Source organism: Streptomyces roseifaciens, from assembly GCF_001445655.1.
In the GTDB taxonomy this organism is placed as follows: Bacteria; Actinomycetota; Actinomycetes; order Streptomycetales; family Streptomycetaceae; genus Streptomyces; species Streptomyces aureoversilis.
In genome coordinates, this window is record NZ_LNBE01000003.1 from 2,514,122 (window position 1) to 2,629,464 (window position 115,343).

The 115,343-nt window shown below is 69.7% G+C and carries 95 protein-coding genes and 13 pseudogenes; 60 read left to right on the forward strand and 48 right to left on the reverse strand.

What is annotated here, in order from left to right:
• Nucleotides 1-303 (reverse strand): hypothetical protein (locus AS857_RS40025; protein ID WP_160330262.1); only part of this gene is annotated, 303 nt, incomplete at its 3' end.
• 190 nt (nt 304-493) lie between these two features.
• Between AS857_RS40025 and AS857_RS16655 the strand changes: the two genes are divergently transcribed.
• Nucleotides 494-934, forward strand: coding sequence for a helix-turn-helix domain-containing protein (locus AS857_RS16655; protein WP_058043859.1), 441 nt, complete (start codon nt 494-496; stop codon nt 932-934).
• 365 nt (nt 935-1,299) lie between these two features.
• On the opposite strand, the gene AS857_RS16660 is transcribed toward AS857_RS16655, so the two are convergent.
• The 4 genes and pseudogenes from AS857_RS16660 to AS857_RS16670 form a co-directional block, all read right to left on the reverse strand.
• The gene (locus tag AS857_RS16660; protein WP_216823982.1) at nt 1,300-2,841 is read right to left on the reverse strand and encodes an MFS transporter; all 1,542 of its coding nucleotides are present in this window, start codon (nt 2,839-2,841) and stop codon (nt 1,300-1,302) included.
• A complete protein-coding gene (locus AS857_RS16665) occupies nt 2,838-4,670 on the reverse strand; it encodes an amidase (protein WP_245699960.1) in 1,833 nt (610 codons plus the stop codon). Before AS857_RS16665 ends, AS857_RS16660 begins: the two co-directional genes overlap by 4 nt.
• A gap of 257 nt (nt 4,671-4,927) precedes the next feature.
• Nucleotides 4,928-5,092: a hypothetical protein gene (locus tag AS857_RS40030; RefSeq protein WP_160330263.1), complete on the reverse strand. Its 165-nt coding sequence runs from the start codon at nt 5,090-5,092 to the stop codon at nt 4,928-4,930.
• Nucleotides 5,093-5,155: 63 nt separating this feature from the next.
• Nucleotides 5,156-5,599: pseudogene (locus tag AS857_RS16670) on the reverse strand (SDR family oxidoreductase); the annotation flags it as partial.
• A 255-nt stretch (nt 5,600-5,854) separates the two neighbouring features.
• Here AS857_RS16670 and AS857_RS16675 point away from each other — a divergent pair.
• Nucleotides 5,855-6,199, forward strand: a complete 345-nt coding sequence (locus AS857_RS16675; RefSeq protein WP_160330264.1) for a cold-shock protein — start codon at nt 5,855-5,857, stop codon at nt 6,197-6,199.
• Nucleotides 6,200-6,310: 111 nt separating this feature from the next.
• Here the strand turns inward: AS857_RS16675 and AS857_RS37735 are convergent.
• Nucleotides 6,311-7,306: pseudogene (locus AS857_RS37735) on the reverse strand (IS5 family transposase).
• Between the two features lie 81 nt (nt 7,307-7,387).
• Nucleotides 7,388-8,998 carry a serine hydrolase domain-containing protein gene (locus AS857_RS16685; RefSeq protein ID WP_160330265.1) on the reverse strand — a complete coding sequence of 537 codons (1,611 nt, stop codon included), beginning with the start codon at nt 8,996-8,998 and terminating at the stop codon, nt 7,388-7,390.
• 166 nt (nt 8,999-9,164) lie between these two features.
• Between AS857_RS16685 and AS857_RS38995 the strand changes: the two genes are divergently transcribed.
• Together AS857_RS38995 and AS857_RS16695 are read left to right on the forward strand one after the other, a co-directional pair.
• Nucleotides 9,165-10,400, forward strand: coding sequence for a sensor histidine kinase (locus tag AS857_RS38995; RefSeq protein WP_058043864.1), 1,236 nt, complete (start codon nt 9,165-9,167; stop codon nt 10,398-10,400).
• A gap of 32 nt (nt 10,401-10,432) precedes the next feature.
• On the forward strand, nt 10,433-11,080 hold the full coding sequence (locus AS857_RS16695) for a response regulator (RefSeq protein ID WP_216824003.1): 648 nt from the start codon (nt 10,433-10,435) through the stop codon (nt 11,078-11,080).
• Nucleotides 11,081-11,200: 120 nt separating this feature from the next.
• Here AS857_RS16695 and AS857_RS41475 read toward each other — a convergent pair whose 3' ends face one another.
• The gene (locus AS857_RS41475) at nt 11,201-11,344 is read right to left on the reverse strand and encodes a hypothetical protein (protein WP_245699962.1); all 144 of its coding nucleotides are present in this window, start codon (nt 11,342-11,344) and stop codon (nt 11,201-11,203) included.
• Nucleotides 11,345-11,807: 463 nt separating this feature from the next.
• Here AS857_RS41475 and AS857_RS16700 point away from each other — a divergent pair, with 463 nt between their 5' ends.
• Both AS857_RS16700 and AS857_RS16705 read left to right on the forward strand, forming a co-directional pair.
• Entirely contained in the window at nt 11,808-12,662 is an 855-nt protein-coding gene (locus tag AS857_RS16700) for an NAD(P)-dependent oxidoreductase (protein WP_160330266.1), read from the forward strand.
• 99 nt (nt 12,663-12,761) lie between these two features.
• Nucleotides 12,762-13,475 (forward strand): annotated as a pseudogene (locus AS857_RS16705) (transposase); the annotation flags it as partial.
• Nucleotides 13,476-13,718: 243 nt separating this feature from the next.
• Here the strand turns inward: AS857_RS16705 and AS857_RS42370 are convergent.
• Together AS857_RS42370 and AS857_RS16710 are read right to left on the reverse strand one after the other, a co-directional pair.
• Nucleotides 13,719-13,871, reverse strand: a pseudogene (locus AS857_RS42370) (phytanoyl-CoA dioxygenase family protein); the annotation flags it as partial.
• A 764-nt stretch (nt 13,872-14,635) separates the two neighbouring features.
• Nucleotides 14,636-15,214 carry a TetR/AcrR family transcriptional regulator gene (locus AS857_RS16710; RefSeq protein ID WP_058043867.1) on the reverse strand — a complete coding sequence of 193 codons (579 nt, stop codon included), beginning with the start codon at nt 15,212-15,214 and terminating at the stop codon, nt 14,636-14,638.
• Between the two features lie 70 nt (nt 15,215-15,284).
• Here AS857_RS16710 and AS857_RS16715 point away from each other — a divergent pair, with 70 nt between their 5' ends.
• Together AS857_RS16715 and AS857_RS16720 are read left to right on the forward strand one after the other, a co-directional pair.
• A complete protein-coding gene (locus tag AS857_RS16715; protein WP_058043868.1) occupies nt 15,285-16,178 on the forward strand; it encodes an NADP-dependent oxidoreductase in 894 nt (297 codons plus the stop codon).
• Between the two features lie 114 nt (nt 16,179-16,292).
• Nucleotides 16,293-17,414: an FAD-dependent oxidoreductase gene (locus AS857_RS16720; protein ID WP_058043869.1), complete on the forward strand. Its 1,122-nt coding sequence runs from the start codon at nt 16,293-16,295 to the stop codon at nt 17,412-17,414.
• Nucleotides 17,415-17,923: 509 nt separating this feature from the next.
• Here AS857_RS16720 and AS857_RS16725 read toward each other — a convergent pair.
• Together AS857_RS16725 and AS857_RS16730 are read right to left on the reverse strand one after the other, a co-directional pair.
• Nucleotides 17,924-21,046, reverse strand: a complete 3,123-nt coding sequence (locus tag AS857_RS16725; RefSeq protein WP_058043870.1) for a non-ribosomal peptide synthetase — start codon at nt 21,044-21,046, stop codon at nt 17,924-17,926.
• Between the two features lie 245 nt (nt 21,047-21,291).
• Nucleotides 21,292-23,097 (reverse strand): MFS transporter, encoded by a 1,806-nt coding sequence (locus tag AS857_RS16730; protein WP_063804271.1) that lies wholly within the window; start codon nt 23,095-23,097, stop codon nt 21,292-21,294.
• A 778-nt stretch (nt 23,098-23,875) separates the two neighbouring features.
• Between AS857_RS16730 and AS857_RS16735 the strand changes: the two genes are divergently transcribed.
• Nucleotides 23,876-24,472 (forward strand): hypothetical protein, encoded by a 597-nt coding sequence (locus tag AS857_RS16735; protein WP_063804333.1) that lies wholly within the window; start codon nt 23,876-23,878, stop codon nt 24,470-24,472.
• Between the two features lie 826 nt (nt 24,473-25,298).
• Here AS857_RS16735 and AS857_RS16740 read toward each other — a convergent pair.
• Nucleotides 25,299-25,805, reverse strand: a complete 507-nt coding sequence (locus AS857_RS16740) for a hypothetical protein (protein ID WP_058043872.1) — start codon at nt 25,803-25,805, stop codon at nt 25,299-25,301.
• A 758-nt stretch (nt 25,806-26,563) separates the two neighbouring features.
• Between AS857_RS16740 and AS857_RS40695 the strand changes: the two genes are divergently transcribed.
• From AS857_RS40695 to AS857_RS16760, 4 genes are all read left to right on the forward strand, one after another.
• The gene (locus tag AS857_RS40695) at nt 26,564-26,755 is read left to right on the forward strand and encodes a hypothetical protein (protein WP_144440861.1); all 192 of its coding nucleotides are present in this window, start codon (nt 26,564-26,566) and stop codon (nt 26,753-26,755) included.
• A gap of 243 nt (nt 26,756-26,998) precedes the next feature.
• Nucleotides 26,999-27,646 carry a hypothetical protein gene (locus AS857_RS16750; RefSeq protein ID WP_144440862.1) on the forward strand — a complete coding sequence of 216 codons (648 nt, stop codon included), beginning with the start codon at nt 26,999-27,001 and terminating at the stop codon, nt 27,644-27,646.
• A gap of 330 nt (nt 27,647-27,976) precedes the next feature.
• The gene (locus tag AS857_RS16755) at nt 27,977-28,471 is read left to right on the forward strand and encodes a hypothetical protein (RefSeq protein ID WP_058044197.1); all 495 of its coding nucleotides are present in this window, start codon (nt 27,977-27,979) and stop codon (nt 28,469-28,471) included.
• 137 nt (nt 28,472-28,608) lie between these two features.
• The gene (locus AS857_RS16760) at nt 28,609-28,968 is read left to right on the forward strand and encodes a hypothetical protein (protein ID WP_058043875.1); all 360 of its coding nucleotides are present in this window, start codon (nt 28,609-28,611) and stop codon (nt 28,966-28,968) included.
• A 69-nt stretch (nt 28,969-29,037) separates the two neighbouring features.
• Here the strand turns inward: AS857_RS16760 and AS857_RS16765 are convergent, their stop codons facing one another.
• A complete protein-coding gene (locus AS857_RS16765) occupies nt 29,038-29,682 on the reverse strand; it encodes a hypothetical protein (RefSeq protein ID WP_144440863.1) in 645 nt (214 codons plus the stop codon).
• Between the two features lie 1,129 nt (nt 29,683-30,811).
• Between AS857_RS16765 and AS857_RS42095 the strand changes: the two are divergent.
• The 4 genes and pseudogenes from AS857_RS42095 to AS857_RS41940 all read left to right on the forward strand — a co-directional run.
• Nucleotides 30,812-30,967, forward strand: a pseudogene (locus AS857_RS42095) (NF041680 family putative transposase); the annotation flags it as partial.
• Nucleotides 30,968-31,027: 60 nt separating this feature from the next.
• Nucleotides 31,028-31,627, forward strand: a pseudogene (locus AS857_RS37750) (IS5 family transposase); the annotation flags it as partial.
• Nucleotides 31,628-31,685: 58 nt separating this feature from the next.
• The gene (locus tag AS857_RS42375; RefSeq protein ID WP_420823945.1) at nt 31,686-31,913 is read left to right on the forward strand and encodes a transposase; all 228 of its coding nucleotides are present in this window, start codon (nt 31,686-31,688) and stop codon (nt 31,911-31,913) included.
• Nucleotides 31,914-31,989: 76 nt separating this feature from the next.
• Nucleotides 31,990-33,027: a DUF7638 domain-containing protein gene (locus tag AS857_RS41940; RefSeq protein WP_058043878.1), complete on the forward strand. Its 1,038-nt coding sequence runs from the start codon at nt 31,990-31,992 to the stop codon at nt 33,025-33,027.
• Between the two features lie 22 nt (nt 33,028-33,049).
• On the opposite strand, the gene AS857_RS16780 is transcribed toward AS857_RS41940, so the two are convergent.
• Both AS857_RS16780 and AS857_RS16785 read right to left on the reverse strand, forming a co-directional pair.
• On the reverse strand, nt 33,050-33,271 hold the full coding sequence (locus tag AS857_RS16780) for a hypothetical protein (RefSeq protein WP_144440864.1): 222 nt from the start codon (nt 33,269-33,271) through the stop codon (nt 33,050-33,052).
• 469 nt (nt 33,272-33,740) lie between these two features.
• Nucleotides 33,741-34,122 (reverse strand): annotated as a pseudogene (locus tag AS857_RS16785) (FAD-dependent oxidoreductase); the annotation flags it as partial.
• A 634-nt stretch (nt 34,123-34,756) separates the two neighbouring features.
• Here AS857_RS16785 and AS857_RS16790 point away from each other — a divergent pair.
• Nucleotides 34,757-35,572, forward strand: a complete 816-nt coding sequence (locus AS857_RS16790) for a hypothetical protein (protein WP_058043881.1) — start codon at nt 34,757-34,759, stop codon at nt 35,570-35,572.
• 422 nt (nt 35,573-35,994) lie between these two features.
• Here AS857_RS16790 and AS857_RS16795 read toward each other — a convergent pair whose 3' ends face one another.
• Nucleotides 35,995-36,360 carry a hypothetical protein gene (locus AS857_RS16795; RefSeq protein WP_058043882.1) on the reverse strand — a complete coding sequence of 122 codons (366 nt, stop codon included), beginning with the start codon at nt 36,358-36,360 and terminating at the stop codon, nt 35,995-35,997.
• A gap of 154 nt (nt 36,361-36,514) precedes the next feature.
• Nucleotides 36,515-36,766: a hypothetical protein gene (locus AS857_RS16800; protein ID WP_058043883.1), complete on the reverse strand. Its 252-nt coding sequence runs from the start codon at nt 36,764-36,766 to the stop codon at nt 36,515-36,517.
• 381 nt (nt 36,767-37,147) lie between these two features.
• Here AS857_RS16800 and AS857_RS16805 point away from each other — a divergent pair, with 381 nt between their 5' ends.
• Both AS857_RS16805 and AS857_RS16810 read left to right on the forward strand, forming a co-directional pair.
• Nucleotides 37,148-37,741 carry a hypothetical protein gene (locus tag AS857_RS16805; protein ID WP_058043884.1) on the forward strand — a complete coding sequence of 198 codons (594 nt, stop codon included), beginning with the start codon at nt 37,148-37,150 and terminating at the stop codon, nt 37,739-37,741.
• Between the two features lie 438 nt (nt 37,742-38,179).
• Nucleotides 38,180-38,461: a hypothetical protein gene (locus AS857_RS16810; protein ID WP_144440865.1), complete on the forward strand. Its 282-nt coding sequence runs from the start codon at nt 38,180-38,182 to the stop codon at nt 38,459-38,461.
• A gap of 117 nt (nt 38,462-38,578) precedes the next feature.
• On the opposite strand, the gene AS857_RS42380 is transcribed toward AS857_RS16810, so the two are convergent.
• The 4 genes from AS857_RS42380 to AS857_RS16825 form a co-directional block, all read right to left on the reverse strand.
• Nucleotides 38,579-38,839 (reverse strand): DUF418 domain-containing protein, encoded by a 261-nt coding sequence (locus tag AS857_RS42380; protein ID WP_420823938.1) that lies wholly within the window; start codon nt 38,837-38,839, stop codon nt 38,579-38,581.
• Between the two features lie 160 nt (nt 38,840-38,999).
• On the reverse strand, nt 39,000-40,112 hold the full coding sequence (locus AS857_RS16815) for an ABC transporter ATP-binding protein (RefSeq protein ID WP_079110392.1): 1,113 nt from the start codon (nt 40,110-40,112) through the stop codon (nt 39,000-39,002).
• On the reverse strand, nt 40,109-41,740 hold the full coding sequence (locus tag AS857_RS16820) for an ABC transporter permease (protein ID WP_058043886.1): 1,632 nt from the start codon (nt 41,738-41,740) through the stop codon (nt 40,109-40,111). Before AS857_RS16820 ends, AS857_RS16815 begins: the two co-directional genes overlap by 4 nt.
• A gap of 6 nt (nt 41,741-41,746) precedes the next feature.
• A complete protein-coding gene (locus AS857_RS16825; protein WP_058043887.1) occupies nt 41,747-42,805 on the reverse strand; it encodes an iron ABC transporter substrate-binding protein in 1,059 nt (352 codons plus the stop codon).
• Between the two features lie 308 nt (nt 42,806-43,113).
• Between AS857_RS16825 and AS857_RS16830 the strand changes: the two genes are divergently transcribed.
• Complete coding sequence (locus AS857_RS16830) at nt 43,114-45,795, forward strand: AMP-binding protein (protein WP_063804272.1); 2,682 nt, start codon at nt 43,114-43,116, stop codon at nt 45,793-45,795.
• Nucleotides 45,796-46,195: 400 nt separating this feature from the next.
• On the opposite strand, the gene AS857_RS16835 is transcribed toward AS857_RS16830, so the two are convergent.
• Nucleotides 46,196-46,567, reverse strand: coding sequence for a hypothetical protein (locus AS857_RS16835; RefSeq protein WP_058043888.1), 372 nt, complete (start codon nt 46,565-46,567; stop codon nt 46,196-46,198).
• A 101-nt stretch (nt 46,568-46,668) separates the two neighbouring features.
• On the opposite strand from AS857_RS16835, the gene sigJ reads away from it, so the two are divergent.
• From sigJ to AS857_RS16855, 4 genes are all read left to right on the forward strand, one after another.
• Nucleotides 46,669-47,601 carry an RNA polymerase sigma factor SigJ gene (sigJ, locus tag AS857_RS16840; RefSeq protein WP_058043889.1) on the forward strand — a complete coding sequence of 311 codons (933 nt, stop codon included), beginning with the start codon at nt 46,669-46,671 and terminating at the stop codon, nt 47,599-47,601.
• A 291-nt stretch (nt 47,602-47,892) separates the two neighbouring features.
• Entirely contained in the window at nt 47,893-48,144 is a 252-nt protein-coding gene (locus tag AS857_RS16845; protein WP_058043890.1) for a hypothetical protein, read from the forward strand.
• Nucleotides 48,145-48,239: 95 nt separating this feature from the next.
• The gene (locus AS857_RS40705; RefSeq protein ID WP_058043891.1) at nt 48,240-48,536 is read left to right on the forward strand and encodes a hypothetical protein; all 297 of its coding nucleotides are present in this window, start codon (nt 48,240-48,242) and stop codon (nt 48,534-48,536) included.
• Between the two features lie 297 nt (nt 48,537-48,833).
• Nucleotides 48,834-49,055, forward strand: coding sequence for a hypothetical protein (locus tag AS857_RS16855; protein ID WP_058043892.1), 222 nt, complete (start codon nt 48,834-48,836; stop codon nt 49,053-49,055).
• A gap of 163 nt (nt 49,056-49,218) precedes the next feature.
• Here the strand turns inward: AS857_RS16855 and AS857_RS16860 are convergent, their stop codons facing one another.
• A complete protein-coding gene (locus AS857_RS16860) occupies nt 49,219-50,004 on the reverse strand; it encodes an IclR family transcriptional regulator (RefSeq protein ID WP_063804273.1) in 786 nt (261 codons plus the stop codon).
• Between the two features lie 301 nt (nt 50,005-50,305).
• Here AS857_RS16860 and AS857_RS16865 point away from each other — a divergent pair, with 301 nt between their 5' ends.
• From AS857_RS16865 to AS857_RS39015, 6 genes are all read left to right on the forward strand, one after another.
• Entirely contained in the window at nt 50,306-51,694 is a 1,389-nt protein-coding gene (locus AS857_RS16865; protein ID WP_216823983.1) for a radical SAM/SPASM domain-containing protein, read from the forward strand.
• A 297-nt stretch (nt 51,695-51,991) separates the two neighbouring features.
• Nucleotides 51,992-52,666, forward strand: coding sequence for a flavoprotein (locus AS857_RS16870; RefSeq protein ID WP_058043894.1), 675 nt, complete (start codon nt 51,992-51,994; stop codon nt 52,664-52,666).
• Nucleotides 52,663-53,922, forward strand: a complete 1,260-nt coding sequence (locus AS857_RS16875) for an MFS transporter (protein WP_079110393.1) — start codon at nt 52,663-52,665, stop codon at nt 53,920-53,922. The genes AS857_RS16870 and AS857_RS16875 overlap by 4 nt, the downstream gene beginning before the upstream one ends.
• Before the next feature lie 408 nt (nt 53,923-54,330).
• Nucleotides 54,331-54,573, forward strand: coding sequence for a hypothetical protein (locus AS857_RS16880; RefSeq protein ID WP_058043896.1), 243 nt, complete (start codon nt 54,331-54,333; stop codon nt 54,571-54,573).
• Nucleotides 54,563-57,817, forward strand: coding sequence for an ATP-binding protein (locus AS857_RS16885; RefSeq protein WP_058043897.1), 3,255 nt, complete (start codon nt 54,563-54,565; stop codon nt 57,815-57,817). The genes AS857_RS16880 and AS857_RS16885 overlap by 11 nt, the downstream gene beginning before the upstream one ends.
• Nucleotides 57,818-58,137: 320 nt before the next feature.
• Entirely contained in the window at nt 58,138-58,377 is a 240-nt protein-coding gene (locus AS857_RS39015; protein ID WP_058043898.1) for a hypothetical protein, read from the forward strand.
• Nucleotides 58,378-59,004: 627 nt separating this feature from the next.
• On the opposite strand, the gene AS857_RS39610 is transcribed toward AS857_RS39015, so the two are convergent.
• Both AS857_RS39610 and AS857_RS16895 read right to left on the reverse strand, forming a co-directional pair.
• Nucleotides 59,005-59,184 (reverse strand): hypothetical protein, encoded by a 180-nt coding sequence (locus AS857_RS39610; RefSeq protein ID WP_144440866.1) that lies wholly within the window; start codon nt 59,182-59,184, stop codon nt 59,005-59,007.
• A gap of 139 nt (nt 59,185-59,323) precedes the next feature.
• Nucleotides 59,324-60,157 (reverse strand): hypothetical protein, encoded by an 834-nt coding sequence (locus tag AS857_RS16895; RefSeq protein ID WP_144440867.1) that lies wholly within the window; start codon nt 60,155-60,157, stop codon nt 59,324-59,326.
• 829 nt (nt 60,158-60,986) lie between these two features.
• Here AS857_RS16895 and AS857_RS16900 point away from each other — a divergent pair.
• Both AS857_RS16900 and AS857_RS16905 read left to right on the forward strand, forming a co-directional pair.
• Nucleotides 60,987-61,700: a class I SAM-dependent methyltransferase gene (locus tag AS857_RS16900; RefSeq protein ID WP_058043900.1), complete on the forward strand. Its 714-nt coding sequence runs from the start codon at nt 60,987-60,989 to the stop codon at nt 61,698-61,700.
• A gap of 131 nt (nt 61,701-61,831) precedes the next feature.
• A complete protein-coding gene (locus AS857_RS16905) occupies nt 61,832-62,185 on the forward strand; it encodes a VOC family protein (RefSeq protein WP_058043901.1) in 354 nt (117 codons plus the stop codon).
• Between the two features lie 770 nt (nt 62,186-62,955).
• Here AS857_RS16905 and AS857_RS16910 read toward each other — a convergent pair.
• Nucleotides 62,956-63,405: a hypothetical protein gene (locus AS857_RS16910; protein ID WP_144440868.1), complete on the reverse strand. Its 450-nt coding sequence runs from the start codon at nt 63,403-63,405 to the stop codon at nt 62,956-62,958.
• 139 nt (nt 63,406-63,544) lie between these two features.
• Nucleotides 63,545-63,916 carry a hypothetical protein gene (locus AS857_RS39615; RefSeq protein WP_144440869.1) on the reverse strand — a complete coding sequence of 124 codons (372 nt, stop codon included), beginning with the start codon at nt 63,914-63,916 and terminating at the stop codon, nt 63,545-63,547.
• Between the two features lie 590 nt (nt 63,917-64,506).
• Here AS857_RS39615 and AS857_RS16920 point away from each other — a divergent pair.
• Genes AS857_RS16920 through AS857_RS16935 form a run of 4 tightly spaced genes read left to right on the forward strand, consistent with a single transcriptional unit; the run spans nt 64,507 to nt 68,144 of the window.
• Nucleotides 64,507-66,789 carry a sensor histidine kinase gene (locus tag AS857_RS16920; protein WP_245699973.1) on the forward strand — a complete coding sequence of 761 codons (2,283 nt, stop codon included), beginning with the start codon at nt 64,507-64,509 and terminating at the stop codon, nt 66,787-66,789.
• Nucleotides 66,790-66,791: 2 nt separating this feature from the next.
• Nucleotides 66,792-67,196, forward strand: a complete 405-nt coding sequence (locus tag AS857_RS16925) for a roadblock/LC7 domain-containing protein (RefSeq protein WP_058043904.1) — start codon at nt 66,792-66,794, stop codon at nt 67,194-67,196.
• The gene (locus AS857_RS16930; protein ID WP_058043905.1) at nt 67,196-67,564 is read left to right on the forward strand and encodes a DUF742 domain-containing protein; all 369 of its coding nucleotides are present in this window, start codon (nt 67,196-67,198) and stop codon (nt 67,562-67,564) included. The genes AS857_RS16925 and AS857_RS16930 overlap by 1 nt, the downstream gene beginning before the upstream one ends.
• Entirely contained in the window at nt 67,551-68,144 is a 594-nt protein-coding gene (locus AS857_RS16935) for a GTP-binding protein (protein ID WP_058043906.1), read from the forward strand. Before AS857_RS16930 ends, AS857_RS16935 begins: the two co-directional genes overlap by 14 nt.
• 847 nt (nt 68,145-68,991) lie before the next feature.
• On the opposite strand, the gene AS857_RS16940 is transcribed toward AS857_RS16935, so the two are convergent.
• Nucleotides 68,992-70,257 (reverse strand): hypothetical protein, encoded by a 1,266-nt coding sequence (locus tag AS857_RS16940; RefSeq protein WP_079110394.1) that lies wholly within the window; start codon nt 70,255-70,257, stop codon nt 68,992-68,994.
• A gap of 215 nt (nt 70,258-70,472) precedes the next feature.
• On the opposite strand from AS857_RS16940, the gene AS857_RS16945 reads away from it, so the two are divergent.
• Nucleotides 70,473-71,738, forward strand: a complete 1,266-nt coding sequence (locus AS857_RS16945; RefSeq protein WP_245699976.1) for a NucA/NucB deoxyribonuclease domain-containing protein — start codon at nt 70,473-70,475, stop codon at nt 71,736-71,738.
• 38 nt (nt 71,739-71,776) lie between these two features.
• On the opposite strand, the pseudogene AS857_RS16950 reads toward AS857_RS16945, so the two are convergent.
• Together AS857_RS16950 and AS857_RS16960 are read right to left on the reverse strand one after the other, a co-directional pair.
• Nucleotides 71,777-72,334: pseudogene (locus AS857_RS16950) on the reverse strand (IS5 family transposase); the annotation flags it as partial.
• A 1,708-nt stretch (nt 72,335-74,042) separates the two neighbouring features.
• A complete protein-coding gene (locus AS857_RS16960) occupies nt 74,043-75,428 on the reverse strand; it encodes a helix-turn-helix transcriptional regulator (RefSeq protein ID WP_058043910.1) in 1,386 nt (461 codons plus the stop codon).
• 246 nt (nt 75,429-75,674) lie between these two features.
• On the opposite strand from AS857_RS16960, the gene AS857_RS16965 reads away from it, so the two are divergent.
• From AS857_RS16965 to AS857_RS16975, 3 genes are read left to right on the forward strand one after another with little or no spacing between them, the layout of a single operon-like run.
• A complete protein-coding gene (locus AS857_RS16965) occupies nt 75,675-76,487 on the forward strand; it encodes a class I SAM-dependent methyltransferase (RefSeq protein ID WP_058043911.1) in 813 nt (270 codons plus the stop codon).
• 13 nt (nt 76,488-76,500) lie between these two features.
• Nucleotides 76,501-77,199, forward strand: coding sequence for a tRNA-dependent cyclodipeptide synthase (locus tag AS857_RS16970; protein WP_058043912.1), 699 nt, complete (start codon nt 76,501-76,503; stop codon nt 77,197-77,199).
• A gap of 23 nt (nt 77,200-77,222) precedes the next feature.
• Nucleotides 77,223-78,431 carry a cytochrome P450 gene (locus tag AS857_RS16975; protein ID WP_058043913.1) on the forward strand — a complete coding sequence of 403 codons (1,209 nt, stop codon included), beginning with the start codon at nt 77,223-77,225 and terminating at the stop codon, nt 78,429-78,431.
• Between the two features lie 47 nt (nt 78,432-78,478).
• Here AS857_RS16975 and AS857_RS37770 read toward each other — a convergent pair.
• Nucleotides 78,479-79,162, reverse strand: a pseudogene (locus AS857_RS37770) (IS5 family transposase); the annotation flags it as partial.
• Nucleotides 79,163-79,331: 169 nt separating this feature from the next.
• Between AS857_RS37770 and AS857_RS16980 the strand changes: the two are divergent.
• On the forward strand, nt 79,332-79,637 hold the full coding sequence (locus tag AS857_RS16980) for a DUF7677 family protein (protein WP_058043914.1): 306 nt from the start codon (nt 79,332-79,334) through the stop codon (nt 79,635-79,637).
• Between the two features lie 25 nt (nt 79,638-79,662).
• On the opposite strand, the pseudogene AS857_RS37775 reads toward AS857_RS16980, so the two are convergent.
• Together AS857_RS37775 and AS857_RS16995 are read right to left on the reverse strand one after the other, a co-directional pair.
• Nucleotides 79,663-80,494: pseudogene (locus AS857_RS37775) on the reverse strand (IS5 family transposase).
• A 264-nt stretch (nt 80,495-80,758) separates the two neighbouring features.
• Nucleotides 80,759-82,222: an ISL3 family transposase gene (locus tag AS857_RS16995; protein ID WP_245699995.1), complete on the reverse strand. Its 1,464-nt coding sequence runs from the start codon at nt 82,220-82,222 to the stop codon at nt 80,759-80,761.
• Between AS857_RS16995 and AS857_RS17000 the strand changes: the two genes are divergently transcribed.
• Complete coding sequence (locus AS857_RS17000) at nt 82,106-83,107, forward strand: DUF6193 family natural product biosynthesis protein (RefSeq protein ID WP_058043916.1); 1,002 nt, start codon at nt 82,106-82,108, stop codon at nt 83,105-83,107. The two genes, AS857_RS16995 and AS857_RS17000, sit on opposite strands and share 117 nt — an antisense overlap.
• A gap of 212 nt (nt 83,108-83,319) precedes the next feature.
• Here the strand turns inward: AS857_RS17000 and AS857_RS17005 are convergent, their stop codons facing one another.
• Nucleotides 83,320-84,135, reverse strand: a complete 816-nt coding sequence (locus tag AS857_RS17005) for a hypothetical protein (RefSeq protein ID WP_058043917.1) — start codon at nt 84,133-84,135, stop codon at nt 83,320-83,322.
• Between the two features lie 884 nt (nt 84,136-85,019).
• Here AS857_RS17005 and AS857_RS42385 point away from each other — a divergent pair.
• Nucleotides 85,020-85,451 (forward strand): annotated as a pseudogene (locus AS857_RS42385) (helix-turn-helix domain-containing protein); the annotation flags it as partial.
• A 94-nt stretch (nt 85,452-85,545) separates the two neighbouring features.
• Nucleotides 85,546-85,878 (forward strand): annotated as a pseudogene (locus AS857_RS41495) (transposase); the annotation flags it as partial.
• 216 nt (nt 85,879-86,094) lie between these two features.
• On the opposite strand, the pseudogene AS857_RS41500 reads toward AS857_RS41495, so the two are convergent.
• Nucleotides 86,095-86,876 (reverse strand): annotated as a pseudogene (locus AS857_RS41500) (DEAD/DEAH box helicase); the annotation flags it as partial.
• Between AS857_RS41500 and AS857_RS40035 the strand changes: the two are divergent.
• From AS857_RS40035 to AS857_RS37800, 4 genes are all read left to right on the forward strand, one after another.
• A complete protein-coding gene (locus AS857_RS40035) occupies nt 86,854-87,009 on the forward strand; it encodes a hypothetical protein (protein ID WP_160330267.1) in 156 nt (51 codons plus the stop codon). The pseudogene AS857_RS41500 and the gene AS857_RS40035 overlap by 23 nt on opposite strands.
• Before the next feature lie 172 nt (nt 87,010-87,181).
• Nucleotides 87,182-88,159 carry a C40 family peptidase gene (locus tag AS857_RS17020; protein WP_058043920.1) on the forward strand — a complete coding sequence of 326 codons (978 nt, stop codon included), beginning with the start codon at nt 87,182-87,184 and terminating at the stop codon, nt 88,157-88,159.
• A 312-nt stretch (nt 88,160-88,471) separates the two neighbouring features.
• Nucleotides 88,472-89,284, forward strand: coding sequence for a S1 RNA-binding domain-containing protein (locus AS857_RS17025; RefSeq protein ID WP_245699997.1), 813 nt, complete (start codon nt 88,472-88,474; stop codon nt 89,282-89,284).
• Nucleotides 89,285-91,661: 2,377 nt separating this feature from the next.
• A protein-coding gene (locus tag AS857_RS37800; RefSeq protein ID WP_162492566.1) for an IS5 family transposase occupies nt 91,662-92,470 on the forward strand; the annotation gives its coding sequence in 2 pieces (ribosomal slippage) (nt 91,662-92,001 and nt 92,001-92,470; 810 coding nt in all).
• Between the two features lie 4 nt (nt 92,471-92,474).
• Here the strand turns inward: AS857_RS37800 and AS857_RS17045 are convergent.
• From AS857_RS17045 to AS857_RS17055, 3 genes are all read right to left on the reverse strand, one after another.
• Nucleotides 92,475-92,849, reverse strand: a complete 375-nt coding sequence (locus AS857_RS17045; RefSeq protein ID WP_245699632.1) for a DUF6896 domain-containing protein — start codon at nt 92,847-92,849, stop codon at nt 92,475-92,477.
• Nucleotides 92,825-94,879, reverse strand: coding sequence for a SpoIIE family protein phosphatase (locus AS857_RS17050; RefSeq protein WP_107105599.1), 2,055 nt, complete (start codon nt 94,877-94,879; stop codon nt 92,825-92,827). The genes AS857_RS17045 and AS857_RS17050 overlap by 25 nt, the downstream gene beginning before the upstream one ends.
• Before the next feature lie 523 nt (nt 94,880-95,402).
• Nucleotides 95,403-96,077: a hypothetical protein gene (locus AS857_RS17055; protein WP_058043923.1), complete on the reverse strand. Its 675-nt coding sequence runs from the start codon at nt 96,075-96,077 to the stop codon at nt 95,403-95,405.
• Between the two features lie 661 nt (nt 96,078-96,738).
• Between AS857_RS17055 and AS857_RS39620 the strand changes: the two genes are divergently transcribed.
• On the forward strand, nt 96,739-97,725 hold the full coding sequence (locus AS857_RS39620; protein ID WP_144440870.1) for a hypothetical protein: 987 nt from the start codon (nt 96,739-96,741) through the stop codon (nt 97,723-97,725).
• A gap of 381 nt (nt 97,726-98,106) precedes the next feature.
• Here AS857_RS39620 and AS857_RS17065 read toward each other — a convergent pair whose 3' ends face one another.
• Together AS857_RS17065 and AS857_RS17070 are read right to left on the reverse strand one after the other, a co-directional pair.
• Nucleotides 98,107-99,234 carry a thiol-activated cytolysin family protein gene (locus AS857_RS17065; protein ID WP_058043925.1) on the reverse strand — a complete coding sequence of 376 codons (1,128 nt, stop codon included), beginning with the start codon at nt 99,232-99,234 and terminating at the stop codon, nt 98,107-98,109.
• A 458-nt stretch (nt 99,235-99,692) separates the two neighbouring features.
• Nucleotides 99,693-100,286: a hypothetical protein gene (locus AS857_RS17070; protein ID WP_144440871.1), complete on the reverse strand. Its 594-nt coding sequence runs from the start codon at nt 100,284-100,286 to the stop codon at nt 99,693-99,695.
• A gap of 1,334 nt (nt 100,287-101,620) precedes the next feature.
• Between AS857_RS17070 and AS857_RS17080 the strand changes: the two genes are divergently transcribed.
• Nucleotides 101,621-102,307, forward strand: a complete 687-nt coding sequence (locus AS857_RS17080; RefSeq protein ID WP_058043928.1) for a hypothetical protein — start codon at nt 101,621-101,623, stop codon at nt 102,305-102,307.
• Nucleotides 102,308-102,768: 461 nt separating this feature from the next.
• Nucleotides 102,769-103,284 (forward strand): hypothetical protein, encoded by a 516-nt coding sequence (locus AS857_RS17085; RefSeq protein ID WP_144440872.1) that lies wholly within the window; start codon nt 102,769-102,771, stop codon nt 103,282-103,284.
• A 909-nt stretch (nt 103,285-104,193) separates the two neighbouring features.
• Here AS857_RS17085 and AS857_RS42390 read toward each other — a convergent pair.
• On the reverse strand, nt 104,194-104,694 hold the full coding sequence (locus AS857_RS42390) for a DUF6233 domain-containing protein (RefSeq protein WP_420823939.1): 501 nt from the start codon (nt 104,692-104,694) through the stop codon (nt 104,194-104,196).
• Here AS857_RS42390 and AS857_RS42100 point away from each other — a divergent pair.
• Nucleotides 104,665-104,889 carry a hypothetical protein gene (locus AS857_RS42100; protein WP_058043930.1) on the forward strand — a complete coding sequence of 75 codons (225 nt, stop codon included), beginning with the start codon at nt 104,665-104,667 and terminating at the stop codon, nt 104,887-104,889. The two genes, AS857_RS42390 and AS857_RS42100, sit on opposite strands and share 30 nt — an antisense overlap.
• 69 nt (nt 104,890-104,958) lie before the next feature.
• Here the strand turns inward: AS857_RS42100 and AS857_RS17095 are convergent, their stop codons facing one another.
• Entirely contained in the window at nt 104,959-106,152 is a 1,194-nt protein-coding gene (locus tag AS857_RS17095) for a cytochrome P450 (RefSeq protein WP_058043931.1), read from the reverse strand.
• 336 nt (nt 106,153-106,488) lie between these two features.
• Nucleotides 106,489-106,644: a hypothetical protein gene (locus AS857_RS40045; protein WP_160330268.1), complete on the reverse strand. Its 156-nt coding sequence runs from the start codon at nt 106,642-106,644 to the stop codon at nt 106,489-106,491.
• On the opposite strand from AS857_RS40045, the gene AS857_RS39625 reads away from it, so the two are divergent.
• The 4 genes from AS857_RS39625 to AS857_RS17105 all read left to right on the forward strand — a co-directional run bounded on the left by AS857_RS39625 (nt 106,638) and on the right by AS857_RS17105 (nt 108,036).
• Nucleotides 106,638-106,895, forward strand: a complete 258-nt coding sequence (locus AS857_RS39625; RefSeq protein WP_144440873.1) for a hypothetical protein — start codon at nt 106,638-106,640, stop codon at nt 106,893-106,895. The genes AS857_RS40045 and AS857_RS39625 overlap by 7 nt on opposite strands.
• 91 nt (nt 106,896-106,986) lie before the next feature.
• A complete protein-coding gene (locus AS857_RS41945) occupies nt 106,987-107,118 on the forward strand; it encodes a hypothetical protein (RefSeq protein ID WP_275477364.1) in 132 nt (43 codons plus the stop codon).
• Between the two features lie 321 nt (nt 107,119-107,439).
• Nucleotides 107,440-107,754: a hypothetical protein gene (locus AS857_RS17100; protein WP_058043932.1), complete on the forward strand. Its 315-nt coding sequence runs from the start codon at nt 107,440-107,442 to the stop codon at nt 107,752-107,754.
• A gap of 75 nt (nt 107,755-107,829) precedes the next feature.
• The gene (locus tag AS857_RS17105; protein WP_058043933.1) at nt 107,830-108,036 is read left to right on the forward strand and encodes a hypothetical protein; all 207 of its coding nucleotides are present in this window, start codon (nt 107,830-107,832) and stop codon (nt 108,034-108,036) included.
• A 592-nt stretch (nt 108,037-108,628) separates the two neighbouring features.
• Here the strand turns inward: AS857_RS17105 and AS857_RS17110 are convergent.
• Nucleotides 108,629-108,853 (reverse strand): hypothetical protein, encoded by a 225-nt coding sequence (locus AS857_RS17110; protein ID WP_058043934.1) that lies wholly within the window; start codon nt 108,851-108,853, stop codon nt 108,629-108,631.
• Between the two features lie 207 nt (nt 108,854-109,060).
• Here AS857_RS17110 and AS857_RS17115 point away from each other — a divergent pair, with 207 nt between their 5' ends.
• The 3 genes from AS857_RS17115 to AS857_RS17130 all read left to right on the forward strand — a co-directional run bounded on the left by AS857_RS17115 (nt 109,061) and on the right by AS857_RS17130 (nt 111,857).
• A complete protein-coding gene (locus AS857_RS17115) occupies nt 109,061-109,723 on the forward strand; it encodes a hypothetical protein (RefSeq protein WP_058043935.1) in 663 nt (220 codons plus the stop codon).
• Nucleotides 109,720-110,457 carry a helicase HerA domain-containing protein gene (locus AS857_RS17120; RefSeq protein ID WP_058043936.1) on the forward strand — a complete coding sequence of 246 codons (738 nt, stop codon included), beginning with the start codon at nt 109,720-109,722 and terminating at the stop codon, nt 110,455-110,457. Before AS857_RS17115 ends, AS857_RS17120 begins: the two co-directional genes overlap by 4 nt.
• 659 nt (nt 110,458-111,116) lie before the next feature.
• The gene (locus tag AS857_RS17130; RefSeq protein WP_058043938.1) at nt 111,117-111,857 is read left to right on the forward strand and encodes a DUF6884 domain-containing protein; all 741 of its coding nucleotides are present in this window, start codon (nt 111,117-111,119) and stop codon (nt 111,855-111,857) included.
• A gap of 163 nt (nt 111,858-112,020) precedes the next feature.
• Here AS857_RS17130 and AS857_RS17135 read toward each other — a convergent pair whose 3' ends face one another.
• The 3 genes from AS857_RS17135 to AS857_RS17145 all read right to left on the reverse strand — a co-directional run bounded on the left by AS857_RS17135 (nt 112,021) and on the right by AS857_RS17145 (nt 114,913).
• Nucleotides 112,021-112,446 carry a hypothetical protein gene (locus AS857_RS17135; protein WP_058043939.1) on the reverse strand — a complete coding sequence of 142 codons (426 nt, stop codon included), beginning with the start codon at nt 112,444-112,446 and terminating at the stop codon, nt 112,021-112,023.
• A gap of 801 nt (nt 112,447-113,247) precedes the next feature.
• The gene (locus tag AS857_RS17140) at nt 113,248-113,937 is read right to left on the reverse strand and encodes an SMI1/KNR4 family protein (RefSeq protein WP_058043940.1); all 690 of its coding nucleotides are present in this window, start codon (nt 113,935-113,937) and stop codon (nt 113,248-113,250) included.
• A gap of 457 nt (nt 113,938-114,394) precedes the next feature.
• Nucleotides 114,395-114,913, reverse strand: coding sequence for a hypothetical protein (locus AS857_RS17145; protein ID WP_058043941.1), 519 nt, complete (start codon nt 114,911-114,913; stop codon nt 114,395-114,397).
• Nucleotides 114,914-115,343: the final 430 nt, after the last annotated feature.

The following is a 115,343-nucleotide window of genomic DNA, read 5'->3' on the forward strand; positions in this document are numbered from 1 at the left end:
GTAGTCGAAGCCGGTCGGCTCCACGCCCGTGCCGGGCCCGTCACGCCAGTTGCCCACGGATCCACCGGTGCGTGTCGCCTGGCGCAGCACGTCCTTGACCAGGTCCGCGGCGGGTAAGCGGCGGCGCAGGGTGTCGGCCGCGGTGCCCCAGTAGCGGTGGTTCTGTGAAGGGCTGAGCCGCATCGCCAGGGAGAAGCCGTCGGACGCCGCCTGTGCCGTGGAGGGTATGAGCAGTCCGCTGGTGGCAGCGGCCAGGGGTATCGCCGCCATGCCGCGTATGACCGTTCTTCGCGAGGTGTTCATGATCAGACACCGTAGGGGCGGAGTCCGTCATTCGGTACGGCTGGGACACAAGCGGCCATAGGGACGGTCTGCCGAGGTCCTGCCGAACCAGCGGTATCGGCAGTATCTGCGGTAGCAGGGGAAGGGCATGGACGTCGGCCCGGGTGGGCCGCCCGGGGAAGCGCCACCAGGGTTGCGAGACCATGGGGTCATGGACGACCTGACGCAGGTGCGGGAGCTGACGCCGATACGGGACGTCGCGGACCGGTTCGAACTGCCACTCTCGACGTTGCACTACTGGGAGCGGCGCGGCCTGGTGGAGCCGCACCGGCGTTCCGGGCGGCGGTACTTCGACGCCGAGCAGGTCTACCGCGTGGCGCTGATCAAGTTGTGGCGGGAGACCGGCCTGATGTCCATCGAGGAGATCGCCGGCCTCCTGCACCGTGACGCCGCCGGCACCAGCGGCGGTGCCGGCAGCACCGGCGGTGCCGACTGGCAGGAGACCGTCCTCGGCCGTATCGCCGCCCTCGACGCGCACATCGCCCGCCTCAACGCTGCGCGCGCCTACCTCGGCCACCTCCTCACCTGCGCACACGGCGACGACCTGGAGAAATGCCCGGACTTCCGGGCGACCGTCCCCGTGTCCCCCTGACCGCTCACCTGGCGAGGCGTGGTCCCGCTGCGGTGCCGGTCACGGCGAGGCACGGGCCCTCAGCATCGGCCATGGCGCGAGGTATGGCCCGGTGGTACCGGCCACGCCACGACGAAGCGTGATCCCGCGGCGTCGGCCACGCCTCGACCGGGTGTGGTCCCGCGGTGGGCGAGCCGACGCTGCGCCGGCCACGACCCAAGCGCGCTCCCGCGGTCCCGCGGTCCCGCGGTCCCGCGGTCCCGCAGTCCCGCAGTCCCGCAGTCCCGCGGTCCCGCAGTCCCGCGGCGCCGCGGAACCCGTCACGGCGAGGCATGGTCCCGCGATGCCAGTGGGTCACCCGGGGCGGGGCACCGTGCCGGAGCGGGTCATGTGCCGGACCGGGGCATGGCTAGAGCCGCCACGAGCGCGGCAACGGCCACGCACCCGGCACAGACAAGGAACGCGACGCCATAACCGTGCGCCAGCGCGTCCGCCCCGTGCGCGCCACCACGCCCGGGATGCGCGTCCGCCCATGCGTCCGCCGCCGCGGCCGAGACCGTGCTGGTCACGGCGAGCCCGACCGCCCCACTGGTCTGCCGGACCGTGTTCAGCACTCCCGCGGCCAGACCGCTGCGCGCCGACGGGACGCCGCCGGTCGCCGCCACCGTGATCGGGGTGAACGCGGCGGCCGTTCCGAACCCGAACACCACGCCGGAGACCACCACCGTCAGCAGCCAGGAGCCACCCGCGCCCAGCGACGCCGCCACACCCGCGAAGCCGGCCGCGCCCAGCAGGCAGCACACCACGGACGTCCGGCGCGGCCCGAAGCGTAGCGTCAACGCCCCGGCCGCCCGGGCGCCGGCGAACATCGCCGCCCCGACCGGCAGGTAGCCCAGCCCGGCGCGCAGCGGCGACCAGCCGTGCACGTCCTGAAGGTACAGCGACAACAGGATGGGGCTGGCGAAGAAGCCCAGACCGAGGAGCAGCATCACCACGTTGCCGCTGCTCACCGCGCGAAGCCGGAAGAGGTCGAGCGCCAGCAGTGGCTGCCGGGCCCACCGCGCCTGGTGCAGCACGAGAATCCCCAGCAGCACGACGCCGCCGACCAGCGGGCCCGTGACCTGCGGGCTCGTCCATCCCGCGACGGCGGTACGCATCAGCGCGTACACCACGCCCGTCAGCCCGGCCGTGGCCAGCGCGGCCCCCACGACATCGAGGGACGGCCGGCCGGTGCGGTCGTGCCGCGGCAGCCCGCGCGCGGCGCCTACCAGGCACAGCACCCCGATCGGGACGGTCGCGAAGAACACCCAGCGCCACCCGGCCCACTGGATGAGGACGCCGCCGACCACCGGCCCGGACGCGGCACCGACCGCCCCGACCGCGCTCCACGTGCTCAGCACCCGTGCGCGCCGGTCCGGTTCGGTGAACGTCGTGGCCAGCAGCGACAGCGTCACCGGCATCAGGAGGGCCCCACCGAGCCCCTGCACCGCCCGCGCGGCCAGCAGCACCTCCGCTGTCACCGCGAAGCCGCAGGCGACCATTCCGGCAGTGAAGAGCGCCGTCCCGGTCAGCAGCGTCGCCCGGTGGCCGAACACGTCCGCGCACCGGCCGCCGAGCAGCAGGAAGCCCGCGAAGGCGAGGGTGTAGGCATTGACCACCCAGGGCAAGGCTGCTGGTGAGAAGCCGAGGGCGGCCCGGATGGCAGGCAGCGTCACCGACACGATGGTGGCATCCAGGACGACGACGAACGACCCGGCACAGGCCAGGCCCATCACAAGCCGTTCGCCTCCACGGGCACGGCGGGCACGGCGGGTGCTGCGGGTACTGCCGGCATGGCGGGTACGCTGCCCACGCCGCTCCGCGGGCCGGTCCGTTCCTGCTTCCACGCCTGCTGCCACGGCGGGCTCCACCTCCGGTCGCGTACTCATGCGGGCTCCTCGTCGTCCGCCCGGACGGTGACGTCCGGGCGCAGCACGGGCCGGGCGTCGCCCGCCGCCGGGACGTCGAACAGGCCGTCGACGGCAGGGCGCTGGGCGGTGTACGCCGCCTCGAATCCGGTGATCTCCCGCTCGCCTGCGGGCAACCCGGCGGCGGCCAGCAGGCTCCGCACCCTGACAGCCGCATCAGGCTGCGTGGCGGTTCCTTCACTGGGCCCGCTCGTACGCTGCCCTCCACGTTCGTCGGGGCGTGTGAGTCGTGTGGTGTCCTCGGTGTCCGCAGCGCCGCACTTGTGTGCCGGCCTGCGCGTCTGCAGCGGCACGTGCGTGTGGTGCTCCCCGCGTCCCATGGCGGCGCGTGCATGCGGTGCCGTGGCCGCCGACAGATCAGGGATGCGTCGGTGCCAGTCGGTGTGCTGCTGGAAGGCGTCCCCGACCCGCAGGATCGCCGCCTCGCCCGCCACCGGGCCCGCGATCTGCATCGACAGGGGAAGGCCCGTCCCCGTGCGGCCCATCGGCACAGCGAGGACGGGGTTGGCCAATGGATTCCAGTACGGGGTGTAGATCTTCCCGAACACGCCCGCGTGGTCCTGGTGCCCCGCCTCGTCGGCCAGGGCGGCGAACGGCGGCGCCCCGACCGACGCGGTCGGGCACACGATCACGTCGACATCCGCGAACAGCGCGTCCACGGCCCGCTGCGCCACCGTGCGCACCCGCTGCGCCTGGACGTAGTCCGCGCCTGATATCAGCGCGCCCGTGGCAAGCAGGCCGCGCGCGGCCACGCCGTAGTCGTCCCAATGCCGGGACAGGGCGGTGCGGTGGTGGGCGAGACCCTCGCCGGCCGCGGTCACGAACGTCGTGGTGATCATCTCCTGCCAGTAGGGCAGCCGGATCTCCACCGGGACGGCGCCGAGTCCGGCGAGCACCGACACGGCCTCGTCGAACGCGCCGGGCAGCGACGGATCGCCGTCCGCGGGGAGGTGGTGTTCCCGTACGACGCCGACCCGCAGTCCGTCCAGGCCCTCGCCGCACCCGGTGTCGCCGAAGGAGGCGTCGAAGGAGGCGTGGAAGGAGGCGCCGACGCCGTCGTGCTCTCCGGCGATGACGCCGAGCACTGCCGCGCAGTCTCTGGCGCTCCGGGCGAGCGGGCCGACCCGGTCGAGGCTGTACGCCAGCGGCACGCACCCGGCCACGGGCACCCGCCCGTACGTCGGCATCAGCCCGCTGATCCCGCAGAACGCGGCGGGCATCCGGATGCTGCCCCCGGTGTCGCTGCCGATCCCGGCCAGGAACATCCCCGCCACGATACCGCTGGCCGAGCCCGAACTGGAGCCCCCGGCCCAGGACTCGGTCCGCCACGGATTGCGCGGCAACGGGAAGGGCTTGTCTTCCTCCGGCAGCCCGCAGCCGAACTCCACCGCGGTCGTCTTCCCGGTGATCACTGCCCCGGCAGCCCGCAGCCGGGCCACCACCGGGGCGTCCCGCCCGGCCCACCAGTCCCGGTCGTGGACCAGGCTCTGCGCGGTGGTCGGTCCGTCCGCCACCGCGATGGTGTCCTTGACTCCGAACGGGATCCCGTGCAGCGGCCCGCGGTCGATGCCGCGCGCCAACTCCTCGTCGGCGCGGCGGGCCGCCGCCCGCGCCTGCTCGACGAACCGCGTCAGGTACACCCCGAGCGACCCGTCGGCGCGCTCGGCCGCGGCGACGGCGGTCTCGGTCAACCCGACGCTGGTCACGCTCCCGTCCCGCAACGCCTGCGCGGCTTCGGTCAGGGTCAGGGCCAGGGGCAAGGTCAGGGGAACGGTCAACACTTCACTCACGCTTCACCTCCACATCCGCCGTCCCTGATCGCGGACGGCCGGTGAGACGTGACCCTCCCAACTCAACCCGGGTTGAACGCAACTTCCTCGGCGCCGCACACCACCGCCACGGTCCTACGACCGTCGGCCCTGTAGACCATCGCGATCCGCGACCAAGTCCGCGTGCCACGCCAGTGGCGACCCACCCGATGCCCGGGGGCCAAGGGGGCTTGCTCCTGGATTCCTTGATCAAACCCTGGCGGATCTTCGACGGGGGCTCAGCTCACTCCTCGACCGCCCGCGTACGAGTGGTCGAGGACAGGTTGGCGGATGGTGGGGGTGGCCTGCGGGTCCTCGTGATGGCAGGCGGCGCTGGTGGTGGTGGGGGGGTGGGGGGAGGGGGGTGCGCGGTGGGCGTGCTGCCAGTGGCGTCGTTCGAACATGCCGGTGAGGCCGGACAAAGCTTGCGCCGGGCGGGTCCTTGAGAGTGGCGGACAGTCCCTTTCTCACGGGGTTCGCAGGTAGCCGCCGTCGATGGGGATGCGGCAGCCAGTGATGTAGGAAGCGGCGGGGGAGAGAAGGAAGGCGACCGCTTTTCCGAATTCCTCGGGTCGGCCGTAGCGCCGTAGAGGGATTGCCGCGGTATCGCGGTCCCGGGCCGCTGCCGGGTCGGGGGAGTGGGCGTCGATCCGGCGCGCTCGGTCGGTGTCGATCGAGGCCGGCAGCAGCCCGATGACGCGGATGCCTTGTGGGCCGAGTTCATCGGCGAGACTTTTGGCGGCCATGGCGAGGCCGGGGCGTAGTCCGTTGGAGAGGCCGAGTTGGGGAAGGGGGGAGCGTGCGCTGGTGGACAGAACGAAGGCGAGGCATCCGCCGGGGGCCAGGACTTTGGCGGCGGTGCGGGCCAGGCGCACGGCGCTGAGGTAGACGGTCTCGAAGGCGTGCCGCCAGGTGTTGGGCGGCTCCCTACAGCGTGTCCCGCCCGCGAGGGTGTTGACGCGGTTCGCGTACTCGCGACGTGACGCTTGACTGTGCCCCTACGGCACGGTGTCTGCTGAGATCCGAGAAGAGCGATGGGGCTGGACGCTCCCGTTACGGATCATCCGATCTGGCACAAAGGAGCGCACCGCAATGGAAGCCGGCCCTGGCCGCACCCTGCGGCCCCCCTCTCCGTCACACGAGTGGAGGAACCAGTAGTGATCCGAATGCGCAAGAGCATCGTCGCCGCGGTCACGGCCCTGGCGATCGCCGGTGGTGGCGCCGTGACCGTCGTCGCCACGCCAGGAACAGCACAGGCAGCCCCCGCGAGCAGCAAGATCAAGGACAAGCAAAGGCGCTTGGGGGAAGTCTATTGGTATGACGCGGCCAAGGGGTTCGGCTACATCACCTACAGGTTGGCAGGCGGGGCTTATGGGAACCTCTTCACGCACCACAGTTTGATCGAAAAGCCTTGGAAAATGGAGCAAGGCGACATCGTCTCGTTCATCATTGCGAAGGGGCCCGCGGGGTATGACGTTGCCACCGGCGTAAAGGAGATCGCCGACGCGTGATCTTGTAGGTGAGCAGGCCGTGGGCGGCGGGGCGAGGCCGCCTCTTAGCACTGCGAAGGCCACGTGAGGTAGGCAACGCACATCAGCGTCGTCCAGGCGGTTTTGTTTGGATCACCGGGCGGAGCAGAGAAAGATGCCTGCGATGTGGAGTCCGGCCGGGTAGATGGTCGCGGTCTTCTTGTGGCGGGTGGCGATCCCTCGCCACTGCTTCAGCCGGTTGATGCACCTCTCGACGGTGTTGCGCTGCTTGTAGATCTCGCGGTCGTAAGGTGGGTGGCCTGCCGCCGCGGCCGCCCCGGCGCAAACGGTGTCCCTGCTGATCAGCTGGGACCGGAATGACTGCTCGGATTCCGCGCTTGCGCAGGTGCTCGCGGATGGCGCGTGAGGAGTACGTCTTGTCCCCGGCGACCGCGTCAGGGCGGGTGCGGGGTCGTCCTACCGGGCCGCGGACGCGGACCTTGTTCAGGACGGGGGCGAAGTGGGGGCTGTCGGCGGCCTGTCCGGTGGTCAGGATGAGCGCGAGCGGGCGGCACTTGCGGTCGGCGGCGATGTGGACCTTGCTGGTCTGCCCGCCGCGCGAGCGCCCGAGCAGGGCGGCCTTCAGCCGGAGCCGGAGCCGGTGTCGGCGCCGGGTGCGGCGTCGCTCTTGTCGGGCGGGGTCGCCATCGTCGCCGGATCGCCCGTCTTGTCCCTGCTCATCGCCCCCTTTGGCCGGTCCTTGCCCTGCTCGTCGGCGGCCTTCTCCAAGGCGCCGAGGACCACTTCGCCGAGCTGTATCCCGGCGGCGTCGTGGTGGGCGCGGGCGGTGGTGGAGTCCACGCTGACCAGCGACAGGTCCACCCCGCCCTGCTTCGCGGCCTCGGCTATCAGGTCTTCCGGCAGGGCCTCGAAGACGCCGGCGTCCCGCCATTGGCGGAAGCGGTTGTGGAGGGTGGTCCAGGCGCCGAACTGGGCGGGCATCTCCCGCCACTGCGCACCGGCCCGGAAGCGCCAGATCAGGCCTTCGAACTGCTGCCGCAGCTGCTCGGGATACGGGCCGTACGCGCCGATCGGCAAGTACGGCTCGATGAACACCCATGCCTCGGCCGTCAGTTGTGCACGCGTCATGCACTCCGAACTACCGGATCCGCCCCCGCACCGGGGACGGATCCCACGAATTGATCACGACCCGGTACGGACCCTAGGGGCTCAGGGCAGCTGGGCCGTGATCACCGCGGTGGTGCAGAGGAGGGCGGCCAGCGGGAGGGTGGGAAGGGCGAAGGTGACGGCGCGCAGCCAGGGCCGGCGGCCCCGGGTGGTCGGGAGGGCAGGCCAGCGGCGGACGGACTCGGCGGCCGTGGCGGCGAGCAGGCCGGCGCCGAGGGCGGAGACGACGCCCGGGACGTGGCCCCACTCGCCGACCCGCAGGGCGAGCAGCCAGCAGGCGGCGGCGGTCAGCGGCAGGGAGACGGCCTTGAGCCGGTCCAGCGGGCGGGAGAGGCGGGCCCGGCGGGGCCGCACCAGGCCGAGCAGGGTGAGTGCGGGCACGCCGGCCGAGAGCAGGACGGTGAAGGCGAGCAGGATCGGGTGCGGGGTCTGCGGCTCGTCGAACTCGGGGGCACTGATGCCGAGCAGCCCGAAGCCGATCTTTTCGGTCGGTGTGCGGGTGGAGTTGGCGAGCACGACGACCGCGCGCTGGTCGGAGGTGTAGGCGACGAACGCGCGTGAGCCGTTGGTCAGCCCGTTGTGCCAGCCGACCTTGGTGCCACCGGCGTTCCATAGCTGCCAGCCGAGCCCGATCCGCCCGTCCCGGTCGGCGTAGTCGGCGACTGAGGCTCGCGGGGTGTGTGTCAGGGCGAGCGCGGCGGGCGGGTTCGGGGCGGTGTTGGCCGCGAGGAAGGCGGCGAGGTCGGCGCTGGTGGTCCAGGTGCCGGTGCCGACCGCCGCCCACTGCGGGTTGGTCCACGGGACGACCGGGGTGCCGGCGGTGTGGAACGGCAGGATGGCTCCGTCCGGGGTGCCGGGGGTGGTGCGGACGGTGGTGTGCTTCATGCCGAGCGGGGCGAGGACCCGCTCGCGCAGGGCGGTCGGGTAGTCGCGCCCGTCGACCTTGGCCAGGGTCTCGCCGAGGACGGCGTAGCCGAGGTTGGAGTAGGAGTACTTGGTGTCGGGCTTCGGTCCGTAGCCGGAGAGGCGGGTGAGCGCGCGGACCGGGTCGCCGAGTACGGAGTAGCCGTCGCCGCCCAGCAGGTAGCCGGCCATCGCGAGGGGGAACTGCGCGCCGTCGGGCGGGAAGGACGGCAGGCCGGCGGTGTGGGTGGCGAGCTGCTCGACGGTGATGCCGGCCACCGCCGGATCGGCGAAGGTGTACTCGGGCCAGAGCCCGCCGACGGTGTCGGTGAGCCTGATCTTCCCGGCGTCGAGGAGGCTGCCGAGGAGGCTCGCGGTGAGCACCTTCTGCGCGGATCCGGTCTCGAAGACGGTGTCCGGGGTGACGGGGGTGGAGCCGTCGGTGGTGCCCAGCGCGGCCCGGGTCACCTTGCCGTGGTCGACCACCGCCACCGAGACCCCCACCGAGCCGCCCGCGCCCTGCCCGTCCGGCAGCAGGCCGGCGACCCGCTCGGCCAGTGCGCCGTCCCCGCTGCGGTGGGCGGCGGCCGGCGCGCTGCGCGGACCGGTGGCGAAGGCGGCCAGCGCGGCGAGGACGGCGGCGACCGCCGTCCATCGGACGGTTCGCCGCCGACCCCCGCGCTGGGAGCGGGCGTTGGGTGAGGTGGAACCGGGTGGAGCGGTCTCGGACACGGGCACGGGCACAGGCACGGGGATTCCTCCAACAGATGCGGGCGGCGGCCGCCGAATCCGGCCGCCGACTGATGACGCTTCACGTTCGCCCAGGTCAGTGCCGTCCCGCGGCAGCCGTCCGGCCCGTTCCGAAGTAGCCGATCGGCTACCCCGGCGCCGCTCGCCTCCCACGTACGGTGTCGGTATGCACAACCGGTCAGCAGTCCACCCACCCACGCCGGCAGCCCGCGCGGGCACCGCCGGCCCGGCCCACCTGGTGCCGCTCGCCCTCGCAGCCGGGAGCCTGCTGCTGGCCCTGCTCACCGATCTCGACCGCTGGTGGGGCATGCGCCCGGGCCCGGCCGCCGACGCCCTCTTCCTCGCCTCCGGCACGGCGATGTCCGCCCTCGCGCTCTGGGCGCTGCGCCCCGGCACCTCCCGGTCGGCGACCTCGGCCGCCGTCGCCGGGGCTCTGTCGGTCACCTTCGCCGCCTCCGCCGGGTACCGGCTGCTGGACGCCGAACACCGGCCGAGCGGAGTCACCGAGGCGCTCGCCCTCGCGCTGCTGCTCTCCCTGGTCGCCTACCGCTGCCGGCCGCTGGTGATCGCGGGCACGGCGGTCGCCTCCTTCGCCGCGCTGCTGGCCGCCGCCGGACGCGAGGGCGGGCCGTTCGACGTGGACAACGCGCTGCTGGTGCTGGTCCTGCTCGGGCCCGGCCTGCTGCTGCGCTGGCGCGCCGAGCGCCGCGCCTGGCACATCGAGCGCGCGGTGCGCGAGGAGCGCAACGCCCTGGCCCGGGACCTGCACGACGTCGTCGCCCATCAGGTCACCGGCATCGTCGTCCAGGCGCAGGCGCTGCAGCACGTCGCGGCCCGCGACCCCGAGATGCTGCGTGCGGCGCTGGCCGACATCGAGCACGCGGGAGCGGACGCGCTGGCCGCCATGCGCCGGCTGGTCGGCGCGCTGCGCGAGGGAGAGCACCCGGGCTCGGACGGCGACTCGCCGGCCCGTCGGCTCGCCTCCCTCGCCCGGCCCGGCGACGGCCACCGGCCCGAGGTGGCGGTGCGTGGCGAGGCCGAACTGGACCGCGCCCCGACCGAGCTCGCCGCCGCGGTCCTCCGGATCGCCCAGGAGGCCGTGACCAACACCGACCGCCACGCCCGCGGCGCCACCCGGGTCACCGTCCTGGTTCGCGGCGAGGGCGGCCGGCTCCACCTGGACGTGCACGACGACGGCCGCGGTCCGGTCCGCGCCCACACCGGGGACGGCTACCGGGACGGCTACGGGCTGATCGGCATGGCGGAGCGGGCCAAGCTGCTCGGCGGCACCTTCCACGCCGGCCCGGCCGAGTCCGGCACCGGCTGGCAGGTATCCGCCCGGCTGCCGGGCCTGCCCGGCTCACCGACCCTGGCGAACGGCGCGCGGAGGGCGGCCCGGTGACCATCCGCGTCCTGCTCGCCGACGACCAGCGCATGGTCCGCACCGGCTTCCGCTACATCCTCGACGCCGAACCGGACATCGAGGTCGTCGCCGAGGCCGGCGACGGCATCGAGGCGCTCCGGCTCGCCGGGCACCACCGGCCCGACGTCTGCCTGCTGGACATCCGCATGCCCGGTATCACCGGTCTCGACGTGACCCGCCGCCTGGCCGGCCCCGGCGTCGCCGACCCGCTGCGCGTCATCGTCGTCACCACCTTCGACCTCGACGAGTACGTGCACGAGGCCCTGCACGGCGGCGCAGCCGGGTTCCTGCTCAAGGACGCCGGCCCGATCATGCTCATCGAGGCGGTCCGGGCCGCCGCCCGGGGCGAGGCCATGGTCTCCCCGCAGATCACCGTACGGCTGCTGCGGCACTTCACCGCCGACCGCGGCCGGCTGCCGCTGCCCCGCGCGGGCGGGCACCCACTGTCCGAACGCGAACTGGCAACCGTTCAGGCCGCTGCCGAGGGCCTCACCAACGCCGAGATCGCCGAACGCCTGCACATCTCGCTCGGCACGGTCAAGAAGCACCTTGCCGGCGCCCAGCTGAAGCTCGACGTCCGCAACCGGGTCGAACTCGCTGCCTGGGCCTACCGCCACGGCCACATGGACGGGCCTTCGCGGACGCCGGAGCACCGGTAGCCATCGGGTTGTGACCTGCCGTTGACCACCACCGATACCCGAGCGCGGCTTCCGGGGTGTCCGACTTCCACTGGCCGGCGGCGACGAGCCGCTCGACCACTTCGCGGATCTGGACGGTGGTCACCGCGGCGACGTCGGCGCCGGGCTCCAGCGGTCGGCGTCCAGCACTGCCGTCCAGGAGGTGCGGGCAGGCTCCAGCACTGCCGTCCAGGGGGTGCGGCCGGGGTCCAGCGCGGTCACCACCGAGTAGGGCCAGCCGGGCATCACCTGCTGCTTGCCTTCACCCCGGGCGAACGTACGACAAAAGACCCGATCATCGCAGGTGTTGGCATCCGGCCGCAGCCACGACGAGACATTCACAGCCGGCACCAGCCTGTCGTCCGCCGCCCTCGGCAGGGTATTGCGGCCGGCGCACGACGCAGCCGGCCGACGTCGATCCGTCGCTGGTCGCGGCCGCCGTACAGAGCTCCGTGACAAAGTCCGCCTACATGTCCGCTGAACTGCGAAAACGCCGATCAAGTTCGTGCCGCGTGCCACGTCGGACCAATCAGCTCCCCGCCGGTGAGCACACGGCCGCAGATCCCCCTTGACCTCAACTTCGGTTCAGGTTCTAGCGTGATGTTTCGCGTAGCACCAGTGGCAGCCCTGGATGGGCTGGACCACTGCAACCGGGGAGAGAGCGACTTTGATGAACACTGCCTCAGAACGAACCGATGCCCAGTCGGCCGTGACCGTGATCGGTTTGGGCGAGATGGGCTTCGCACTCGCCGGTGCCTTCCTTGGCGGTGGGCACCCGACCACGGTGTGGAACCGTACCTCGGAGCGGGCCGACCCCCTGGTCGCCAGGGGAGCTGAGCGGTCCGCGACCGTCCGCGACGCCGTTGCCGCCAGTCCTCTTGTGGTCGTCAGTGTGAAGGGCAATGCGACGGCCCGCGCGGTTCTGGAATCGTCGGGCGATGCGCTTTCCGGCCGCTCCGTGCTCAACCTCACGGATGGGACATCCGCAGAGGCCAGGGCCGTGGCCGAGTGGGTCAGGGACCAGGGCGCGCAATATCTCCATGGGCAGATCATGACGATCGCTCCGGGCATCGGGGGAGCGGAGACGGTGATTTTCTACGGCGGTTCCGACGCCGTGTTCAACCACTTTCATCCAACGCTCCAGCTCATCGGTGGCCGGGGAACACTGATCTCGGCCGACCCTGGCGTGCCGGCCCTGTACGGGATGGCCGTGCACGGCACTATGTGGGGCGCGCTCAACGGATTCCTGCACGCGGCCGCTCTGCTGTCCAGCGAGGGCATCGAGGTGAAGCGGTTCCTCGACGACGCCGGCCCGTCCGTTGCCGCACTCCTGGCGTCCTTCCCGATGATCGCCGACGAGGTCGATCGTGGTGAGTACGCGACGCCGTACGGAGCGCTCCAGCACCACCGGCCCTCGGTCGAGGACCTGGTCCGCGAGAGCGGGGCCCGGAACATCGACGTCGAATTCCCCGGCTACACCCTCGGCCTCGTGAACAAGGCCGTGGAAGACGGCCATGCCAATGACAGCTACTCGCGTCTGATCGAGCACTTCAGGAAGCAGTGAGCACGGGTGGACGACGCTGTCTGAAAGGTTAAAGCGTGTTCCGCAACCCGGTGAGCGGGCATCTGCTTTGTACGGCTGGGGTGTTGAGGGGCCGAGCGGGTGTGGGTGGAGACGTTCACCGGGCTGCGGTCGGTGCAGTTCGACCGGCTGCTGCGGGTGGTTTGGGGGCGGGGTGGTGACGGGCTACGGGGCGGCCGTCCGTGGGCTTTGCCGCTGGCTGAGCGGGTGCCTCCGGTGGCGGTGTACTACCGACCGAACCTCACGATGCGGCAGGTCGCTGTGCCGTTCGGTGTCTCGACCGCCGGGGTGTGCCGGGTCATCCACCGGCTAGGGCTGTTGCTCGCGCTCGAGCCCGCCCGGCGCCCTCAGGGTGCCGACGAGCGGTTGTGGATCGTGGACGGGACACTGATCCCGGTGCGGGACCGCAGCGTGGCGGCCTCCAGTCGCAACTACCGGTTCTCTGCGAACATGCAGGTCATCGTGGACGCGGGCACCCGCCTGGTGGTGGCCACCGCCCGGCCGGTGCCCGGCACCACCGCCTACGCTCCGCGCATGGCGGCCTCCGGCCTCGCCGTGCAGTGCGAGGGTGCGACCGTGCTCGGTGACGGCGCTTACATCAGCACCGGACTGTTCGTGCCGCACCGCAAACGCCCCCGCCGACCACTGCTGAAGGGCGAGGAGGAGGACAACGCCGAGCACCGTCGAGTCCGTGCCCGCGGCGAGCACGCCTTCGCCCGGATGAAGAACTGCAAGATCCTCCGCGACTGCCGACATCGGGGCGACGGCCTTCACCACGCGGTCCAGGCGGTGGCCCACGGCGAGCTCGTGTCGGTCCGTCCGCCATGCGGTAAAGGATCGGTGATTGTTCTCCACGAGGTTGCGCAGCGGTACGTCTTCGTCTTCCGGAAAGTGGAAGCCCTCGGCCGTGTGGCCCGCTCCGACGAGCTGACGTTGTACGGGTGACAAGGCGGCCAGCTGTGCGGGGTTGAGGTTGAAGGGGTCGGCGGGGCATAGCCAGCGGTGTGCGTAGGCGAAGTACATGACCTTGCGCGCGTTGGTCGAGCGGTTGGGTGCGACGGTGTGCCACAGGCGTGGGTCGATGATGAGGGCTGTTCCTGCGGGGCTGCAGACCGGGGTCGCTTCCGGGATGTCGGCTGTGGGGGTGTCGCGCAGGTCGATGCTGTCGTTGCGGTGGGTGCCGGGGAGGACGTGGGGGGGCGCCTTGTTCGGGGGTGGAGCAGTCGGTGAGGAAGTCCCCGACCTTCAGTGTGATCAGGGGCAGTGGGCGGGGGATGCTGCAGAGGACGCTGCGGCAGCCCGAGGTGATCGCCCGCCTGGAAGCTCCCGAGGAGAGTCGGCTCATCGTCACCGGCTCCACGCTCCTCGGCCACGCCGCCAGCCCGGCGAGTCCCTTCCGGGCGACCGTATTCGATCCGGCGACCAACCGCGCCGTCGAGCTGCGCGGGCGGCTCGACCGTCCCGAGGAGGCCGAGGTCCGCCCAACGGCCTTCCGGCCGCGCCCCACGCCGGAAAATCGTGTCCCGGGGGGCATCTCAAGGATGCCCCCCGGGACAGTGCGTATGGCTCCGTCCGGGGGTTCTGTTCACCCGTCGGCCGGGGTCACGTGGTCACGATTCGACGCCGGCACCGCCGGAGGGGTTGCTCCCCCGAATGGGCGGGACCACCTTGCACCAAGATGTCATCGATCAGGGACACGGCACAGCACCTGACGCGTGCGCGGGGGCGCGCTACGTCGGTGGCCTGGCCAGGGCGAACCCCCAGTAGCTCTGTCCCGGTGGCTCGGGGTTCGAGCCTTTGCGCCTGGAGATGATTTCTTGGCGGCCCCAGCCCTTCTCGTTCATGTTCGGGAAGGGAAAATCTCCACCGCCGTTCATCCGCGCCGGCAAGGCCACGCCTGCCCGGGGGCTTACTGGCGGTGTCGTCCTAATGCCAGCGCCCGTTCCACACACAGGTCATGAAGGACAGGCGACCTCCCAGGCCGCCTCGATCATCCGGAAGATCTCGTCCACCGCGGCCTGCGGATCGGTCGCCTCGCGGGCCAGCGAATAGGCGTCGATCACGAACCTCGCGATCGTCCGGCAGGCCGTTGTGGTCTGCGACAGGGCGAGACCGGCGGCGATGGCCGTTGCCAGCGACTCCGCATGGCGCAGCCGCATCGACTCCTCGTACTCCCGCAGGGCAGGTGATGCGTCGATCATGCGCCAGATCGGGGCGGCGCTGTCCGCCGTGCAATGCCGTACCAGGGCCTGGATCTCGCGGCGCAGCGCAGGGATGAGCGGCTCGTGCGGCGCCCGGACGGTGGCCGCCTGCGTGAGGCGGTGCTCGAAGTCGTCGTCCTGCTCGAACACCAGGGCCTCTTTCGAGGGGAAATGGGAGAAGAGCGTGGTGACGGCCACGTCGGCCTCGGCGGCCACGTCCCGGATGCCCACCGCGTCGTACCCGCGTTCCAGGAAGAGCCGCAGGGCGGTGTCGGCGATCTTCTGGCGGGTCGCGGCCTTCTTGCGTTCGCGGCGTCCGGGCGGCACGGTCATCCCCTGATGCTATCAAGCACAAAAGTGAAACGGCTTCAAAACACTAACTGTTAGCGTTACAGTCGGCCGTATGAAGAGAGTGAGCTTCGCCGAGTTCGGCGGTCCGGACGTTCTGCACCTCGTGGACGCCGAGGAGCCCCACGCGGGCCCCGGTCAGATACGCGTCGCCGTACGGGCAGCGGGCGTGAACCCCGTCGACTGGAGGATCCGTGAAGGCCAGTTCCAGAAGGTCCGTCCGATCGAGTTGCCCGCCGGAGTCGGGCAGGACGCCGCCGGGGTGGTGGACGAGGTGGGCGAGGGCGTCGACGGCGTCAAGGTCGGCGACCGCGTGTTCGGGCGAGGCTCGAGCACCTATGCCGAGTTCGCCGTGCTGTCGGCCTGGGCCCGTATGCCCGAGGGCCTGACCTTCGAAGAGGCGGCCGGGTACCCCTCCGTGGTGGAGACCGCGCTGCGCATCATCCACGAGGTCGGTGTGCAGTCCGGGCAGACGCTGCTGGTCAGCGGTGCGTCCGGGGGAGTCGGATCGGCGGTTCTGCAGATCGCCCGCGACCGCGGCATCGCGGTGATCGGCACGGCCGGGGCTGCGAACCAGGACTATCTGCGCAGCCTGGGTGCCGGCGCCACGACGTACGGCGAGGGCTGGGTCGAGCGGGTGCGGCAGCTCGGCCAGGTCGACGCGGCTCTCGATCTGGCCGGTTCGGGCGTGATCCGCGAGCTCGTCGAGCTGACCGGGGACCCGCGGAAGGTGATCTCCATCGCCGACCTCGGTGCGCCGGAGCTCGGTGCCCGGTACTCCGGCGTGACCGGGAACGTGCCGGAAGCCCTCGTCGAGGCCGTCGGCCTCATCTCGCGGGGGAAGCTCCACATCCCGGTCGAGAAGTCGTACACGCTCGCCGAGGCCGCGGCGGCGCACATCGACAGCCAGGCCGGTCACACGCGCGGGCGCCGGATCGTGGTCGTCTGAGCCGTTTCCCGCAGGCCGGTGTCCTGCGCAATGACGCGGCCCGGCAAGCTGCCTTCCTTCCGGAGAAGCCGGCCGGGGCCCACCCGGCAGGTGTGCGACACGTAAGGAGCCCCCATGCACACTCCTGTCACGATCATCGGCGCCGGACTCGGCGGCCTCTTACTGGCCCGCGTCCTGCACGTCCACGGCATCCCGGTCGCGGTCTACGAGGCGGAGCCCTCCCCGACGGCGCGTTCGCAGGGCGGGATGCTCGACATCCACGACCACAACGGCCAACCGGCTCTCCGGGCGGCCGGTCTGATGGACGAGTTCCGCGGCATCGTCCTGGAGGGCCGCCAAGCGATACGGATCCTCGACCGGAACGGAATCGTCCTGTTCGACAAGGCCGACGACGGCACGGGCAAAAGCCCCGAGGTGCAGCGCGGCGAGCTGCGACAGATCCTGCTCGACGCACTCCCCGCCGGCACCGTCCGATGGGGTCACAAGGCCACCGGCATCCGCGCCCTCGCCGAGGGCCGCCATGAGGTGACCTTCGCAGGTGGCACCACCGCCGACACGAGCCTGCTGGTCGGCGCGGACGGCGCGTGGTCACGAGTCCGCCCGCTGCTTTCCAACGCCACACCCGAATACATCGGCCGGTCCTTCGTCGAGACCTGCCTGTACGACGCCGACACCCGACACCCGGCCACTGCGAAAGTGGTCGGCGGCGGGACGCTTGTCGCGCTCGACCCGGACGGGAACGGGAAGTGGTTCGTGGCTCACCGGGAAAAGGACGGGACTCTGCACGCATACATCACACTGACCAAACCGCAGAACTGGTTCGCCACCGTCGATTTCACCGATGCCGCCGCAGCCGCCGCGCGGATCGCGGAGGAGTACGACGGCTGGGCACCGGAACTCACCGCCCTGATCACCGCGGGCGAGACCGCACCCGTCCTGCGCCCCCTCCACGCCCTGCCGATCGGACACCGCTGGGACCGGGTGCCGGGAGTGACCCTGCTCGGCGACGCCGCCCACCTCACGGCCCCCAACGGCGAAGGCGCCAACCTGGCCATGCAGGACGGCGCCGAACTCGGCAAGGCCCTCGCCGCGCACCCCGACGACATCGAGACCGCCCTCACCGCATACGAGCAGACGCTGTTCCCCCGCGGCACCGCGGCCGCCGCCGAAGCCCCCCACAACCCCACACCCCAGGAGTTGATCAACTTCTTCACCCGAGGCGAGCGGACCGGATGAGCCACTCGTCGTGTGGTCCCAAGGGAGGGCGACGAGGAAGTCGGCTCCACCTGCCGCGTCGAGCTTCTCTCTCTTGGTGAGCTCTGCGGCGACCGAGACGGCATTCGCACGGTTGTCCAGCAACACCGGCCGACACTCACCCTGCCCCGGTCGATGCAGCTGCCCACTCGAACTGCCCAGACCCGGCGGGGGGGCGTAGAGGCTGGACGGCGGCCATCGGTTCGCCGTCGACCGCGATCACGCGCAGGGCGCGGCCGTGTGAAGGGGTCACGTGTTCCTGGAAGAGGAACGGCGCCTCCTGCGTGGCTGCGGGCCACCTCGGTGAGCAGGCGTGGGCCGGGGGCCAGCAAGACCTGCCCGCTCTTCGACCGGCCGCCTTGGACGCCGAAGAGCAGCTCGTTGGTGTTGTCCCTGCCCTGCCCTGCCCCGCCCTGCCCGCCAGGTCAGTGGTCGGGCAAGGCAGGACAGAGCAGGGCAGGACAGGGTAGGACGGATGTGCGATGCCGGGGTCAGCCGAGCGCTTCGCGGGTCAGGGCTGCTACCTGTTCCAGGGTGGGCTCGCCCGCGATCCGGGTCAGTTGCGCCACAAATGCCTTTTCCTGTTCCGGGGCCAGCAACTCTTGGCAGACGGCCCCGGCCATGGCGAGCAGCGAGAGTGAATCCCCGCCGAAGCGGTGGAAGTCGGCCTGGGCGTCCAGCCGGGAGCGTTCCACCCCGAGGGTGCGTGCCCAGATGTCCGCCACTGCTTCCTCGACCGGATCCGTCGGATCCGTCGCCTCGGCCGCCCCGCGCCTGTCCGCACTGTCCACTTCTTCGCCGTCGAACGGGTCCGGCAGTGCCTTCGTGTCCACCTTGCCGCTCACTGTGTAGGGCAGTTGGGGCACCACCATGGTGGCGGCCGGGACCATGTAGGAGGGCAACAGCTCGGCCAGGTGCCCGGTCAGCTCCGCTTCCGTCACGGGGGAGGCGGTCAGTACGTAGCCGTACAGGGCTTTGCCCGGGTGGCCGGGCCTGGTCCTGGCGACCACGACGGCCCGTTCCACTGCGGGGTGCTGCTCCAGGGCCTGGGCCACCTCGGCGGGTTCCACCCGGTGCCCGCGTACCTTGACCTGATCGTCGATGCGGCCCACGTACTCGATCTCGCCCGACGGCAGGATCCGGGCGAGGTCGCCGGTGCGGTAGACGCGGCTGTCGTCGGCGAGGTGGACGAACCGCTCCCGGTCGAGATCGGGGCGGCCCAGGTAGCCGCGGGCGAGCTGCGCCCCGCCCAGGTACATCTCGCCGGTCTCGCCGGGGGCGACGAACCGGCGCTCGGAGTCCAGCAGGAATACGGTCGTGTTGTCCGCGGGGAGCCCGATCGGTACCACGGAGCCCGCGCCGTCCGCTTCGGGATCGAAGATGTGGGCGGTGCACCCGATGGTGGCCTCGGTCGGGCCGTAGAGGTTGATGATGCGGCAGTCCGGCCCGAACATCTCCTGGGCCCGTGCGGCCACTTCCACCCGCAGCTGCTCACCGACCACGACCACCGTCCGGTATCCGGTGGGCGACAGGTCGAGCCGTCCGATCAGGTCGAGGTGGGCCGGGGTGAGGTTCAGCGTGTTGGCGCCCGAGTGCTGCAACAACTCGCGTAGCGAGAGGTGGTTGGGGTCGTCCGGCATCAGCACCACGCGACCGCCGGCCAGCAGCGGCAGGAAGACCGACGTACCCGAGACGTCGAAGGACGGTGAGGTGAGCAGAGGCATCCGGGTGTCAGTGTCCACGTCGAACGCGCGGGTCGCCCAGTGGACGTAGTTGAGCAGGTTCCGGTGCTCGATCTGCACACCCTTCGGCCGGCCGGTGGAGCCCGAGGTGTAGATGACGTAGGCCAGGTCCTCGGGACTGACGGCGGCGTCCGCGACGGCGTCCTTTTGGGATTCGGGAGCGGGGGCGGACGCGGGAGCGCTGACCGCGAGGTCGTCCAGAAGCAGCGCCTTGCGGCCCGATCGGACGCATTCGCGCTGGTCGTAGGGTCGTTCCACCAGGCAGAAGGTGACGTCGGCGTCGTCCAGCAGGTCGATGAGGCGGGCGTCCGGGTGCCGGACGTCCAGCGGGAGGTAGCACGCCCCGGCCCGGAGTGCGCCCCACAGCCCGGCCAGGGCGGCCACGGTGCGGCCCGCCAGCAGTCCCACCACGCTGCCGGGGCCGACGCCTTGACGGCGCAGTTCGGCGGCCACCGAATCCGCACGGATGCTCAACTCCCGGTAGCTTACGTCGCCTTCGGGGCCGCTGACCGCGATGCGGTCCGGCGTGCGCTCGACCTGTGCACGGAAGAGTTCGACGACCGAGCGGTCGGACGGCAGCGGGCGTTCGGTGCGGTTGCCCTCCCACTGCCGGTACTCCCCAGGGGACAGGGCCTCCTCGATGGTGTCCAGCACGGCGTCCGCGCGCTCCGCCATGCCGGGGCCGTCATGCCAGGCCACGGTCAGTTCCGTGTGCCCGCCGGTTTCCACCAGGTTGACCTCCAGGGGGCTGCCGGGGCTGGTGGTGCCCAGCGTGTAGACCGTGCGGGCGCGGAACTCCCCGGCACAGTAGTCGGCCAGGTCGACGCTGCCCATGTGCGAGAGGTAGGCCAGGCTGTTGTAGCGGTTCTTCCGGGTCGCGAAGTGGTCGATCCCGGCGTTGACTGCCCGCAACAGTGGCAGTGGCATGCGCAGCGTCGACTTGGCGAAAGGCGGGGCCAGTTCGGCGCTTTCGGCCAGTGCGGCGAGTATCTGCTGGTGCACCTCCTGCCAGGTGTCACCAGCGCTGACGTCCAGCCGCAGCGCGCGGACGAGCGAGGCGGTGGAGCGCGGTTCCGGGAGGTGGCGACGCAGGTCCACCGGTACGAAGAACCGCCCGCGCCCGGAGCCGTACGTGTGGGCCAGCACCGCGGCGATCCTGGCCGTCGCAGCCGGGTGGCGGCCGTCCACGGTGCGCCGGCGCCAGAGGAGGCCGGGTGAGGCCGCCGGGCGGCGGCCGAGCAGCGACGGCCACTCCATCTTGGGGGTGGGCAGGGCCGGCGGCAGGCCGCCGGGCCGGACGATCTGCTCGATCAGCTCCTCGTCGTTGAGCAGGGACGGTGCGCCGAGCGGATCCTCGCCGCGCAGCACCCGGAACACGTCCGCGGCCCAGAGCAGCAGGCCGCGCCCGTCGGTGACGCCGTGGAAGGCGCGGAACACCACGGTGGAAGGCGTTCCGGGTATCAGCACCACCTCGCAGGTGGCACCGGAGCCGTCCAGTGTGCGGTGCAGGTAGGGCGCGCCGAGGCGGTCGTGGTCGCCAGGCGTACGGTCGTGGTCGTCGGGCGTACCGGCAACCACGGTGACGGTGGGAGGTGTTCCGCTGTCCACCCAGCGGCGGCCCTGGCGTATCAGCCGCATCCCGGGCGATGCCGCGGCGGCGACGGCCACCGCCTTGGCCAGGCCTTCGGCCGACAGGTCGCCGTCGCCCTCCACTACGTGGACCACGCAGTGCCCCGGTCTCATGCCCAGGAACACCCACTCCATGGGGGACACGGCGCGGGTGTAGGGCCGGGAGCCGGCGCCGGCGGGGTTGGTGTGAACGGTGACGTCGAGCGGCCCGGATGCGGAGCCGCTGTTGCGTTGATTTCTCAAGATTGATCGCAATCGTTGTGGCGTTACATCGACTCTCGCCGTGTGAGGCGGCCGGCCTTCCGGCGGGCTCTCCGCCCGGCGAGTTCCGCACCGGTGGTGCGGCCGGGATTTCGGCGCGGTTCACCGCGCATGGTGCGGGGCGGCGGGCAGCGGGCCGGGCCCTGCTGCGGAATGCCCCTGGTTCTTCGGCTGACCTCTGTGGCCCCCTGATCGGGAAGGTCGTCCATCCGAGCTGGTGCGAGCCGTCAGCTCTGGCTGCTGCTCCGGCTGCTGCTCCGGCCCTGCGTGGGCGCGGCCGCCAGGACGGTGGCCTCCCCGGACCCGGACCCGGCGCTGGCGCCGGCGGCGTCAGTGGCTGGGGTGTCGTTCGGCGCGGCGTCAGTGGCTGGGACGTCAGATGAACAACCGCTGGCGGACGGAGAGTTGGCGATGCCCGGGGTATCGGTTTCAACTTCAACCCGGTCCGGCTTCGCCTCCGGGGACGGGGACGGGGACGGGGACGGGAGCGGGGATGGGGACGGGGGCGGGGGCGGGGTGCTTGCCGGGAGGTGACGCATCAGACGGCCCCCCAGCAGCGCCGCGCCGGTCATGACGACCAGGCCGACCAGCGCCGCCAGGTGCATCCCGTCCGCGAACGCCGCCCGGGAGGCGGTGGCCAGCTCGTTCCGGGCCAGGTCCGGCAGTCGTGCTGCCACGGAGACCGCGCCGCCGAGCGTGTCACGCGCGGCATCCGCCGCCTGCCTCGACAGTCCGGACGGCATCGAGTCGGTCAACTGCGAGCGGTAGACCGCCGCGCCGACTGCGCCGAGCACGGCGATCCCCAGCGAACTGCCCAGCTCGGTGGCGGTCTCCGAGGTTGCGGCGGCAGCACCGGCCCGCTCGGCCGGAGCGGCCGAGATCGCCAGGTCGGCGGTGAGCGTCATGGTCCCGACCGTGCCCGCGCAGAGCACACCGGCCGCGGTGAGCACCAGCGCCACCGGGGAGTCGGGCCCCACCAGGGTCATCAGCCCGAAGCCGAGCGCACCCACCAGCAGTCCGCCGGCCATCTGATGGGCGGGGCGGACCCTGCCGGAGAGCGCCGAGGACAGGCCGACCGCCACCCCCACTCCGGCACTCGGCACCAGAGACCAGAGCGAGGCCGCGAGCGGGCTCATGCCCTTGATCAGTTGCAGGTACTGCGAGGTGAAGAGGGTGAAACCCATCATGGCGAACATGGCGACCGTGTTGACGGTGAGCGCACCGCTGAAGGTCCGGATCCTGAAGAGGCCCAGGTCGATGAGCGGATGTGCCGCCGTGCGCTGGCGGCGGACGAAGAGGGCGCCCAACACCAGCCCGGCGACCAGGACCAGTGCCGGAGCCGGGCTCCAGCCCTCGATCGCCAGCGTCTTGACGCCGTAGACGAACGGCAGGACCGTCGCCAGCGAGAGCCCGGCGCCCAGCAAGTCGAAGCGGCCGTCGCGCGGGGCGCGGTACTCGGGGAGCAGGAACGGGCCCGCGAGCAGCAGCAGCGCCATGACCGGTATGGAGAGCAGGAAGGTCGACCCCCACCAGAAGTGATTCAGCAGCAGCCCGCCTGCCACCGGCCCCAGCGTGGCACCGGCGGTGCTCGCGGCAGTCCAGGCGATGATGGCGGTCTGCCGTTGCCTGGGGTCGTGGAACATGTTGCGGATCAGCGCGAGCGTGGAGGGCATCAGGGTCGCGCCGGTGATGCCGAGCAGCGCGCGGGCTGCGATCAGCTGGGCGACTCCGTCGGAATACGCGCCCAGCAGGGATGCCGCGGCGAACCCGGCCGCGCCGCCGAGCAGGAGCCGTCGGCGGCCGATGCGGTCTCCGAGGGCCCCCATCGGGATCAGCAGCCCGGCCAGCAGGAACGAGTAGCTGTCCATGATCCACAGCTGCTGGGTGCCGCTCGGCTTCAGGTCGCTGCTGATGAACGGCACGGCGAAGAACAGCACACCCATGTCCATCGAGAGGACCAGGGTGGGAAGCAGGAGGACGAAGAGTCCCGTCCAGGTACGACGATCGGCGAGGCCGTTTGGGGCGGCGGTCATGGAGGCGACGGTACGTATGTTCAATATGGCTGTATAGGAAGAACGTCCAACTCCACTGCGCAGAGCCATCGTTTAGGGGGGATTAGGGGGGCCGATCACGGCTTGGCGCGTTCGTGCGGTTACGCAGCGTTGGTCGACTGGCAGGTTCCGTCTCGTCGTCCTTTGGTGGGTCTGCCGACGGTGCAACTGTGTTGTCTGCCGGGTCAGGCGCGGGCTGCACGCTGTTGTCGGTCTCGGTCTCGGTCTCGGTCTCGGTCTCGTCGCGCAACCGCAGGAAGGCGCCCTCGGAACCGGACTATTCTCGCGAGTGCGGGGGTAGCCCCGAGCGACCGGGGCCGGATGAGGTCGGTTCAGTAGGCCAGGGGCTCGCCGTTGAGGAAGCGGCGGGCTTCCGAGGCGACGAAGTGGTCAGGAGGCGGGTGCAGGTCGGTACTGGTCCGGTGGGGTAGACGTCGAAGCCGGCGCCGGCCAGGTGACGTGCTGGTGCTGGTGAGCCCGGCGTCGGTGTACGTGGACGACGTCTACGGTCATTGCGCGGGCGAGGGGCTTCTCCAGGCCGGTGGTCGGGGCGCGTGGTGAACGCCACTCGTTCCGGTACCGTGGCTCGACCGCGTCCATTGCTCACGTCTTGCCGTCGCGCACCTCCGCCACCGGCGGCGGTGGCCGAGTGCGGTCCAGACGGTGCCTCAGCCGACCGGGGAAGCGTTCACGGCAGCTCGGCTCTGCGGCAGATGAATTAGGTGTACTGCTGGGTGCGCCAGGCCGTAGGCTCGTGATCGTGGGATTGGATATCACTGCTGTCATCGTGGACTGGGCCGAACTGGAGACCATTCCTGTCCTTGAGCGCAAGGGCGTGCTCATCGAGGCTGCGGACCCGGATGACTATGACGGAGCACTGGAGGAAGGCTGGGGCTGGCTGCCTCCGGCCCCCGCATCGTTCCCGTCCTGGTGCGCACGGTACGAGTTCGCCGGCACCCTGGGGTCTTTCAAGCCGCACTTTTGGGCGGGGGAGCGGTGGGAGGCGGTTCGCGAGCATGTCCCGGCTGACCTGCGTACCGCGCTGGACACTTTCCTCGCCGGGCTGATCTGGGTTCCGCCGGGCGCCGACGGCGACCTGGACGAGGATGCCGCCGAACCGTGGTACGGGGCCATGTTGGTCTACTGCCCGCCCTCGGGTGTACCGGCCCTGGCCCAGGCATGGACCGCAGTCGGCCCCCGGCTCGAAGCGCTGCGCGAACCGTTCAACACCTACGCAGCCGCCTCCGGCAAATGGGTCGGTCGGTTCGAGGAATTCACCACGCTGCTCCATGGGTGGGCCGAGGTCGTCGCAGAAGCCCGCCGCCGTGGATGGGGGCTGATCGGGCTGCCGATCTGATCCCGCTCCGCCACGTGCGAGCCACGGTTCCGCCCCCCGGCCTCGACGGAGGGGCGCACGGGCGTCGTTCCCGGATTCCGCGGGGCCGTGGCGAACCGGCACTCGCCGATGACCGCAGTGCAGTGCACATGTGGTCGACGACACTGGTCTGCCGTCCAGCCTTGGACGGCAGCCCGGCTGGGCGCGAGCGAGCTGAAGGCATGCTCAGGACGGGAGTGCCCTGTCTCGCTGGCTTTGCCAATCCCGAAGCCATTGCCGCGCTCGTTCCTGGATGCCGTGGAACGGGCTCCAAGTATGGGCGGGAGGCACAGACCGGGGGAGGGGTGCAGCGACCGGAGGCCGCCGTGCTGGAGGAGGTCTGTGACGCCTTCGGCGCAGGCGGCCACGGTCGGCCAGGACCGGATCCGCCGGTCCGGGTGGGCCGTGGTGCGCGGCACGGCCGGCGGCTCGCTGACCTCCTGGCCACCTGGCAACCCCTGGAAACGTGCTCAACACCGGCGACACCGATCCGTTTCGTGACCTGATCGAGGCGCTCTGCCTGGTGGAACTGCAGCGGCGGTTTTCGCTGGTGAAGCGATGAGGTGACACCCCGCGGACTGCGCCCCTCGCCGCGCTGGTCGACGACGAAGGGCTGCTCGCCGGGGGTGGTGGAGCTCCCGTCACCGGTGCCGGGTCGGTGCCTTCATCGGAGGGGTCTGTCTGGGGCAGGCAGGGTCCGGCAGAGGTGGTCGTGCGCTGGCTCGGACGCGGTCCTAGTCGGTCTGGGTGGTTCTTGGGCCCTGGGGTCAGCGGCTGTGGCCGTCGGCCTCGGCTGTGGTGTGAGGCGTCAGTACCGCAGTGCGCGGCGGACTTCGGCGGTGACTGTACCTGTGAGGTTCCGGTTGCTGCGGGCGGTGGCGCGGGCGGTGCCGCCCGCGGAGGTCTCGGGGACGTCGAGAACGATCACGTCGGCCAGGTTGCCTGACGGGTCATGAAAATTGATCAGGATGGTGTAGCGCCTGGGCTTCGAGTCGTGGTTGGTGACGTTCACCTGGACTTCCTTCCGGCCGTCGGAGTCGGTCGCGACGGTGCCGAGAGTGACGTCTGCCTGGGCGTTGAGTCCGCCTTTGACGTTCGTCAGGGCGGCCGCGGCAGCTGCCTCGGCGGAGGCGAGAGTGGATGCTGCCGCACTGCCGGCGGCGGAGGCGACAGCGGACGCCTTCGACCTGGCTGCGGATGCCGCCGCGGAAGCAGAGGAGCCGGCGGGCTTGTCCGATGAGCAGCCGGTCAGTGCGGCCCCGCCGAGCATGACGGCCAGCGCGGCACAGGCACATCGGTTGACCTGACGTTTCATGGGTTGGGTTCTCCTGGTTCGACGGTGCTACCCGTCCAGGGTCGGCTGGTCCGGCGCGCCGTGCCGGCAGGGCACGCGCGGCACCCGGGTGACGCCGATGGGCATCAGGGCCAGCACCGTCTGTCATGGCCTGACAGGGTTGCACTCTGCGTGGTTGCTGCCAGGAGGGCTGTCCCTTCCGTCAGGGGTGGTGCGACCTCTACGAGGAGGGTGCAACTGTCGCTGCCGGAGACCTCCGGCAGCGACAGCCATGACGAGCCCGGGTGTGGCCGCCTGCTCCTTGCCTCTGTGGGACGGGTGGACGGGCCCGGGCCGTGAGGGAGGGTCAGGGGGGGGCCGCGGGCTTGGGACATCGTGAGCCCACCGCCGTGGCGGCCTGGTGCGGTGCAGCCGGGGGCTGTCTACTTCGGGAAGTAGTCCGAGCAGTGGTATGCGGTTCCGATCTTGGTGTGGCCCTCGATGTAGACGACCTTGAGCCCTCTGGGCTGCTGGAGGGTGGTCTGGTAGCTGCCCAGGGCGGCCTGCCCTCAGGGCCGGTGCGCCAGCTGTAGTTGCTGAACGAGCCATCCTTGTTGTACGAGCTCAGCCGGACCTTGGGGGCCACACCGTCACTGCGCAGGTCATAGGTGCGTATGAACACGTCCTACTTGGCGGTGGGTTTGCCGCTCCCGCGGAAGGTTGCGTCGACCCAGAAGGTCTTTCCCCTGTCCTGGCAGCGGATGGTGAACGCCCCAGCCTTCCACCAGGCACTGACACACGTGAGGCGGCCGGCCGCCAGTACTACGAGACCTCCGTCGACGCCGTCCGCGCCCTGCTGGCCCAGCGTCCGCCCGCTGGCGCCACAGATCGTCGCCACGCTCAACCCGGAGATCGAGCTGGCCGATCTGGACCAGGACATCTTGGAGATCGGCTACCCCGGCCGAGGGCGCCACGCCGCTCAAGCACCGTGATCGCGCCACCGCCTCCGCCGGTCCGGCGACGCGGCAGCGCTTTGTCGCACTGGCATCCGAGAGATTGAGCCATACGGGGTACACCGTGCGCTCGCAGAACTCCTCCGGACTTCGCATCAGTAGCTTGGTGCGTACATGCCCTGAAGGGCGGCGTCGGGTCGGGAGGAGTGCGCCATGCGCCGATATTCTGTTGTCGCAGCAGCAGTTGCAGGGGTCATCAGTCTGACTCTGGGAAGCGCCGCCGTGGCGGAGCAGCCAGGGCCACGACTGGCCGGACGCTATCTGAACCTCCACCAGTGCGTCTATGTCGGCAGTGGCGGGCACTACACGAATGTGCTGCCGAACACGGCGAACACGGCATTCAACACGGGTACGAACGTCTCCAACACGCCGGACACGGCGCTCTCGTGCGGCACGGGCGGCGGGGGCTGGCGTCCCGCTCTCGCCAACTCCGCGGTGAAGGCCTTCGACCTCACCACTGGCCGGTACCTGAACCTGCACCAGTGTGTGTACTTCTCAGCCGGGCAGCACTACACGGCCGTGCTCCCGAACACCCCGAACGTCAACTTCAACACCGGCACCAACGTCTCCAACACCGCCGACAGAACGCTGACCTGCAGCCCGGGAGGAGGCGGCTGGAGGTTGCTGCCGGCCAACTCCGCCGTCCAGTCCTTCGATCTGACAGACAACCGCTACCTCAACCTGCACCAGTGCGTGTGGACGTCGGGCGGGCAGTACTACATGGGCCTACTGCCCAATACCCCCAACGCCAACTTCAACACCGGCACCAACGCGTCCCGCACGCCCGACACGACGCTGAACTGCCGCCCCGGCAGCCCAGGCTGGTCTCTCGACCAACTCAACTCGGCATACCGCCCCCTGGGCGGTTGAGCCTGGACTGACGCGATCGCCGGATACTCCCGGGGCCGTCATAGCACCAGGAGCGTCCGGCACCGGCGCTCACCCGATACACCTAGGGCCTGTCTGACGGCCGGTGACCGCCAGGTACTTGGGTCGCTCTGAGTTGCGTGGGTCGGGGTGGCTTGAGTGAGGCGGAGTGCGGCCGGCCGGAAGCGCACCTGCCCGGGAATGCCGGGGCGGGGAGACCGGTGGAAGTGTCACCCCAGCTGACCAACGGGATTCTGCCGGGGATGCGCACGGAGAGGTTTTGCGTGCCATTTGTGCCATGGCGTCGACGGCGCGGGCTGGGAAGATCACATCATGCTGCGAACTCTGGAGATCACCGCCGAGGTGGCTGTGCCCCGGCACGATGAACCGTTCCACAACCTGCACTGGCAGAAGCAACTGGAGCTGAGCCTGGACTGCTTCATCTGCCGGCGTACTGACCGCACCACCTTCTTCCGCCACGGTGAGGAGCAGGCGCTCTGCTCGGGCAGTTCGGATGTGGAGCACCCTGCCGCGGGCCGCATCTCTGCCTTCGACGTCACCACAGAGCCCGAACGGCAGATACTTCGGGCCCTCATCGATTACTGGTGGGCGCCCTTTAAGGACAAAAAACGAAACCAAACCGCCGTCGCACCCACCCGCGCACCCGGGGTGCGCCTCTCCCTGGGATACCTGTGCCCCGAGAAACGGCAGACAGAATCCTTCGGCCTGCAAAGCAACGTGCAACGCCCCGCGAGCGAAAACTGCACACACTGCGCTCACCTACTCGCCACCAGCACACAGGCCCCCCGTATCCGCCTGCTCACCTGAGTCCACGGCAGCGGGTAGCCCCGTGCGGGGCAGCGGAAGCGGGAAGGGAGCCCGGCGGGGAGCCGAGGCACCTATGGGCCGACGTCAGTCGAAGTCCGGGCACATCAGGGCTGTAACGAGAGAAAGGGGACATCTCGATGGGGACTTACATATCGATCAGAGGATGGCTGGAGTGCGGCGACAAGCAACTCGCCGCCATTCAGGGGATCATCTCGGCCCACGAAGACGATCACTACTCAAACGGGTGGGGCGCACCCCGTCGGCACGTCAACTGGACCCACTACCTCTTCTACGGCGCCGATGTCCGCGAATCAGCCCTGGACTGGTTCACTGACCAGATCACAGAGATAGCCCGGATCCGTGACGACGACGGGTACCTCGTCCGGGGACTGTTCCTCGCCACCCACGAAGTCACCGGGACCACGGAATGGCAGGTCCGCGACGGCCGGCTCTTCACCTCCCCGGCCGGCACCAGATACCAGTACTTGACCGAATAGCCCTCCTCCCCATCCCGAGCGCTACCTCGCTGCGGCGTGAACCCGCGCCCCAGGCCCTCAGGGCCCCGGCTACGGCTTGGCGAGTAGGTCGGTGCGGTGTTGTTCGAGGTCGGTGACGCCGTCGACGTCCACTACAACCGTGAATCGGGGCACCCCGTCGGGACCCGTCTCCTGGGTCAGCTGCCAATTGTCCGCGAAGCCCCAGCTGCCGCCTGTGTAGATGCCCTTGATCCTGTCGTCCAATGTCCCGGCTGCGTCGAAGGGGCCGCCGTGAGATCGGAAGGTCCAGTGGGTCCCGGTACCAGGCGTCCAACTGTTCGGGGCTGCCAGGACGCGCTCGCCACTCGGGTCCCGGGGATCGGCGGCGAGATCCCTAGGCTGGTCATGCCCGGTGGTCAGTGCGATGAGGCCCGACGCGTCGGCCTCGGCAGCAGCCGGATACGTCCGGCCGCGGTGGACCGCGTAAGCCTTGGGGCGGAAATGGTCAGCCTCGGCCAGACGCCGCACCAGGGCGTGCAGAGGCTGCAGCAGATCCTCGCGGTGCTCCGCCAGCTCGGTGACTTCGTCGCGTGGGAAGACGCCGCGGTATCTGATGCCCCGGCCCTTGAGGTGCTCCTTGGCGACGTGTTCGTCGGAGCCGAGGTAGTCGCCCGAGAACGTGGCGGGGCGGCGGCAGTGCACTCGAAAAGCTCGCCGCGCCAGCGGAACGTCCACGTGAAGGCATACCAGGCGTCCAGGCGCTCCGGCTCAACCGGATACCCCACCGACCCGTCGACCGCCTCAAGCGGCGCGAGCCCTTCGGGCGCGGGGCCGCCGGGCCCGGGCAGCAGCTCGATGTGCGGCCACAGGCCCGAGGTGCACGGGCCGGGTAGAGGTTGCCGCAGAAGACGGCGACCTCGCCCTTGACCGGGAGGGGGGCACGCAGGGTCAGTCGTAGTCATTTCCACAGCCCTTGCTCTCCTCGCAATGCGTGTTCTGGCCCGGCGCGCCAAGATGTCGCCGGAGGAGGCTTCGCCCGCCGAGGTCATCGACCAGATCGACGAACTGGCCGACTTCTGCAGCGACATGTAGGCCGCGGCCGCCCCGCGCCCCTGGCGGCCCTCCCGTGCCGGCATTGCCCCCAGCCGACGAGAACAGGCGATGCACGACCGGCCGATGATCTACCCGTGGAACGCCGCCAATGAAGAGCGGCGGGGTGGATCTGGCGCCGCATCGAGGAGGCCGGGTAGCAGTGGACACCACCACCTGCGCTGCCGACCCCTCGCAAGGGCGTGCCGCCCTTGAGCTTGTCCCAGCGCCTGAGCCTGCTGACCGGCTGGTCGGTGAAGACCCCGCCCCGCTGCCCACCGGTTCCCCGTCATGCCCGCTGCCTGAAGGCCCTCGGCCGCGAGCGATCTTCGCTCTCTACCAAGAGGCGCACCGGTTGCAGCTAAGGCTGGGAACGGCGAGCCCATGGCTGCACGCGCACCTCCACCCCGACGCCACCCACTACCTCTTCCCGGATCCAGCCATCTACGGCTGGTCCGGCCCGGATGCGGGGCGCCGCTGGTGGGAGTGCCGTGTTCGCATGCGCATGATCGATGGCGAGCAGGTGCACGGCAGCCTCGCCGTGCTACCCGAAACGTTCACCGCCTTGAACTCCACCCGGCCTCGCTTCCGCCAACGCCGTCTCGCCCTCACCGCCCAGCTCACCGAGAGGGACCTCTACCTCTGGAGCCGAGACCACGAGCCGACCTGCACTCCAGAACGCTGCGGATTCACCACCCGACAAGCTCCCGGCCGACTCGGAGGGCCAGCTCAGGCCATAAACCCCGACCGTGAACCCCACGGCCGGCATCACCAACTGCTCCAGGGCCGGACTTCCTGGCGCCAGCTCCGGGACGCTGTGCGTCTCGGTCCGGCCGATGACATCGCCAAGGTCACCGCGGCCCAGGTTCGTCGGGTGATCGTGGACCTGATCGAGATGGGCCTGTGGAACCTCGGCGACCGCGACATCCTCAGAAACGGGACGCTCGTTCGAACAACTGGGGACTAGGGTCCGTCTTCAAATGATCGTTCGATGGTGGATCATGCTGTCGTGATTCGTCGTCATGAACTGACCGACTCCGAGTGGGAGTTACTGGCTCCGCTGATACCGAGTGCCAGCAGAGGCCGGCCTCGGGAGGAGGACCGCCGGGTCATCAACGGGATGGTCTGCAAGATTCGGACCGGGGTCTCCTGGCGTGACCTTCCGGAACGTTACGGCCCGTGGAAGACGGTCTACACCCGCTTCCGCCGCTATGCCATCGACGGTGTGTTCACCCAGGTCCTGCAACGGATCCAGGCCCGTGCCGACGCCGTCGCTGACATTGACTGGCTGGTCCAGATCGACTCCACCATCGTCCGCGCCCACCGGCACGCCGCCGCCACCGGCCGAAAAGGGGGAAGTACCGGACGGACGGACGAACCGGACGATCACGCCCTCGGCCCGATCCCGAGGAGGACTGACCAGCAAGATCCACCTCATCTGCGACGGCCGCGGCCGCCCCCTGGCCATACTGCTCACTCCGGGCCAACGACACGACGGCATCTGCGACGCCCCCTGCTCGAACGCATCCGAGTGCCGCGCGCCGGCCTGAGCCGGTCCCGCTGCCGCCCAGATCACGTGACTGCCGACAAGGGCCTACAGTTCACGTGGCTTCCGCGCCTACCTGCGACGACGCGGCATCGGACACACCATCCCGGAGAAGAACGACCAGAAGAGGCACCGCCGCAACCGCGGCCGGCGAGGTGGCCGGCCGACAGGCTTCGACAGCGAGATCTACCGCCGCCGCAACACCGTCGAACGCTGCTTCGACCAACTCAAAGGCTTCCGCGGCATCACCACCCGCTACGAGAAGACCGCCACCTCCTACGAAGCAGCAGTCACCCTCGCATCACTCCCACTCTGGGCAAGATCAATTTGAAGACGGACCCTAGCGGAGTGGGCCCGGAGCGCACGCGCGCTTCAGGGCTTCCCCGTGTCCGGCCTAGACTCCCTGCGTGAGCAAGCAGCCGACCTTCCGGATCGTCGACGGCGAGCGGATACCGGGGCTGTCCCGGCCCGCGTTCGTGCGCAACGGCGACCACCACTACCTCGTACAGCTCGGGATCTACGCCGACGGGCTGATCGACTGCTGGGGGCTGCTCACGCTCGAGGAGTTCGCCGCCGACCTGCGCCGGGGCAGGATCGTGACCACGTTTGAGGAGGGGGCGCGGGCGGCGGTCCACGAGACGGTGCAGTGGGAGTTCAGCAAGGTCAACGGCCGTCTCACGCCGGAGTCGCTGTACGCCGAGGTCCGCGACGACATCGACGATCTGAACGGCCGGCCCGACTCCACCGCCCGGGCCTGGCGTGCCCTGCACGAGTTCCGCGCGGACCCGACGGAGGAGCGGCGGGCCGTTCTGCGCGCCGCGTACGAGGAGATCCCCGAGCACGAGCGGCACGCGGCGCTCGCGGACCACTCCGTGGGGGACGGCCCGCTGTACGACCTGGCCATGGGCCCGGGCGGGGCCGTGACGGCGGAGGACTACCAGGAGTCGCTGGACTACTTCGACGAGGAGTGGGGCGATCCGCTGGAGTGGCTCGCCCGGCGCGACCAGGAGCAGGAGCAGGAGCAGGAGCAGGAGCCTGAGCCGGCGGACGGGACCGTCCTGCTCCACGAGTGGCACGCGGCGGAGGACTGGCCCGAGGACGCGAGCCCGTCGGCAGTGCTCCGCAACGAATATCCGGCCCCGGTCCGTATCGGCGACGTCACCTATCGGAACGTTCACGAGGCGTGGCTGGCCGTCGATCCGGCGCCGGAGGCCCGGACCGCAGTGATGGCCGCGCTCCTGCGGGCCAAGTACGACCGGCACCCCGACCTCGCCGACGTCCTGACCGGCACGGGATCGGCGCGCATCCTTTACCGGGCGAACTCCTTCGCCCTCTCCGAGATCGCCTTCTGGGGCCACGAGGGCGAGGGCCGCAACTGGATGGGACGCCTCCTGGAAGCGACCCGAGCTGAACTCCACGCCCGCCGCCTGGGCCTGCCGCATTGACCGGAACGACCGGGCCCCGGGCTCAGACGAGAGCAGTCACCTGAAGGGCGAGGCTGACGTGCAGCAGCAGGCACGTACCCCACCCCTTGGCGCCCCGCCGACCATGGCGGACCACGCTCACCCACCCCGCGACCGTCAGCACGGCGACGAGCGCCAGCAGAATCCACGCCGTGACCAGCCACGGCGTGGAGAGGTCGCTCAGGTACCTGATCAGCGGCACCGGTATGAGGAGGACCAGGGGCACGCCCCACGTACCCTCGCTCGCCTTGCCGTCGGAGGCAGGTTCAGGGGCCGGCGCATCGGTTCTTGTGTCGTTGTCCACCCGCAAAGCCTGCCCTCCTGACCGGCCCCGCGGGAAGGGCCGGCCCCTACCTCCTCGGGAGGTGAGCACCACCCCACCGCGCTGCTCGGCCTCCTCCAGCCAGCCGACAACCACTGCAGCCGGGACTTCGCGGACTTCCCACTCCGCTGCTGATCCACGACAGCACAATGACCGTCAGCGGCAGCCGGCGGAGGGCCCATGCCCCGGGCCCGTTGACGCATGCGGCCTGGGGAACTGAGGCAGGGGTCACCGGGCTCGGCCCGGGAGAGGGACCGGCGGTTCTGTCGGGTCGGCGAGCGGGAATCCGCTCCGACGGGCTCGGAACTTCACGCGAAGTTTCATGTCATACCGGCACCCCTGACAACACCTCTATGGGTGTAGTGCCCCCTGGAGTCGCGATCGGATAGGCGAACCTGTCCGAGCCGGGCACCTGCGGCGCGCCACTGCGGCTGCCCACCGCGTAGATCAGATGGTCGTACCTGACGGTGCCGCCGTCGGCCAGCGAGACGGTGCGCGCCTGCCGGTCGATCCCGGTCGCGGTGTCGACCACGAGCTTGACCCGCTCGCTCAGGACGTCCTTGTAGTCGACGACCGCGTCGTCGGACCCCGCCACCAGCTGGTGCAGGCGCAGGCGCTCGACGAAGGTCGAGCGCGGGTTGACGAGGGTCACGGCCACGTCGTCGCGGCTGGTCAGGCGGTTGGCTGCGAGTACCCCGGCGTTATCCGCCGCCGATCACGATGACTTCAGTCCGGTTGCCGTTGTGCTTCGTCATGGTCTCTGTTCCGTTCGCTCGGGGTTTCGCACACAAGGCGCCGGGCGGAGGGAATTTGTGACACTGTGTGGCTCAGGTCACATCTGGCGATGGGCCAGGGCGCGTCGGACAGGCGGAAACACAGGAGGCGGCCGGACCGGGCGCTGCTCCAGGACCCCGCCTATGTAGTCCCGGAACTCCCATAGCTACGGCGAGCCGCCACCCAGGCGATCGGGCTCGTCAGGCAGCGGTGCGTGCCCATGGCCCGCCGCAGCTCCGTAGTCGCTCCCCGCCCGCCGCGCACCGCTTGCCCGCCGGCCACCTGGGCCTGGACCTGTTGCTCGGTGCGCTCGCGCAGCGCGGCGACGAAGGGGCGAGGGCGATGCTCCGCCACCGCTCACGGAGCTGAGTCATCCCGGCAGAGACCCACGCCAACTTCACGCCACGGCCGATGCGAGGCCCCAGTGTCCGCAGCTGGGGCCTCCAGGGTTCTGGGAGTAGTTCCTGAGCCGCTCCAGGCCGTGTCCGACGGGTCGGTCCACGACCCATCCGTCGGACACGGCCCAGCGGTGGTGGGGGTGACTTCTTGGGCGGCCTGCCTCCGGGCCAGTGTTGCGTGCTGACATGACGCCCTCTGGTCGACCAGAGTCCAGGCATGGTGCAGAACCTGATCGCCGTTTTCAGCCTGCTCACCGGCCTGGTGGGATTGACCCTGAGCTACGCGGCTCACCGGCAGAAGGTCCGGGAGGGAAGGCAGGAGTCCGCTCTCCGCGCGGAGGAACTGCAGAAGTTCCGGCGCGAGCGGGAGCAGGAGCGGCACCTGAACGAGCGGGAGCAGAAGGCCCAGCGGCAACGGGAGCGGCATCAGGCTTCCATGATCAGCGCGCATGTCGTGCTGTCACCGTCACCTATCCATGACAGCTGGGTCGTCCCGAAGGCCGTGATCCAGAACGGGTCCAACCAGCCGGTCCGGGACGTGCGCGTGTCCTTCTGCGGTGAGCTGATCGGCGGATGGCCCCTTCTCGGCACTGGTGAGGGCACTGTCCCTCTGCCACCCACGCAGATTCCGCAGGAGCGCTCCGACCAGCTGCGCGATCTCGCTGTCGAGTTCACAGACGTCGCCGGGATCCGCTGGCGCCGCGAGGGCTACGGTGTCCTGCGACGCGCCCGGCAGGACTCCGCCAGCCCGGAGACCTCGGGCGCATGGGAGGTCGGGGAGCCACCCATCATCGAAAGGGTTGCGCCGCCCTCGGGGCCGCCCTCGGGCCCGCTTACGGGTGGGGGAGCGGGCGCTGGCGAGAGGAACGGCGCGCCCGCGCCGCTGCCCCCAGGGCCGTCCCTGCCTCACGGAGGGCCGCCGCCCCCTGCCGGGGCGCCGGGACGACGACGCACCGGATTCTTCCGTCCGGTGGTCGTGCTGGTATCCGTAGTCCTCATTGCGGGAGGTGTCGGGTGGCTCCTTCGCCTCTAGCTCATGTTCGACGAGCGAGTCGATAAGGACCCGTTGGACGCGCCGTAGGGCTGGCGTGGGGGAGATGTGCAGACTCCGGCCCGTGGACAACCTCGACCGGAGAGGCTCGCGACGAGGTACTTCGCCTCGATAAGGCCGTGGCGCTCAGCCTTCCGAAGGCGGAGCGGCTCGGGCGTCCCCCGGTTGACGAGCGACGGCCGGTCCCCAACCCGGGGCCCGGCCGTCGCGGTTCGTGGGTGCGTCACGGGCCGGTGAAGATGTCGTGCCCGCCGATGCGTCGCCAGACGATGTGCTGCGCGCCCCGTACCCGCTCCGTCCCGTAGGACCAGGCTGCACGTCTGCCCCCGGACCGCTGCCCCCGGACCGCGTGAGCTCGTCGGCGACGGCCGCTTGGCTGAGTGCCACCCCTCGCTGTCCTCCGGTCAGGAGATCTTCTTCAGCAGCCAAGCGTTCGGCGTGAAGGAGGAGTTGACGAAGACCACGCAGCCGCCGCTGTAGTAGGTCTGGACCTTGGTCCAGCCACTCGGCGGTTGGGCGGAGGCGCAGGCGTTGACCTGGGTGCCGACGGGGAGGCCGTCCAGTTGCTTGATCATCTTGACGTTCGAGCCGCCCATCACGCGGCACGAGGCGCTGGTGCCCCAGTTCACGTCGACCCAGCCGTCCGGGGTCATCGAGTCGGCGCACACCGTGCGGGTCTCGCCCGGCGACGCCTGGGCCGGGCTCGCCGTGATGGAGGCGACGAGCGTCGCGCCGAAAAGTGCCAGACCCGCGGTGCGGAGTCGTCTCATGGGGTGTCTCCCAAACGTGAAGTGTGCACTGATGTGCTGATGAGGGATCAGTGTTGGTCACGGGCATTCAATGGCCTGCGTGAAGGTCTTGTGGAGAGTGTTTTCGGCCATGGAAGGTCGCGAAGGGCCTTCTCAAGGTTTTCTTGAGGCTTTCTCAAGGCTTTGAGGAAGCCTCAAGGAAGCCCCTGTGCCGCATGGGCGCGGGCACCCGTACGGACAGTCGTGGGCGGCGGTAGACGCCCGGCGCGCACCGGACGTGCTTGATGCGAAGGCTCGCGCGGAAGCGGCCGGCGCGGAGGTCGGGGACGAAGGCGCGGGTGACGACGTGGCGGAAGGTACGGCGTTGTTCTGGGGTGAGGCGGTCCAGGTCGGTGGTGAAGCCGGGCAGGAACTCGTACGTGGGCACAGTGAACTCCTCCAGGGAGCACGAAGCCCCTGGCCGGCGGCCGGGGGCGGTGTTGGCTGTTCGTGTGAAGGGCGTCGGTGACGTGGTGCGCTCAGCAGAGGTGGGTTATCGGGGGAGCCGTGCGCGGTATCGCCTTCGTGGCCCACCGGCGCGGCGAGAGCAGTACGGCAACGGCCGAGGAGATCATCACCCGACACGGCGGCTTCCGGAGGGCCCCATCGGTGTGTGCTTGAGCACGGAACTTGTCACCTGACAGCTGCCCCCACCCCGCCCTCCGAGGCGGGGTGAGCAGGATTGCTGTCACCGAAGGTGCGTTGTTCTTGTCACCTTGAGATCGTTTGTGGTCTTGACCCTCGACACAGACAGCCCAGAGGAGACGAGTTGATCACGGAGTACCAGCAGAAGCTGCGCGAGCGCTACATCGCCGCCACCGTCATGCCGGCCCCGGAGCCGTGGCAGCCGGTGCTGGACCACAGGACCCCCATCGGGGGTCTGCTCGGCATTGGCTTCGCCGTCCATCCCGACAGCGGGCACGACCTCGTCATGGTCGTGTCCAGCGACGGCCATGGACTCTTCGACGCGGTCACCGGCGAGAAGGTCGCCCGCGACCGGGACCCGGACCCCGACACCAGCACTCCGGATGGGTCGCCGGAGCTCACCTGCCCCGGGCTCGGCCCGATCGAGGGTGTGCCGGTGCGTATCGCCGGGCTCTTCGGCGGCGGCCTGCACAGCACCACACCAGACGGCTGGACCCTGGACGTCGTCAGCCCCGAGTGGCCCCACGACCGCGTCATCCTCTCCGCCGACGGCGGGTCCCACAAAGGCCCGGCGGGAGGGGCGTGGTGGCACATCTTCCACTCCGAGTACTCAGAACTCCGCGCAGCCGGGTTCTCTCCCTCCGGCCTGACCCTGGCGGTCGCCACCAGCAGCGACCTCACCCTCTGGACCCGACCTGAGCTGCACTTTGACGACTGAGCGGACAGCGGGACAGCGGGACAGCAGGCGAAAGGGCGACAGATGGACCGGGCAGAGCTCGCCGGGATGCCGGGATGCCAGACCAGAGCCTGCGAACCCGCCAGAGCGGCGCTTCTCGACGGAGGCGAGTTCGTCGTATGGGACGGCAGCGTTCCCAGCCAGCAGCTTGCCGACATCTGCACGGCTCGCTTCCGACGGGCAAGGAGGCGAGGTACTGAGACTCTCGCCTTGCCATCCACCGTCGACATCCTCACCCGACTCGAAGCCGTTCAGGTCAGGATCGGCTGCGTCTTCTCACCGGACCGTGGTGCAGGCTTGTGACCTGGGGGCCAGGGGTGTGGCAGGCGTTCCGCGGCGGCCGACCACTTCCTGTAGTGCCCTGCCTGAGGGCAGTACAGGCCCGATGCCGGCATCAGATGCGGTTGGTATGCGAGCTCGATGACTGAGCGGAAGGACAGCAGCGTGGATCGCGACGCGCTCGTAGAGAGCATCCGTACCGCCGTTGATGCCTGCCCGGCCTCAGCTGCTCGTCAGGAAGAGCTGCTGGAGCAGTTCAGCACCGACCTGCCCCGCCCTTACGCCTGCTACCGGGCCACGGCCGGCGGAGACCTGTCCACCACCGCCAGCCTCATGGCCGCTGACTTCCACGAGGTGTGGGGCCCCGACTGCGCCGCACGCTGCGGCGACGCCCCCGCACCAGCCAGCCTGCTCGCCCCGTGAGCTGGCCTCCCGCTCCCGTCTCGCCGACTCACCCCATCTGCGCGGCGACGCCCCCGCCGAGGAGCTCGGCCTGCTGCGCCAGGCCACCCCGGCTTCCGGACTGTTGCCGCCTGCCATTTACCGGCCGCCCGTTCTCCAGGTCGGTCGGGAGAGGTTCGTCCAGGCCCGCAGTCCCCATTCGACTGGCCCGTACGCATGGCGCTCGAGCCACCACCGGCAGGCGACCACCGGCAGGCCGCCGCCTGGACGGTGAACAGCGTGACGGCGATGACCGCGACGACGGCAGGCGGGACGTGGCCGACGAGCCCTGCCGTTTGACACCGCCCCCCGACGCACCGCATCCGCCTCGTACGCGCCGGTCGTCGAGCAACCGAGCACAGTTGTCGACGACGTCGAAGGCGGAGGACCGGCCCGTGGGGGAGCCGGTGGCGATGGTTGCGGCGCCGCTCGAGCCGTTTGAACACCGTGGGCCTGACGGCTGCGCTGCAGGCGTGAAGGTGGGCGTCGTGCAGCAGGGCCGGTTCGTGGCTCGGGCCGGTCACCGTCCGGCGTGCAGGGTCGCCTCGCCGGTGACGCGGATTCCGGTGCGCTGTCCCGGGGAGACGGTCACGGGCCCGGCCACCCGGACGCCGACCGGGTCGTCCAGCCCGTCGACGTCGACGGTGACCATGGCGTCGTGGCCGTAGAAGCACACCTCCGTCACCGTGCCCCGGGCGTCGGCGGGCGAGGTGTCGGCGAGGTGGATCTGTTCCGGTCTCAGCAGTACCGTGCCCTCCTGCCGGCCGGCGGTGCCGACGGTGCCGGCGGCGAGCGGTACCCGACCCAGGGCGGTGACAGCCGATCCGCCCTCGGCCGTACCGGGCAGCAGGACGGCGTCCCCGACGAACCGGGCGACCCAGGGGTCGGCGGGGCGGCGGTAGAGGTCCTGGGGGGTGGCGCACTGGGCGACCGTCCCGTCGCGTACGACGGCGACGAGGTCGGCCGTGGAGAGGGCCTCCTGCTGGTCGTGGGTGACGAGGACGGCGGTGGCGCCGGTGGCACGCAGTGCGGCGCGGACGTCGGCGCGGACCCCGGATCGCAAGGCGCTGTCGAGGGCGTTGAACGGTTCGTCGAGCAGGACGACCGCGGGTTCGGGTGCCAGGGCGCGGGCGAGGGCGACGCGTTGCTGCTGGCCGCCGGAGAGTTCGTGGGGCATCCGGTCGCCGTAGCCGGCGAGGCCGACCAGTTCCAGCATCTCCTCGGTGCGCTCGCGGCGTGCCGCGCGGTCGCGGCCGGTGAGGCCGAAGGCGACGTTGCGGGCGACGCTGACGTGCGGGAAGAGGGCGCCTTCCTGGGGGACGATCCCGACGCGGCGGCGTTCGGGCGGCAGGTGCGTACCGGGGCCGCTGAGGGTGCGGCCGCCGACGGTGACGGTGCCCGTGTCGGGACGCAGGAAGCCGGCGATGACGCGCAGCAAGGTGGTCTTGCCGCAGCCGGAGGGGCCGAGTACGGCGGCCAGTTGTCCGCCGGGCACGGTGAGGTCGAGCCCTTGGAGGACGGGCGCGTCCGGGCCGTAGTTCTTGGTCAGCCCTGTGATCTTCAGTTCGGCCGGGTCGGTCTTCAGCTCGGCCGGGTCGGTCTTCGGGTCGGCCTGGGCGGTCGGTTCACTCATGTGCGGTGCTTCCCGAGGAGGTAGGAGGGGACGGCGGCCAGCAGGATCAGCGCCGCGGCGTAGGGTGCCGCGGCGGCGAACGATCCCGCGCCGGTCTCCGTCCACAGGCGGGTGGCGAGGGTGTCCGTACCGGTGGGGCGCAGCAGCAGGGTGGCGGGCAGTTCCTTCATGCAGACGACGAACGTCAGGGCGGCGCCGGCTGCCACGCCGGGGGCGGCCAGGGGCACGGTGACGTCGCGCAGGGTGCGCAGGGGTGAGCGGCCGAGCGAGCGGGCGACGTCCTCCAGCACCGGCGGGGCCTGGAGGACCGCGGCTCGGGTGGCGGCCACGGCCACCGGCAGGAACAGCACCGCGTAGGCGCAGACCAGCAGCGGGAGTTGCTGGTAGAGCGGGTAGGCGTAGCGGACGGAGAAGAACACGAGGGCGAGGGCGACGGTGATGCCGGGCAGGGCGTGGCCGGCATAGGCGGCCTGTTCCAGCAGGTGGGCCGCGCGGCCTCGGTGACGTGCGGCGATGACTCCGACGGGCAGGGCGAGGACGGTCGTGAGCACCGCGCCGGCCGCGGCGATGCCGAGGGTGTTGGTGGCGGTGTCCAGCAGGCCGGTGGGGTCCCAGGTGGCGGAGTTGCCGATGGCGAGCCAGTAGCCGAGCGTCCCCAGTGGGAAGGCGACTGCGGCCGCGGTGACCGCGCCGCACCAGACGAGGGCTGGTGCGCGCAGCCGTCCCAGGGCGGCGGGGGTGGCCGGGCGTGCTGTGCCGGTGCCGGTCCTGGCGTGTCCGGCACGGCCGCGGGTGCGGGCCTCGGCGGCGACCAGGGCCACGGTCATGACGACCAGGACGACGCTGAGCGCGGCGGCCGGGGTGCGGTCGAAGCCCGCGCGGTAGGAGGTGTGGATGGCGCGGGTGAAGGTGTCGTAGCGCATCAGCGACACCGCACCGAAGTCGGAGAGCACGTACAGGCCCACCAGCAGTCCGCCGCCGGCAGCCGCGGGGCGCAGTTGGGGGAGGGTGACGCGCGCGAACGTGCGCACCGGACCGAGCCCGAGGGAGCGGGCGGTCTCTTCCTGTGCCGGGTCGATGCCCCGCAGGGCGGCGGCGACGGGCAGGTAGACGTACGGGAAGCTCACCAGGGTGAGAGCGAGCGCGGACCCGGTGAATCCGGCGAGCCGGGGTGCGGCGGACAGCCAGGCGAAGGCCGCGACGTAACTGGGCACGGCCAGCGGCAGGGCCGCCAGGACGGACCAGGCGCGGGCCCCGGGCAGGTTGGTGCGTACCGTCAGCCAGGCGAGGGAGACGCCCAGGATCAGGCAGGCTCCCACGACGGCGGCGGCGAGTCCGAGGCTGTGGCCGAGCAGGGTGACGGTGCGTTCGTCGGCGACGACCTTCCAGGCGAAGCCGGGGCCGCGTTCGAGGGAGCGTACGGCGAGGTAGCCGAGGGGCAGGACGGCGAAGAGCGCGGCCACGCCGGCGGGGAGCAGCAGTGCCCAGGGCGGCAGGGCGGCGTCATGGCGTCGTCCGGCGGGCGCGGGGGCGGTCGGCCGCGGGCGGTCGGCATCCCGTGCGGGACGCGGGACGGACGGGGTGGTCCGTCCCGCGTCGTCGGCCCCGGGTATGTGGGCTGGGTGCATGTCGGTTCAGACCAGCCCGACGTCCTGGAGCATGGCCAGGGTCTCCCGGAGCGAGTCGAGCCTGCCGAGGTCGATCCTGGGGGAGTCGAGGGAGGCGATCGGCGGCAGGTCCTTGATGGGGCTGGTGATGCCGGCCGCCAGCGGGTACTCCTTGGTCTCGTCGGCGAAGTAGCTCTGTGCCTCCTTGGAGAGCAGGAATTCCACGGCCTTGCGGGCCTGCTCGCTCTGGCCGGTGCCCTTCAGGACGCCCACGCCGGCGACGTTGACGAGGGCGCCCGGGTCGCCGCCGCGGGGGTAGTGGAGCTTGGCCTTGACCTTGTCGGCGCCCTTCTCGGCGACCCGCTCGTACCAGTAGTAGTGGTTGAGCAGGCCGAGGGAGACCTCGCCGGAGTCGACCGCGTCCAGTACGGCGATGTTGTTGCCGTAGGCCTTGGCGCCGTTGGCCTTGATGCCCTTGAGCCAGGCACGCGTGGCGTCGTCGCCGTCGAGGACGCGCATGCCGGTGACGAACGCCTGGAAGGAGGCGTTGGTCGGGGCGTAGCCGATCTTGCCCTTCCACTCGGGCTTGACCAGGTCGCGGACGCTGTCCGGGACGTCGGTGACCTTGTCCGGGTGGTAGGCGATGACGCGGACGCGTCCGGAGACACCGGTCCAGTCGCCCTTGGCGGAGCGGTAGGGCGTGCCGACCTTGTCGAGGGTCTGCCGGGGCAGTTCCTCCAGGCGGCCTTCCTTGGAGAGGGCGCCGAGGGCGCCGGCGTCCTGGGAGAAGAACAGCGCGGCCTTGGTCCGGTCGCCCTCCTCCAGGAGCTGGGCCGCCAGTTCCGCGCTGTCTCCGTAGCGGACCTCGACCTTGGTGCCGACCGCCTTCTCCAGCTTCGTCAGGAGAGGCTTGACCAGGGCCTGCTGGCGACCGGAGTAGATGACGAGGGAGGATTTGCCGCCCTTGTCCCCCTTATCTCCCTTGCCGGATCCCCCTTCGTCGCCGCTCCCGCATGCCGCGGCGGCGGGGAGGATCAAGGCTGCCGCGGCGAGCGCGATGAGACGACGGGCCAGGGGCCGACGCATGGTGATGCCTTCCTGCAGGGCCCACCCCGATAGCTGTAAGTAACAGCGAAAAGGGAGGCGGGCGGGGCCGAATCCGGTCCACGGGGAACCCGGACGGCTAATAAATAAGGTAAAGCTAACCTAAAGGTCAAGGGGTTCGGCGGAAATCGCCGGATCGGCGGCTCAAGCCGCGAATCGGTAACGGTTTTGGATCATCATTGCTGGTCAACGCGGTACCCGGAGGGCAATCGAGAACGGCCCTGAGGGGCCGGGCCGCCCGGAAGGGGTTTCGGTCGACAGGCTTTTGATGGAGGCAAGCCTTACCTACGATGCGCCACGTGACGTTCTCTTTCGGCCAGTCAATCGGAGTCAAGCCGGTTCCCTTCGTCCGCGATCTCGCAACTCACGGTGACCGCACGGCCCTCATCACCCCCATGGGTGAGATCTTGTACCGTGAACTCGCCGAACGCGTGACGGTCACAGCCCGGCGCCTGGGCTCGCGACGCAGGCTCGTGCTGCTCGCCGGCGCCAACACGGCCGACGCCCTGATCGGGTACCTGGCGGCCCTGGCTGCCGGCCACGTCGTCCTCCTCGCACCGGGCGACAGCGCCGCGACCGTCGACGCGTTCGTCACGGCGTACGACCCGGACGTGGTCGTTCGGCCGGCCGACGGCACCTGCCTGATCGACGAGCGGCGCACCGGCTCCGCGCACACCCTGCACCCCGACCTCGCGCTGCTGCTGAGCACCTCCGGCTCGACCGGCTCCCCGAAGCTTGTCCGCCTCTCGCACGAGAACCTTCAGGCGAACGCGGAATCAATAGCCACCTATCTGGACATACGCGACAGCGACCGGGCCGCCACGACGCTGCCCATGCACTACTGCTACGGCCTCTCGGTCATCCACAGTCACCTCCTGCGCGGCGCGGCGCTGATCCTCACCGACCTCTCCGTGGCCGACCCCTGCTTCTGGGAACGGTTCCGCGCCGCCCGCGGCTCGGCGTTCGCCGGGGTCCCCTACACCTTCGACCTGCTCGACCGGGCCGGGTTCGCCACGATGGACCTGCCGCACCTGCGGTACGTCACCCAGGCGGGCGGAAGACTGGCACCCGACCGGGTGGCCCGTTACGCGGCCCTCGGGCGGCGCGCAGGCTGGGATCTGTTCGTGATGTACGGCCAGACCGAGGCCACCGCCCGCATGGCCTATCTCCCCCCGGCGCTCGCGGCCACGCACCCGCACGCGATCGGCGTCCCGGTCCCCGGCGGGTCCTTCCGCATCGAGCCCGCCCCCGGCCACCCGGTCGGCGAGGGGCCCGCCGACCGCGCCGGCGAGCTCGTCTACACCGGCCCCAACGTCATGCTGGGCTACGCCGAGACCCCCGCGGACCTGCGCCTGGGCCGCACGGTCGACGAGCTCCGCACCGGCGACATCGCCCGGCTCACCGACGACGGACTCTACGAAGTGATCGGGCGCAGCAGCCGGTTCGTCAAGATCTACGGCCTGCGGATCGACTTGCAGCGCGCCGAGGCCGCGCTGGAACGGCAGGGCATCCCGGCCACCTGCACCGGCGACGACCACGAGTTGGTCGTGGCCGTGACGGGCACGACCGCTCCCGACGCGGCCCGGGTACGACGCCTGACGGCGGACGAGTGCGGCCTGCCCCTGCGCGCCGTGCGCGTACACCACTTCGCCGAACTGCCGCGCCTCGCCACGGGCAAGCCCGACTACCGGACGATACTGCGCGAGGCTCGCGCGCCCGGAGACGGCCCGCTGCCCACCGGAGCACCGGTATCGGCATCGGCTTCCGGCGTGCCGAACCTGTGCCGCCTCTACGCCGAGATCCTCGACCGTTCGGACGTCACCGAGGACAGCACGTTCGTGGGCCTCGGCGGCGACTCCCTGAGCTACGTCGAGATGTCGCTGAGGATCGAGCAGGCCCTGGGGCACCTCCCCACCGACTGGCATCTCCTGCCGATCCGCGAACTCCGGCCGCCCGCACGCCGGCGCCCCGGCCGGCGGCTGCGCGCGCTGGAGACCGGTGTCGCCCTCCGCGCGGTGGCGATCGTCCTCATCGTCGGTTCCCACATACCGGTGTTCATGGTGCAAGGCGGTGCGCACGTGCTGCTGGGGGTCGCCGGGTTCAACTTCGCCCGCTTCCACCTCACCTCCGCCCCGCGCCGCGAGCGCGTGCGCCACATCAGCAACGGCGTCGCGCGGATCGCCGTGCCGAGCATCGCCTGGATCGCCCTCGTGGTCCTCCTCGGCAGTGGCTACGACCTGGAGAACGCCGTACTGCTCAACAGCGTCCTCGGCTCGCACGAGGGCCGGCAGGAGTGGCACTACTGGTTCGTCGAGACCATCGTCTACTTCCTCGTCGCCCTGACCCTCTTCCTGTCCGCCCCCGCGGTGGACCGGGCGGAGAGACGGTTCCCCTTCGGCCTGCCCGCCGCCCTGGCGGCGCTCGGCCTGCTCACCCGCTACAACCTCCCCGGGTTCGACCTGCGCGTCCCCCACCTGACACCGGTCGTCGTCTTCTGGCTGTTCGCACTGGGCTGGGCCGCGGCGAAGGCGAGCACGGTACGGCACCGGCTGCTGGTGACCGCAGCGATCGCGGCATCCGTGCCGGGGCTCTTCCCCCACCAGCATCAGCGCGAGGCCGTCGTCATCGCCGGCCTCGCGCTGCTGGTGTGGTTCCCGACCCTGCCGAGCACCCGAGCCCTCAATCGGGTCGCGGGCGTACTGGCGGGCAGTTCGCTGTACATCTACCTCACGCACTGGCAGGTCTTCCCGTATCTCAAGGACCGCTCCCCGCTCCTGGCCCTGGTGGTGTCCCTGGTCGTGGGCATCGGCTACGCGACCGTGGCGACGCGTCTGATGCGCACCTGGCCGCGCGCGCACCGGCCGGGCCGCCGCGACCGTCCCACGGTCCGGCGCGACCGTCCCATGGTCCGGCGCGACCGTCCTACGGTCCGGCGCGTCAGGGACAAGCTCCGCGCCATCAGCGTCGGCTGAGGCCCCCGGGCGAGCGTGCCTCCCGTCGCGCTGGTGATCAGTGGCAGCGGACGCGGGCACCGCCGCCTGCGCAGCCGCGGTGCCCGCGTCCGGTTGCCAGGTGCCGTCGTCCCCGTCACGGAGCTGGCCCTGGCCCTGGTTCTGGCCCAAGGGATACCAGGTGACCAGGGTGTTCATCTGGTCGGCTTGTCCGCGCGGGGTGGAGATGGTCACGGCGGATCCCTTGGGCGCGGGCACGAAAACGTCCTTCCCTGTGCGCCTGTCCGCGCCGGGGTCCTGCCGTTGCCGCCACCTTCAACAACGTGCGCAACAACGTGCGCAACGACGGAGCGGGTGCGGTGGCCGGTCGTGGTGGACCGGTCACGGGTCAGCGGATCCTGGCGTGCCTCGATTTCGGACCTTAACGCCGGGCAAGCGCCAGCACACTCAGACCGAACATCAAGACACCCAGAGGGAGATGGACCGATGGGACGTGCGCGATGCCGAGCACGACCTGTACCGAGGCGAGTACGAGGAATCCTGCCGCGTGCCAGACAGGCCGGGGCGAGCCGCCGCCCGGCTTCCACGCCAGCACCGCCGCGAGCACGTACAGCATCGATGCCCCGTACATCACACGGGCTCCGACACTGTGCAGTGTCTCTCCGTAGGACGAGGTCAGCAGCATTCCGGCGGAGATCGCCTGAAGGAAGATGGTCAGGGTCTGCAAGGCGATCGCGATCTTCAGGAACGAGGAGCTGCGCGGTGCGTTCGCCGTCGTCACCTGAGTGGCCATAACACAGTCCTCTTTTCCGCCCTCGGGCAGCAGGTCGATAAGGTCTCACCAGCCCGACGACGCGGGCCTGCGAAAGGTAAGGCGGGAGGGTGGCCGGACGCATGAGGACTGTCGGGGCCGGCGTTGATGAGATAGCCGGCGAGCGACGCCAGCTGATCAATGTCGCCTACCGGCTGCTTGGCTCGTTGGCCGAGGCCGAGGATGCCGTGCAGGATGCCTACGCACGCTGGTACGGGCTGCCACGAAGCCGGCAGGAGGAGATCCTGTCCCCCGGCGCCTGGCTGACGACCGTGACCGGCCGCATCTGCCTGGACCTGCTCGGCTCGGCGCGGGCCCGCCGTGAACGCTATGTCGGCGCGTGGCTGCCCGAGCCGCTGCCCGACCGCACCGAGTGGGAGCATGCGGGCGGCCCCGGCGCCGCCGGGCATGCGGACCCCGCCGACCAGATCGTTCTGGACGAGTCGGTGACCATGGCCTTCCTCGTCGTCCTGGAGTCGATGACACCCGCCGAGCGGGTGGCGATCGTCCTGCACGACGTCTTCCGGTATCCCTTCGCCGAGATCGCCGGCGTTCTCCATCGCACCCCTGCGGCCTGCAAACAGCTGGCGGCCTCCGCCCGGAAGCGGGTGAGCGCCGCGCCCGCTCCGGCGTCGGCCACCGGCCAGACGGACGTGGTGAGGCAGGTCAAAGAGGCATGGGAGAACAAGGACATCGTAGCCCTCGTCGCCCTCCTCAACCCGGCTGCCGTGATGACCGCCGACGGCGGCGGCATGGTCGGCACCATCCTGCGGCCGCTCGAGGGCGGCGCGCGCATCGCCCAGTACATGGTCGCCATAGCCGATAAAGCCCCGGGGCTCGAACTCCTGGAGCGGTCGGTCAACGGTGCGCCGGGGCTAGTGGCCCGAAGAGCCGGCATCGTCATGACCGTGGCCTCCTTCGACTTCTCCGACGGGCGCGTCACCCGGATCTGGGTGGTCCGCAACCCGGAGAAGCTACGACCGTGGGCGGAGGCGGGCCGGTCCGTGGCAGGATGACGGGATGCTGATCCGAAAGGCCGATGCCGCGTAGGCGTCCGAAGAGGCTGCGCGCGAAGCGTTGGCGGCCCGGAAGAGGTATCCCGGTTCGCCGCATTGGTGGTGTGTCTGCGGCGACGCGCGTAGCGATCCGGAAGTTGGAAGAGGGCCGGTTGCGGCCAGGGCTGTGACCGCTGCCGTGACCGAATTCCAGTGGTATCCGGAACAGCTGGGGCGCATGCTGCCGGATCCGGTCATGTCCTGCGAGTGCTGTGATCCTCTGGTGGGAGAGACCGCCTGGAGGACGTGTTGATGTGGCTTCCCCGTGGGGCTCGGGCGGACCTGGGAAGGCTCGTCGCCAGGCACTCGTCGCCGAATTCGACCGCCGGGCTGCACCTGCTCCTGGTCGCCCGGTCCTCCACCGCCCGCGCCCTGGGAGGCCCCGAGGTCCGCGTGCAGTTCGCCACCCGCAACCTCGCCCGCTACAGCGTGAACGCCCGGCGCACGCTCGCCCCCGAGATCCACCCGCGCCGAAGTCGACCAAGCACCCGGGCCGGTGGCTGACCGCGCGCCGCGCACGGTTCGCGCGCCCAGGTCGTCATCGGCGGCACCGCACGGGAGACCCAGGTCCTCTTCTTCACCGACGCCGAAGCCCGCGAGTGGGCCACCACCAGCCCGGCGACCACCGTCAGGAACCACGCGGCCGCCCCGCCCAGCCGGGCCCGGTACAGCTACACAAGCCGCCCGCGCCTGCGACACCGCCCGTCGACCTCCTGACCGACGCCTGGGGCGCCCCGGCCGTGACGCCCACGGCCTCGCCCGCTCCGACACCGGCCGCCGCCGACGCCTGGAGCCTCGCCCCGGCCCCGCCCGACGACCCGGCGGAGTCCTCCACGGCGGCGTCGCCTGCGGACCCGACCGCGGTCGACGACGACCAGGCGGTGGGGCTGCGCTAGGCCCCCGAACACCACCTGCCAGACGGCACCCTCGCCGCCCCTGCGCTACGCCCGCGCCAACGACCCGAGCTTCCCCGGCTCGGTCGACAAGAGAGGCGCCGAACTCCTCTACCACGTCGGCGACCTCAAGCGCTGGGCACGTAACCGCCCCCGCGCCGCTTCCGGCACCACCGACCTCGACTGACCGGCCGCGGCCCGCCCGGCGACCACGAAACCGGCCCGGTCCCCGACACGATCGCCCTCGCCCTGGAGAACACCCGGTTCACCAGGCACAGCACAGAAGAGGAACACCGCACCATGACGAACACGACCATCGCGCTCCCGACGCTGCTGCGCCTCACCGACCCCGGCCTGCGCGAGCAGCTGGAGGCGCTCCCCGCCTCGGCAGCACTGATCGGCATCCAGGGATCCTGCGCCGGGTCGGCCCCGTCCACCAGTTCCGCCATGCGCGCCTGCGCCATCACCTCGCCGTCGGCCCACCCGTCTGCCTGGTCCGCGTACTGCTCCGACACGGTCTGACTCTTCGCACCTGGCGTAGCCACCCACCTCCTGCAGGTCGCTACGTTGCCCAGGCTCTCCTGCTCCATCCCTGAAGGCCTGCACCAGCGAATCGCTCGGATTCACGGGCCGTGGCTTGACCCGCGTTCAGACGTGGCGTGAGGGTTGCCTGACAGGCCGGCGGCTATCGACGGGCCATGTGAGCGGCTGGAGGACCCGCGTGGGTCTGCGTGCTCCGGACGGCCAATGGGCCGTGCAGACCGGCACTCACGGCCCGCGCTGTCTGCGCGACGGCGCGGCCCAGCTGCCGCATGTCGCACGACGGGTCGACCATGGCGCACAGTGCCCCGACGACCCCACCACCCGCCGCTATCACGGGTGCGGCCACACAGCACACGCCCGGTACCAGCTCCTCCCGGTCCAGAGCCACCCCGCTGTCCCGGATGGCGGACGCCTCCCGGTGCCAGGATTCCGGGAGAGGGTCCAGGGGTACCCCGGGCGGTGCTGTAGCCACCACCAGCTTCCCCGCCGCGGCATGCCACGGCCATGTGGCTCCCGGTCGTATAGGGGCCAGGTGTTCCACCATGCCGGCCACCCCCAGGACCGCCATCGTCCGGCCTTCCCACAGCACGCATAACCCGACCGAGGCTCCGGTAACGCCGGACAGCCGCTGCATCGGCCCGTTCGACGCCGCCCGTAAACCCGGATGCGGCTGCCAGCCCGTCCCCAGGCGGAAGAGCCGTGGCCCCATCCGGTAACCATGGCCGTGGTGTTCGACGACTCCGAGCCCGGCGAGTTGCTCCAGCAGCCGATAGGCTGTCGTCTTCGGCAGCCCGCTGCGTGCCGCCAGCGCGGTCAGCCCCGCCTCCCCGGTCGCTTCCACGGCTTCCAGGAGGGCGAACGCCCCCTCGAGGACTCCGCGCCCACGAGACGGCGCGCCACCGGACTCCTCGCCCTCGCAGGTGATCATCAGTGATCTCCTCCCCCTCGGTGCCAAGTCAATCCCACGGCGATAAACGCTCCATAAATTTGGTGTTTTCTCGTTCGCGCGTGTCGAAGATCTCTGGAAAATGTCAGATCCGCCGCGGCGGAGCACGGATGCATGGGCCTGTCTTGGGCGAAATTTCCATGTGGGTGCAAGATCGGTGCTCTCCGGCTCCGGTCCGCTCAGCGGAACACTGCTTGCCCGAGTATTTCTTCGATGCCACGGTATCCGCAGCGTGAGACCGGACCGACAGCTCGCACCGCGTATGGTCGACTTGGAGGCAGACGTGCCCGCACCTGTTCAGCCGAAGGACGGTACTTATGTCCCGTCCCGGTACCTGAGCCTTTCTCACCAGGACGACGGGGCACTGGTGGTGCATTGCGCCCGCACTGGCGCCGTCGGTGTGGTGCCCGTCGAGGACGCGGAGCGTGCGCGCAGAGCTCTGGTCGCCAACCAGGTGACGACGGGGCCATTTACCGGCGTACTTCAAGATCTCGTCTACGGTGGATTTCTCGTACCACAGGGCACTGACGAGACCGCGCTCGTGCACAACCAGTACGTCAGTCGGTACATGGATCGCAGTCTGCATTTGATCGTGATGCCGACGGAACAGTGCAACTTCCGCTGCATTTACTGCTACGAGTCATTTCTGCGCGGAGAGATGGCTCCTGAGTTGCAGGAGGGCCTTAAGCGCTTTGTGGCCGATCGGAAGGATCTGGAGCACCTCTACCTCTCGTGGTTCGGAGGTGAACCACTGCTTGCCGCTGAGACGGTGGTCCGGCTCACCGACCACTTCCGCCGGTACACGGAGGGCCACGGCATCGAGTTCTACCCTCTCGCCACCACCAACGGCTACTTGCTTACCCCGGAGTACGCTGACCGCGTCATCCCCGCTGGCCTGACGCGATTTCAGATCACGCTCGACGGCCCCGAGCACGAGCACGACAAGCGACGGATAGGAGCCAAGGGCGAGCCCACCTTCGCACGTATCTGGAACAATCTCGGATACCTGCACCGTTCGGATCACGATTTCAAAGTCGTCCTCAGGCACAACTTCGACCCGGCAGGTCTGCCGAAGATGGCGGACTTCCTCGGGATGCTCAAGGATGAGTTCGGCGGAGACCCGCGATTCGCTGTTCAAATGGAAGCGATCGGCCGCTGGGGTGGCGCCAATGACGCCTCACTCGACGTGTGTGAAGACCGGGCTCTGGTAGAGGCAGTGCGCCAGTCCCGGCGACTCACCGTAGAGGCAGGATTCCGGGACGTTCATGCCCTTCCCGGAATGCAGCCGAACGGCTATGTCTGCTACGCCGCGAACCCGAAGTCATTCGTGATCGGATCGGACGGAAAAGTTTACAAGTGTACCGTGGAGCTCGACTATCACGATCGGAACATCGTCGGCCAGCTGCATCCAGATGGCCGCATGGACCTCGACTGGAAGAAGATGGCCCTGTGGTGTGAGACCGATGGCATGGAAGAGGGAAAGAAGTGCACGAGTTGCTACTTCAGCCCCACGTGCCACGGTGCCATCTGCCCGAAGGAATGGATGGAAGAGCCTGAGTGTGCCTGCCCCACGGGTAAGCGCTTCATCAAGGAATCTCTCACCCTCATCCGTGCCGAGAGCCTGTTCAACGTGCCGGACACGGCTCCAACTGCCCACTGCCCTAAAGGCTGACATTGCACCTTAGGGCAGTGGGGGCTGCCTTCCTTGGAAAGTCCATCCGAAGCCGGAAGGCCCCTCCTCGCCAGCAGCAAGACAACCTTGCTGCCCGTGCCTGCGCATGGTTGGCGGGGCATGAGAAGCGAGAGGAGGTGACGACATGACCTGGATCTCCAAGCCCACCACGGACTACCGCAAGCGCGAGGTGGACGACAACAACTGCAACGGCTGCTGACAGTGACCGGGGCGGCGGGGAGAGTCGATCCCCGCCGCCCTGACCGCAGCCCTCCCCCTCCAACTACCGGAGCGGACATGATTACCTCCCTTCCGTGCGAACGGCTGCTCCTCGGAGTGAGCGGCTCCATCCACGCGGTGCACTTGCCTCAGTACCTCACCCAGCTACGACGCGAGTTTGCCCAGGAGATCCGCGTCATCATGACGGACACGGCAACGCGGATGATCTCACCGTCCGTTGTCCGTACCTACGTGGAAGAGCCCGTCTTCACCGACCTCATGGGGACCGACGCGCTACCCAGCCCGCACATCCGTCTCACTCGCTGGGCGCAACTGTTCGCGATACTGCCCGCAACAGCCGGCATCCTCGCCAAGGCCGCTCACGGCATCGCGGACGACCTGCTCTCCACGGCGATTCTGGCCAGTCCCCGACCTGTCGTCTTCGGCCCTGCGATGAATCCTTCCATGTGGGAGAAGTCAGCCGTGCAGCGGAACGTCGAGCGACTTCGTAAGGATGGGCACTACCTTCTGCCCATGCAGGAAATCACCTCGGTTACCACAGGTGAATTCGACACGGGGCTGGGTCCTGTACCGGAGACCGCGCTGACGCATCTGTGGCACGTATGGATGCGGCGCATGAGAGACGAGTACTGGGAGGAGGCCGTCGCGACCCCGGCCGCCACCCCGGCCGCAGCCAAGAACCTTCCCCTCCTCACCGCCGGCCGTGCGCCCGACTCCTCGGCCACCGAATGACCACCTCGGCGTCCGACCGGCAGGCACCGACCGCACTCGGTCCCGGATTCCGCGTGTTCTGGGGATCCTGCGCAGTCTCGCTCGCCGGCGACGCCCTGCGCGGCATCACAGTGATCCTGTGGCTCTACACCGCATGGGGCGGCTCGGCACGAGCCGTGGCGCTGGGCGTACTGTTCGAACGACTCCCCACCCTCGTCGTCGGCCCCGCCATGGGAGTCCTCGCCGACCGGTACGATCGCAAACAAGTCCTCATCGTCAGCAACGTGGCACGCGCGGCGGGCAGCGGCGCCATCCTATGGGCGATGCTCTGTGGCTCGGTCCCGCTGGTACTGGGGGCTCTAGCTGCCTCGGCGATCGCAGGCAGCGCAGGCTCGGCGGCGCGGGGCGCGATGCTGCCACAGCTGGTGGCCAAGGCCGCACTGATACGCGCCAACAGCACCATGACAACGACCGAGCAGGTCAGCTACATCCTGGGGCCACTCCTCGGAGCCCTGCTATACAGCAAGTCAGGCCCTGCTGTGGCACTGACGGCCGATGCCGTCAGCTTTGTGGCAGCCGCGTTGCTCCAGCGCAGGCTCCCTTCCCAGCCGGTGGCGCGACGTGCGACGGCAAGTGACCGGGGGAGGGAGGAGGTGACGGACCGAGACTTGGCGGCCACCGGACTACGAGTCGGCGTTCGGGCCCTGCTGGACAGCCGCGACCGCACCCTGGCCGTCGCCCTGGGGACGTACTTGTGCGTGGTACTGCAGGCAGGAATAAACAACACGGTGCTCGTCGCCTTCCTGCCTGCCGCACTGAACCGCCCAGAAGGCGACGTCGCTCTGTTCAGCCTGACGAACGGCGTGGCCCAAGTCCTCGTCGCGGGGCTGCTCATCGGTTTCGCGGCGCGACTGGCGCCAGTCGCCGCGTTGTCCCTGTCGGCCTGGGTGATGGTATGCGGAGGATGGGTACTCGCCGGCTCCATGAGCCTGTACATGGCCCTGGCGGGGGTGCTGATCATCGCCCTGGCCAGCGCTCCACTCCAGGTCAGCTTCACCACGTTGCGGCAGACGCGGGTCCCCGACGTCCTCCAGGGTCGGGCCACCGGACTGGTCAGCACACTGTCCGGCGCCGCGTTCCTCGTGGCTTCTCAGGGAGGAGCATGGCTGGCGGATCATGCTGGCCCACGGGCCAGCCTGGTGGGCTCGGCGGGAGCACTGACCACCGGGGCACTCCTCACCTTGCTCCTGCGACGTGCGGCCGGCCATGCACCCTGAGCTGTGCCGCACCGCCCTACCAGCGCTGGGCGAGTGAGTGGCCGCCGCTGGTCTCGTCCTCGTTCACTACGCCGACCCGGCGACCGCCCGCGAACTGACTGTGGGTTCTGGCAGTGCGCCGCTTCGCCCGGCACCTGCGCCGCCGCTGACCGCCCCGGAGGGCGGGGTTCGAGGTGGCCCCGGCCGCGGCGGCCACCTCGGCGACCGGCCGGGGCGGGGCCAGGCGACAGACTGCGAGGGTGAGCACCGCGATCCCCCGCCCACACGCCCGCCCTTGGGCGTGGCCGTCGCGCCCTGATCTCCACCGACGACGACACCGACCAGCAGTCGCCCGCCGCCCGCGCAGCCCCCGCCGCCGTCCAGGCCGTCCCCTTCCCCCTGGCTGCCCTCACCGGGATCGCCGGCCTGATGGAAGAGCTGGAGCGCCTGGCCGGGGAGGCGTGGGAGGAAGGAAATCAGCAGGCGGCCCAGTCGAGCCCGGGCTCCGCGAGTGTCTTGTCCGCGGTGAGTTTGGCGTGTCTGGTTTCGGTGTTTGGCTGCACCGAGCACTTCGACCGTGGGGACCGTGTTTTCGTCCGGGTGGTGCGGCGGCTTGGTCGTCCCGACCGTGACGCCTGTGGACTGCTGCTTAACTGCTTTGATGGCCATTGAACTGATGCTGCTGTGTCGGGTTTCCTATCGTGACCAGGAGGTCACCGCGCCCAGGCTGCGCGGCCTGCTCGCTCTTCTGGCGGGCGAGCTGCGCACGGGGTGCAGCACGGCATTCCTGGTGGACGGCCTCTGGACGGATGGGGAACCGCAGAATCCGGTTAAGGCGCTGCAGACTCTGGTCGCACGTGCCCGGAGTCTCCTCGGCGCCGACGTGATCGCCAGCACCTCGACCGGCTATCGCCTCGCGTTGGGTGAGGAGCAGGTCGACAGCTCCGCCGTTCTGCTCCGCGCCGCGGCGGGTGGGGAGCGGCTGCGAGCCGGGGACCTGGCGGCGGCGCTCACGGAGGCTGAGGCGGGTGTGGCGTTGTGGGGTGCCGACGGCGTGCGGTGCGAGGGGGACGTTCCCGGCGATCCGGTGTCCGCGCTGCGCGTGGAGCGGGTCCCGGTGTACTGGTCGCTCGTACGGGTCCGTGCCCTGGCCCTGGCGCGGCTCGGCCGCCGGGCCGAGTCGCTCGAACCGCTCACCCACCTGATGCGGGAACTGCCGCGGGACGAGGAGGTACTCCTGGAGCTGGTGCGCTGCCAGGCGGCCACCGCGGGCCCCGCCACCGCTCTGGCCACCTACGACGCTTACCGCCGCCGGCTGCGCGAGGAACTCGGCGCCGATCCCGGGCCCGCGCTGCAGGGCGTACATCAGGAGCTGCTGCAGGGGGCGGCGCCCGCAATACGCAGCGGAGTGTCGCACGATCCCAACCCCTTGCTCGGCCGGGACGCCGACACCGCCGCGGTGGCGGAGCTGATGAGGACCTCCCGGGTCACTTCGATCGTCGGGCCAGGGGGATTGGGCAAGACCCGCCTCGCGCACGTGGTGAGCCGGGAGGCGGAGCAGCGGGTGGTGCATCTGGTCGGTCTCGCCGGTATCACCAGCGACGCGGATGTGGCCGGCGAGGTCGCCTCGGCTCTCGGAGTCGGCGAATCGCTGCGCCCCCACACGCTCCCGTCCGCCGTCCCCACCGACGTGCTCACCGGCATCGCGGGCGCGCTCGGGCCCGGGCCGACGCTGCTGGTCCTCGACAACTGCGAGCACGTGATCCGCGGCGTCGCACAGCTGGTGCAGGCCCTGGTGTCGGTCGTCCGCGACCTGCGGGTCCTCACCACCAGCCGGGCTCCCCTCGGCATCTCCGCCGAATCGGTGTATCCGCTGCCGGAACTGGATCTGCCGACAACTGCCGAACTGTTCGAGCAGCGGGCCCGGGCCGCCCGTCCCGGTGCCGAGCTGCCCACCGGGACGGTGATCGAGCTGTGCCGCCGTCTGGACGGGCTGCCGCTCGCTGCGGAGCTGGCGGCGGCGCGGGTGAGGGTCATGACGGTCGGTGAGATCAGCCACCGGCTGACGGACCGGTTCGTCCTGCTGCGGAGCGGTGCTCGAGATGCCCCGCGGCGTCATCGCACACTGCACGCCGTCGTCGACTGGAGCTGGAACCTCCTGGACCCGGCAGGGCAGGCGGCGCTGCGCGCGCTGTCGGTCTTTCCCAACGGCTTCACGGCGGACGCCGCCCAGCGTCTGCTCGATGACGACGAGCTCTTCGGCGGCCTGTTCCGCGAGGGCCAGGTGCTGGAGGTGCTCACGGATCTGGTCGACCAGTCACTGGTCAAGGTGGCGGACACGGCCTCCGGCGCGCGCTTCGCGATGCTGGATACGATACGGGAGTTCTGCACGGCCCAGCGGGCTCGCTCCGGCGAGGACGACTGCGTGACCCGCCAGTACCTGGCATGGGCGCGCGACTTCGGGATGCGGCATCACGACGCGCTCTTCGGGACCGACCCCTTCAGGGCCTGGGAGCGGATCAGAGCCGAGCAGGACAACCTCGTCCAGGCGCTGCGGGTCGGCCTCGACCAGGAGGACGGTGCCACGGTCGCGGCCACCACCGCGGTGCTCGCGACCCTGTGGACCACGGAGGCCAACTACGCTCGCCTCGTCCCACTCGCCCAGGACGCCGGACCGCTCCTCTCCCACTTCCGGCCCCGGCCCGACTTCGTCGAGGTCACCCGGACCGCCGCGGCCATGTGCGCCACGAGCCTGTTCCTCGGATTCGGCCCCGGAGCGGCTCGCACCCTCGTCGCCCTGCGCCGACTGCCGCCGGCATCGCCAAACACCCTGGTCGGAGCTGTCTCGACCGTACTGTGCGCACTGCCCGAACTCCTGGGCCCCGATCACTCGGTGCTGAACGCCCTGTGCGACCGGGACGAGCCACTGCTCGCCGGCACGGCCAACTGCGCGGCCAGCCTCGTATGGGAGAACGCCTACGACCCGGACCGCGCCCTGTCGGCGGCCCGCCGGATGCTCGACGCCTTCAAGGAGCTGCGTATCCCGTGGATCCAGGTCATGGCTCCCGCCCGGATGGCCAGACTGTGCCTCCAGGCCGAGCAGGGACACGAAGCGCTGCACCATCTGCAGTCGGCACTACAGGTCCTGGAGGAGCTCGGCGTCCAGGGTGGTGACCCGATCGGCATCCGCTGGGGCATGGCGCTCGCCCACCTGCACACCGGCGACCTCGACGAGGCCGAGCACTGGGTGACACAGGCGACGCTGACCCAGCCGCAGGACACGCCGGACCTCCTCTCGCCCGGCCTTGGAATACGCGCCGAGATCGCACTCGCACGCGGCGACACCGAAACCGGGCTTCACCTGTGGCGCCGGGCCGCCGAAGGAGTACGGAACAGCGCCGCCGGCCCTGTCTTCGAGCTCGAACTGGACCTCGAACTGAACCTCGAGCCCTGGGTCCTGGAGGTCCAGGCCGTCGCCGTGACCGCCCACGCACGATACGGTCGCCTCGACCTCGTCGAGGACCTCACCACCACCCTCCAGGGCCGGCTTCCTGCCCTCCTGGCACCCCGCGCCGCCGCACCGTCCCGGTCAGACAGGGCCCTCGCGAACCTTCCGCTCTGCGGTGCGCTGCTGCTCGCACTGGGCATGGTCGACCTCGACCACGGCCCGCGCACCGGCAACGCGCGCCGCACCAGATCGGGAACGCGGCTGGTCGCCCTGGCCGAACGCTTCCGCCACCTGCGCTTCTTCCAGCCGACCATGTCCTCCGAGCGCTCCCGGCAGGCAGCCGAACAAGCCGACAGGACCGCGTACGCCGAGGCGGTATCGGCGTACGCGGCCCTGGCCCCGGACGCACTGCGGGCCGCCGCACTGACGGCGTTGCGGGAACGGGACCGTGGCCTGAAGCCGCGCTGAAGCCGCTCTGAAGCTCACTGACGGCACGCTCTGCGCAGACGTCGCGAGATGTCTCGATCTCACATGGACAGGTTCCAGGAATATCGAGGGAACGGAGGCGCACTACATGCCACCCGTCCCTTGGACAACGTCGCAGGAGGGCGAATCAGATGAACGCCAGGAAATGGGCCTTAGCGGTTTCCTCGCTCACCGCCGCTGTCGCGGTCGGTGTCCCCCCGGCCATGGCGCAGGCCGCAACCCGGCACGTGGGTGACCGGTGCACCAGCGACAACTACACAACGTGTGCCGGGTCGGCGTCCTTCATCAAGGAGGGGGACCACATGCTGATCTGGGACAACAAGGCTGACGGACACTCGGTCGTTGTCATCGGAGACCGGTCCGACGGGCTGCCGCTGAAGTTGTGGAACCACTCCGGCTCCGACGGCGACGGGAAGGTCGACCACAACCTGAACCTTCCCGAGAACGGGTGGATCCGCTACAAGGTCTGCCTGGGGGAGTACGGTTCCAAGGACGTCATCGAAAGCACCTGCTCCGCCAGCAAGACGGAGAACGCCTCGTGACGAGGTGAGGGTGGCCCATAGGGAGAAGTGAGAACCGGCTGGTGGCGGTCTCGGCCGTCACCAGCCGGCACAGGTGACACGCATGGTGCGGCGGAACCGTTCTGGCACCGGGCGGGTGACCGTGGCGGTTCTGCTCCGAGCGCTGCCGCTCGCGCGAACGCCGGCTCCTGCAGCGGGTCCAGCGCGGTACGGACCGGCTGGAGCCGGTGGCCGAGGAGCACCACCGGCTGCGGTCAGCGCTCTACGCGGTCGCCCGCCAGGCCCGGCGCCTTGCCGCGGTGCCCGATGCCTCCAAGGAGCTGCGCATCCCGTGGATCCAGGCCATGGCTCCGACCCGGATGGCTGAACTGTGCCTCCAGAGTGAGCAGGGAAGCGAAGCGCTGCATCATCTGCAGTCGGTACGGCTTTGGAATTGGAATACGCGCCGAGATCGCACTCGCGCGCGGCCACCGTGAGCGCCTGCCCGGGCACGTCCCCGGATGGGCGCGGCCGGTGTACGGGTCAGGTGGCCAGTCGATCCGAGTCCCCGTCTGGGTGCCTGACGCTTGCCCCGGACGGGGGTGCTGCGTGGCGCCAGACGGGGCTGAGTGGCGGTCCGGTCCGCTACAGGGTCTTCTCGGTGACGGCCTAGCCGGCGCTGTCGTCACCACCGTCGCTGCTGCCACCGGAACGACCGTTTCGGCTTCCGGACTTCAGGAGGCTGAGGAGCACGTCGGCAGTCACTGACACCACGCGCATCCAGCGTGGTATGTCGGCGTCGCCGGCGGCGGTGGACTCGTCGGGGGATTCGCCCAGTGAACCATTCATTCGTTCGAGCGTAGCGGCACGGTGGGCCGGGGGCGCCCCCGTCCGCGCATACGGCCGTTTTTTCGCGCAGAACGTCGCCGTGAAGAGGCCAGCCCGTTCGCCCGCCTGGCCAAGCAGGCGCGCCAGGGGCCGGGAGTGTTCAGCGGCCTAGCGCGGCGCGCAGTGTGATCCCGTGGCGGGTGCGCAGGCGGCGCACCTCCCAGACCGAGAGTGCGGTCACTGACAGCGGGCCGCCGAGCATGAACGTGTACAGCACTTCCGGAGGCGCGGCGACGTCGGGACCGTTGAACATCTGGAACGCGAAGAGCGACCAGACCAGCAGTGGTGAGATGAGCGCCGGGAGCAGTTGGTGCACGTCCTTGGCCAGGAAGCACGTGAAGACGCAGGCGTAGGTGGCCAGGAGGGTGTAGACGCTCGAGCCGAGCAGCACGGCGAGGGCTGCGAGCCAGCCGATGGCCAGGGCCAGGAAGGCCAGTACGGTGCAGATGATGCCGGGGCCGGTGACAGCGGCGAAGGTGTCTTTGAGGTCCTCGCCGTCGATGAGGTCGCCCTTGAGGGCCTCGACGGACAGCCAGATGCAGAGGGGGCCTGCGGCCAGCAGGAGGGCGGCTGAGATCGGCCCGCGCAGGCGCCCGGCGAAGTCTCGGCGCCTGTCCGGAGTGCTGGCGATGAGGAAGGCGGTGATGCCGACGATGCTTCCCACGGCCAGGATGCCGCAGGAGAAGGCCAGTTCGAGGAGCTTGCCGAGGACGAACTTCTGCCCGCCGCCGCTCAACGGGTAGGCCGCGACCAGCCAGACGGCGGCGGCCAGGCCGAGTACGGTACGCGCGAGCTGCATCCCGGCGATGAGCTTGTCCTCCACGCGATCGGCCGTGGGGGTATGCGCGAGGCCCCCCGTCCACGAGTGGAAGAACGCCCTCAGCGCACCGCCGGGGGCCGCACGGTTGCTGGATGTCGTTCTGGACCCGCTCACTTGTGCTCTCCCGGTGGCGCGTGCGTTCCTTGCGTTCCGTGGGTCACGCGCACGCCACCACGAACGTCGAACATCCTATCGGGTCGTGCTCGGGTCCCTGTGCTGTCATCGGAGAGTGCGGAAGGCCCGGACTCCGGTGCAGACCCGGCGGACGCGCCGGGGTCTGCGGATGCCCGAGACGCGGACACCGGGCAGACAGTCGACGCTACGGAGACGGCGCGGACGGCGGCCCATACGCATTCGGCGCCGCGGAGTCCAAGCCCAACTGTGATGAGTTCGCGTTCAACCCACCTACAACAGCGGCGGCATGCCCAAGGCCGAGGACGGTCTGAACGAGGTCTCCTCCGGCAGCCAGTGCGTGCAGTCCTTCACCAAGAAGGCCGACGACTGAGCCGTGCACCTGTGCAACATCGACGGGCATGTACCCACCTGGCGCGAGGTGTGCGGCCGCTCGGCGATCCGCCGGCTGAACCAGCCGGTGAACCGGCAACCGCAGCCAGGACACGCGTGTGGGCGGCACACCATCCGGTGTGCCGCCCACACCCCCTATTGAGCAGGGCCCGTCAAGGCCGAGCCGCCGGAGTCGGCGAGGATCTGCGCGCCGGCACCCCGCTCCCGGAACCCGGCGATGCCGCTCAGAAAGGCTGAGCGGGCTGGGGGTACGCCGCCCGGCCTGCCCTCGGCAACGCTGATGCACGATGTCCGGAGGTACGAACGTACGGCTACGCGGCCATACGGACATACGGACATACGGCTGGGCAGGTGAGGCGGAGCCCTACCTCGAATGCCCGGCCCAGCAGGGCCTCCTGCCCACGGAAAGAGCAAAAGAATGACGACGGAGCAATACGACGACCTCGGCGCGGAGTACGCGGAGCACACGGCATCAAGCGTGATCAACGCCTACTACGATCGGCCCGCGATCCTCGCGCTGTCAGGCGACGTGGCGGGTAAGCGCGTCCTGGACGTCGGGTGCGCGGCCGGGCACCTCTCGGCTCGGCTCGCCGGGCTCGGGGCCACGGTCACCGGGATCGACAGCAGTGGAGTCATGGTCCGGATGGCCGAAGAACTCTGCAATGACCGCGACGGCCGGCCAACCTTCCGCCGAGCGGACCTGACCGAACCGCTCGACTTCCTCTCCGACGACTCGTTCGACTTGGTGACGGCGTCGCTGGTGCTGCACTACCTCAAGGACTGGGGCCCTGCACTCGCGGAGCTGCGCCGGGTCCTGCGGCCGGGAGGCGCAATGGTGCTGTCCGTGCACCACCCGGGGGAGGACTGGCACTGGCTCGACCGCACGGACTACTTCCGGACCGAGCTGATCACGGACGAGTGGACGGTCGGCGGCAAGCCGCGCACGGTGCGCTTCTACCGGCGCCCACTCAGCTGGACCTTCGCGGCCCTGCGGAAGGCCGGCTTCGAGGTCGACCAGTTGGTGGAGCCCATGCCGCTGCCGGAGTGTGAATCCGTGGACCCGCAGTGGTTCAAACGACTGTCCACGACACCGCGGTTCCTGTACTTCCGTCTGATCAACCCGTCGGCCTGATCGGGCCATGGCAGGGCAGCACGGTCGCTGCGTCCGGAACGCTGCCCGGTGGCGCCGTCCCGTCCCGCTCCTTACGGTGAGGGCGGAAGCGCGAGCAGAAGGCTTCTCAAGCCGGAAGGGAGGGTCGAGACATGATCAGTGGCGCGCACGTCGTCATGTTCAGCCAGGATGCCGAGGCCGACCGGGCCTTCCTCCGGGACGTGCTCGGCTTCCTGTGCGTCGACGCCGGCGGCGGGTGGCTGATCTTCGAGCTGCCGCCCGCCGAGGCCGCGGTGCACCCGTCCGACGCACCCGGCGGCCACGAGCTGTTCCTGATGTGTGACGACATCCGGCGGACTGTGGAGGAGCTGACCGCGCAGGGCGTGGAGTTCACCCGGCCGGTCAGCGACGAAGGATGGGGGCTGCTCACTGCCCTCCGCCTGCCGGGTGGAGGCGAGCTGCGCCTGTACGAGCCGAGGCACCCGCTCGCGCGCGGCCTCCGCTGAGGACCAGCAGCTGCGTACGGACATGGTCTTCTTCCGGATCGTACGACAGGTCCCGCTGCAGGCCGGGACTGTTTGGGAACGGCTCACACACTGGGAGGGACACGCCGCCCACGTGCCGTTCACCACGATCGAGGTGATCACTCCACCACCCACTCGCGCAGGAACGCGGTTCGTCGCCCGTACCCGTCTCGGTCCCGTCGCCTTCGGTGACCCCATGGAGGTCGTGAGATGGGAGCCGCCCTCGTCCCGCGCCGATCCCGGCCACTGCCGGGTGGAGAAGCGAGGGCGTGTTGTCCGGGGCTGGGCCGAGATCACACTGCGGCCTGTCACCGGCGAGGCGGACGCACGATGGTGCCGCATCGTGTGGTCCGCCGAAGTGCGCTTGCGCGGAGTGCCCCGATCCCTCGACGGCGTGGCAGGAAGGGCTGCACGCCTGATGTACGGGCGGATCATCGACGGCCTGCTGCTGGAATCAGCACGGGGAAGTGGCTGCGGCGACCGTGGCAACCGTCACCACATGCGGTGAGTAGGGTGTTTCGGATCCTCGGTTTCAGCAGGCCGTGAGGACTGCGCCGACACCGTGTCGGGGGGTGGTGGGCCGCGGAGCGGACCTGTCGGGCTCGTGGCGGAGGGCGCAGCCGTGCAGGTGCCTTTAACCTGGGCACGTTGGGACCTGTTCGATCACGAAATGCCGGCGGCTGAGGGCAGAGTGCGGCCGAAGGGTGATCGAGTAGCGGGGCGGACGCCCGGCCGGGCCGACACACGGTGCGTCATCCTGCTTCGGCCGGAGATGGGACGCAGGCTTCGATGTCACCACTGGACGCCAGTGCTCGGCGAAGCGGGAGTGCTGTCAGCAGGACGAAGATGCCGAAGAGCGTGATCGGCAACAGCCCTATCGGGCGGAGAAAGGCGGTGGGATGCGTCATGACCGTGCTCCATGCGACGTTACAGTTGCCCACCACGTCCGCGAACATGACCACGGCAGCAAGCAACGGCCCACCAGGGCGGGCACGAATGATCATTAGTGCGGCCAGCGGGTCCAGCAGCAACAGCCCGTGGAAGAGCAGTTGCACGGGCAACGGCGCGTAGCCGTAGGCGTCAAGCCCACCCGTCGCCAGAAAATACCCGTGCGCTCCCGTCCCTTCCAGGAACCCGACCACGTACACCGACGCCGTGCACCGGACCCAAACCGGACGATCTCCCCATTGCATGGCGGTCACCCTAACTCGCCCTCGGACACCAGCCTCGAACCAGGCGCCGAACTTGATTCTCGGGTGGGGTTTTGCCGGATGATTGAGCAGCCTCCACCTGACTTGCGGACACCGCGCCGACCGCCGCTACCCACTCACCGGAGGACCTTCAGCAGCACCAACCACCGAAAGCCAGCAAGGGCAAGGGCTTTCTCCACCGCCGGCTTCGGCGCTGATGTGCTGCTGATCCCAGGTGGAACAGACCGACAGGCCGCGGCGAAGTCGAGGGAGCCCGGTGCCCCGAAGACCTGGACGGGGCGAGGAGCCGTACGGAGTGCGGGTCCAGGGTGGAGAGCGCCGCCACGAGGGCGTCGATCGTCTCCACGGCGTCCTCGATGGCGACGGCGCTCCAGCCGCCCTGGCCGGTGCGCTCCGCGGTGTGCATCGGTGCGGGGGATTCGGGCGTGCGCCCGGTGTGGGGTGGTGAGCCGTACTTCGCGATCAGCGCCTTGCGCGAGGGCAGCGCGGACCACGTGCGCACCCTGCGCCCGACGCGGCGCGGACACCGCCCGCGCCGGTCCACCCGGCTGCTCACCCGGCTGCCCCGGGCCCGGGACAAGGCCGAGTCACTGTCGGGCCCGACACCTATCGCCGGTATCGCACCTAACGGCGAGTCAGTGAGGCCATCTTCGTCCCGCATCACGTTGCGCCGGTGGCGGGGCCGGCCAGGGTAGTTCGCCGACCGACCCGAGAAGCCGGGTTACGGCCCCTCCCGAGCGGTTGCCCGAATCGACGCCCCGGCGTGTGAAGATGCACAACGGCAGCGAAGGCGCGGCACCGCAATGCCACGGCACGGCACGGCACGAGCGGCTGCGGGGACGGGACGGGTAACGGCTGCCGCCCGCCTGTCCCGACTTCTCCGGGCACAGTCGACAATCGCCGCAACCGGCGATGAACTGCTCTTGAGTGCCTTTACCATTCCTGCACGTCAACCTCAACCACTGCTTTTGGAATTGGCTGGTTATGATCGGCATCCACTCCGAAATGGTCGGCTGTGTTTGACGAGGACTGATGACTCCCACAGGATCCGAAGGCCCGGGCGAGCCGGTACGAAGAAGCCGACGACGAGCCGTGCGCCTGCGTACCCTGCTCATCTGGCTCGCAGTGGTGCCCACCCTGGCGATGGGCGTCCAGGTCATCATCAGCTCCGAGCGGTCGCTGCAGGAGGCCCGGCACCTGCGCGAGGACGTGGCGGCCGGGCGGCAGACCGTCGTACCGTTGTACCAGCTCATGACCAAACTGCAGTCGGAGCGTGCGGTCACCGCCGCCTGGTGGTCGGGCATGCCCGTACCCGGGGCCGACCTGCGTAACCGCCGGGCCGACACCGACCGGGCCGTCACCGCGTTCCTGAAGTCGTCGGACCCCGATCAGGTCCATTCCGACCGGGCGAAGGACCGCCTCCGTGAAGTCGCGCGGGGGCTGGCCGACCTGGGCGCCCAGCGCGAACGGGCCGACGCACGCCACGGGAGCCCGGACGACACCGTCAACTACTACACCGAGCTGATAGGCGGGACGGTCCGTTGCTACGGAGACTTCAGCCACGTCGACGACGGCGCGCTCACGCAGGAGACGACGTCGCTCGTGGCCCTGCTCTCGGCGGCGGAGGCGGTGGCTCGCGAGGATGCCATCCTCGCGCTGTCGGGCCCCTCCGGGAAGCTGACGTCCGCCAGGTTCGGTGAATTCGTCCAAGCCGCCGGAGCGGCCGACTACTTGTACGACTCGGTCGCCCGCGACCTGCCCCTCGACGACCAGGACGCTCTCCAGCGGATCCTCACCTCCACCGCCTGGCAGACCAAATCCCGCATCGAAAAAGCCGTCGTCGACGAGCACAGGGACGTCTCTTCCGGCGTCGTGCTGCCGCCGGATGTCAGCGACTGGCGGGCGGCCTACGGCACCTTCTCCGCCCAGTTGAACACCCTCGAGGAGGGCGAGCTGCAGGAGCTGCTCGCCCACGCCGACGACCGGGCGGCCGAGCTGGAGCACCAGGTCGTCGTCCTGGTGGCGGCGAGCAGTGCCGCCCTCCTGCTGGTCGTCGCCGTCGTGGTCTTCACGACGCGTTCGGTCCTGCGCCGTTTGCGGGACCTCCACGACCGCACGGTGGCGGTCGCCGAGGAGACCCTGCCGGAGGTCGTGGCCCGTCTCCGGCGCGGAGAAGCCGTCGGCGCAGACGCGCTGCCGCAGCCGGGGGGCGAACAGGACGAGGTCGGACGGATCAGCGACGCCTTCGCCCGCGTCGTCGCCGTGTCCGTCGAGGGGCACCGGGAGCTCGCCGACGAGCGGCAGGGCTTCAGCGTGTTCGCCTCCGGTATCGCCGCACGGACCGGGAACCTGGTCAGCCGGCAGCTCGCCCTCACCGAGCACATCCAGGACACCTTCGGCCAGGACGAGGCACTCCTCGCCGACCTCATGAGCTCCGATCAGCTCACGGTCGGCATGCGCAGGCAGATCGAGAACCTGCTCATCCTGGCGGATGGAGAGATCCCCGACCCGCACATGGAGCCCATGCGCATCGCCGATCTGCTGCGCGAGGCGGCCGCCGAAGTCGAGGACTTCCGGCGCATCGACCGGCACGCCATGGACGAGACCAGCGTGGAGGCCGGCGTGATCAGCCAGCTCAGCCACCTCCTGGCGGAGCTGCTGGACAACGCCACCCGTTTCTCCCCGCCGACGACGAGGGTCGCCATCCGGTCCGAACTGGTCGGCGACGGTCTCTGCATCGAGGTCGAGGACCGCGGCCCGCGGGTCACCGCCGAGAGGTACGAGGAGATGAACGCCCGACTGCACTCGGCCCCGCCGTACTCCGTGCTCGCCCGGAACGCCTACCGGCTCGGCCTCTTCGTGGTCGGCCACCTCGCCGACCAGCTCGGGGCGACGGTCACGCTGCGCCGGTCGGCGTTCGGCGGAACCTCCGCCATAGTGATCGTCCCGGGTGAGCACCTCGTGACGACCCCGGAGCGCCCTGCGGTGCCCGTACCGGTGGAGGAACCCCGGTCCGAACCGCAGTCCGCCGAGGAGCGGCGGCCGAAGCTCGTCCCGCAGCGGCCGTCCGGCGAGCCCGCTCCCGGCGCGCCGGGCCTGCCCCGCCGCCTGCGGAAGGAGCAGGCACGGGACGCCGGGAACACGGCGCCGGAGGTACCGCCACGGCCCGGTTCCGGGGACACCTCCGGCCGGCCGGCCCTCCCCGAGCGCATCCCGCAGGCCCACTTGGCCCAGCAGCTCCGCGAGCCGCGCGCGGCCGGAACGGTGGACGTGGGCCAGGACGCCGCCACCCCCGAAGAGGTGGCCGACGCCTGGGCCGACTACGAAGACAGCACCAGGCAAGTGGAACTCGAGCTCCGACAGGACCAGCCATGACCATGACGACGACACAGAACGATGCGATCTACAGCATCCTGGACAACAATCTGAGCAGGATCGCGGGGATCCAGGGAGCCGTACTCCTCTCCAACGACGGGATCAAGCTCAGCGCCTACATGCTGGAGCGGGACCAAGCCGAACGGGTCGCCGCCGCGTCCTCCGGTATCGCGTCCACCATGAAGGCCATCTCGCGGGAGATCGACGGCGGCGGAGTGATCCGCCAACTCGTCGAGATGGAAGACCGGTACCTGTGCATCGTCGGGTGCGGATCGGGCAGCACCCTGATCGTGGTGGCCTCCCGCAAGGCACGGCTCGGGGAACTGGGCGGCGAGACGGTCCGCGCCGCGCAGGCGCTCGGCGAGTGGCTGGACACCCCGGAGCGTTCACAGGCGCCCACCTCGTAATGGCGGCCGACCCCCAGCCCGGACGGCGCCGCCGGACGCGGCTGTACGCCCTCACCGACGGGCGTACGGCCGCGTCCCGCCACGGCCTGACGATGGACACCGTGATCACAGCGGCCCCCGGTGCCGGCCACGGTCACGGCAGCCTGCCCACGGAATGGCAGGAGATCCTCGCCATGTGCCCGTCGCCGAACGGACGGGCGGTCGCCGAGATCGCCGCCCGGATGCGGATGCGCCTGACTCCCATGGTGGTCCTGCTCGGCGAGCTGCTGGAACGCGGCCTGATCCGTCACCGGCCGCCGCTGGACGCCTCCGAGACCTCCAATGTCCACCTGCTCATGAAAATCAGGGACAACCTTGCCCGACTATGACAGCGCCGCCGCGCCGGAAGCGTCCCCCGTCAAGATCCTCGTCGCCGGGGGCTTCGGAGTCGGCAAGACGACTCTGGTCGAGGCCGTCTCCGAGATCGATCCGCTGCGGACCGAGGAGCGGCTGACGTCCGCCGGCGTCGGCGTCGACGACCTCGACGGCATCGAGAGCAAGACGGCGACCACGGTCGCGATGGACTTCGGTCGCATCACCCTCACCGACGCCGGAGTGGCCCTGTACCTCTTCGGCACACCGGGCCAGGAACGCTTCTGGTTCATGTGGGACGACCTGCTGTACGGGGCGCTCGGGGCCGTCGTCCTGGTCGACACCCGGAGGCTGGACCGCAGCTTCCCCGCCATCGACTTCTTCGAGAACCGCGGACTGCCGTTCATCGTGGGCGCGAACTGCTTCAACGGCGAGAAGCCGTACACCCCCGAGGAGATCAAGGCAGCCCTGCACCTGAGGGACCCGGACACCCCCGTCCTCCTGCTCGACGCCCGCTCCCGGGAGGACGTCCGCAGCTGCTTGCTCTCGCTGCTGGACCGGCTCATCGCACAGGCACGCCTCACCGCGCCCGCCTGACGGCGGACGGCCGGAGGCGTCACGGTGGCGACAGCGGCTCCAGCACGACCCACCGGAAGGCCGGCGCTCTGGGAACAGAGGGACTCCAAACCGCCGGTGCGCGGGCCCAAGTTCTCCAGGATCCCCAGCCGATTCGCGGCGCGGGATGCCGGCCCGCGGCGCTACCGTCAGGTGGATTCGCAGGCGGCGGCCGACCCACCGCAGAATGCGCGACGCCCTTGATGACCTGGGGCGTCTGGCCAATCGCATGTCGGTGCCGGAGGTGATCGGCAGGTTTCTGCCTCGCCGAGAACAGCGGCGGCCGCAGGCGCGGAGGTGACGCCCCACCAGCGACAGGAAATCGACAAGTGGGTAGAGCGCGCGCGGGGCATGAAGATCCAGCCCGGCGCCGCCCACGCCCGTAGAATCCGTGGTGGCTGGCCGGGAGGACTTTACGAAGCCGGCGCGGCCCGGGACCTCGCCGGGTAAGCACCTTTCCTCCCAGCATGACCGGCGGCGCGCTGTGCCGCCTCAAGCAGGGTCCAAGGGTAAATCCGAGAAACGCGCGGCATCTGCGCGGCTCGAAGCCCAGCCGACTAGGCCCTGTCTGATGGGTCGGTGACGAACCGAGACGAGAACTCGTGGGCCACCGTCAACAGAACCTCGTATACGCATGCGTTGACCGCATTTCTGTAGTCGGGTTGAAGCGCGAACCATCCTGGAAGGGGTTCGCCGCATGCAACAGGGGACGTTCGGCTACGGGCACCGGTCCCCAAGGCTGGGTTCGGGGTAGAGACGCGGAAGGCCCCGCACGGAACCGGGAGGCCGGGGGTTCACGTGCGGGGCCGCGCTTACGGGGTGGGGGCCGTCAGACTCTGGTCAGGGTGTACGTACCCGTACCGTCCTGCCTGCCGCTGGAGTACTGGCGGATCAACTCCCCGTCCGCGTACCGGTCGTGGCCCATCATGGAGCCGGTGTACTTGTTCTGCAGACCGATCTTCGAGCTGCCGGGTACGTCGCGGTAGATGTAGAACCGCTGGAGGTCGTCCTCCCCGCAGGTGGCCGTCGTCAGGTAGGCCTGCTCCCGGTTGGCGATGTCCGCCGGGATGGTCGCGCATCCGCCGTTGCCCCAGTTCCACAGGGACGCCTCGATGACGCCGTTGCGCTCGGTCACGTTGCACAGGCGCCAGTTGTCCAGGTGGGCACTGGTCCAATTGGATTGGCGCAGGCGGATGCCGTCGTTGGCCAGGAGCGGTGCGCTCCAGTTCAGGGGCTTGCCGGGGACGTCGATCTTGTTGACGGCGGATTGGCAGTTCAGGGCGGCCCGCGTGGCGGGGGCCGGGCTCCCGGTGGCCCTCACGCTCTTCTCAGCCTTGGCGGCTTCCTCGGCTTCGTGCCCGGCCTTGGCGGCCTCAGCCTTCGCCGAGGGGACCGGCCCGGCCGGGTGCTTCGCGGTGGCGGTGGCGGAGCCGCAGTCGAGGAGGTCCTGCGCCTTGCGCATGATGCTGTTGGCGGGGACCTTGTCCTCGCAGCGCACCGCGCCTTCTTCGAGGGTGGTGAAGGTGGTGTAGCTGCCGGTGTCGGGGCCCTCGGTCCACTTCAACGCCCAGCTGCCGTCGCCCTGTTGGGTGCGGTTGCAGTTGAGGCTGCCGTAGGTGCCGGTGACCTTCTTGGTGCCCTTGTAGAGGCCGTAATAGCCGGGATTGCGGAAGTTCCACGTGACGGACGTCGACGTGCTGCTGGTGGAGGTGTAGTTCACCTGCACATTCAGGCCCAGGCTCGCGCCGACGGAGCCGAGGGCCTCGACGGCGAAGCTGCCTTGAACGGTGCCGTTGAGACCGACGGAGACGGAGATGGTCTCCGTGGTGTTCGTGTTGACGCTCTGGTTGCCGGTCGAGCCTTCGGTGACGTACCAGCCCTTGAAGTGCGTGATGGTGGGGGCGACTTCGGCACTCTTGATGATCGGGTGGCGGGTGCCGAGATCGGCTGCGGTACAGGCCTGGCCGGGCTGGACTGTCTGCCCGGAGGCGGCCGGGGTGGCGGCGGCCGGGGTGGCGGCCAGGCCCACGGCGGCCGTCGCGGTGGCTACGAGCGCTCCGAGCCCTCTGCCCAGGCGGGGTCTTGTGCGGCGCATCGTTGTTTCCCCCTGCGTGTGGTCTGTGAGGTGAGTGTGAGTGAAAATAGCGCCGCCGGGAGCGGCAGGATAATACCACAACTGGCCAAATGAAATCAAGAACTGTCCCGTTCTCGGTTGGCATGAACGAGAGTTGCCCGGTTCCATACCTTCGGAGTGCCCGCCAAGGGGCCACCGACGGAAGGGACCACCTTGTGAAACACCTCAGACGCGGCTTGGCAGCGATAGCCTCGCTCGCCCTCACCGCAGCCCTGCTCGCCGTGGGCGCCTCCCCGGCCGCAGCCGCCCCGACCGCTCCCCAGGGGTACGGAAATTGCACGGCCGTCCCCGCCGGATCGGATCTGCAAAAGCGTGGTGCGGCCTGGTCCTGCTCCGGGTCGGACTCTACCGACCGCCGTGTCCCCGCCCCCGTCCTGGCCGCCCCGGACCTTGCCCGCGCCCCCGCCGACGGGGCGAATGCGGTCAAACTATGCCTCAAGGACTCCAGTGAACGCGTCGTCTCCGACCGGCACGCGTACTGCACGCGGATGTTCATCAGAGAAGTTCTCCTCAACAAGGAGAACGTGGCGATCGGCGAGGGCCACATCAGCGTTCTCGCCGTGGGCCTGCTCGACTCCTACGCGGGGAAGTGGACCGAGTCCATCATCGTTGTCCCCGGCGATATGACAGGCGAGGTGACCGGCGTGGAGGTGTCCCTGGATTCCACGTGCAGCGGCATGTGCAGCACGCAGGGACCGGCCTGGGGCGGCGGATACGCGACTGTGGAAAAGGGCGGCGACAACCAGACGGGCACCATCACCTACCTGTCCAGCGTCGCCGCCAAGACGGACATCTCCTACATCAACCTCACCTACACCGTGAGGGCCGCCGCCGTCGGCGGGGTCGGCGTCCCCGGGTACGACACCGCGATCTACGACGGCCCCCAGGTGCGCTGTGACGCGACGATCGGCGACACCAGACCCGTCCCCGGCTGTATCGTCTTCGCCGGGCACACGCCCAACGTGACGTTCTCCAGGGCGAAATACCGGGGGGCGGCCGTCGCCTACGAGTGGGCGCAGAAGAATCTCACGGGCCAGTACGGCACCCCCGGCCACCTGCTGTCGCGGTATATCGACCCGCTTGACCCGGAAGCCGAGGACAGGCGTGCCCTGACCTGTGACCGTGGGCCGTACAAATTCCCCCGGGGCGCCACCGGTATCCTCAACGACTCCTGTGACGAGTACCCCTTCGCCCGGTCCCGGCAGGGCGGGAATCCCGGCGACCAGTGTGTGGACATCACCCCGCGCCCCGTCGGCGGCGTATGGGACGTCTCGGGCGTCACCGTCGACCGGGGCACCGGCGTAAGCCCGTACAACGCGCCCTGCATCCGGGCTCATGTCGACAACAAGGACAACACCGCTGCGGGCGGCGAGCTGGGGCGGGCGGTGCAGTCCGACCGCATCCTCGACAGTGAGTGGTACGAGGTGATCATCGTCCCGTAGGAGGCAGACCAGGGGCCGGTTAGGTTCCGTCTGACGGGTCATGCACGAAGCCACAGGCGTATGGCCGCAACGGTCACAGTGCCGTAGAAGACATAGGCCCGCTTGTCGAACCTCGTGACAACCGCCCGGTTGATCTTCAACTTTCCGATTAGCCGCTCCACTTCGTTCCTGCGAACGTAGCGGGCCTTCTCGAAACTGGTGGGCCGGCTGCCTCGGCTCCCACGGCGCAAGCGATTGGCCTGCTGATTCCTCGGCTCAGGGATGGTGTGCTTGACCTGACGGCGCCGCAGGTAGCGGCGGTTGCGCCGAGAGCTGTAGGCACGATCGCCGCTGAGGTGGTCCGGGCGGGTGCGCGGGTGCCCGCCCTTCGGCCGCGGGACGCGGATCCGCTCCAGGACCGGAATCATCTGAGGCGCGTCGCCCCATTGTCCGGGTGTGATCAGTAGGGCCAGGGGCCGCAGGGCCGCCCTCACCAACTAAGTGGATCTTTGTGGTGAGGCCACCGCGGGAGCGGCCAAGACCTTCCGCCGTCATGCCCTTTCTCCAAGCCATCGCCTCCAAGGTCGCCGAGGACGCCTATGGGCAGGCCCGGCAGCTGGTCCGCCGGCTGCTGCGCAGGAACGACGGGAACGAGGAAGAAGAGAAGGAGAAGTCGTCGCCCCCCTCGTCGTCCGACGTGGAAACCGGACCAGGCCTGGCAATTCTCCAGGATCCGGATGCAGGCCTCACACTCTTCCTGTGGTCGAACGCGTCGGACGAAGCACTCCGTGCTCTTTCATCCCTGGATCTGAACGAGCTGACGCTCCGTAGGCCAGATCAAGGGCAGGTCCACCTGGTGTGGCACGCGGAATCGGGTACATGGCACGTCCGCGGCTCTTGACTCGGGCACGACTCCAGCAGTGTGCTCGGCAGTCGTCTTCGCTGCGGCCCTAGCGCCGCTTTTCGCAGGCCGAGCGCGTGGCGGGGCCCGCCGTTTAGCGCGGTGCCCTGGCAGTTCACCGGCTAAGGCGTCCGCGAGGTGCTTGTCCACCGTGGCCGTGCCGTTGGCCCAAGGATCCTCTACTGCTGACTATCGTGAAGGTCCCCGGCAGCGCTCACCTGCACACGAAAGGTCCAGGCGGTTGGGAAGGATCAAGGCCACTGCGATTGTGGTGGGTGGAGTGCTGGGCGCGGGAGCTGCGGTGGCCGGCATTTTCACGTGGGCTGGCATCGAGGCGCCTTGGACGAGCAAGCCGGGGCCGACAGGGACAGCAACAGAGCCATCGGCAGAAGTCGGCCGCCCTCTGAACGTCTACGCATATTGCCGGTACAAGGGGTACGCCTCCTCGCGCCCGGAGGAAGAGCTCCGGACTGTCCGGGACTGGACGTGCGTACGTGCGGACGGCAGCTTGGAACCGATCACGCTCAACGGCCACCTCTCCTGGAACGAGGCCTGCCAGCACCAGTACGGCCCTGCGGTCGTTGCTACGAACACTGACCCCGGAAGGCAATGGGGCAGTGTGAGGTGCGTGAGAGGCTGAGCGGAACGCCGCCTGCGCGAGTGCTGTAGATCAAGATGGCCGCACCGACCCCGTACGGCGGGACGTTGGAGGGTCAACTCTCGAAGAAGGTGGTGGCGTCGCCGGGCGGCGTCGTGAAGTAGGGCACCGTCTCGATCTCTGATCCGCACTCCTCGCAGGCTTGAATCTCGACGGTCTGGTCCTGGCTGAGCCGTCCGGGCGGGAAGTCGGTGTATCCGCACCTAGAGGGTCTGTCCGATGGGTCGCACGCGAGGCGCGGGCCATCGGATAGGCCCTGGGTTTCGGCCTGATTGGCTGGAACTGCGACTGGCTAGGGCTGACCAGGGAGTCCTGCGCGAGCAGACCCCCCCGGCCGCCCTGTTGAGTAGCGGTCAGATGCGAGTCGTCAACGTCCTGCGCCGCTGAAGACCTGTGGTCACTTCGGGGCGGGTGCCAGACGAATCATGTGGGGACGGGCCCGGATCCGCATCGGCGGAGGTGGTGGTGAAGTCGCCGGGGGCCGGGGGCCGTCGTTTGACGGGCCGGGTCAGCCGCCGGGTCATCAGGTGACCGCCCAGTTGGTGTGGGCTTCGCCGATGGAGTGGGCGGACGTCATTCTGGCCATGGATCACGACAACCTCGCCACCCTGCTCCCCCTCGCGGACGACCGGATCTCCCTCAAGCTGGCGCTGTACCTCGGCGACCAGGACGTGCCCGACCCCTGGGGTCAGCTGGAGAACGCCTTACCATCTGCGCTGAACTCAGCGAGGCGGGCGCCCGGCCGCCACCTTCGCAGGGTGATCCCCTATCGGAGAGGACTTGGGTGGCGCTCGTCGGGGGAGCGGATTTCCTCGATGAGGTCTCGTACGGCCGGTTCGGTGGAGTGGTGGGCGAATCGCTGCTGGAACTGCCGGGCGAGGCCGGGTGGCAAGCAGCCGACGAGGGCGACGGCGCGATGGGCACTGTGGGCGGCGGCATCGAGTTCGCCGAGGGCCAGCTGCGCGTCGACCACATACAGGAGGCGTCTGGCGGTGTACGGGGAGGGAAGGCCGGGCGCGCGCGAAGCGGGGCCGTCGTCGAGCAGTGTGGTGAAGTGCGGCAGTGCCTTCTCGGGCCGGCCCAGGTGGAGCCAGGCGGCGCCCGAGGACACAGCCAGCCATTCCTCGCCGACGTTGACGCACAGCAGGTCGGCCGCGGGGTCCGCGTCGGCCGCCTTGGCGGCCAGCGTGCTGGTGGCTCGATCCAGCGCCCGGGTACTGGCGGTGAGGTCACCGAGACGGGCGAGGGCTTGCGCCTCTCTGGTGTGCAGGGTGACCGCGAGGCCGGCCGGGGGGCGCCGGACGATCGCCCGTGCGGCATGGACCAGGGACAGCATGTCCTTGGGATCGCCGGCTACGAGATGGCGGAACGCCAGGTCGATCATGCAGGAGGCGACGTGACGCCGCGAGCCCGCGGCGGTGGCGGCGCGGATCGCGGCCAGGGCGTACCGTTCGGCCCTGGCTTCCTCTCCTAGGCAGCCACTGAGCCATTCGCACAGCGCGGCGGTGCGTGTGGCAAGGAGGAGGAGCCAGGCTCCGGTCTTCGCGTCGTAGCCGTGGCCGGTCAGGAGCCCGGTGACCAGGCGGTGTTCCGCGCGGGCGGCGACGTACAGGGCCATCGGGGTGACCGGTGTCGCTATCTCCTGAAGTTCGAGTGCTTCGATACGGGCCTCGATCCCGGCCAGGACGTCGGGGGTGACGGGGCGTCCGTCCCGGGTGGGTGGTGGCTGGGGCGAGGCCAGGGCGGCCAGTGACTTCTTGATCTGGAAGTCGAGGGCGGGGCCGGTGACGGTGAGGTAGGAGCGGGGCCGTGCGTCCGCGAGCCGGGCTGTGCTGTGCAGGGCGCCGATCGCTCCCCGGGGTGTCCACGGCTGGTTCAGCAGTGCGGTGTCGTCGGTGGCCAGGTGCAGCCAGTGCGGCCAGCCGAGTCTCGCCACCTCTTCCTCGGGAACGCGGTGGACACGGGCGATGGCGAGCTGTGCGGTGAGTTCGGGTTCGTTCCGCCCGGCCTCCCAGTGCGAGACCGTGTGGCGGGTCCTGACCATCCTGGGGCCGAAGCCGAGTTCGTCGTGGGCCCTGGCTATCAGTCTCGCGTAGCCGAGCTGCGAGAGGCCGAGCGATTCCCGCGCCACCTTCAACGGATGCCGCGCCATGTGCGAGTCATCGGGTCTCTGATACATGCCATACCCATCGGTAGTTGAACCGTCACCGAATCGTAGAGATCCGCGCGGCGGGGTGATACCGAGTGCGGCGGGGTAAGGCGCACCTTGGGCGCCACGAAGTCCCTTGAGGCGTGGCACGGATCACGTTTCTCTGGATCCCGCGAAGCCGCCCCCCTCCACTCGCTGCGGAAGCAACGGCGGCGCGCCACCTCATCCGTCGGGCAGTCAGGGGTAGCCATGGAGAGCCAGTTCGATTCAACTGTCGCCGCCTATGCGCAGAGCATGAGCGCGTTGCCGTTCCGTGAACACGTCGAGGCGCACAGCCTGCTGACGGCCATCGGGCCTGTCGCGGGTCTGTCCGTACTGGATCTCGGCTGCGGTACGGGGTCGTACACGCGGTATTTCCACACCGCCGGTGCCGGGCGGGTCGTGGGCCTGGACGCGTCGCTGTCCATGGTCGAATCCGCCCGCGGCGAGGAGGAACGGGAGAGGCGCGGCATCACGTACGTACACCGCGACGCCACACGTCCCCTGAAGGACACGGACGTCGATGGCTTGACCGGCGCCTTCGACCTGGTGACCTCCGTCTATGTCCTGCCGTACGCGATGTCGGAGGAGGAGCTCGCCGCGATGTGCGCGACGGCCCGCCGGTCGCTGTCGCCGGCGGGCGGCCGGTTCGTCGCGATGACGCTCAACCCGGACTTCGCCACGGACCCCGAGTGGTACCGGCACTATGGCATGCGGCTCACCACGGACCGGCCCGGCGGGGAGGGCGCCACGGTCCGTCTGACGGCGTGGATCAGCGGGCAGACCATCGATGTCGAGGCCCGTCGCTGGTCGGCCGGTGCGCATGAACGGGCCTTGTGCGCGGCAGGGTTCGACAGCGTCAGCTGGGTGCGGCCGGAGGTGTCCGAGGCGGGCCGGAGGAGGTTCGGTGACGACTTCTGGTCCAAGTACCTCGCCTGCCCGCATGCGTTGATCATCGACGCCACCGCGGAACCGGCCCCCGACACGGACTCCGGCTCCCCCTCCGGCCGCGAAACCGACTGAGGAGCCTTCCGCCATGGAATTCCTCGTACAGCCGTGCACCGCCGAAAGCCGGCGGATCCTGGCGCGTGCCGAGCACCTGCTGATCGGGCTCAGCCCGTGGAACGGTTACTACAAGCCCCGCAGAGTCGAGGCCCTGGTCGATTGGGCCTGCGCGAACTTCGCGTCCGTGGACGTCTTCGTCCCCGGTTACGAGGCAGCGCATACCCTGACCGCGGCCGGATTCGAGCCGCGGGAAGCGGTCCACCGCACCCGGCGCGCCATCAGCCAGCTCCGCAACCCCGCCCAGCGCGCCCTGCGGCGTGCCGACATCCCGAACCCCGGAGCCCGGTTCCACAGCTGGACGCAGCTGGCCAACCGTCCCCCGTACACACGCATGCTGGAGCGCGTGCACCAGGCGTACCGGACCGATGAAGCGGTGCGCCGCGCCTGCCGCCTTACCGCCCGCGGGGCCGTGCTGCACGCCGCCGAGCGAGAGCCGAGTGAGCGACAGATCGACCAGGCGGTCGGCTACGCCCTCGCCGAGCTGCCTCTCGTTCTCGACGGACCGGCGATCTTCGGAACGGAGTCCTCGGTGTTCGTGTACCACCGGGAGATGGATCTCCTCGATCCCTTCATCACCGGCCGGGCCACCCGGCTCCGTCCCGCCTCCGGGCAGGGATACGCCGTGGTGCGGCCGGCCGACGACCGTTGCGTACCGTCCCACCGCTTATGACAGCGAAACGGAGCCTCCAGCCCATGGACCAGCCCACCACCGACCCCGACCTGCCTCTGCGCTACCCCTTTCCGCCGGGCGAGCTCGGCGCCCCACCGCTGCTGCTGGGCTGGGCCCGCAAGAAACAGCCGGTATGCCCGGTCGTGCTGCCCAGCGGCGACCGCGTATGGATGGTCACCCGCAAGGACGACATCACGCGCGTACTCACCGACCCGGGCTTCTCCCGCGACCTCACCTACCCCGGTGCACCCCGCTTCGTCGGCGACGACTTCACCTCCGTCCCGGGCGGGATCTTCAACCTCGACCCACCCGACCACACACGGGTCCGCCAGGTGATCAACCGCTTCTACACCCGCAGCGCCGTCGAACGCCACCGGCCGGTGATCGAAGGCCACGCGGTCCGGTTGCTCGACGACATGGCACACGGCCCGAACCCGGCCGACCTCATGCCCGCCTACGCCGCCGCGCTCCCCCTGCACGTGGCCCGCGAAATCCTCGCGGTGCCGCCGGAGTTGCACAGCGACTACCACAGCTGTTTCCGCACCCAGACCCACCTCGCCGCCTCCGCGGCGGCGGTCGCGGCTGCCACCGCATCGATCACCGACTTCACCAGGGAAGTCATCGAAACCAAACGACGGGACCCGGACCCCGACGAACCCATCGGAGCACTGATACGGGCCCGATCCGGCGGCCTCATCAGCGAAGGCGAACTGATCGGCACGACCTCGTACCTGTTCGTCACCGGATCCGAACCCCTCACCGCCCCGCTCGGCACCGGCGTTATCACCCTCCTCACCCACCCCCGGCAACTCCGGGAGTGCATCAAGGCTCCGGACCTGTGGCCCAAAGCCGTGGAAGAGATCCTGCGCTACCACCACAACGGCGTACTCGGAATGCCTCGGATCGCCACCGAGGACGTCACACTGCACGACGTCACCATCCGCAAGGGCGAGGGCGTCTGCTGCCCGATGCTCGGAGCCACCCACGACCCCGCGCACTACCCCAACCCCTCCCGCTTCAACATCCACCGCACCACCGACGCCTCGGCCACCTTCGGCGCCGGGCCCCATTTCTGCCTCGGCGCCCCCCTGACCCGCCTCTTCCTGCACACCGCCTATCGGGCCCTCTTCACCCGCTTCCCGTCCCTCTTCCTCGCCGTCCCCGAACGCGAGATCCCCTGGGAGGACAACCTTCTCTTCATCAAACCCGCGAGCCTCCCCATCGCCTGGTGACCCGCAACTCACAGAGTCACCGGTCCAGCCAAGGACTGGCTGGCCGGTCACGAGCGGAGCCATAGGTGAATGGCAGCGACGGTTACCGTGCCGTGGAAGACGTATGCCCTTTTGTCGAATCGGGTGGCTATGGCACGGAAGCCCTTGAGGGCGTTGATCGTTCGCTCGACTTCGTTGCGGCGTTCGTAGATCGCTTTGTCGAAGCTGGTGGGCCGGCCGCCGGCGCTGCCGCGGCGCTGGCGGTTGGCCCGCTGGTCCTTGCGCTCGGGAATGGTGTGCTTGATCTACCGACGCCGCAGACACCGGCGGTTCCGACGGGACGAGTACGCTTTGTCGCCGCCCAGATGATCGGGGCGCGTGCGCGGATGACCGCCGGCCGGACGCGGGACACGGATGCGCTCGAGGACGGGGATCAGCTGCGGGGCATCGCCCCACCGGCCTGGTGTGATGACGATCGCGAGCGGACGTCGGCCGCCCTCACCGGCCAAATGGATCTTGCAGGTCAGCCCGCCGCGGGAACGTCCCAGGGCCTCATCCGAATGATGCTGAACAGGTCGGCCGCGTCGTCCAGGGACACGCGGCGCGGCGGTGCGGGCGCCTGCGGCGTGTTGATGGGCACGGCAGGAGGTCGAGTCCACGCTGACCACGCTCCAGTCAATGCGGCCTTGCGCGCCGGCATAGGCCTGGACGGCCCGCAGAATCCGATCCCATGTGCCGTCCGACGTTCCTCGGCAAGTGAGGCCCCAGACGGGCCCATTCCTCGTTCGACAGATCACCCCGCCCCACGCCGACTGGAACGATCGCAACGTAAGCCAGTCACGTGGACCCACCGGGCAGGCCCTTGGGCTTGTCGTCAAAAGATCTTGCCGAGACGGTGCGGAGGTCGTGCATCATGCATGCGTGGAACATCTTCCTGTCGACGTGCGCGCTTCGCTTCGGCTGTTCGCCTTCTACCTGGCGAACGGCACCATCGACCTTGAGTTGCTCGACGGGTTCGACTACCGCTCAACCGTCATTCACTCCGGCTCATCGTTGGAGCAGGTCTTCGCGATCTACGGCAATGTGCTGCAAATTGATGCAAACGGCATGGTGCTGAATGACGGGGATGCGCAGTACCGGGTCGCGCAGTGGATTCGGGCGTGCTGCGACCCGAGCTATCGGGTCGAGCCGCCGTTCGAAGCCTGGGAGACCGAACTCCATCTCTGAGGGCCAGGCGCGCGTCGTCGGGACATCACGCCCACATCAAGAGCGAGGCGAGAGCGACGGCTGCCTGGTAGGACTCGGCGGTCTTGTCATAGCGGGTGGCTAGGCCGCGTCACTGCCTCAGCCGGTTGAAGCACCGCTCCACCATGTTGCGCCGCTTGTGCAAGTCCCGATCGAACGCCGACGGGCGGCCGTCGGCGCTTCCCCGTCGGAGGCGGTTTACGACCTGATCGGCCCGCTCGGGAATGGCGTGGGCGATGCCTCGCCTTCGCAGCCAGGTGCGGATCGCCTCGGAGCTGTAGCCCTTGTCGCAGATGACGTGGTCCGGCCGCATCCGGGGTCGTCCCGGCCCGATTCGGGGGACCCGGATCGCGTCCGTAACGGCGGTGAACTGGGTGCAGTCGTTGGCGTTCCCGCCCGTCAGCACGAACGTGAGCGGACGGCCAGAGCCGTCGCAGGCCAGGTGAATTTTGCTGGTCAGTCCACCTCGGGACCGTCCGAGGGCAGGGCTCCGGGCCCCCCTTTTCGGGCTCCGGCAGCGTGCTGGTGGGCGCGGACGATGCTGGAGTCGACTGACACCAGCCAGTCGATGTCACCGGCCGCGTCGGCCTGCGCTTGCGCGGTCTGGAGCATCCGCTCGAAGGTGCCGTCCGCCGCCCACCGGCGGAAACGGGTGTGGAGACTGGCCCACGACCCGTATCGCTCGGGCACATCCCGCCAGGCGACCCCGGTGCGAAACCTCCACACGATCCCGTTGAGCACCATCCGGTCATCCAGACGCGGCCGCCCAGCACGGGCCTGGGCGGCAGCGGCTGCACAAGTTCCCACTCGACATCGGACAGTTCATGACGGCATATCACCTCACCATGATCCACAACCCAAGATCGCTTTGACGACAGACCCTAGGGCGGCTCAGTCCGCGACGGGTGTCGCGGGCACGGCCTGGCTCGCCGCCGACACGGGTCCTGGCGCAGGACCCACTGACCAACCCAAACACCACTCCCGATAACTCAGAGCGACTGGAAGCGGGCGGTCGCAAACTCGCTTGGCCACTCGCAAGCTGTCGTGCTCTGCGTGACTGAGCGTTCTATCTGGTTCTGACCGCTCTTCCGTGATGCCTACCGCTAGAGGAGGACGCGGGCTCTGAGCAGAGCGAATGAGGCTCGACCGTACATCTGCCGCTTGATCGTTTTGATTCTGTTGACGTGTCCTTCGACGATGCCGGAGCTGTAGGACAGGGTGAGGCCTGCCGTGACGGCGTGGAGATCCTGGCGGATGGAGTCGGCGAAGATGCCAATGGCGTCGGGGCCGCCCAGCTCGGCCTTCTGAATCCAGTCCCGGAGTAGGTAGCCGCGACGGTGGCGAAGCATGTTCGTGAACTCCCGCGCGAGGTCACAGGCCAAAGCGATCTCTGGGCAAGCGTTCCGGACAGTTTCCAGCTGGGCGACGTCCGCGGGGCTGAGCGTCTCCTCGGGTCGCATGATCCATGAGGTGATGTCACGAGGGCGGAAAGTCACCGAGCGGGCAGGGACCGCGATACCCTCCCGGATTGCCATCACGTAGCGGTTCACAACGTGGTATCCGCCGGTGTAGCCAAGGGCGAGCAACTCGCGATAGAGCTGCATCGAACTGGTGCAGCCCGCCTGGAAGCGGTGCTGCACGTGCTCGATGAACGGGTCGAGGACGCCATGCCCGCGGTCCTGCGCCGAGGCGAGGAGCCCTGCCAGGTCCTTGTTCCGGTAGCGCCGGACCGTCTTGCGGTCCAGCTGCAGGCGGCGGCCGATGGCGCTGAGGGACATGCCGGTGGCGGCCAGCTCGTTGACCTCCCCATGGCGTCGTCGGATCCGGTCCAGGAGCGGGGTCTCAGGCGTGGCCGACGGTGGGTTGGACCCTAGTCCGGCTGGTCGCCGTAGGCACTCATGATGCCGTCGGCAGGTCTTCTCGACGGCCGCTGAGAGGTTCTGGAGGAGGTGCCAGCGATCTGCCACCTCCAGCGCGTCCGGGCCGGCCTGCCTGATGGCCTTGGTGAATGCCATCAGGCGGTCTCGGCAGACGATCTCGGCGCCGGGGTGCTCCTGGAGCCAGGTGGCGACCGTGCTGGTCTCTCGATCCGGCAGCACGTCCAGAGGCCTGGAGGACTCGACGTCGACGAGGACGGTGCCGTAGGTCCGGCCCTTGCGGAATGCGAACTCGTCGATACCGAGTATCCGTGGGGCCCGGGCTGGCACGGGCTGAGCGGCCAACTGCCTCAGGAGGGTCGTCCGCCGGCCATGGACCCGCAGCTTCGCGCAGAGGCGTTGGCCCGGGCGGCCGCCGAGCTCCACGGCGACCGCTCTCATCGCCGACCGGGCCACCGTTGAAGTACGAAGTCGTGGCTTGGTCAGCCCCGCCACCTGTTCCACGTATGTCCGACGTCGGCACTGGCTCTGATCACAGAAGAATCGACGCACACGGAGACGGATGATCATCCGGTGGCCGCCGACGGGCAGCCCAGCGATGTGACGCCAGTACCGGCTGTGGACGCGTGCGGCGGGATGCTGACACTGAGGACATGGTCCTGGGGGTCCGTAGCCAGCCGCGTCGATCATCAAGGTGTCGTCCGCGACCACGGCCTGGCGCACCACGAGGTTCACGCCCGGGAAGAGGACGTCTTCGAGTGTTCCCAACTTCATGAGGACGTCATCCCCTGGCGGAACGGTCCTGCAGTCCAGTCCTTCGAGCGCCAGCCGTCAGGGCAATGGCAGACTTCGGAGGTGAATTCTGATCTTTATCCCGAGCTGGCCGCTGCGGGCAGCCTTGCCGCCGCGCTGGAACAACTGGCGGCCGACCTTGGTGTCGATCTCGTGGTGGTGCCCGGCGGCTGGGGGGCACTCGTTTCGGCGGGCATCGCTGCCTCGGTCCCTGAGCGCAAGCCGCTGTCCGTTCACATCGGGGCTGAGAGTCGCTGGTTCGGCGTCTCCGGTTGGAGCCAGGGGGTCGAACTCATCACCGGATCCACGCCCGATCTGGCGGATGTCGTCAGGGCTGGCGTGGCGTGGGGGCAGGGCCGGAGCCTGCGGGAGCTGCGGGCGGAGCTGCCGTTTCTGCACTCCAGCGAGCGAGCAGAGGCGCACGACCGCGGGCCGGCCGCAGTCGTGGAGCTGCAGTGGCGTTTGATGCGGGAACAGGCAGCCGAGGCGCCGGATTTCCCTGAGTTCGGCGCACTCGTGGAAGCGGCTCACGTCGAACGGCGGCTGCGAGAACTCTATGTGTTCTCCAGCCACTGGACGCTCGGCTTCAGCTCCTGCACCGGATTCCCGTTCGAGAATGAGGTCGCCATCGCCCCGTCATATGGCGGCGGTCCGTACCGCGTGCTGAAGCACCCTCACGCCGACGTCATCAGCGAGGCCGCAACGGCCGAAGAGGCTGTCGCCTTGGCGGTGACCCGCCTCCCCGCCGGACTTGGCCCGGCGGTCACGGGCACCGCCAAATGAAGTGAGTGGCGCTAGGTGGGGGGGCCGAAGCCCGTACCCGTCATGGACGGTTAGCCATCTCGCGACCATGTGACTTCCGGTTAGGAGGCGACAGGCGGCGGTCAGCGTCCGCATGAGGGAATGTTCCCCGCCTGGGTGGGGAACTACCTGACGCCGAACTGGCCGAGGTGGGGAATGGGGCGACCGTCGTCATCCCAGGTCGGGCGGTTGGATCAGGGGGCCCAGGGCAGTCGTACGGCCTCGATCTCCGAGTCGTTGAGGAGGGCTTCGACGAGCGGGGCTGGGCCGGCGACCTTGGTGGCCCACAGGTCGTAGTCCGTGCACAGGACCCAGGACCGGTCGTGGGCCCAGAGGTTGGACGGGCTCCAGGAGTCTTCTTCGGGGTGGTCGTACAGGGCCTTCGCGTCTGCGAGCCGGCCTGCCCGGACGTGCAGGTTGTCGAAGTCCTCTGCCCCGAGCACAAGCGGGGTGTAGTAGGCCAGGCAGCGGGTGTCTGCGCCCTGCGGGCTGTGCTCTGTGAGGATCTCGACCAGTCGGTTCCAGTCGGAGCGGTCCAGGCTGCCCTCGGACGGACCGGTGATGCCGACCGGCCACCCGCCCGACTCGCGGAGCGAAGGGAAGGATGTGTGGCAGGGCAGACGCCCCTCGGCGGCCACGGGATCGCCGGTCCGCCGGGCGAGCTCTGCCCAGCGCAGGCGGCGATAGCGTGGTCCGGGGTGCTCGCCTGTGGACTTGGCGAAGGGGTCCGAGGGGTCGGTGAACACGTCCGCGGGGTCGAGACCCGGGATGATCTCGGGACTGGTGCTGTTCCTGTTCAGGAAGGCCTGCAGGTACTCGACGTACGACATGTCGAAGGGCCCGAGTTCGTGTTCGTACATGGCATGGAGTACCCAGGCCGCGTCGGGCAGCGCCGGCGGCATGAACCCGGTGAGCCCGTCCTCGGCGGCCAGTTCCCTCAGCCAGTCGGTTTCCGTGGACGCGGCGAGCGGCCAGCGGGCGGTTGCCAGAGCGGCGGAGGTCTTGTACATCAGCTCAGGATATGAGCGCAGACCCGGTGCTGCTCAGGCGCCTGCCCGGTCTGGACGCGGCTGTCCTCCCGGCGTAGGCATCACGGAAGAGCGGTCAGAACCAATCACAACGCTCAGTCACACGGTTTGACGGCCGCTGATAGTTGGCGGGCCGGGTGAGGAGGTGTCCAGGTGAGTGGGGTGACGGCCAGTCGCAACTGGCGAGTTCGGTCGACGATGGCTGGCGAGCCGCTGGCCGTTTGTATCACGCAGAGTGAGCTCGCTCGGCCCGTCTACTGTGCGCCGTGAGGTCCTCGCCAAACGGGCCGGGCCATGGTTACGCGGCCCCGGTCTTTCAGTTCTGCTGACTGCGGGCGTGGCTTCTGGATCGGAGCTTGGTGATTGCCAGCTTCACTCGTTGAGGTTTAACGGTTATACGGAGTTTGGTGGTTTTTCCAGGCCGCTTTGAGGATGGGGGCGGGTGTTGCCAGTACTGCGGGGTGGGCGATCAGGTTCTGGACCATGATGAATCGCCGGTAGAGGTCCGGATTAGCTGGCAGGCGGTCTACGGTCCGTCGTACCAGGTGGTGCGCGAGGGTGGCCGGGTTGAGGCGGGTGTGGTTCCATCCGGTGTCGGAGTAGGCAGCAATGTTCCAGGGGACGCGGATCGTCGAGGGGATGGTGCGCTGGAAGGTGCGTCCCAGCTCTGGTCCGCGCCGGTGCTCGAGAGACGGTCGAGGGTCTGGGCTTGGAGTGCGGCGATGTGGTCATACCGTGGCCGTAGATGGGGTTGAGGGTGCAGACGGCGTCGCCGATGGCGATTACTGAGTTTTTCGTTAGTTCTGTGGGTGCAGGGGCTGTAGCGGTGTAAAGATGTTGGTGTGCCTTCCGAGCCTCCGCCCGTTGTGTCCGAAGCTCCCGTTCCGCCGCTGACGCGGCCGCAGTTGACTGAGGCCCGGCGTATGCGCGCGGTCGAGTTGTTCGAGCAGGGACGGGCTGACGTCGAGGTCGCACGGATGGTGGGGATCCACCCCGAGAGCGTGCGCCGGTGGAAGCGCACGTGGGAACAGGGCGGGGCTCAGGCGCTGCGGCGTCGGCCGGTCACTGGCCGGCCGCCCAAGCTGGATGATGCCCAAGTCGAGGTGGTTCGGGCCGCGTTGGAACAGGGCGCCCAGGCGCACGGGTTCGAGGCCGATCTGTGGACCCTGGAGCGTGCTGGCGTCGTGATTGAACGGCTGACCGGGGTGACGCTGGCGCGCGCATCGGTGTGGCGATTACTGACCGGGCGGCTGGGGCGGAGTCTGCAGCGGCCCAAGCAGGCGGTCGAGCGGGACGAGTCCGAGATCGCCGGTGGGTCACCCAGGAGTGGCCGCGTATCAAAAAGGGGCGGTGAAGAAACGTGCATGGATCGTGTTCTTCGACGAATCGGGCGTGTCCTTGCTGCCCCAGGTCCGTTGCACCTACGCGCCCCGCGGCCGCACTCCCATCCTGCGGCACCGGCTGAACTGGAAACGCGCCTCGATGGCCGCCGCCCTGGGCTACCACGCCAGCGACCCCGGGCGTGGTCCGCGGCTGTGCTTCCACCTCAAGCCCGGCAGCTACGACACCACCTCCCTGATCGAGGCGCTGGAACAGGTCAAAACGTTCTACGCCGGTGAACCGGTGGTGCTGGTGTGGGACGGACTGTCCGCCCACTGGAGCCGGGACATGCGAGCCTGGGCGGCCGAGCAGGACTGGCTCACTTTGGAACGGCTGCCCGCCTATGCACCCGAACTCAACCCGGTGGAACTGCTGTGGTCCGCCATCAAGACACGCGAGCTGGCCAACCTCGCCCGCGACCACCTCGCCGAGGTCGCCCGACGCCACCGAACGCGGCAACCAGCGCGTCTGCTCCAACGAACAACTCCCCTGGTCCTTCCTCACCCACACCGGACTAACCATTCACCACAAACCACCACAGAACTAACGAAAAGCTCAGTAGTCCTCGCCGTCCCTCTCGCCGACGGCCCCAATGATCCGCCCGTGCTCATCGCGCCGGATGTGCACTTTGCGCTGTCCGCTGGTGAGGGCGCGGTCGGCGAGCTGTTCGACCAGGCGCTCATCGTGGCTGCGCAGGGCTTGGAGTACGGCTACGAGGGGGCGGTAGGAGGCGGAGGCGACCATGTCGGTCGGGTCCTCGCCGGGCTGGAGGAAGACCGGCACGATGATGCGGGCGATCTTCGTGCTGCCGTCGCGGTTGAGTCGCAGTGCGCGGCCGATGTCCTGCACGACTCCACCTGGGAGCCGCGGGTGTCGGCGAAGCAGATGGCTTCCACGCTTCGCTCGCCGGTGATGTCCACGCCCTCCTCGAGTACGCGCACGGAGGCGAGGAATGCCCGGTGCACGCGCCGGTTGGTGGCGTCGATGCCGCCTGCGAACTGCCGCAGGACTTCGCGCCGCTCCGTGACGAGATGGTCGCCGCACAGCCATGCGGACCAGACGCGGTCCGGGGGTACGTGGCGGCCGGTCTCGAGCTCGTAGAACTCGGCGTCGATCGACGCGCGGGGAGCCGGTCCGCGGCGGCCTCCTCCACCTTCTGGTGGAAGGTCATCACGGTGCGCAGGTTGTGCGCGGCCGCGTGCTCCAGGAGCGCCGTCTGCAAGAGCGCCAGGCGCCAGCCCCGCAGGGCCTCGTCCGACTCTCCGAAGACGGGGGGAGGGGCCGCGGATCTCCAGGACGTCGATCTCGAACCCGGCGAGGATGCCCCGCTCGATCAGCTGCGTCGTCACCTGCGGGACGCTGCCCACCATCGAGACCACGGCAACCGGTAACCCATTGCTCGTCGTGCGCAGGTTCCTCAACACCGTGCTGGTGCGCGCCCCCGGCCCCGGGCTGCGCCTGCGGGCGGCTGCCTGATCCCGACGGTCGGCGCTGGGTACCAGCTCCGACCGCCTCGGCCGGTACGCTGCCCGGGGCGGCGCCGCTGGGTGTCACCCGTTCGGCGGAAAGGCGGGCAGGGGCCGCTTGGTTCTCCGTCCTCCTGGGCAGCACATGGCGTCAACGTCGCCCTGTCGCACGGAGGACCCCTATGCCCCTTCCTGACTCGCTCAAGCCCGGCGACATCCTTCTGACCCGCGGTACAGGGTGGATCTCACGTGCCATCTGCCTCCTGGACGGCAGCGAAGTCAGCCACGCCTCTCTCGCTCTGGACCGCGACACCCTCGCCGAGGCCGTCGGCGAGGGCCTGCGCACCGTCTCGTTCGAGCAAGCCCTGGACGAGCACGACCTGGCCGTCGGCCGCACTCTGGCACAGGCACCGCCCGACATGGCCCCGGTCCTGGACGTGGCACGCGGCTATCTGGCACGCGGGACCTCCTACGCCCATCAGCAGATCCTGCTGCTCGCGGTCTTGTGCGTGACCCGCCGCGCTCCCATGCCGCTGGGCGGGCGGCGAATGGTGCGTACGGTCCTGGATCAGGCGGCGGCCGCGGTCAACACCATGGCCGAGCGCGGCCGGCAGCCCATGATCTGCTCAGAGTTCGTCTACCGCTGCCATCGCGAAGCACACCCGCAACCGCCGTATGCCCTGTCCATCGGCGACGACGGACAGCCGGCCGGACCGACGCTCCTGCGGTGGGCCCACACCCACCCGGCCCTGCCCGCCCTGGCTCCGGGGCTTGCCGGGACCTTCGATCCCGCCGGCGCGGAGAGCGCGCTCGCGCCCCTGGTCGCCGCCTACGCCACAGCCGTAGGCGAAAGCGGCACCCTGCCGGCGGTGCTGCGCCCGCCGGCACCGCCGTCCCTCACCGATCCCAGCGATGAGGAACTGCTGAGCTCGATGATCACCTTTGGCAACGCCTTGCACCGGGCCCGCCACCCCCAGGTGCCCGACGGTGGTTTGCCGTCAGAGCAGGCTCTGGACCAGATCAGCGCTATGGAAGCCCAGCCCGACTTCGTCACCCCCGGCGACCTTCTCCGCACCGGCTCCCTGACCGAGAAGTTCCGCGGAGCGGCCGCCGCGAAGGCACCGGGCAAGCTGGCCGGTATTCCGCTGCCCGGCCGCTGAGCCCAGCCACAGTCACGTCGAAACGACTCCCGCCCTCGTCGGTGTCAAAACCCTCCCGGCATTGTGCGGGGGACGGGGCTGTCCGCCCGGCGTGCCCAGGGGCGGTTCGCTCCCGGCAGCAGTGTCCGGTTTCTCGCGCTGAGGACCGGGTTCTTATGCCGTGCTGGGGAGCGGTGTCTGGAGCAGCCGGCTTTCGGGACAGCACCTCGGGCAGGGCTTGACGCCCGGCTTGTCGAGGATGAGGTGTGCTTCGTTGAGGGAGAGTAAATCCGAGCGCTGCCCCGTTCGAGGCTGGCGGATAGGGTGGCCTGTGTGGTTCCTGCTGATCCGATCCAGCCGCTTCGCGAGTCTCTTGCCAACGCTGATCCTCTCGACGTGAGGACGGGAACGGTGGTGGCGATCGACGGCACTGACGTCGTCGTGCACCTCCATGAGCCGGGCGCATTGCCGGCGGTGGGGGTGGTCGGGCTGCATGAACTGTCGAGGAAGGCATTTGGCCATCCCTCGGAGCTCGTCGAGGTGGGCCAGGAGATCACAGCTGAGGTGATCGCCGAGGATCCTCGGAGGGAGATCGTTCACCTGTCGGCGAGGGCGTGCGAGGACGACGCCCTGCGCTCCTTTCTTCTGGGAGTTCAGCCGGGAGACGTTCTGACGGGAACCGTGGCCGAGGTCCGCGACTTCGGTGTATTCGTTCATCTCGACGGTGAGCCGCCCGGGAGCCGTGCTGGCTTCATCCGGGTGCCCGAGCTGTCGTGGTCGCATATCCGTCACGCGTCGGAGGTGGTCACGGAAGGGCAGCGGGTCACTGTCGAAGCGCTCAACACCGACACGCGGCAGGGCCAGGTGGCCGTATCACTGAAGGCTCTTCAGGAGGACCCCTTCGTGCCCTTCGCCGACCTGGTTGGTCAGACGATGTCCGGAACTGTGACCACGCTCGTTCCCTTCGGGGCTTTCGTTCGTGTCGGTGAAGGTGTCGAGGGCCTCGTTCACGTTTCCGAGCTCGCCGACCCGCCTGTGGAGTCACCCGAGCAGGTGGTCCGCGAGGGTGACGAGTTCATGGTGCGGCTCGTCGAGGTCGACCTTCGGCTTCGCCGGGTCCGGCTTTCACCTGTTCGCGTGCCGTGACTGGCGGCTACGGCCCGGCGGCGACGTGTCTCCAGCCTGCCGCCCCGGCTACGGCACCCGCAGCCGGGGCGCGACGCGATCGACTCGCTGCTGGCCGCTGTCGGCCGGAAATGGCGTGGAGTGCGTCGGGTACGGGCAGCAACGGGCGGCCCCTTCCCAGGGCCAGTCGTACAACGCTCACCCCGGCGGCCAGAGCCAGGCCGACACCACCGGTTCGTCCGGCGGTGATGGAGGCGATGGCAGCTTCGCCCAAGGCGGCCAGCCCGGCGGCGAGACCGTCACGGTGCAGCTTGGCCAGGCGGTGAATTTCACTCCAGACTTGCAGATCGCCTCGGCGGGAAGACTCTGCTGAGGGGCCCGGCCGGTGACACGAGACCGGGGGCCCTGCGCCTGACGAGGGTCCGGCGCCGACTTGCCTGCGGTGAATGTCTCACGGGCCGGGACAGGCATGAGCGGCGCGGAGGAGGCGCCGACCACGCTCGACCGGCTGACCCGGGAACCCGACAGCACCGATATCTCGCCCGTACCGGTCTTCGGTGTGGGTGACGCCACGGACCTCCGGCTACGCCGGGCGGCGGCCCGAGAAGGGGGATCTTGGAACAGGCTGTGCCGGACACGCGGGCCCGGCACAGCCTGAGGGGCACGAATCCTGCTTCAGAGCCTCGCACTCAGCCCGAAGGCGTTGGCTTCGGGAGCAGGACCGCCCAGCAGCCCGGCCAGGTGCGCCCGGTCGCCGTCCTCGGCCCGGCCCCCAGTTGTGCTGCTGGCTGGTCTGCAGATGTTGCTGGAGAGGGCCCTGGGACATGCCGGTGTGCTGGCAGTACGCGGCGATCAGCATGGACACCCTGTCCAGGGTGTCGGCTGCGTCCGTGGCCCGGTATTTGTCATCCGCGTCGTGGCGGCTGCCGGGCAGCGGACGGCCGACGGCGACCTCCAGGTGGCTTGCCCCGATAGCTGGCCCCGCCCCGAATATCAGCCCGCTCCCGGGCCGCGCCCACGTCGTCCAGGACGGCACCGCCCACCCCACGCTGCTCATGACCGACGCCGAGGCCGCCGGCTGGCTCGCTGCCACAGGGGGCCGGAGAGGTCTGTCCCGGAGCCGGACACGCCACGGGCCCCGGGGGCCAGCATGGCCCCCGGGGCGCGGCTATGGAGTCACGTGGCCCAACGCCTGCGCTGCTGTGGTGCCTCGCAGAGCCGACCGGTCTCAGATCGGCGCGCTCAGTCTTCCCCGGTCTGCGTCGGCTCGATCTGGTGGAGGCGTACACGCACCTGGACGCCGAGTCGACGCGGCCCATGCACCGCCGGCACACGCCGCGATCCAGGACCGGGCCACGGCCGTCCGCGCATCCTGGGCACGTCACCTTCGGCTGGCTAAAGCCGAAGGTGAGCACCCATCCGTCGCCTTCGGTGGCCTTGCGTGCCATGGGAGACCTCGTCTGCGGAGCGTTCGTCCCCGTCGCTTCCCGTCTCGACCGCCAGGTAGACGGCGAGGCAGCCATCGGGTCGCATGCGACAGCTATCCCTGTAGGCATCCAGTTCCCTCCTCAACGGCACGCGCAGCCGCGAACCCGTCCCGGCCGCGCTCATCATGACCAGCTTGCTCAAGCAGCCCGCTTCTACCCCTAGCTGAAGGCCGACATCGAAAACGGCGGCGGGGCGGTTCCTGCCGATGGCGCTCCGGCGGCCACGCCCGCGAACCGCCATGCCCGGCTGTGCCCGTGCCCGCAGTCGGGGTCTGCCTCGGCACCGGGTACCACCGTTGTTGCTGTGCCTGGGAGTGTGGCTGTGCCCGTGCCCGCAACCTCACAGGGCCCGGTCCCGGCTTCGCGTCCTCGCTGGCTAAGGGGTCTCGGCGATGTCCTCGACGTCTTCCTTGCCCCGCCCCCGGCCGTCCACGGCGAGGCATCCCTGGCCGCTCCCGCGCCCACCTGCGGGCTGCAGGGGAGCGTGCTGGTGGGGCTGCGCCGCCTGCCGTCGGTACCAGCGCCAGGTGAGAACGGCCAGTGTCAGGTAGAGGGCGCCAGCAGCAGGGCCGACCTGAAGAGGGTTGGCCCATGAGGGGTAAATCTTCGCGAACAGTGGCGCCGCCAATGACCGCCGCGCCGCCCAGGATCACGCAGGAGGCCGTGGTCGGGCCGGGCTTCATGCGGTTGTAGAACGGTGGGGCTGGAGCAGGAGGAGGGCAATGTCGTCGGTGTGCCGGCCGGAGGGGCGGGTGTAGGCGACAAGGCTGTCGATGAGCTGATGCGGGGGGAGGCCGCCCGACTCGCTCAGATGCCGGGCGAGGGCGGCGGTTGTCTGGCTTACTGATCGTTTCAGAATGAGTTGAGCTGCGGGTCTTGCACTCGCCAATCCTGGTCGGCAGGGTGTCCGGGTGCGTGCTGATCTTGTTCCGGACGACCTGTGGGAGCGGGTGGCCCCGTTGCTGCCACCCGCTCCCGAACGGCGCCGCCGGTATCCCGGGCGGTTGCGTGTTCCTGACCGAACAGCACTCGCCGGAGTCCTGTTCGTGCTGCGGACCGGTGTCGCCTGGCGGGACGTCCCGGCGGAGACCGTGGGCTGTTCCGGGGTGACGGCCTGGCGCCGGCTGCGGGACTGGACCGAGGCCGGCGTCTGGCCACGCCTGCACGCCGCCCTGCTGACCGAACTGCGCCGCGCGGACTTGTTGGACCTGGACGACTGCTCCGTGGACGGGTCGCACGTCCGGGCCCTCAAAGGGGGGATCACGTCGGCCCTTCACCCGTCGACCGCGCCCGCCCCGGCTCGAAGCACCACCTGATCGTCGACCGCCACGGAACCCCGCTCGCCGTCACTCTCACCGGCGGCAATCGCCACGACGTCACCCAGCTCCTGCCCCTGCTCGACGCCCTCCCACCGATCCGCGGACGGCGGGGACGTCCCCGCCGCAAGCCCCGGCGCCTGTATGCCGACCGGGGCTACGACTTCGACAAGTACCGCCGCCTGCTGTGGAAGCGGGGCATCAAGCCGTTGATCGCGCGACGCGGCGTCGCCCACGGCTCCGGACTGGGCAAGGTGCGCTGGGTGGTCGAGCGCGCCTTCGCCTGGCTGCACCAGTTCAAACGGCTCCGCACCCGCTACGAGCGACGCGCCGATCTTCATCAGGGCCTGCTCGAACTGGCCTGCGGCCTCATATGCCTGCGCCGCCTGCGCACCCCATCCTGATCGATCAGCTGGCTACGCTGAACCACCCCGGTCGCACCTCGGTCAGAAGCGGTTGCAGGGACCGCACTGCGGTCCGCAGGTCCTGATCAGTGACGTCGAGAGGCTCCGGCAGGCTCAGCCCGTACGAGCGCAGCCGCCAGAGGTCGAAGATTTCGCTCCCGTCGGCGTCGAAGTCGACATCGACCTCGGTGCCGTTGTCGCTGACGAAGCGGCACCCGGCCCCATGAACCGTGTAGGAGTAGGTGCCGATGTGCCCACTCCGGCTGATGATTCGGCGCGAACGGACCAGGCCGAGGACATCTGCGAGTTGCTCAAGCGACGGGATCGCGGCCCTCATAGCCTCGTCAACCGCGTTCAGAGCCTCGACGTAGCCAAGCACGAGCTCCCGTGCAGCCCCAACCCGTTCCATACAGCACCATCCCCCCTGAGCCCGTGGCTGAAGGGATTGTTCCATGAGCCGCCAGCGTCTCCGCAGGACGGCATTCTGAAACGATCAGTTATGTCGGTGCCGGGCACCTCCACGAGGCCGTCGGTGTAGAGGGCGAGGAGGGATCCAGGGGGCAGGGGAAGGCTGGTGAGCGGATAAGAAGGGGTCCCCAGGCCGAGCCCGAGAGGCGGGCCGGGGTCGATGTCTACGGCTTGGGCCCGGTGGTCGGGGTGGCGCAGGAGCGGCGGGGGGTGGCCGGCGCTGGTGAGGGTCACTCGGTGGTGGGCCAGGTCGAGATGGGCGTAGAGGCAGGAGGCGAACCGCCCGGCGTCCAGGTCTGCCAGGTCCCGGTCGGTACGGGCGAGGACTTGGTCGGGGGGCGCGCCGGCGGTGGCGTGGGAGTGGACCGCGGTGCGGACTTGGCCCATGAGGGCGGCGGCTGTCACGTCGTGGCCTTGGACGTCGCCGATGATGGCTGCGGCGGTGGTGTCGGTGAGGCGGATGAGGTCGTAGAAGTCGCCGCCGATGTCCATGCCGTGGCTGGCGGGGAGGTAGCGGGCGGCGACGTCGAGTCCGGTCACGGTGGGCAGGGTGTGGGGCAGGAGGGTCTGCTGGAGAGCGTGGGCGAGGTTGTGCTTGGCGTCGTAGAGGCGGGCGCGGTCCAGGGCTTGGGCGATGAGCCCCGCCAGCGGCGTGAGGACGGAGCGTTCCGCGGCGGTGAAGGTGTGCGGACGGTTGTAGGCGAGCAGGCAGCAGCCGATGGGGCGCCCGGAGGTAATCAGCGGGAGGAAGGCCCAGGCGTGCTTGTCGCTGGTCTGCGGCGTTCCGGGGTAGGCCCGGGCCAGCTCGGTGCGGTCGGTGAAGAAGGAGGCGGTTCCGGTTGCCAGGGCATGGCCGGCGGGGGTGAGATCGGCATCCGTGGGCAGGCCGTCGAGTCGCTCGATGACCTCCGGGTCGTAACCGCGGTATCCGATGATCCGGATGCGTCCGACTTCAGTTGTGGACATGATCAGACCCTGGGCGCCGAAAGCGGGGAGGATCTGATCGGCGGCCAGATTGACGACGTCTTGGACACTCACGGTATCGGTCAACGCGGCCGCCAGGTACACGAGCAGGTGAATACGGCTCGCGTCCGGGGTGCCGACGGCAGCCGGCTCCTCGCCGACTGGCCTGTCGGAGCGGCCAGCGGTACTGCTGGGCGTGATGAGGACGCTGATTCCGCTGTCGCCCGGGTAAAGGCGGAGGCCGAGCCACCGGTCCGGCGGGCTCAGGACGGTCATGGCGGCTGGCTCGCGGCTGGTCACGGCCGTGCGGTAGGTATCCATACAGGTGACGTTGTCCAGCCACGGCAGCGACTGCCACGGCTGGGTACCCAACAGTTGCCTCACCGGTTTGCCCAACAGGTCGGTGGCAGCGGTGTTGGCGAAGGTGATCCTTCCTTCCGGATCGAGGGAAAGTGCTCCGAGGGGAAGACGCTCGACCAGGTCGGCCGCCGCGAGCGCCTGATGTGTCTTTGTCGTGCGGGGGTGGTGCAGAGGGGGGACGTAGCGGGGCCGGTCCGGAATGGTCGGAGGGGGGTTTGCCGCGTCCAGGACCTGGGCGATGCTCTGCGAGCTGAAGGCGATGTGCTCACGCTCGCGAAGCGTAAGCCAGGACGAGCGACCGGCCGGCCACATCAACATCAGCGTGCCCCAGCGCTGGCGTACGCCTCTCAGCGGGGCGACCGCGAACGCGAGAGGGTAAGGGATACTCGCGGCGGAGCGCGGATACAAGCGGGCCAGCTCCTCCTGAGAACCCACCCACACGAGCCGATCCTCGTACAGCGCATCCGGGGTCGGCCCCCGGGAAGCGAGCGCAGCCCGCCACCACGGAGCGAAAGCCTCGACCGGCAGACCGCACAGCACAACCAAGCCCAGTACCTCTTCCGCGGTGTCCTTCAGATAGACACCCCCGGCCATGGCACCGGTACGGCGTACAGCCATCGCCAACGCCTCGCTCAGCTGATCAACCGCACTGGGTCGCTCACGGCACCCGCTCACCTGGCGCAGAACCTAACACCCATAACCAGACGGTACGCCCGCCGGACAGAGGCGGCACGCGGTGACAGGACAGCACCAGAGGGGGACGGATCACTACCTGGCAGACCACCCGGATCCTGCCCGTCGAGGCACCTCATCAGGCTGAAGGCATCCGGTCGAGAGATAGGTCGCGCTGATCGCGTGCATGGGTCCTCCGGCCGGGGAGACGGGCACGTAGTCACCCCTTCGTCTCGTCGCGACCGGTGCCGTCGGCAGGACACCACCGGTCGCCATAGGGAACCACCCGGCGCGCGCAGCCCCCGGCGCGCGCCTGGACACCGGCCGACTCGGCTCGGCCTACCGGCCGTCTCCAGTGCCCTCACTGCCCACTGCCGCCTCGTCGCCGAGCCGCTCGCCCGTACCGGGATCAAGCGTCGGATGGGCCCACGTGACGGGAATCGAGTAGGAACGGGACAGGGAGGGCTGGTCAGCGCCGCCGCACCTCGCAGTTGAGCGGCGGGTTGCCGCCGACGTGGCAGATGTCGACGCCGGCGCCACCGTCGACCACGCCCTGGTTGTCGGGCACGACGATCACGTCGTTGCCGTCGAAGCCCTCAACCGATCCCTTGTTCACCACTCCGGAGCGGAAGGTGATGCGGTCGTCGCCCCGGGCCCCGCGGACGAGGGTGCTTTGCGCCGTGGTGGCGTTTTCGAGGTCGATCTGGTCACTGTCCTGACCGCCGCGGACCTTTCCTTCCACCGTGCCGCTGATCGTGATCCGGTCGCGGCCGAACTGCCCGTCGAGGTCCCCCTCGGGGAACAGGTGGGAGCCCCGGTTCGTCGTGATGGCGTCCGCGTCGTCACCGGCGTTGAGCCGCCCGCGGATGTCGCCGCTGAAGGTGATGGTGTCGTTCCCCGCCAGGGCGTTGATGACATGCCCCGTGTCCAGGAAGGAGCAGATGACGGTGTCGTTGCCGGGAGTGCCGTTGATGACCGGGCCCGGCTGCGGGACGCCGTTGACCGTGCAGGACGAGGCCGCCTGCGCGGGGACGGCAAGGGCGCCCAGAGCCGTCGCGGGGAGGAGCAGGAGAGCCGCCGCGGCGGCCAGCCGGGTGGTGCGGCGGCGCGCGCTGCGGGCTGGGGTGTGCTGCGCTGCGTTCATGAACGCGTTCCCATCGCGAGAAGGGGAGCAGGTTCCCTCACGGAACCGGACAATCCCCTTTCTGCCTAGGCCCTGATGCACCAATACCGGGCTTGACTACATGAAACGCCTCGGAAATCACTCGGCCGGACTAACGTCGGGCCGCCTGCATCTGAGACCTCGTACGCGTACGGTGTCGTGGCCGCACACAGCTACGGCAGGGTGGGCGGCCACGTCGGGCGTGACCGCTGGCACCGGCCGGTCGCCCGCCGGTGGTGTTGCCGTGGGTCATCTGTTCCTCGATGAGCTGCGCCAGTTTGGACGGCAGGAGGACAGGGTGGCGGCCAATGGTGGGGTAGGTGGAGTCTTGTGTATCGCGATGCCGAGTTTTCGTAGTGCGTTCAGCTGTTCCTGGGTCCGGTTGCAGGGGGCCGCAGCCTGCTGGATGAGCATCGCGGTGATGACCGCGCTGCGGTTGGTCTGGCCGGTGAACTGCTCGACGAGGAGAGCCACCTGCTAGGGCAGGTCGGAAGACCTCGTGCCCGACGGACGATAGTGAAGTGAACGCGCTAATTTCGCCACAAGCTGTGCGAGAACCCTAGGTGCGCGCTTGAGAGTGATATATAGCCAATCAGGGTATATATGCTTCAAGGGGGGTGCTGCTGGGGGAAGGGGGTTTTCCATGGCGTTGATGCACACGATCCGGCACGGTGACGCATGGGAGCCATGGGGCAATGTCGAGACCGTGGTCGGCGACATCGGGGCCCGTGCGGCTTGCTGTGCGGAGCGCGGCGGCAACCTCCACGTGGTGGCCCAGGGGCGAAGAGCCTTGTGGCACACCATCAGGTTCAGCGATGAGAAGAGCTGGCAGGTCTGGGGAGACGTAGGAGCGGGCGGTGCAGGCGTACCTGGACACATGCATGCTCTGGGCGCCTCCCCTGTCGGTCCCGACCTGCATGTGCTGGGAACGGCCTTTCTCGATCCGGAGGATGACCCATCCACGGTCTGGCACACCATCCGTTACGGTGGTACGGGCCGCTGGCATCCTTTCGGAAACGTCAACGCCACCGCTGCGGGGGACCCTTCCCACCGATCTCAGTACAGCAATCCCTACTGCGCTGAAGTCGGCGGCAACCTGCATGGATTGGTGTCTGGTGTAGCCGGCGACGGCGTCAACCTGGTCGGGTTCCACACCATCCGCTTCTCCGACAACTGGCAGCCCTATACCAACCTCAACCACGCCGTCTCCCGTAGCAATCTGGGACCCAGCGCCTGCGCGGAGATCGGCGGTGACCTTCATCTGGTGGCCATCAGTGGTGACGGGCGTTTCTATCACAGCATTCGCTCCAGCACGACAAGCAACTGGATCCGCGCCGGCGACGCGAGCGCTGCCGCCGGAGGGCAAGGGTTGAACTTCGCCGATGGCCTGGTGGCCTGCGCGAACGTCGGCGGCAACCTCCACGTGGTCCTTGTCGCAGGTAATGCCGCGGGCACGCTGTACCACACCATCCGTTTCTCCGACTCCGGCACCTGGCAGACCATCGCGAATCTCACCCACGTTCTGGGCCCGCCCATCCCACCCGGCTCCCACGGACTGTCCTATTCGGGTTTCAGCTGCGCGGGCGTGCGGGGGGAACTGCAGGTAGTGCTGAGCGTGGATCCGTTCTGAAGAGAGCCCGGTCGGTGAAGTAGCGCGCCTGCTGCTGGTAGTCCCCGCCGAACGGATTCATGCCGCCACTGTGGCCGACCTGACGGATGGCCGTAGGCCCTTTGGGTTCTTCCCCAGTCGTCCAACAAGCCATCGCCCAAAAGCCGCGGCTTCTCCGGGGGCGCTGCGAGTGTGCGGTTCGAGTTCACGCAGCTCAGAAGCGGTCGGGATGAGGGGAACGGGTGCAACAGGTGTGGTGGACGTGACAGGCAGCGGAGGCGGTCGGCCCGCCGTGCCTGCCCCGCGCCCCGGGGGTCCGTCCGAGGGTTCCTGACGCCGTGACCGGCGACGTGTCGCGAGGCAGGCACAACGCCTTGGCCGTAGTGGTCCGGTCCTCGGCCGCTACGCCCAGGAGGCGGTGTAGCCGAACCCCATCGAGAGGGGGAAGGCCATCGATCTGATCGCCAGTGTGCCGTTGTCGGAGAACCAGCCCCGTTCCTTCGGGGAGTAGGAGATCGGTCCCTTCGGGAATTCACGCCAGTCGCCCTTTTCGCCGATGGCGTACCGGGTCACGCGGAACGGTTCGCCGGTTCCGTCGCTGGCGAAGATCCGTTTCGCGACGGCGGGCTTGCCCATCGTGACGTGGTGGTCCTTCCCGTCGAGGGTGACCCAGAAGTTGTCGGTGCCGCTACCGCCGCCGAAGCCGCCGGCGAATCGGTCCAGGGTGAGGGTGACCGCTCGTTGCATGCCGTCCCAGGAGACGGCGTCGTAGGTCGTGGACTCGCCGAGTCGGGCGTCTTCGCCGTTGAGGGTGCGGACGGTGTAGCCGAGGGGAACGTAGCTGCGGTAGGTCTGTTCGGTGGGGAAGATGTTCTTGTAGTCGCCGCTGACCAGTGCCTGGAGGACCTCTTCGGGGACGCCTTTGCCGATGATGGTCATCTTGGACTGGTTGAAGACGTTCTTGTAGCGCGTCTTGAGTTCCGTGGAGATCTCGGAGCCGAAGCCGCTGAAGCTGGCCTGGAGGGCGGCGTTGATCTCGGTCTCGCTGCTGGAGGACGTCAGGGTGAAGATCACGATGCGTCCGTAGTGGACCTCTGAGACGATCAGCGGCGGGTTCTTCGAGCTCATGACGCCGCGGTCGACCAGGGCCTGGAGCTTGGTCTCGGTGAAGCTGTCGCCGAAGAACGACCCCGGGGGTTCCATGTCGCATTGCGCGGTGAAGCCGTGCTGGCGCAGGTAGACCACCACCGTGTTGTGGTACTCCTTGCGTTCGATCGCGGCGTCCAGCTTCGCGCCGAATCCGCCGTATCGGGCGGAGACTCCCAGTTGCGGTGCGGCTTCCTGCCCGGTGTATGCCTCGGTCTTGGTGAAGTAGGGGTTGGTGGAAGGGCAGATCTTCTCGCCGATGATCGTGCTGAGCGCCTCGTTGATGTTGCTCAGGGTGGGCGGTGACGCGGTCTCCTTCCCTTCCAGGCGGGTGATGGAGATGCCCAGTTCCGCCCGGTCCTCGGTGTCGATCCCGACCGGCACCAGGATGCCGTTCTTGAGCAGGGGGGGGCGGACTGGACGATCGAGCCGGGGAAGCAGTACGGGTCGGAGTCCGCGTCGACCGCCGCCACCTGGCTTGGGGTGCGGGCGACGGTCCACTTCTGCGTGGTGCGTTGGCGTCCGTTGATCGGCTCGACCCTGGGGTCGCCCACCTTCTCCGTCTTCGTCGGCTGGTGCGGTGCCAGGTCCCCCCACTTGGCCCAGGTCCGCAGCCGGGCGTCGATGTCGGCCTCCACTTGTCGTCGGGTTCGGGTCGCTTCCGGCATCGCGGCTCCGCAGGGCCGCGGTTCGCCCGAAGGGCGGGTGGACCGGATCGATCCGTACGGGGCATGGCATTCGGACGCCCAGTGTTTCAGCGGGAGAGCCGGGCGGCATCGTGCGCGGGCCGTCTGTGGCGGCCGTTCGGGCTGCGCTACGGCGGATCCCGGCGCCGGGGTGTCTCACGCGTGCTCGGGTGCGACGTCCCGGGGCTCGGCCTGCTGCTGCCGCGGGTGCCGGACGACGGGTCCACCCTCCACGGCGTTCCACTCCCAGTTCTTGGCGTTGAAGTGCCTGGGGATCTTGAACCCCGAGGCCATCTTCCGTATCCCGTACCACGCGGCCTTGGCGACAGCCGCATCGGCCGGCGACCGATGCAAGGCGTGGATCCTTGAGTGGAGGTCGCTGAGGAGGGTGTGCTGCGGGGCCCTGAGGATGACTTTGGCCCCCAGGTCCATAGCGTCGCCGGGCTCGTCCTTGCGATCGTGTGGGCCCTTGAAGAGGTTGCCGGGCAGCCAGATGTAGAACCGCCAGAAGTCGTCGAATCCGTCATGGCGACCGCCGCCGGCCGCGTGGGCGATGGTGCCCCGGCGCAGTCCCCTGACCAAGTCGACGACCCTCGGAACGTCCTGGGGGTTGATCGATCCCGGCGGGGCGATCATCGCCTTGTAGGCCGCGGCATGGGATTCCAGGTACTGGAGGTACGCTCTGGCCGCGCCGAACTGCGCGTTGTGGAGGGTGTCGACCCACAGCTGACCCAGGTCGTGTTTGGACACGACGTGGTGGTACGTCATCGCCAGACCTCTGTGGCCCGGGATGTCACCGGTCCCGACATCACCGTAAGGCTGCCCCATGTCTTTCGGAAGCGGCTCCAGATTCCAGTAAGTGACCTTGGGCATGAGGTTCCTCCTCGTGGATCGCGTCGGCCACCCGCAGGGTCCGGCAGCCGGGGTCGGTCGGGTGCGGCCGAAGTCAGCGCGGTCGGCGATGCCGACCAGGGCCGGGACCGCCGAGGCGACCAGACTCGCTCGTCGATCATCTACCCCTCCGGCGCTGCGAACATAGATCCGCCCTGGGCCACTCAGCGGGCGCGCAAACGCATGTGAGGGGCGCACGACCATGCCACTTACACCCACCGGCCCGATGCGCACGCCCCGCCCCCATCTCCTCGCGCGCTCCACGACCGACCACGATCAGGCCCAGCTCCTCCACTGCAATCCGCCAGTCCCGGCCCATCCGCCCGCACCACCGCAGGTACAAGGCGACGTGCCCGGCGTACGTACACGTCGTCAGCTCCGCCTGATCCCGGCCGAACCGCACATGCCGCAAGAACGCGTCCGCCTCCGGCACCACCGCGAAGTCCTCATCCACCACCGTCCAGTACCGGACGCCGGACGGCAGCCTCACACGAAAAGGCCCGCAAGGATCTCCTCCGATCTCATCTGCCACGTGCCGCGACGATCACGACAACCCCAGAGATGCGGAGAAGAAGCCCAGGTCACCCGATGCAGTGCACCGTCACACCACACTCGGCGACGCCCGAGAGAACGGTGTGGAGACACAGGCTCTGAGGGCGGATCGCAGCAGATCGCCGTGGCTGCTGCGTGGGAGCTGTGGTGGAGGTGCCCGGTGCGGACGAGGGACATCCGTGTCGGGGGTACGTACATCGTCAACGTGCCTCAGCGGATCCTGCCCGCGCTACGGGACCGCGTGCCGCGCGGCCGGGAGGGGTTCGCCGCGGACATGCGGCTGCATCTGGCCGACGGTTCGAGATCACGGTCACCGGCGTGCATACGGACACGCGCACGGTGGACGGCTTCGAGTCGGTGGCCACCAGTAAGTCGCCCTCCCGTTGGCCTCCGAGCAGGCCGAGGCCCTCGGGCTGCCGGAGCCGGAGGAGGCATACGGGAGTACGCCGTCGCCCGAGGTCGGGGTCGGTGTGGGGTGGCCTCGTCCCGTAGCCGTCGAGCCCGGGCCTGCTCGGGGATATTCGTACGGGGGCGGCGGCTGCCAGCGGCTTACGTGGTCGTGAGGGAGGCTCGCCGTCTGGCTGCGGAGCCTGAGTGGCGTCAGCCGGCGTGGCGGTACCGGCCGCGTCTGGACGCCGGCCGTGCCGCTGTCGGGCCCGGCCCTGCCGGCCGCCGCCCGTACCCTCCACCACCTCGCTCGCACCCACCATGTGCCGGTCCTGGACACCGACGCCCCCGCCACGGTCGCCGCCCTGAACCCCGGCCTGACCCTGACCCTCACCCGCGACGGCGAGCGCGCCGAGCTGGCCGTCACGGAACGCGACTACGGACGGCTCGCCGACTTCGCCCTGACCGCCGACATGCCACACGCCCGCTTCATCACCGCGTCCCCGATCGCCCACGACCGCCGCCCCGGCTCCGAGGCCGTATCCGCCGATCTCCAGGCCCTGCACACCCTCACCGGACCTGCGCCCGCTGCGCACCCGCCCGCGCCCTCACATGCCGTCAGCACCCCGCACAGCCCTGCCCCGGACACCCAGGCCGCTACCCCCGACAAGCCGGCCGAGCCGTCCGGGTCACCCACACCCGCCGCTGCGCCCGGCCGCCGGCGCCGCCGAGCCGGCCGCTGGTGCGGCCGACGCGGATCTCACGGCGGCCGAGGACGAGCTGCTCGAGGCCGCCCGTCCTTCACTTCCGGCACCCAAGGAGGCTTCTCCACACGCCTGACGGGCGCGATGGCTGCCCTGCGCGACGCCGCACCCCGAACGGGGGTGCGGGCCCTGGTGCCTGGTCAGGCGGTTCTGGGCCGCGGGTGGGTCAGCGGGTGATATACCCGGCCCCGGGCGTCCGGCCGGATCGAAGAACCGCCTCCCAGCCACCCGTCACGACGTGGGCCGGTTCCTCGCTACGGGCGAGCATGCAGCCGCTCCGCCTGCCATCGGAAGGGCACCGGACCCTGGCGCAATGCATGAATGACAAGCTGACATTCCGTGTCCTAATCTCAGCGCCGATGGCCAACTGATGGCAGGTATGGCGCGATTCTGGGACTGGCTGGTCGGGGCCGTCGCTCGATTGAGAGAGCGGATTGTCGATCGGAAGTGTGGTCCCCTGGTTGGCTCGGCAATACGGTCCGGTGGCGGGGGCTTGGCTGCTGGCTCCGGGCTCGGTTCTCCAAGGGGAGGGATTCTTCGTGTCCGCACCTACTGGCTCCGTGACTGCCGATGGGCTGTTCTTGCCTGCTGAGCGAGGGCGACGTGCGCTGGGCCACCTCGGCATCATCCTCGGCCTCATGGCGTTCCTCCTGGTTCTGGAAGTGATTGCGTTCTTCCTGGGGGGAGTGCTGATTGCGCGCGGAGGCATAGGGATCATGGGTGCTGTAGGTGTGGGTGGGTACGTGGGGCTTCCGGTGTTCGCCGGGGTGTGCAGCCTGCCGATGTTCGTCGCGTCGTGGCGGCAGCCGGCGCTACGGATCAATGCGGCGGGCATCAGCAAGGTGCGGCGGCACAAAGTCGAGACAGTTCCCTGGGCCGCCCTCGAGGCAGTCCGGTTCACGCCGAATCGAGGCATCCTGGTGTTGCGGTTACGGGCGGGCGCCACCCTTCCGGGCAAGCAGCGGGTGCTGAATCGGTCTGTGTTCCTGCCTTTCTACGCCCTGGGGAACAGGCTCTGGCGTCGCCGTCGTCCCGCGCATCCTGACCTGATCGCCGCCGCCGTGGAGCGCTTCGCCCCGGGCACATACAGCGACGAGCCGTTCCTGATGCCAGGGGAGGCAGCTAGGCGACGGAGAAGTCGAAGGGCCGCATGACGGGGGTCTGCGGCCGTGATCTCCTCGCGGGTGGCGGTCTGCTCCGCGCGTCCTGGGCAGTGCCGCAGCGTGTTCCGGCGGAACCAGGTCCCGCTTCCGGCGTCCCGGCAACCGCCGCGTCCTCCGGGGAGATCCCGCCTGCCCCCGCAGACGCCGCTCCGGCCGGGCCCAGCACGCCGGGTTCCGTACCCGCGGCCGCGCCGGACAGGGCCCCAGCCGCTGCGACCACGCTCCCGACCCCGGGCACTGCGCCCGCCCACTCCGGCCGCTGCGCCCTCGCGCCCCGCAGGCCGCAGCCAGCGCCCCAGCCCCTGCCGACGCCGGGCCGGTCAGCCGCGCTCGGGCAGGGACCGCACGTTCCCGCGTCGCCCGTCTCCGCGACCGGTACGGGAGTAGAAGCGGACGTCCTGCCGGACGCCCCGGCCGGGCCCGCCCTCAACCGACGGCGACGGCGACGGCGGTAGCGGTACCGCCGCTTCCGCTGCGCCCGCGACACCCGGACACAACACCCCTCTGCCCGCCAGGAACTGCTGCCGGCCACCCCCGCCGCTGCGCCTGGTGTTGACGCCCCGCCCGCCGGCAGTGCCCTGGCCACCGACCCGGCCGTGCCTGCCGCCGTTGCTCCCGAGGGCATCGCGGACGGTTCGGGTGCGCCGTCCCGGCCATTGCGCCCGCGACGTCCAGCGCCGTCGGCGACGATGCCGTCGCCGGGCGCCTCGTGCCCGCCGGCCCCACCCCGGCCGCCGGTGTCGACGTCCTCGTCGAGCCGGCCGGGCCTGCGGACGGTGACGCGGCCCGCCCGGTGCACCAGTGTGCCGACCCGGCCGAGAGCATGAAGGTCCATGCCCGTTCAACGGCCCGTCCGCCGCAGGGACACCCCAGACGGCCGCGGCCTTTCCCTCCCGGTGCTCACCGGGCCTTGCCGGGGCCGCCCGGCGGCGTGGTGAGCTGGTCGGCGCCGCACATCTCGCACGCCTGCGCGCCCGGCCGGCGCAGCGCCTCGAATGCCTGGTCGGTGGTGAGGTCCGCGGGGCCCTGGGCGGTGAAGCACGAGGCGTGGTGAAGGACGCTGCGCCGCAGGGCCGGTGTCGTTGTACGGATGGCGCGGGTATGTGATCTTCCAGCGGTCGGAGCCGTCCCCGCGCACCTGCGGCCAGCCCGCCCCCGAGCCCCCGCTGGCCCTGCTCTCGCGCGTCCGGGGTGGTGGTGGGGGAGTGGCAGGGCGGCGGCCGGTGCGGGCGCGGGCGATGGCGGCGGGACGCCGCCGCAGGGGCACGCGCTTGTACGCCTCCGCCTCCTCGGGGACGGGGGCGACGTGGGTGGCGGGGACGGAGACGATGATGTCGGCGGGCTCGGCGGTGTCCTTACCGTGGACGACTGGTGAAGAGGCAGTACTTCGAGCCTGCGCAATTCCTCGCGGCGTGCGGTGCCGCGCCGTTCACGCAGGGGCGCGCGTTCCTCGGTGGCCTGCTGGGTGAACTGCCGGTGGCCGGACGTAGCGCCGGCCTCTCGCAGCAGCCAGCTGCCGCCGCTATCCTCGCGGCCCGGCAGCAGCGGTCCAATTCGTCCTGGGTGAACACGCCAGGCGCGGTCAGGGCGCGCTGAGCGGCCCTTATGCAGACGTTCGTGTCGACGGAGACCCGGGTGAGGGTGTGGTCGTGGTTGTCGGGCTGCTCACCACGCCACGGGGAGTTCGACCATGCCTTGGATGGTGTCGTCCCCGGGCTTGAACGGGATACGGTCCGGTTCGGCCGCCAGCCGCAGCCCTGGCAGCCGTTCGAAGAGGGTGCCGAGTGCGATCTCCACCTCGGCACGGGCCAGGTTCTGGCCCAGGCACTGGTGGATACCGAAGCCGAAGGCCAGGTGGTGCCGGGAGGGCCGGTGCCAGTCCAGGGTGTCGGGCTTTTCGAAGACGGCCTCGTCACGGTTGATCACGGAGGTGGAGAAGATCACCCCGTCGCCAGTGCGGACGGTCACCCCGCCGACCTCGATGTCCTCGGTGGCTACGCGGCGCAGGCCGTCCGCGATCGACAGGAACCGCATCAGCTCTTCCACCGCCGCCGGCATCAGGGAAGGGTCGTTGCGCAGCTCGGCCAGCTGCTCGGGGTGGCTGAGAAGGGTGAACGTACCGAGCGAGATCATGCTGGCTGTGGTTTCGTGCCCCGCGACGAGCAGGGCCGAGACCAGGTCGGCCAGCTCCTGGACATCGATCTCGCCGGTTTCCAGACGCTGGACGATCAGCTCGTCCAGCAGTGCGCCGCCCGGCTTCTCGCGTTTGCGCCCGATGAACTCGTGCAGATAGCCGTTGAGCTGCTCACGGGCGTCGTCCACGTCGGTCGCTTCTGGGCCGCTGTGCAGCCGCCGGGACTGGATCATGAAGAACTCGTGGTCCGCGTACGGGACTCCGAGCACCTCGCAGGTCACCATCGACGCCACCGGCCGAGCGAAGTCGCCGACCAGTTCCGCGCGGGGGCCGGCCGCGATCAATGCGTCGATCAGCCGGTCCACGGTCTCCTGGATCCAGGGGCGCAGGGCCGCGGTGCGCCCCAGCCCGAAGCTCGAGATCAGCATCCGTCGCTGCGTGTTGTGGGCGGGGCCGTCGACGCCGAACAGAGCGGTGTAGCGATCCTGCAAGTCCTGCAAGCGCCTACTGGGGGCGGGGAAGGAGAGGTTCTGGCGGTCGGCGGAGAGCCGGCCGTCGGAGAGCAGGGCGCGCGCCTCGGCGTGCCCGGAGACCATCCACACGGAGCGGCCGTCGAAGAGGGTGACCCGGGAGAGCGGCCGGCCCGTCCGCAGGGGCTCGTAGGCCGTCGGCGGGTGGTAGGGGCAGGTCCGGTCCTGAGGAAAGATAACGGTCTTCTCGGACATGCGGCACCTCTCAGGCGATGGGTCCCGTTTCACCGAGATCCATTACACGCCCAAGAGGAGCAGGTCTGCTCGTTGGGGCGGGTGTGGGACGTGAGGCCGCGTGGCTGGTGTCGGATTGCGGTGTGGGTCCGGCGGAAGCGGAACGCAGGTCGTTCTTCTGCCGCTGAAGCGATCCAACCTCCGATTGGGTGGCGCCTGCACCTTCATCGGATGCGGTGCGTAACCGTGGGGGCGCGGATCGTGACGAATTGCAATTGGGTCGACAGGGCCACAGCGCCCCCGTACACGGATCCGGCCATCCCAACCAGGAGAACGCCATGGACGCAATCAGCAGCCTCACCCAGGCGTGACCTTGCCCGTCAGGCGGCGGGCGACAGCCCAGCGGACGAACGCTGATACGTCGCGGGCCTGGGCGGTGTTGCTGGTCATCCAGACGAGGACCTCCTGGCTGAGGTCGGCAAGCGTGATGGAGTTGTCGTCGAGCCATGTCATGGCCCGTTTCAGGCCGGCTGCTGCCCGAGGCCGGGCCCGCCGGCGGTCGGCCGAGGCGGTACTGCTCCGAGCGCTGCTGCTCGCGTGAGCGGCGGCTCATGCAGCGCATCGACCGCGGCATGGAGCGGCGGGAAGACCGGCTGCCGGCGACGGCTGAGGAGCGCCACCGGCTGCGGGCGGCGGCCTACGTGGTCGCGAGGGAGGCCCGCCGCCTGGCCGCGGCCCTCGGACGCCGAGGCCGCGGAGCCTGACTGGCGTCAGCCGGCATGGCGGGACCAGCCGCGCCCGGACTCCGGCCGGCCCGGTGCCGCGTACACCCGTGCCGCCCTCGATCTGCTGGAGGTGGCTCACGCGGTGGTCGCGGCCGCGGTCGTCGCCGACCGTGCGGCCGGTGACGGCTGGGCCGTGATCGGCGCGGCGCTGGGTGTCAGCGAGGACACCGCGGCACGCCGCTACCGGCGGCCCCGGCCCTGACGGCACACCGGGCCCTGCGTTCCCCGGGGAAAAGCGCGGCGCGTATCGCCTATGCACGCCTATACGTAGGCAAGTTGGCCGTAGAGTGGGTGGGCTTCAGCCCCGGCGGAGCGCCCCGGCCCGGGGCCGAAAGCGAAGTTGTCGAAGAGGGTTCTGTCACCTCTGAGCGGCCGCATTCTCCGTTTATGGGTGACAGGACCTGCGTATGGTGCGGCCGGCTCCTGCCGGGTGGGCGGCCGCCGTTACTGCCCGCGCCCGCGTACCTGCCGTCAGGCGGCCTACCGGGCCCGCGGGCACGCTCGGGCCGCTGTCCCGCCGCGCGTGGCCATGCTCCAGATCAGCGCGCGGCTACAGACTTCTCTCTTCGGCCTGGTCGGGGTGCTGGACGAGGTGCTCCACCAGGAGCGCGCGATGCCCGGTGTGCACTGCGCGGTGGCGGCCGAGTTCGAGGACCTGGTGCGTGAGCTGGTCCGCTGCGCGGTGCTCGCCGACCGGGAGGCCGGCGCCACCTGGGCCGCGATCGGTGAAGGGCTGGGCATCAGCGCGGACGCCGCCCGGCACCGGTACGGCCACGTCCGGTTGATCCGGCCCCTACCCCGCGAGCCGGACGACGAGCCGGAGTCCGACAGTTCGTGACGCCCGGAGCGCCCCCGCCCCCGGCTCTCCCCGGGCACCGGCCGCCGGGGCAGGGCCGGGCGGGAGACTGGGCTGGTGAGCATCCCGAACCCTGCCTCCGGCCCCGCCCTGGGGCGCGGCCGTCGCGCCCTGATCCCCTCCGACGACGACACCGACCAGCTGTCCCCGGCCGCCCGCGCCCGCGCCGCCCTGGCCGCTGTCCAGACCGTGCCCGTCCCGCTGGTGGTCCTCTGGCCGGGGGCCACAGGCCACACAGGCCACACAGGTCGGCCGGGTCGGTGAGGTCGTCCAGGACGACAACCCAGCGCGGCTTGCCCGACTCGGTTCGGGCGCCAGTGCCGTCGGGGACCGGGGCGGCCTGGCCTTTGGGCTGCAGACAGGCCAGGAATGCGCCCGCGGCGGTCTCGGGGTCGGCCGGGTCGGCATCGAGAATGCCGGCGGCAGTCTGGGCGTAGGTGGCGATGACAGCCCAGCGTGTGGTGGCGGAGACCCACACCAGCAGGTCCACCTGGCCGGCCTGCAAGGCGCTGCGGGCGTAGTGGGCGGCCAGCTGCGTCTTGCCGACCCCGCCCATCCCGGTCAGCACCTGCCGCGGCACCTCTGTCCCCTCTCCGCAGGCCAGGGCAGCCTCCAGCGCTTGAGCCGTGCCTCGGTCCTGGAAGCAGCCTGTGGGCTGGGGAAGGATCCCGACCTGATGCGGCCATGACACTGAGTGGCGGGGCGGGGGACGGTAGATGACCTGGTTGATGCGGTACGCGGCCAGGCTCTGCCTATCGGCGCTACTCCGGCGACACGCCCTGACCCGCGGCCCCCCAGCCACCTGCCGTTGGGGGCCACGGCAGGTCCGGCGTCGCAGGGGTCACCGGTCGGGCAGCTAGCGGCGAAGGCTGTCCATCGCTGTCTTCAGGTCTCCAAGCTGGTCACCGAGCACCCGCCTGGGCCAGTCCATGCGCTCCATCCGGGCAGCGACCGCCAGCGACCCGGACGTCTGCGCCAACTCTGCTGCGCCCGCATCGCCCTCCTGCGCCTTCTTGGCCCAGCCCACGGCGAGCCTTTCATACCGCCTTGCGCGCTCCACCGCTTCCTCGTGTGCGGTCATGCAGTCCCTCCCTGTTGATCCCTCTCACCGTTGTACCGACTGCGCCCCACAGGCGGGGCACCTGCACATTTTTGGGCCACCGGGTTGTCCGCAGACCGCAGCTCAGGGCCCACATTTCGCCGCGCTCTGTCCACAGGCCAACGGTTTTACGGTCGGTGTCCGCTTCTGGGTGTGAGGTGCCTGGACGCACTCCGAAAGGGCACGGCCATGGCGCAGACGAAGTTCGACAAGCAGGTGGAGGAGACCACCGAATCCCTCATGTTTGGGATCGTCCGGATCCTGGGCGGCCGCGATCTGGACGGTGTGAAGCGCACCGACGCCACGTTCTGGCGCTCGGGCACCCGGGTCCTGCCGAAGGTGGAGGGCCGCGTACGGCGCCGCTCCTACCGGGCCGGGTGGCAGCGCCTGTCCTTCCACCTGGCACTGGGGGCCGGGGTCACCGAGGACGGCTATCTGCTCAGCCGGGGTCCCGAAGCCACCGCGCGGACCGTCCAGGGCCTTTGGGAGAGCCGGGGCGCCACCCTGGCCGGCCTGGAGACCGGTGGGATCGGCGGGGCCTGTGTTCTGACCGCTGGCAGCGCCGCGTACGTGGTGCTCACCCGCGAGCGCCGCGAGCTGATGCGCGAGTGGGTCGTCCCACTGCACGAGGCCATCGCCGGGCCGCTGGGGATGACGGAGCAGACCGACCCGCGCCGCTACCTCCACATCCCGAAGAACTTCTCCGACGACGACGCGGAGATACGCATCGACCTGTCCCGGAACCTGAAGTTCTCGCGGGACCAGGTCGCCGACCTCATCAACCAGAAGCTCGCCCTGGAGGGCGTACGTTCGCCTGGAACGTCGCCGGGCGCGACACCTACCTGCTGGTGAAGAAGACCCGCAAGCCCCCGTCCAAGGCCGCCTTCAAGGACCCCAAGGTGCGCGACCTGGTGGCAGGCGCCGAGGAGTCCGCTCCCGTCATCGGGATCGGCTCCGGCGGCCGGATCGTTTCCGTCGACCTGGACGCCGACTCCCCACACATCCTGGTCAACGCCTCCACCGGCGGCGGCAAGTCGGTGACGCTGCGCTGCATCGCCTGCCAGATGCTCCACCACGGCTCGCTTGTGTTCGTCCTCGACACCAAGCGGAACTCCCACCCCTGGGCCAACGGCATCGACGGCGTCACCTACTGCCGCGACATCGCCGACATCCACGACCAGCTCATCGAACTCGGCACGGTCGGCCGGCGCCGCACCCGCATCGCCGACGAACTGGGCATCGACACTGACCCGAAAGCCATCGGCCCGCGGATATTGATCCTCCTCGAAGAGGCCAGCGCGATGATGAAGCAGCTGGCCCGCTACTGGGAGAAGATCCGCGAGTCCGGAGACCCGAAGGCCTTTCCGGCTGTCGACGCGCTCAACGAGATCCTCTACATGGGCCGCCAGCTCCGCATGCACGTGCTCCTGGTCGCCCAGTCCGTGACCGCCCGCGCCCTCGGTGGCCCGGAGGTCCGCGAGCAGTTCGCCACCGTGATCCTGGCGCGGGTCAGCGCCGACGTTGGTTATCTGAGGCTATCTGGGATCCTCGCAGGTCAGCGCCAGATGGAGGTTGTAGGCACGTAAGCCACGTGACGAGCAGGGCACCGGCTCGTTGTCCCTGACATGGCGATCCCGGATCTCGGCATCACGCCCTATGGGCAGGACGGCCACGCGAAGATCAAGCTGGAGACCTACGAACGGGCTCGCCCGGACGGCACTGTGGTCACAATCCGCGGGATCCAGATGAGTGCTGGTTCTGTGATGCGCGTCCACCGGCCTACGCCTTCACCGGTGGCTCGGTGGTGATGAACCTCAAGGACACCTTTCTGGGCTGGAGCATGGGTAACCCCGACATCCCGGCCGGTGTGCACAGCCTGCCGCGATCTGATCGAGGCCGACCACTGGGGCAAACTGAACGTCCGAGTCCTGGAGATGGCCCGCGAGTCGGGAGAGAGAGCAGCGCCGCAGCACGCCAAATGCTCCAGACGCCCCGGGCCGACGCGTCCCCGAGGAGTGGATCGCGATCCGCGCCGCACTGTGCAAGCCGGCCCGCGAGCTGTAGCCACGGTTAGGTGTTGCGGCGTCTCGATCGAGACGCCGCAACACCTAACCGTGGTGGCTGCCGGCTGCGGCCCACTCGGTGGCGATGTCGGGCTCGGCCTCGATCTGCTCGGGGTCCGGGTCCGGGGAACAGCACCAGGGGCACGGCCCCAACTCTTGATGGAGGCAGCCGCCTCCGCATCGTGCAGCTCCGCCAGGTCCGCGGCGGTGTGCGCGGTTCCTGCGTAGGCGTTCACGACGTCGATGGCGTCCGCGAGCGCCGCCGGTTCCACTCGGCAGATCGGCTTGTCGGCCGCGCCCTTCAGCAGGGCCTCGGCAACGGCTCCGGGCGGGGGCGGCCGGTAGCCGACGGCGTCGGCCAGGACGTGGCCGTCGGACCTGACGTGCTCCCGGAACAGGGCGCGGGCCACGTCCTCGCCGGGGGTTGCCGCGATGCTCGCCACCGCGACGTACCGCGGTACCACCGTTCGCTGCGGCGCGCCGCGCACGCGCTGACGGACCCGTCCCTGATCCGTGTCGTCTCCGCTCTCCACGGGCTGGTGCCGCTGGAGCAGTGGTTGCGCCCCTACGACGTTACGCTCGGCGACCCACGGGCCGTCACCGGGGAGAAGCTGGCTCGCCATACCGCGCGAGAGGGGCTGGACGACGCGGAGGTGATCTTCCTCGGGGGCCGGGAGTACGCGGAGCTGTTGAGGGGTCCGGGCGGGCAGCGGACACGCCATCAAGAACATCCTGGAGGCCATCAGCACCCCGCTCAGCGTGCATGGCGGCGGCGCCTTCGTCGACGCCAACCCGTTGCAGGGGATCTGGCGGGACGCGAGCACCGCCGGACGACAATGCGGTCTCCACGCCCGCGGGTGGGCATGGAAATCTACGGCAAGCTGCTGCTGGGCATCGAGGAGCGGATCACGCCCTTCGTATGAGACACCGGCCCGGCGCGACGACCATCGCGCCGGGCCCGGCAGTCACGTAGCGGGCACGCCTCACCCCGAACCGGCCGCCCTGCCCCGAGGTGCACACGGCTACGCCGGAACGGAACCTGGCAGCGGAGCTCCGCTGAACTGCGGCACCATTCGAAGAAAGGCCTCAGCAGCACTTGGGGAAGTCCCAAGGCCACCAGTTCGTCCCGAGGTCGGGGCGCGTCTTACTCACGGTGGCGCCGTTGCTGTTCTGGAGAACGATGTGCGTTGCGAATTCGCCCTGCCACTGCGCATCTGTCACGTTGATCTTGCTTGCGGCGCGGCCATTACCGAGAGGATCGGGCATGCCCATGGACACCCATCCGGTCCACTGCTTGCTGACGGTCCAGCGCGTCCACACCGCATAGTCGAGGCCGACGAGGAACTGTTCCTTCTCGCCGTTCGGAAGCTTGTGGTCCGTTACGCCGTAATCACATATGTACTTGCCGCCGCCCCCCGCAGTGCAGGTGTCGGCTGCCTGAGCCGGCGTGACGGCGACGGCCAGTCCTGCCATGGTGGCGAGGGCGACAACGACGGTCTTGAATCTCTTCAACCTGAGCTTCCCGTTCTCTGAATATGTCCCATGCGAGCCAGGGCTCCAGGCCCGGGCTCTGACACTCCGTCAGCCTACCGGCTGCCGGCTAACGGCTCGCTAACGTTGTGCTGACGTCGCCCTGACGCCCCGCTGAGTTCGCTGGCAGCGGCTCGCCCCGATAGCCGGCCCTGCCCAGAGGAGCAGCGCGCACCCGGGCCGTGTCCACGTCGTCCAGGACGGCACCGCCCACCCGGCGCAGGCGCTGCTCATGACCGATGCCGAAGCCGCTGACTGGCTCACCGCCACGGCAGCCGGTGAGATCTGACCCCGAGCCGGACACGCCACGGGCCCCTGGGGATCAGCTGTGACATCCCCGAGGGCCCGCCTGTCGAAAGCGCCGTGCTCAGCGGCGTTTGCTCCACAGAGGAGGGAGCCAGAGGCCCAGGGACGGAAGATCGGTATGACGGCCACCGAATGCGCGCATGGGGCACTGGGGGGCGGGGCGGTGCTGTCCCGGTTCATGGGCTGGGGCGGGTCCGGCCGAGGAGGAGTGGGGCTTCGCCCAGTGGGCCGTCTTCGATCCAGAGGTGGTGGGCGGACAGGATCGTGCGCAGGGCCTGGTTCATGGCGGCCTGCTGCGTGTGGCACAGCTCCGGTGGCAGGTGGCAGGTGGTGGGTGGCGGCCGGGTCCTGCTGCCAGACCGCACGGAGCGTGCCGCGGCTGCCTGGTACGGGGGCCAGGCCCACCTCGGTCTCCTCCCCGTCCGTGGCCGCCTCGGTGTCGTACGTCGCGCCGTCGGTCCCCGTCAGGGACAGTACTTACAGGTCGGGGTGGGCGGCGGCCTCAACGGTAGGCACGCCTCCGTTGCCGACCCCCGCCACGACCGGCAGTCGGTCCCCGCGAGGGATACGGCGTTCCTTCCTCACCCGGCCCAGGATCAGGTCGGTGAGGGAGTCGGCGACGAGTTCGGCGCCGATGCTCTGCTCGTGGTCGACGAGGACGAGTTGCCCGACGTGTCCACGAGGGCCGGGGGTCAGGTCGATTGGCAGCCCGTCCCCGCCGTTGCCGCCGAAGACGATCCAGCGGGGTGAGCCGACCAAACCTTGCACTGCGGCGTCCGGCGGGGTGATGACTGCTTTCGTCTCCGGGAGCGCCCAGTGGGAGTGACGGGCGGCCCCGTCGACGCTGTGCAGGTACTCCAAGGAGGACAGCTCGCAGCCGATCGCCTGGGTGACGCGGTGCGCTGCCTTGTAGTCGTCGGCCCAGTCCTCCCACCGGGCCCGCGTCACGCGGTAGAGCACCTTGACCTCGTCGGGCAGCGTGACGCCGAGGCGCGTCCCGGTGGCGGCGACCTCCTCGTCCGTCGCGCCGATGGAGTCGGGCAACCGCTCGCGCAGTGTCCGCTCCAGCAACTCCAGGTCCGCCGGCGGGGCCGGCGTCGCCTCGGGCGTCGGATCGGGGAGGCGGCGCCAGGGCTCGGGAACGGAGCTGTCGACCAGGACGAGCACTCCCAGGTGCGAGGAGGCGATGGCGGTTCCAATGCAGGGCTGGACGAGATCGATGTGAGCGCGGTCCGTCCGTCCGGCTGAGGCTGGATGTCCGCCGTGAACGTGACGTCTTCGGTCTTGTCGCGCGCCAGCGCATTCTGTACGCGCTCCACCGTGTACCGCTCCGCCGACGACATGCGTCCCCGCAGGCCCAGGCTCCAGCTGTACCGCCCGATGCGTCCCGTAACGCGGATGGAACGGACAGCCTGCATGCCGGGACGGCTGTCCAGCAGGAGCCGCAGCAGAGGTGCCCAGGTCGCGAAGTCGCGCACCCACGGCACAGAGGAGCTCAGATCAACCATGCGCAGACGTACGCGACACTACTGACACTTCGGCCTCATGACGGCGGGCGCCAGCACCAATGAGGGCGCCCGGCGACGGCCTTCGACGCCGAGTCGTCCACCGGCTGCCGACTGGTCTACGGAACGGTCTCGGCTCCCGACCACACGTGGCCCTCGCGCCATTGGGACCCGTCCCAGACCATGACGTGGGCCTGCGCTCCGTAGCGACCGGGTCCGCAGGACGCCGATCCGCCGTAGTCGAAAACGATCGAAGGGCCGTAGGGGCTGCCCAGGTCACCACCCGTCTGGCCGGTGGGGCCGAACTTCCAGTCGGAGCTCCGGCACAGCTGCCACTCGGACCCGTTCCAGCGGAACACATGGACCTGCACGCCGGCCTGGCTGGCCGGCTTGGTGAGCCCGGTGCCACAGCCCTGGGTCAGCGCGTAGGCGTTCCCGTACGCGAGATTGCCGGAGAACACGTTCGGCCGGGCGTGGTCGATGCCCGCGTCGCCCTGGACGCACAAGCCCGGGCCGTTGTACAAGGTGACTCCCCGGGCCCAGGTATAGGCGTGCGCCGACTGCGTCCAGACGGCCGCAAACAGCAGCGCGAAGACCGCGCACAACATGGCTCTCAGCAACGAGCGAATCTTGGTCATGATCTCTCCGTTCCTCGCATGAACCGAGGTCCGGATCCGGCCACTCCCAGCGTTTCACCACGCTTCGACTCGTGCAAACGGGCCGGAACAGCGGCTGAATGCCCGGCCGCCGGTGCATGGGCGGTTGGGGGAGAAGGAGGCGGTGGCGCGTTGAGGAGCTCGGGCATGGTGATCCCTACTTCGGGGATCGTCACCCTCTTGTCCTTGTTGAAGGCTTGGCGGGCGTCCGGTCCTGGTGGAGGCAGGTGTCGTGACTGGTGGTCAGTAAGAGGTGGAAGTCTGGTATGTCCTTGATTGCTGGGGTGTGTCTTTGTGCTCCTGGGGGCGTTTCCGCGTGGTCGTGGTTTGTTCGTCATTGTTGCCGCTGTGCGGACGGCTGGCAGGAGTGCGGACGACTTGTTTGTGTGTCCCGGTGAGTGGTTCCTGGTGC

Coding starts and splice junctions, on each gene's coding strand:
- AS857_RS16655 (WP_058043859.1), top strand. CDS start 494: ATGGACGACCTGACGCAGGTGCGGGAGCTGACGCCGATACGGGACGTC.
- AS857_RS16660 (WP_216823982.1), bottom strand. CDS start 2,841: ATGAGTACGCGACCGGAGGTGGAGCCCGCCGTGGCAGCAGGCGTGGAA.
- AS857_RS40030 (WP_160330263.1), bottom strand. CDS start 5,092: ATGTTCGAACGACGCCACTGGCAGCACGCCCACCGCGCACCCCCCTCC.
- AS857_RS16675 (WP_160330264.1), top strand. CDS start 5,855: ATGCGCAAGAGCATCGTCGCCGCGGTCACGGCCCTGGCGATCGCCGGT.
- AS857_RS38995 (WP_058043864.1), top strand. CDS start 9,165: ATGCACAACCGGTCAGCAGTCCACCCACCCACGCCGGCAGCCCGCGCG.
- AS857_RS16695 (WP_216824003.1), top strand. CDS start 10,433: ATGGTCCGCACCGGCTTCCGCTACATCCTCGACGCCGAACCGGACATC.
- AS857_RS41475 (WP_245699962.1), bottom strand. CDS start 11,344: ATGCCCGGCTGGCCCTACTCGGTGGTGACCGCGCTGGACCCCGGCCGC.
- AS857_RS16710 (WP_058043867.1), bottom strand. CDS start 15,214: ATGACCGTGCCGCCCGGACGCCGCGAACGCAAGAAGGCCGCGACCCGC.
- AS857_RS16715 (WP_058043868.1), top strand. CDS start 15,285: ATGAAGAGAGTGAGCTTCGCCGAGTTCGGCGGTCCGGACGTTCTGCAC.
- AS857_RS16720 (WP_058043869.1), top strand. CDS start 16,293: ATGCACACTCCTGTCACGATCATCGGCGCCGGACTCGGCGGCCTCTTA.
- AS857_RS16730 (WP_063804271.1), bottom strand. CDS start 23,097: ATGACCGCCGCCCCAAACGGCCTCGCCGATCGTCGTACCTGGACGGGA.
- AS857_RS16740 (WP_058043872.1), bottom strand. CDS start 25,805: ATGAAACGTCAGGTCAACCGATGTGCCTGTGCCGCGCTGGCCGTCATG.
- AS857_RS16755 (WP_058044197.1), top strand. CDS start 27,977: ATGCTGCGAACTCTGGAGATCACCGCCGAGGTGGCTGTGCCCCGGCAC.
- AS857_RS16760 (WP_058043875.1), top strand. CDS start 28,609: ATGGGGACTTACATATCGATCAGAGGATGGCTGGAGTGCGGCGACAAG.
- AS857_RS16790 (WP_058043881.1), top strand. CDS start 34,757: ATGGTGCAGAACCTGATCGCCGTTTTCAGCCTGCTCACCGGCCTGGTG.
- AS857_RS16795 (WP_058043882.1), bottom strand. CDS start 36,360: ATGAGACGACTCCGCACCGCGGGTCTGGCACTTTTCGGCGCGACGCTC.
- AS857_RS16810 (WP_144440865.1), top strand. CDS start 38,180: ATGACTGAGCGGAAGGACAGCAGCGTGGATCGCGACGCGCTCGTAGAG.
- AS857_RS16815 (WP_079110392.1), bottom strand. CDS start 40,112: ATGAGTGAACCGACCGCCCAGGCCGACCCGAAGACCGACCCGGCCGAG.
- AS857_RS16820 (WP_058043886.1), bottom strand. CDS start 41,740: ATGCACCCAGCCCACATACCCGGGGCCGACGACGCGGGACGGACCACC.
- AS857_RS16825 (WP_058043887.1), bottom strand. CDS start 42,805: ATGCGTCGGCCCCTGGCCCGTCGTCTCATCGCGCTCGCCGCGGCAGCC.
- AS857_RS16830 (WP_063804272.1), top strand. CDS start 43,114: ATGCGCCACGTGACGTTCTCTTTCGGCCAGTCAATCGGAGTCAAGCCG.
- AS857_RS16835 (WP_058043888.1), bottom strand. CDS start 46,567: ATGGCCACTCAGGTGACGACGGCGAACGCACCGCGCAGCTCCTCGTTC.
- sigJ (WP_058043889.1), top strand. CDS start 46,669: ATGAGGACTGTCGGGGCCGGCGTTGATGAGATAGCCGGCGAGCGACGC.
- AS857_RS16845 (WP_058043890.1), top strand. CDS start 47,893: ATGTGGCTTCCCCGTGGGGCTCGGGCGGACCTGGGAAGGCTCGTCGCC.
- AS857_RS16855 (WP_058043892.1), top strand. CDS start 48,834: ATGACGAACACGACCATCGCGCTCCCGACGCTGCTGCGCCTCACCGAC.
- AS857_RS16860 (WP_063804273.1), bottom strand. CDS start 50,004: ATGATCACCTGCGAGGGCGAGGAGTCCGGTGGCGCGCCGTCTCGTGGG.
- AS857_RS16870 (WP_058043894.1), top strand. CDS start 51,992: ATGATTACCTCCCTTCCGTGCGAACGGCTGCTCCTCGGAGTGAGCGGC.
- AS857_RS16875 (WP_079110393.1), top strand. CDS start 52,663: ATGACCACCTCGGCGTCCGACCGGCAGGCACCGACCGCACTCGGTCCC.
- AS857_RS16880 (WP_058043896.1), top strand. CDS start 54,331: ATGGAAGAGCTGGAGCGCCTGGCCGGGGAGGCGTGGGAGGAAGGAAAT.
- AS857_RS16885 (WP_058043897.1), top strand. CDS start 54,563: ATGGCCATTGAACTGATGCTGCTGTGTCGGGTTTCCTATCGTGACCAG.
- AS857_RS39015 (WP_058043898.1), top strand. CDS start 58,138: ATGCTGATCTGGGACAACAAGGCTGACGGACACTCGGTCGTTGTCATC.
- AS857_RS39610 (WP_144440866.1), bottom strand. CDS start 59,184: ATGAATGGTTCACTGGGCGAATCCCCCGACGAGTCCACCGCCGCCGGC.
- AS857_RS16900 (WP_058043900.1), top strand. CDS start 60,987: ATGACGACGGAGCAATACGACGACCTCGGCGCGGAGTACGCGGAGCAC.
- AS857_RS16905 (WP_058043901.1), top strand. CDS start 61,832: ATGATCAGTGGCGCGCACGTCGTCATGTTCAGCCAGGATGCCGAGGCC.
- AS857_RS16925 (WP_058043904.1), top strand. CDS start 66,792: ATGACGACGACACAGAACGATGCGATCTACAGCATCCTGGACAACAAT.
- AS857_RS16930 (WP_058043905.1), top strand. CDS start 67,196: ATGGCGGCCGACCCCCAGCCCGGACGGCGCCGCCGGACGCGGCTGTAC.
- AS857_RS16940 (WP_079110394.1), bottom strand. CDS start 70,257: ATGCGCCGCACAAGACCCCGCCTGGGCAGAGGGCTCGGAGCGCTCGTA.
- AS857_RS16960 (WP_058043910.1), bottom strand. CDS start 75,428: ATGGCGCGGCATCCGTTGAAGGTGGCGCGGGAATCGCTCGGCCTCTCG.
- AS857_RS16965 (WP_058043911.1), top strand. CDS start 75,675: ATGGAGAGCCAGTTCGATTCAACTGTCGCCGCCTATGCGCAGAGCATG.
- AS857_RS16970 (WP_058043912.1), top strand. CDS start 76,501: ATGGAATTCCTCGTACAGCCGTGCACCGCCGAAAGCCGGCGGATCCTG.
- AS857_RS16975 (WP_058043913.1), top strand. CDS start 77,223: ATGGACCAGCCCACCACCGACCCCGACCTGCCTCTGCGCTACCCCTTT.
- AS857_RS16995 (WP_245699995.1), bottom strand. CDS start 82,222: ATGATCGACGCGGCTGGCTACGGACCCCCAGGACCATGTCCTCAGTGT.
- AS857_RS17005 (WP_058043917.1), bottom strand. CDS start 84,135: ATGTACAAGACCTCCGCCGCTCTGGCAACCGCCCGCTGGCCGCTCGCC.
- AS857_RS40035 (WP_160330267.1), top strand. CDS start 86,854: ATGCCCCGCTCGATCAGCTGCGTCGTCACCTGCGGGACGCTGCCCACC.
- AS857_RS17020 (WP_058043920.1), top strand. CDS start 87,182: ATGCCCCTTCCTGACTCGCTCAAGCCCGGCGACATCCTTCTGACCCGC.
- AS857_RS17050 (WP_107105599.1), bottom strand. CDS start 94,879: ATGGCTGTACGCCGTACCGGTGCCATGGCCGGGGGTGTCTATCTGAAG.
- AS857_RS17055 (WP_058043923.1), bottom strand. CDS start 96,077: ATGAACGCAGCGCAGCACACCCCAGCCCGCAGCGCGCGCCGCCGCACC.
- AS857_RS39620 (WP_144440870.1), top strand. CDS start 96,739: ATGGCGTTGATGCACACGATCCGGCACGGTGACGCATGGGAGCCATGG.
- AS857_RS17085 (WP_144440872.1), top strand. CDS start 102,769: ATGGCGTTCCTCCTGGTTCTGGAAGTGATTGCGTTCTTCCTGGGGGGA.
- AS857_RS17095 (WP_058043931.1), bottom strand. CDS start 106,152: ATGTCCGAGAAGACCGTTATCTTTCCTCAGGACCGGACCTGCCCCTAC.
- AS857_RS39625 (WP_144440873.1), top strand. CDS start 106,638: ATGTCATGGCCCGTTTCAGGCCGGCTGCTGCCCGAGGCCGGGCCCGCC.
- AS857_RS40045 (WP_160330268.1), bottom strand. CDS start 106,644: ATGACATGGCTCGACGACAACTCCATCACGCTTGCCGACCTCAGCCAG.
- AS857_RS17110 (WP_058043934.1), bottom strand. CDS start 108,853: ATGACCGCACACGAGGAAGCGGTGGAGCGCGCAAGGCGGTATGAAAGG.
- AS857_RS17115 (WP_058043935.1), top strand. CDS start 109,061: ATGGCGCAGACGAAGTTCGACAAGCAGGTGGAGGAGACCACCGAATCC.
- AS857_RS17145 (WP_058043941.1), bottom strand. CDS start 114,913: ATGACCAAGATTCGCTCGTTGCTGAGAGCCATGTTGTGCGCGGTCTTC.